Source organism: Lutibacter oceani, from assembly GCF_003384935.1.
In the GTDB taxonomy this organism is placed as follows: Bacteria; Bacteroidota; Bacteroidia; order Flavobacteriales; family Flavobacteriaceae; genus Lutibacter; species Lutibacter oceani.
In genome coordinates, this window is sequence record NZ_QTTQ01000012.1 from 1 (window position 1) to 115343 (window position 115343).

The 115343-nt window shown below is 29.1% G+C and carries 100 protein-coding genes, 1 tRNA gene, 1 other RNA gene and 1 pseudogene (1 of these 103 running past the window's edge); 68 read left to right on the plus strand and 35 right to left on the minus strand.

The window, feature by feature from the left end; genetic code table 11:
- Nucleotides 1-200: 200 nt before the first annotated feature.
- The 19 genes and pseudogenes from BX611_RS12890 to BX611_RS12980 all read left to right on the plus strand — a co-directional run bounded on the left by BX611_RS12890 (nucleotide 201) and on the right by BX611_RS12980 (nucleotide 25876).
- On the plus strand, nucleotides 201-1928 hold the full coding sequence (locus tag BX611_RS12890) for a tetratricopeptide repeat protein (RefSeq protein WP_115881983.1): 1728 nt from the start codon (nucleotides 201-203) through the stop codon (nucleotides 1926-1928).
- Nucleotides 1929-2158: 230 nt separating this feature from the next.
- The gene (locus tag BX611_RS12895; RefSeq protein WP_115881985.1) at nucleotides 2159-2650 is read left to right on the plus strand and encodes an RNA polymerase sigma factor; all 492 of its coding nucleotides are present in this window, start codon (nucleotides 2159-2161) and stop codon (nucleotides 2648-2650) included.
- A gap of 4 nt (nucleotides 2651-2654) precedes the next feature.
- The gene (locus BX611_RS12900; protein ID WP_115881987.1) at nucleotides 2655-2945 is read left to right on the plus strand and encodes a hypothetical protein; all 291 of its coding nucleotides are present in this window, start codon (nucleotides 2655-2657) and stop codon (nucleotides 2943-2945) included.
- Between the two features lie 257 nt (nucleotides 2946-3202).
- Nucleotides 3203-3628, plus strand: coding sequence for a hypothetical protein (locus BX611_RS12905; protein ID WP_147296427.1), 426 nt, complete (start codon nucleotides 3203-3205; stop codon nucleotides 3626-3628).
- Between the two features lie 187 nt (nucleotides 3629-3815).
- Nucleotides 3816-4988 carry a DUF1624 domain-containing protein gene (locus BX611_RS12910; RefSeq protein WP_240324993.1) on the plus strand — a complete coding sequence of 391 codons (1173 nt, stop codon included), beginning with the start codon at nucleotides 3816-3818 and terminating at the stop codon, nucleotides 4986-4988.
- Between the two features lie 299 nt (nucleotides 4989-5287).
- Nucleotides 5288-6262 (plus strand): annotated as a pseudogene (locus tag BX611_RS12915) (serine hydrolase domain-containing protein).
- Nucleotides 6263-6420: 158 nt separating this feature from the next.
- A complete protein-coding gene (locus BX611_RS12920; protein WP_115881993.1) occupies nucleotides 6421-7212 on the plus strand; it encodes a cation transporter in 792 nt (263 codons plus the stop codon).
- 166 nt (nucleotides 7213-7378) lie between these two features.
- The gene (locus BX611_RS12925; RefSeq protein ID WP_115881995.1) at nucleotides 7379-8440 is read left to right on the plus strand and encodes a ligand-binding sensor domain-containing protein; all 1062 of its coding nucleotides are present in this window, start codon (nucleotides 7379-7381) and stop codon (nucleotides 8438-8440) included.
- Between the two features lie 170 nt (nucleotides 8441-8610).
- Nucleotides 8611-9357: a DUF6090 family protein gene (locus tag BX611_RS12930; RefSeq protein WP_115881997.1), complete on the plus strand. Its 747-nt coding sequence runs from the start codon at nucleotides 8611-8613 to the stop codon at nucleotides 9355-9357.
- 181 nt (nucleotides 9358-9538) lie between these two features.
- The gene (locus BX611_RS12935; protein ID WP_115881999.1) at nucleotides 9539-10456 is read left to right on the plus strand and encodes a hypothetical protein; all 918 of its coding nucleotides are present in this window, start codon (nucleotides 9539-9541) and stop codon (nucleotides 10454-10456) included.
- Nucleotides 10457-10657: 201 nt separating this feature from the next.
- Nucleotides 10658-11854: an esterase gene (locus BX611_RS12940; protein ID WP_115882001.1), complete on the plus strand. Its 1197-nt coding sequence runs from the start codon at nucleotides 10658-10660 to the stop codon at nucleotides 11852-11854.
- 502 nt (nucleotides 11855-12356) lie between these two features.
- A complete protein-coding gene (locus tag BX611_RS12945) occupies nucleotides 12357-14873 on the plus strand; it encodes a cation-translocating P-type ATPase (RefSeq protein ID WP_115882003.1) in 2517 nt (838 codons plus the stop codon).
- Nucleotides 14874-15042: 169 nt separating this feature from the next.
- Complete coding sequence (locus BX611_RS12950; protein ID WP_162880046.1) at nucleotides 15043-15951, plus strand: RHS repeat domain-containing protein; 909 nt, start codon at nucleotides 15043-15045, stop codon at nucleotides 15949-15951.
- A gap of 179 nt (nucleotides 15952-16130) precedes the next feature.
- Nucleotides 16131-16943, plus strand: coding sequence for an NIPSNAP family protein (locus BX611_RS12955; protein ID WP_115882007.1), 813 nt, complete (start codon nucleotides 16131-16133; stop codon nucleotides 16941-16943).
- 29 nt (nucleotides 16944-16972) lie between these two features.
- A complete protein-coding gene (locus BX611_RS12960) occupies nucleotides 16973-19765 on the plus strand; it encodes a sugar-binding domain-containing protein (protein ID WP_115882009.1) in 2793 nt (930 codons plus the stop codon).
- A gap of 30 nt (nucleotides 19766-19795) precedes the next feature.
- Nucleotides 19796-21616, plus strand: a complete 1821-nt coding sequence (locus tag BX611_RS12965; RefSeq protein ID WP_115882011.1) for a glycoside hydrolase family 2 protein — start codon at nucleotides 19796-19798, stop codon at nucleotides 21614-21616.
- Nucleotides 21617-21726: 110 nt separating this feature from the next.
- Nucleotides 21727-23340: a CTP synthase gene (locus BX611_RS12970; RefSeq protein ID WP_115882013.1), complete on the plus strand. Its 1614-nt coding sequence runs from the start codon at nucleotides 21727-21729 to the stop codon at nucleotides 23338-23340.
- A gap of 107 nt (nucleotides 23341-23447) precedes the next feature.
- Entirely contained in the window at nucleotides 23448-25343 is a 1896-nt protein-coding gene (gene yidC / locus BX611_RS12975) for a membrane protein insertase YidC (RefSeq protein ID WP_115882015.1), read from the plus strand.
- A gap of 95 nt (nucleotides 25344-25438) precedes the next feature.
- Nucleotides 25439-25876, plus strand: a complete 438-nt coding sequence (locus tag BX611_RS12980) for a hypothetical protein (RefSeq protein WP_115882017.1) — start codon at nucleotides 25439-25441, stop codon at nucleotides 25874-25876.
- Nucleotides 25877-25976: 100 nt separating this feature from the next.
- Here the strand turns inward: BX611_RS12980 and BX611_RS12985 are convergent, their stop codons facing one another.
- Together BX611_RS12985 and BX611_RS12990 are read right to left on the minus strand one after the other, a co-directional pair.
- On the minus strand, nucleotides 25977-26936 hold the full coding sequence (locus tag BX611_RS12985) for a phosphoribosylaminoimidazolesuccinocarboxamide synthase (RefSeq protein ID WP_115882019.1): 960 nt from the start codon (nucleotides 26934-26936) through the stop codon (nucleotides 25977-25979).
- A gap of 88 nt (nucleotides 26937-27024) precedes the next feature.
- Nucleotides 27025-27978, minus strand: coding sequence for a PhoH family protein (locus BX611_RS12990; RefSeq protein ID WP_115882021.1), 954 nt, complete (start codon nucleotides 27976-27978; stop codon nucleotides 27025-27027).
- Nucleotides 27979-28159: 181 nt separating this feature from the next.
- Here BX611_RS12990 and BX611_RS12995 point away from each other — a divergent pair, with 181 nt between their 5' ends.
- The 8 genes from BX611_RS12995 (at nucleotide 28160) to BX611_RS13030 (ending at nucleotide 35330) form a co-directional block, all read left to right on the plus strand.
- Nucleotides 28160-28990, plus strand: coding sequence for an SAM hydrolase/SAM-dependent halogenase family protein (locus tag BX611_RS12995; protein WP_115882023.1), 831 nt, complete (start codon nucleotides 28160-28162; stop codon nucleotides 28988-28990).
- A 9-nt stretch (nucleotides 28991-28999) separates the two neighbouring features.
- Complete coding sequence (locus BX611_RS13000) at nucleotides 29000-29296, plus strand: putative quinol monooxygenase (RefSeq protein ID WP_115882025.1); 297 nt, start codon at nucleotides 29000-29002, stop codon at nucleotides 29294-29296.
- Nucleotides 29297-29301: 5 nt separating this feature from the next.
- On the plus strand, nucleotides 29302-30030 hold the full coding sequence (gldF, locus tag BX611_RS13005) for a gliding motility-associated ABC transporter permease subunit GldF (protein ID WP_115882027.1): 729 nt from the start codon (nucleotides 29302-29304) through the stop codon (nucleotides 30028-30030).
- Nucleotides 30020-31660 carry a gliding motility-associated ABC transporter substrate-binding protein GldG gene (gldG, locus tag BX611_RS13010; RefSeq protein WP_115882029.1) on the plus strand — a complete coding sequence of 547 codons (1641 nt, stop codon included), beginning with the start codon at nucleotides 30020-30022 and terminating at the stop codon, nucleotides 31658-31660. Before gldF ends, gldG begins: the two co-directional genes overlap by 11 nt.
- Before the next feature lie 120 nt (nucleotides 31661-31780).
- Nucleotides 31781-32605 (plus strand): DUF2911 domain-containing protein, encoded by an 825-nt coding sequence (locus tag BX611_RS13015; protein ID WP_244923640.1) that lies wholly within the window; start codon nucleotides 31781-31783, stop codon nucleotides 32603-32605.
- A 4-nt stretch (nucleotides 32606-32609) separates the two neighbouring features.
- Nucleotides 32610-33101: a DUF2911 domain-containing protein gene (locus BX611_RS13020; protein ID WP_115882033.1), complete on the plus strand. Its 492-nt coding sequence runs from the start codon at nucleotides 32610-32612 to the stop codon at nucleotides 33099-33101.
- 163 nt (nucleotides 33102-33264) lie between these two features.
- Nucleotides 33265-33747 (plus strand): DoxX family membrane protein, encoded by a 483-nt coding sequence (locus tag BX611_RS13025; protein WP_115882035.1) that lies wholly within the window; start codon nucleotides 33265-33267, stop codon nucleotides 33745-33747.
- On the plus strand, nucleotides 33744-35330 hold the full coding sequence (locus BX611_RS13030) for a Gfo/Idh/MocA family protein (protein WP_115882037.1): 1587 nt from the start codon (nucleotides 33744-33746) through the stop codon (nucleotides 35328-35330). The genes BX611_RS13025 and BX611_RS13030 overlap by 4 nt, the downstream gene beginning before the upstream one ends.
- A 51-nt stretch (nucleotides 35331-35381) precedes the next feature.
- Here the strand turns inward: BX611_RS13030 and BX611_RS13035 are convergent, their stop codons facing one another.
- Nucleotides 35382-37055, minus strand: coding sequence for a sodium:solute symporter (locus BX611_RS13035; RefSeq protein ID WP_115882039.1), 1674 nt, complete (start codon nucleotides 37053-37055; stop codon nucleotides 35382-35384).
- Nucleotides 37056-37165: 110 nt separating this feature from the next.
- Complete coding sequence (locus BX611_RS13040; protein ID WP_115882041.1) at nucleotides 37166-39682, minus strand: PIG-L family deacetylase; 2517 nt, start codon at nucleotides 39680-39682, stop codon at nucleotides 37166-37168.
- Nucleotides 39683-39910: 228 nt separating this feature from the next.
- Here BX611_RS13040 and dnaN point away from each other — a divergent pair, with 228 nt between their 5' ends.
- The 16 genes from dnaN (at nucleotide 39911) to BX611_RS13115 (ending at nucleotide 56283) form a co-directional block, all read left to right on the plus strand.
- Nucleotides 39911-41029, plus strand: coding sequence for a DNA polymerase III subunit beta (gene dnaN / locus BX611_RS13045; protein WP_115882043.1), 1119 nt, complete (start codon nucleotides 39911-39913; stop codon nucleotides 41027-41029).
- Nucleotides 41030-41179: 150 nt separating this feature from the next.
- Complete coding sequence (locus tag BX611_RS13050) at nucleotides 41180-41470, plus strand: hypothetical protein (protein WP_115882045.1); 291 nt, start codon at nucleotides 41180-41182, stop codon at nucleotides 41468-41470.
- Nucleotides 41471-41537: 67 nt separating this feature from the next.
- Entirely contained in the window at nucleotides 41538-42131 is a 594-nt protein-coding gene (locus BX611_RS13055; protein WP_115882047.1) for an acyl carrier protein phosphodiesterase, read from the plus strand.
- Complete coding sequence (gene ggt / locus BX611_RS13060; RefSeq protein WP_115882049.1) at nucleotides 42128-43831, plus strand: gamma-glutamyltransferase; 1704 nt, start codon at nucleotides 42128-42130, stop codon at nucleotides 43829-43831. Before BX611_RS13055 ends, ggt begins: the two co-directional genes overlap by 4 nt.
- Before the next feature lie 35 nt (nucleotides 43832-43866).
- Entirely contained in the window at nucleotides 43867-44949 is a 1083-nt protein-coding gene (locus BX611_RS13065; protein WP_115882051.1) for an AI-2E family transporter, read from the plus strand.
- Between the two features lie 3 nt (nucleotides 44950-44952).
- Nucleotides 44953-45498, plus strand: coding sequence for a DUF1697 domain-containing protein (locus BX611_RS13070; RefSeq protein WP_115882053.1), 546 nt, complete (start codon nucleotides 44953-44955; stop codon nucleotides 45496-45498).
- Nucleotides 45499-45502: 4 nt separating this feature from the next.
- Complete coding sequence (locus tag BX611_RS13075; RefSeq protein ID WP_115882055.1) at nucleotides 45503-46678, plus strand: class I SAM-dependent methyltransferase; 1176 nt, start codon at nucleotides 45503-45505, stop codon at nucleotides 46676-46678.
- Nucleotides 46679-46737: 59 nt separating this feature from the next.
- A complete protein-coding gene (locus BX611_RS13080) occupies nucleotides 46738-48363 on the plus strand; it encodes an NADH-ubiquinone oxidoreductase-F iron-sulfur binding region domain-containing protein (RefSeq protein ID WP_115882057.1) in 1626 nt (541 codons plus the stop codon).
- 7 nt (nucleotides 48364-48370) lie between these two features.
- The gene (fdhF, locus tag BX611_RS13085; RefSeq protein ID WP_115882059.1) at nucleotides 48371-51085 is read left to right on the plus strand and encodes a formate dehydrogenase subunit alpha; all 2715 of its coding nucleotides are present in this window, start codon (nucleotides 48371-48373) and stop codon (nucleotides 51083-51085) included.
- Between the two features lie 9 nt (nucleotides 51086-51094).
- Nucleotides 51095-51886: a formate dehydrogenase accessory sulfurtransferase FdhD gene (gene fdhD / locus BX611_RS13090; RefSeq protein ID WP_115882061.1), complete on the plus strand. Its 792-nt coding sequence runs from the start codon at nucleotides 51095-51097 to the stop codon at nucleotides 51884-51886.
- 401 nt (nucleotides 51887-52287) lie between these two features.
- Nucleotides 52288-52419, plus strand: a complete 132-nt coding sequence (locus BX611_RS15260; RefSeq protein WP_262510565.1) for a hypothetical protein — start codon at nucleotides 52288-52290, stop codon at nucleotides 52417-52419.
- 122 nt (nucleotides 52420-52541) lie between these two features.
- Nucleotides 52542-53024, plus strand: coding sequence for a hypothetical protein (locus tag BX611_RS13095; RefSeq protein ID WP_115882063.1), 483 nt, complete (start codon nucleotides 52542-52544; stop codon nucleotides 53022-53024).
- Nucleotides 53025-53369: 345 nt separating this feature from the next.
- On the plus strand, nucleotides 53370-54341 hold the full coding sequence (locus BX611_RS13100; RefSeq protein ID WP_115882065.1) for a type I phosphomannose isomerase catalytic subunit: 972 nt from the start codon (nucleotides 53370-53372) through the stop codon (nucleotides 54339-54341).
- 23 nt (nucleotides 54342-54364) lie between these two features.
- The gene (locus BX611_RS13105; RefSeq protein ID WP_115882067.1) at nucleotides 54365-55372 is read left to right on the plus strand and encodes an adenosine deaminase; all 1008 of its coding nucleotides are present in this window, start codon (nucleotides 54365-54367) and stop codon (nucleotides 55370-55372) included.
- Nucleotides 55373-55410: 38 nt separating this feature from the next.
- Nucleotides 55411-56001 (plus strand): coiled-coil domain-containing protein, encoded by a 591-nt coding sequence (locus BX611_RS13110; protein WP_115882069.1) that lies wholly within the window; start codon nucleotides 55411-55413, stop codon nucleotides 55999-56001.
- A gap of 72 nt (nucleotides 56002-56073) precedes the next feature.
- Complete coding sequence (locus BX611_RS13115; protein ID WP_115882071.1) at nucleotides 56074-56283, plus strand: YgaP family membrane protein; 210 nt, start codon at nucleotides 56074-56076, stop codon at nucleotides 56281-56283.
- 17 nt (nucleotides 56284-56300) lie between these two features.
- On the opposite strand, the gene BX611_RS13120 is transcribed toward BX611_RS13115, so the two are convergent.
- Together BX611_RS13120 and idi are read right to left on the minus strand one after the other, a co-directional pair.
- Entirely contained in the window at nucleotides 56301-56714 is a 414-nt protein-coding gene (locus BX611_RS13120; RefSeq protein WP_115882073.1) for a 6-pyruvoyl trahydropterin synthase family protein, read from the minus strand.
- 2 nt (nucleotides 56715-56716) lie between these two features.
- Nucleotides 56717-57235, minus strand: a complete 519-nt coding sequence (idi, locus tag BX611_RS13125; protein ID WP_115882075.1) for an isopentenyl-diphosphate Delta-isomerase — start codon at nucleotides 57233-57235, stop codon at nucleotides 56717-56719.
- Between the two features lie 319 nt (nucleotides 57236-57554).
- Between idi and BX611_RS13130 the strand changes: the two genes are divergently transcribed.
- Entirely contained in the window at nucleotides 57555-58001 is a 447-nt protein-coding gene (locus BX611_RS13130; RefSeq protein ID WP_115882077.1) for a MarR family winged helix-turn-helix transcriptional regulator, read from the plus strand.
- 74 nt (nucleotides 58002-58075) lie between these two features.
- Nucleotides 58076-59662, plus strand: coding sequence for a peptide chain release factor 3 (locus BX611_RS13135; RefSeq protein WP_115882079.1), 1587 nt, complete (start codon nucleotides 58076-58078; stop codon nucleotides 59660-59662).
- Between the two features lie 24 nt (nucleotides 59663-59686).
- Here BX611_RS13135 and BX611_RS13140 read toward each other — a convergent pair whose 3' ends face one another.
- On the minus strand, nucleotides 59687-60922 hold the full coding sequence (locus BX611_RS13140) for an ABC transporter permease (RefSeq protein ID WP_115882081.1): 1236 nt from the start codon (nucleotides 60920-60922) through the stop codon (nucleotides 59687-59689).
- An 8-nt stretch (nucleotides 60923-60930) separates the two neighbouring features.
- On the opposite strand from BX611_RS13140, the gene BX611_RS13145 reads away from it, so the two are divergent.
- Nucleotides 60931-62160, plus strand: coding sequence for an exo-beta-N-acetylmuramidase NamZ family protein (locus tag BX611_RS13145; protein WP_115882083.1), 1230 nt, complete (start codon nucleotides 60931-60933; stop codon nucleotides 62158-62160).
- Between the two features lie 6 nt (nucleotides 62161-62166).
- Here the strand turns inward: BX611_RS13145 and BX611_RS13150 are convergent, their stop codons facing one another.
- From BX611_RS13150 to BX611_RS13160, 3 genes are all read right to left on the minus strand, one after another.
- Nucleotides 62167-63687, minus strand: a complete 1521-nt coding sequence (locus BX611_RS13150) for a glycoside hydrolase family 32 protein (RefSeq protein WP_115882085.1) — start codon at nucleotides 63685-63687, stop codon at nucleotides 62167-62169.
- Nucleotides 63688-63694: 7 nt separating this feature from the next.
- Complete coding sequence (locus BX611_RS13155) at nucleotides 63695-65011, minus strand: sugar porter family MFS transporter (protein WP_115882087.1); 1317 nt, start codon at nucleotides 65009-65011, stop codon at nucleotides 63695-63697.
- Nucleotides 65012-65170: 159 nt separating this feature from the next.
- Nucleotides 65171-65671, minus strand: coding sequence for a YkgJ family cysteine cluster protein (locus BX611_RS13160; protein WP_115882089.1), 501 nt, complete (start codon nucleotides 65669-65671; stop codon nucleotides 65171-65173).
- A gap of 80 nt (nucleotides 65672-65751) precedes the next feature.
- Here BX611_RS13160 and argS point away from each other — a divergent pair, with 80 nt between their 5' ends.
- The 4 genes from argS (at nucleotide 65752) to BX611_RS13180 (ending at nucleotide 70051) form a co-directional block, all read left to right on the plus strand.
- Nucleotides 65752-67521 carry an arginine--tRNA ligase gene (gene argS / locus BX611_RS13165; RefSeq protein WP_115882091.1) on the plus strand — a complete coding sequence of 590 codons (1770 nt, stop codon included), beginning with the start codon at nucleotides 65752-65754 and terminating at the stop codon, nucleotides 67519-67521.
- Nucleotides 67522-67656: 135 nt separating this feature from the next.
- A complete protein-coding gene (gene lpdA, locus BX611_RS13170) occupies nucleotides 67657-69045 on the plus strand; it encodes a dihydrolipoyl dehydrogenase (RefSeq protein WP_115882093.1) in 1389 nt (462 codons plus the stop codon).
- Between the two features lie 149 nt (nucleotides 69046-69194).
- Complete coding sequence (locus tag BX611_RS13175; RefSeq protein ID WP_115882095.1) at nucleotides 69195-69608, plus strand: hypothetical protein; 414 nt, start codon at nucleotides 69195-69197, stop codon at nucleotides 69606-69608.
- A 20-nt stretch (nucleotides 69609-69628) separates the two neighbouring features.
- Nucleotides 69629-70051 (plus strand): hypothetical protein, encoded by a 423-nt coding sequence (locus BX611_RS13180; protein WP_115882097.1) that lies wholly within the window; start codon nucleotides 69629-69631, stop codon nucleotides 70049-70051.
- Nucleotides 70052-70053: 2 nt separating this feature from the next.
- On the opposite strand, the gene bshC is transcribed toward BX611_RS13180, so the two are convergent.
- Nucleotides 70054-71646, minus strand: coding sequence for a bacillithiol biosynthesis cysteine-adding enzyme BshC (gene bshC / locus BX611_RS13185; RefSeq protein WP_115882099.1), 1593 nt, complete (start codon nucleotides 71644-71646; stop codon nucleotides 70054-70056).
- A 6-nt stretch (nucleotides 71647-71652) separates the two neighbouring features.
- Nucleotides 71653-72315 (minus strand): methyltransferase domain-containing protein, encoded by a 663-nt coding sequence (locus BX611_RS13190; RefSeq protein WP_115882101.1) that lies wholly within the window; start codon nucleotides 72313-72315, stop codon nucleotides 71653-71655.
- A 191-nt stretch (nucleotides 72316-72506) separates the two neighbouring features.
- Between BX611_RS13190 and BX611_RS13195 the strand changes: the two genes are divergently transcribed.
- Nucleotides 72507-74972 carry a M14 family metallopeptidase gene (locus BX611_RS13195; protein WP_115882103.1) on the plus strand — a complete coding sequence of 822 codons (2466 nt, stop codon included), beginning with the start codon at nucleotides 72507-72509 and terminating at the stop codon, nucleotides 74970-74972.
- Between the two features lie 112 nt (nucleotides 74973-75084).
- On the opposite strand, the gene rimO is transcribed toward BX611_RS13195, so the two are convergent.
- The 7 genes from rimO to BX611_RS13230 all read right to left on the minus strand — a co-directional run bounded on the left by rimO (nucleotide 75085) and on the right by BX611_RS13230 (nucleotide 81254).
- Nucleotides 75085-76401, minus strand: coding sequence for a 30S ribosomal protein S12 methylthiotransferase RimO (gene rimO / locus BX611_RS13200; protein ID WP_115882105.1), 1317 nt, complete (start codon nucleotides 76399-76401; stop codon nucleotides 75085-75087).
- A 66-nt stretch (nucleotides 76402-76467) separates the two neighbouring features.
- Nucleotides 76468-78117: an amidase family protein gene (locus tag BX611_RS13205; protein ID WP_115882107.1), complete on the minus strand. Its 1650-nt coding sequence runs from the start codon at nucleotides 78115-78117 to the stop codon at nucleotides 76468-76470.
- A 176-nt stretch (nucleotides 78118-78293) separates the two neighbouring features.
- On the minus strand, nucleotides 78294-79247 hold the full coding sequence (gene ftsY / locus BX611_RS13210) for a signal recognition particle-docking protein FtsY (protein ID WP_115882109.1): 954 nt from the start codon (nucleotides 79245-79247) through the stop codon (nucleotides 78294-78296).
- Between the two features lie 88 nt (nucleotides 79248-79335).
- On the minus strand, nucleotides 79336-79488 hold the full coding sequence (locus BX611_RS13215) for a DUF4295 domain-containing protein (protein WP_115882111.1): 153 nt from the start codon (nucleotides 79486-79488) through the stop codon (nucleotides 79336-79338).
- A gap of 9 nt (nucleotides 79489-79497) precedes the next feature.
- A complete protein-coding gene (gene rpmG, locus BX611_RS13220; protein WP_089377388.1) occupies nucleotides 79498-79683 on the minus strand; it encodes a 50S ribosomal protein L33 in 186 nt (61 codons plus the stop codon).
- A gap of 7 nt (nucleotides 79684-79690) precedes the next feature.
- Nucleotides 79691-79930, minus strand: a complete 240-nt coding sequence (gene rpmB, locus BX611_RS13225; protein ID WP_115882113.1) for a 50S ribosomal protein L28 — start codon at nucleotides 79928-79930, stop codon at nucleotides 79691-79693.
- A gap of 79 nt (nucleotides 79931-80009) precedes the next feature.
- Entirely contained in the window at nucleotides 80010-81254 is a 1245-nt protein-coding gene (locus BX611_RS13230) for a competence/damage-inducible protein A (protein ID WP_115882115.1), read from the minus strand.
- Nucleotides 81255-81371: 117 nt separating this feature from the next.
- Between BX611_RS13230 and BX611_RS13235 the strand changes: the two genes are divergently transcribed.
- Entirely contained in the window at nucleotides 81372-81785 is a 414-nt protein-coding gene (locus BX611_RS13235) for a hypothetical protein (RefSeq protein WP_115882117.1), read from the plus strand.
- A 7-nt stretch (nucleotides 81786-81792) separates the two neighbouring features.
- Here BX611_RS13235 and BX611_RS13240 read toward each other — a convergent pair whose 3' ends face one another.
- Nucleotides 81793-82404: a fumarylacetoacetate hydrolase family protein gene (locus BX611_RS13240; protein ID WP_115882119.1), complete on the minus strand. Its 612-nt coding sequence runs from the start codon at nucleotides 82402-82404 to the stop codon at nucleotides 81793-81795.
- Between the two features lie 40 nt (nucleotides 82405-82444).
- The gene (locus BX611_RS13245) at nucleotides 82445-83284 is read right to left on the minus strand and encodes a 1,4-dihydroxy-2-naphthoyl-CoA synthase (RefSeq protein ID WP_115882121.1); all 840 of its coding nucleotides are present in this window, start codon (nucleotides 83282-83284) and stop codon (nucleotides 82445-82447) included.
- A gap of 224 nt (nucleotides 83285-83508) precedes the next feature.
- Here BX611_RS13245 and BX611_RS13250 point away from each other — a divergent pair, with 224 nt between their 5' ends.
- Complete coding sequence (locus tag BX611_RS13250; protein ID WP_115882123.1) at nucleotides 83509-84708, plus strand: alpha/beta hydrolase; 1200 nt, start codon at nucleotides 83509-83511, stop codon at nucleotides 84706-84708.
- A 55-nt stretch (nucleotides 84709-84763) separates the two neighbouring features.
- Nucleotides 84764-85963, plus strand: a complete 1200-nt coding sequence (locus tag BX611_RS13255; protein ID WP_240324991.1) for a C1 family peptidase — start codon at nucleotides 84764-84766, stop codon at nucleotides 85961-85963.
- Between the two features lie 65 nt (nucleotides 85964-86028).
- On the opposite strand, the gene BX611_RS13260 is transcribed toward BX611_RS13255, so the two are convergent.
- Nucleotides 86029-86442: a S1 RNA-binding domain-containing protein gene (locus tag BX611_RS13260; protein WP_162880045.1), complete on the minus strand. Its 414-nt coding sequence runs from the start codon at nucleotides 86440-86442 to the stop codon at nucleotides 86029-86031.
- 6 nt (nucleotides 86443-86448) lie between these two features.
- Nucleotides 86449-88113, minus strand: a complete 1665-nt coding sequence (gene menD, locus BX611_RS13265; RefSeq protein ID WP_115882127.1) for a 2-succinyl-5-enolpyruvyl-6-hydroxy-3-cyclohexene-1-carboxylic-acid synthase — start codon at nucleotides 88111-88113, stop codon at nucleotides 86449-86451.
- Nucleotides 88114-88259: 146 nt separating this feature from the next.
- Here menD and BX611_RS13270 point away from each other — a divergent pair, with 146 nt between their 5' ends.
- Nucleotides 88260-89387, plus strand: coding sequence for a helix-turn-helix transcriptional regulator (locus tag BX611_RS13270; protein WP_115882129.1), 1128 nt, complete (start codon nucleotides 88260-88262; stop codon nucleotides 89385-89387).
- 208 nt (nucleotides 89388-89595) lie between these two features.
- On the opposite strand, the gene BX611_RS13275 is transcribed toward BX611_RS13270, so the two are convergent.
- From BX611_RS13275 to BX611_RS13285, 3 genes are read right to left on the minus strand one after another with little or no spacing between them, the layout of a single operon-like run.
- Entirely contained in the window at nucleotides 89596-90666 is a 1071-nt protein-coding gene (locus BX611_RS13275) for an isochorismate synthase (RefSeq protein WP_115882131.1), read from the minus strand.
- On the minus strand, nucleotides 90666-91526 hold the full coding sequence (locus tag BX611_RS13280) for an alpha/beta hydrolase family protein (protein ID WP_115882133.1): 861 nt from the start codon (nucleotides 91524-91526) through the stop codon (nucleotides 90666-90668). The genes BX611_RS13275 and BX611_RS13280 overlap by 1 nt, the downstream gene beginning before the upstream one ends.
- A 3-nt stretch (nucleotides 91527-91529) precedes the next feature.
- Entirely contained in the window at nucleotides 91530-91949 is a 420-nt protein-coding gene (locus BX611_RS13285) for a PaaI family thioesterase (RefSeq protein ID WP_115882135.1), read from the minus strand.
- Between the two features lie 77 nt (nucleotides 91950-92026).
- Here BX611_RS13285 and BX611_RS13290 point away from each other — a divergent pair, with 77 nt between their 5' ends.
- On the plus strand, nucleotides 92027-92530 hold the full coding sequence (locus BX611_RS13290) for an IS1096 element passenger TnpR family protein (protein ID WP_115882137.1): 504 nt from the start codon (nucleotides 92027-92029) through the stop codon (nucleotides 92528-92530).
- Between the two features lie 4 nt (nucleotides 92531-92534).
- The gene (locus BX611_RS13295) at nucleotides 92535-92993 is read left to right on the plus strand and encodes a GNAT family N-acetyltransferase (protein WP_115882139.1); all 459 of its coding nucleotides are present in this window, start codon (nucleotides 92535-92537) and stop codon (nucleotides 92991-92993) included.
- A gap of 9 nt (nucleotides 92994-93002) precedes the next feature.
- On the opposite strand, the gene BX611_RS13300 is transcribed toward BX611_RS13295, so the two are convergent.
- Nucleotides 93003-94073, minus strand: coding sequence for a hypothetical protein (locus BX611_RS13300; RefSeq protein ID WP_115882141.1), 1071 nt, complete (start codon nucleotides 94071-94073; stop codon nucleotides 93003-93005).
- Between the two features lie 89 nt (nucleotides 94074-94162).
- On the opposite strand from BX611_RS13300, the gene BX611_RS13305 reads away from it, so the two are divergent.
- From BX611_RS13305 to BX611_RS13315, 3 genes are all read left to right on the plus strand, one after another.
- A complete protein-coding gene (locus BX611_RS13305; RefSeq protein ID WP_115882143.1) occupies nucleotides 94163-95062 on the plus strand; it encodes an ABC transporter ATP-binding protein in 900 nt (299 codons plus the stop codon).
- Between the two features lie 2 nt (nucleotides 95063-95064).
- Nucleotides 95065-95910, plus strand: coding sequence for an ABC transporter permease (locus tag BX611_RS13310; RefSeq protein WP_115882145.1), 846 nt, complete (start codon nucleotides 95065-95067; stop codon nucleotides 95908-95910).
- Between the two features lie 98 nt (nucleotides 95911-96008).
- The gene (locus tag BX611_RS13315; RefSeq protein ID WP_162880044.1) at nucleotides 96009-98849 is read left to right on the plus strand and encodes a T9SS type B sorting domain-containing protein; all 2841 of its coding nucleotides are present in this window, start codon (nucleotides 96009-96011) and stop codon (nucleotides 98847-98849) included.
- Here the strand turns inward: BX611_RS13315 and BX611_RS13320 are convergent, their stop codons facing one another.
- A complete protein-coding gene (locus BX611_RS13320; protein ID WP_115882149.1) occupies nucleotides 98850-99383 on the minus strand; it encodes a hypothetical protein in 534 nt (177 codons plus the stop codon).
- A gap of 138 nt (nucleotides 99384-99521) precedes the next feature.
- Between BX611_RS13320 and uvrB the strand changes: the two genes are divergently transcribed.
- Complete coding sequence (uvrB, locus tag BX611_RS13325) at nucleotides 99522-101510, plus strand: excinuclease ABC subunit UvrB (RefSeq protein WP_115882151.1); 1989 nt, start codon at nucleotides 99522-99524, stop codon at nucleotides 101508-101510.
- 142 nt (nucleotides 101511-101652) lie between these two features.
- Here the strand turns inward: uvrB and fsa are convergent, their stop codons facing one another.
- Nucleotides 101653-102306 (minus strand): fructose-6-phosphate aldolase, encoded by a 654-nt coding sequence (gene fsa / locus BX611_RS13330; protein WP_115882153.1) that lies wholly within the window; start codon nucleotides 102304-102306, stop codon nucleotides 101653-101655.
- 455 nt (nucleotides 102307-102761) lie between these two features.
- Between fsa and BX611_RS13335 the strand changes: the two genes are divergently transcribed.
- Nucleotides 102762-104312, plus strand: a complete 1551-nt coding sequence (locus BX611_RS13335) for a T9SS type A sorting domain-containing protein (protein WP_115882155.1) — start codon at nucleotides 102762-102764, stop codon at nucleotides 104310-104312.
- A gap of 9 nt (nucleotides 104313-104321) precedes the next feature.
- Here BX611_RS13335 and BX611_RS13340 read toward each other — a convergent pair whose 3' ends face one another.
- Nucleotides 104322-105125, minus strand: coding sequence for an SDR family oxidoreductase (locus tag BX611_RS13340; protein ID WP_115882653.1), 804 nt, complete (start codon nucleotides 105123-105125; stop codon nucleotides 104322-104324).
- Between the two features lie 136 nt (nucleotides 105126-105261).
- Nucleotides 105262-105360: signal recognition particle sRNA small type (gene ffs, locus BX611_RS13345), an RNA gene on the minus strand.
- Nucleotides 105361-105541: 181 nt separating this feature from the next.
- Between ffs and BX611_RS13350 the strand changes: the two genes are divergently transcribed.
- The 5 genes from BX611_RS13350 (at nucleotide 105542) to BX611_RS13370 (ending at nucleotide 111016) form a co-directional block, all read left to right on the plus strand.
- Nucleotides 105542-106069 carry a DUF4199 domain-containing protein gene (locus tag BX611_RS13350; RefSeq protein WP_115882157.1) on the plus strand — a complete coding sequence of 176 codons (528 nt, stop codon included), beginning with the start codon at nucleotides 105542-105544 and terminating at the stop codon, nucleotides 106067-106069.
- 15 nt (nucleotides 106070-106084) lie between these two features.
- Entirely contained in the window at nucleotides 106085-107032 is a 948-nt protein-coding gene (locus BX611_RS13355; RefSeq protein ID WP_115882159.1) for a glycosyltransferase family 2 protein, read from the plus strand.
- A 73-nt stretch (nucleotides 107033-107105) separates the two neighbouring features.
- Complete coding sequence (locus tag BX611_RS13360; protein WP_115882161.1) at nucleotides 107106-108821, plus strand: phospho-sugar mutase; 1716 nt, start codon at nucleotides 107106-107108, stop codon at nucleotides 108819-108821.
- Between the two features lie 28 nt (nucleotides 108822-108849).
- A complete protein-coding gene (locus tag BX611_RS13365) occupies nucleotides 108850-110673 on the plus strand; it encodes an ABC transporter ATP-binding protein (RefSeq protein ID WP_115882163.1) in 1824 nt (607 codons plus the stop codon).
- Nucleotides 110674-110943: 270 nt separating this feature from the next.
- Nucleotides 110944-111016: transfer RNA gene (locus BX611_RS13370), tRNA-Gly, on the plus strand.
- A 32-nt stretch (nucleotides 111017-111048) separates the two neighbouring features.
- Here BX611_RS13370 and BX611_RS13375 read toward each other — a convergent pair.
- Complete coding sequence (locus tag BX611_RS13375; RefSeq protein ID WP_181897251.1) at nucleotides 111049-111693, minus strand: rhomboid family intramembrane serine protease; 645 nt, start codon at nucleotides 111691-111693, stop codon at nucleotides 111049-111051.
- Between the two features lie 107 nt (nucleotides 111694-111800).
- Here BX611_RS13375 and BX611_RS13380 point away from each other — a divergent pair, with 107 nt between their 5' ends.
- On the plus strand, nucleotides 111801-112682 hold the full coding sequence (locus tag BX611_RS13380) for a lysophospholipid acyltransferase family protein (protein ID WP_115882165.1): 882 nt from the start codon (nucleotides 111801-111803) through the stop codon (nucleotides 112680-112682).
- A 105-nt stretch (nucleotides 112683-112787) separates the two neighbouring features.
- Here BX611_RS13380 and BX611_RS13385 read toward each other — a convergent pair whose 3' ends face one another.
- The 3 genes from BX611_RS13385 to rpsA all read right to left on the minus strand — a co-directional run.
- Nucleotides 112788-113618, minus strand: a complete 831-nt coding sequence (locus BX611_RS13385) for a hypothetical protein (protein WP_115882167.1) — start codon at nucleotides 113616-113618, stop codon at nucleotides 112788-112790.
- A gap of 9 nt (nucleotides 113619-113627) precedes the next feature.
- The gene (gene glmM, locus BX611_RS13390) at nucleotides 113628-115010 is read right to left on the minus strand and encodes a phosphoglucosamine mutase (protein WP_115882169.1); all 1383 of its coding nucleotides are present in this window, start codon (nucleotides 115008-115010) and stop codon (nucleotides 113628-113630) included.
- Between the two features lie 106 nt (nucleotides 115011-115116).
- On the minus strand, nucleotides 115117-115343 hold the 3' portion of the coding sequence (gene rpsA, locus BX611_RS13395) for a 30S ribosomal protein S1 (RefSeq protein WP_115882171.1). The gene runs 1693 nt beyond the window's last position; 227 of the gene's 1920 nt are visible here — the last part of the coding sequence; its start codon lies beyond the right edge, outside the window — the gene reads right to left on this strand; its stop codon occupies nucleotides 115117-115119.

The window sequence follows — 115343 nt, forward strand, 5'->3', positions numbered from 1 at the left end:
TTAACGCCAAAACACGTACATATAAATCAAAATGTAAATTATAAAAGCTATCGAAGAAATAAACAAAATTTACAGTATTTGACTATTTAATAAAAGGAATTTTAATAAAAAAATGGTCAACCTATATCAGTATAATACATTATGAAGTGTAACAATTCTTTCCATTATTAGTCCTTCTTATTAAGAAACTATAATTAAATATGAAAAATATAACCATTACGAGCATAATCCTTTTCCTTTTAATAAATATAAATTATACGTTTTCACAAACGAAAAATAACACTATTGAAAGTCCATTAGAATATATTCATCACAGAAACGAAGCCATAAGCTTAGTTAAGAATGAAAAATGGCAAGAATCCATTGAAATTTTAAAAAACCTAACCACACAATATCAAAACGACGCTGATTTATTTTATTTATTAGGGCTGTCCTATTATGAAACTGGACAGTTTACAAATGCAATTATGGTATTAAAAAAAACTCTTGAATCTGGAGGTACTATTTTAACGGATATTCCGACAGGCTCAGCACCCTCAAATGATATAATGATTAAAATTGCCAAAGCCTATGCTGAAGATGGAGATAAGGAGAATGCTTTATTATGGTTACAAAAAGGATTTGCATCTCGTTATGACGAAAAACCATTCTTAAAAGGGGATGCTGCTTTTAAAGACTTCATAGAAGATGAAAATTTTTTAGCACTATTTGGAAATGATAATCAAGCAAATATTACAAGAGAAGAAACTTGGGTTAAAGATATTTCATACTTAGAAAACAGAATTAACGAGTTACATTATAGCCCTTATCACGCTATTTCCAAAACAGAATTATCAAAAGCAATTCTAAATTTAAAAACAAAAATAGCGTCATTAAATGATGAACAAATAATTGTAGAATTAATGAAAATTGTTGGTAGTTTGGGCAATGGACATAATTTAATTATTCCAACATCCCCTAACAAAGATGCCTTAAAAAAGCTTCCCGTTCAGTTTTATCAGTTTAGTGATGGAATTTTTATTGTTGATGCTGAGATAGGTTTTGAAAAATGGATTGGTTATGAAGTGGAATCGATTGAAAATACAAATGCTGAAGAAGCGCTGCAAAAAACAAATGCCATAAATGCTAGAGATAACGATATGCAAACACTTTGGTTGGGTCCATATTATTTAGGACTCCCAGATGTATTAAAAGGTTTAGGAATTGTTGAGAACGCCAATCAAGTTGCAATTACTTTGAAAGACAGAAGTGGAAAGTCTCAAAAAATAATAATGAATCCAGTTTCTTGGAATTTTTCTGACTTCCCAAAAATGCCAAAACTAAAAGACAAAGAACAACCATTATTCTTGTCGAAAACAGAAGACCCTTATTGGCACAAATTAATCCCAGAAAACAATAGCATCTATGTTCAGTTTAATATAGTTACACAAAAGGAAACACAAACTTTAAAAGATTTTAATATCGAATTACGTAGTCAGATATCCAAAAACAAGGTTCACCATTTAATATTAGATTTGAGACATAATCACGGTGGAAATGGTTCTATATTGCCACCAATGTTAAAAACCATTATCAATTTCGAAATTATGAATCCAGATGGAAACGTTTTCGTATTAATGGGACGGGAAACTTTTTCTGCGGCTCAAAATTTGTTAACGGATATCACAAAATATACTGATGCAATTCTTGTAGGTGAACCCAGTGGTTCAAAACCAAATCATATAGGAGAAGCAGGATGGTTTAAGTTACCATATTCAGGATTAATGGGGCTTATTTCTACACAGTTTCATCAAACATCAAAAGCAGAAGACAATAGGAATTGGATTGCTCCCCATATTCCAGTAAACGCATTATCAACTGATTATTTTAATGGAAATGACAAGGCTTTAAATACCATAATGGAGGTAATAAAGTCTGATAAAAACTAGGTTAACAACGTGTTATAATTAATTGCTTGGTTATAGCCTACTTACGAAAATCCTCGCGGATTTTGCATTCAGTTTTTATTTGCTAAATTACGTACTTAATCGCGCTACTAAACATACACAAACAAGTTGGCAGTAATTAGGGATCTAAAAATAAATCGAAATATCTGTCATATTTTGATAACTCTTGTCACTAAACAAGTAGAGAGTAATAATGAAAGATACAAAAACCAATGACAGAAATATTTGAACAACTACTTGAGAATAATAAAGAGAAAATTTACAGAATTTGTAAAATTTACGCAGTTACCCCTTTAGAACCTCAAGACCTTTTCCAAGAAGTGATTTTTGCAATTTGGAAATCTATATCAAGCTTTAAAGGCAATTCGAGTATTGACACTTGGATTTACAGAATTACTCTAAATGTCTGTCTTCGCTCAAAACAAAAGTTAGAGAAAAAGAATTTTAAAACAGTTCGTTTAGAATCTGTTCAATTTGTTCCTGTTGATATGCCTCTTGATAGGACACAACAAGCAAAGCAAAAAGCACTTACTTCTTGTATCTCTTCATTGAACGAAACCGATAAATCAATTATCATTCTTTATTTAGAAGAATTGAGATATAAAGAAATTGCAGAAATAACAGGAATGACAGAGAATTATATAGCTGTGAAAATGAAAAGAATAAAAAAAACTCTATTAAATTGTATAACATATAAACTATAATATTATGTGGAATAATAAACAAAAAGACATTTGGAAAGACATAAAAGATACTTGGAATAAACAACCTCAATCCGAAAAAATTAATATTCAGGTATCACAGCTCTTAAATGAATTTAATGGTAAGATAAGTCAATTCGAGAAAGATTCAATTAATTCTGATATAGCTACTTTGAAAGTAAATTGGGCTAAAACCAAAAAAGATAAAGTCAGTCAATTTGAAAAAGATTCAATAAAAAAAGACATCAACATCATTTCGGAATCTATAAAGAAAATAATTGATAGATTTAAGCGATAAAAACTACTGGGGCAACAACGTGTATAATTAATTGCTAGTTCTAGCCTACTTACGAAAATCCTCACGGATTTTATAGGTTAGTATTTATTTACTAAATTAGTTGCTTAACCGCGCAACAAAACATACCAAAAGCCCTTGTGCGTCATATGATGAACAACAGTAATAAAGAAAAACGGGAAAGCTGAAAACCGATTAGAGTAAGCACTTAAAACTAAAACTGACCAAATATGAAATCAACTTTTAAATTTTTAATTGCTGTGATTTGCTTTACTGCATTTTCGACTATTTCTGTTTTCGGACAAACAACTGATGAACAAAAGCTTTTGTACAAAACTGGAAATCCAGCGGAATGGCCTAAAGACCAAGATGCAGTTGTGTCTGCACCAAATAACCATAAAATTTTACTGGAAAACGACAAAGTAAGAGTTTTGGAGGTAACTCTTGCGCCAAAAGAATTAGAACCTGTTCATCATCATCAGTGGCCAAGTGTACTTTACATAATGGAAGCGGGAGATTTCATTGACCGTGATGGAGAAGGAAATGTAATTATGGATACTCGTCAAATACCTGAGCCTCTTGTTTTCCCAATGACAATGTATAAAAATCCAGAGGCACCACATTCAGTAGAGAATTTAAGTGGCACTAAAATAATTAGATTGATTAGAGTGGAAATGAAACAATAATTTCCAAATTTAAAAATTAACGGATAAAATACGAACGCATAACAATGGGTATAAAAAATTGCTAGTTTTAGATTAAAAAATGTAAGTTACTTTGTTTGCTTGCATCTTATTTTCTTTCGAAAAATCTTCGTACACAAACATGCAACTTTCCATATACATAAACGTTAGCAACAATAATGACAAAATCTTGAAAGCATCGATAAAAAACAGAATACAATCTTTAGATTTCTTGAAAGGAATAGTTCTAATTCTTATGGCATTAGACCATACTCGTGATTTTTTTCACAACGATGCGTTTTCAATAAACCCTACTGACCCAAATACAGCAGATTGGTTTGTTTTTATAACAAGATGGATAACACATTTTTGTGCGCCTGTATTCTGTTTTCTTGCCGGAATTTCTGCTTTTTTAATTAGTAGAAAAAAAACTAAAAATCAACTTGCTAAATTTCTTTTAAAACGTGGAATATGGTTGATTTTTATAGAGTTAACGTTAGTGAATTTTGCTTGGAATTTTGATATTTATTTTACCTATAACGAATTAGCCGTTATTTGGTCATTAGGAATGAGTATGGTTTTACTTGCTGGTATAATATACTTGCCGAAAAATATTATTCTACTTATTAGTGTTATACTAATTTTTGGTCATAATCTTCTCGATAGTCTTAATTTTAATGAGAGTTTTTTATGGTCATTAGTCCATCAAGAAAATGGGGTTAACATATTTGGAGGAAGAAGACTTTATGTTTCTTATCCTATAATTCCCTGGGTTGGTGTTATGTCTCTTGGATTTTGGTTTGGTGCTTTGTACAATAAAACTGTTGATGTTAAATTTAGAAAAAAAGCACTTAACATTTTGGGAGTATCTCTAATAGCTTTGTTTATAATATTACGCTATTCAAATTACTATGGAGATTTAAATCAATGGCAAGGATATAACAATATATCCAAAACACTTATGTCATTTATGGCAACTACAAAATACCCACCTTCATTGTTATTTTTACTAATGACCTTGGGGCCTTCATTTTTATTTCTTGCAAACACGGAAAAATTAAAGGGGAAAGTTGTTTCTTTCTTTCAGACATTTGGGAGAGTACCATTCTTCTATTACATACTGCACTTATATCTAATACACTTTTTAGCTGGAATAATGGCTAAATTAACTGGATTTGGATGGACAATGATGGTACTACCAAAATGGGTAACTGATATGGAAGAATTAAAAGGTTATGGATTTAATTTGTGGATTGTATATGTTGTTTGGATATTTATAATCCTTTTATTATATCCACTTTGCAAAAAATTTGACAAATACAAAATGAATAATAAAGATAAAAAGTGGTTAAGTTATTTATAAATTAATGTTGCCAACACCGTGTATAATTAGTTGCTTAACCGCGCAACTAACCATTAATAGGACGAGACATTTGAAAAAACTACCCGAATTCAATAACCTCAATCAATAATTTCAATATGTTATTTTTTTGTAACCTAACTGTTTAATTAGACGTCCAAAGAGCAAATAACATTTAGAAAAATTAAAAAATGCAAAAAGCAAATTATTTAAAGTCCCTATTAATCGCAATTACTGTATTGTCTCTTAATTCACAATCTATAATCTACTCACAAAATTTCGAATTAAAAATTGATAGTTTATTGCAGGAAAAATATCAACCGAATGCTCCTGGAGCAACCTTCTTGATTTCTAAAAACGGAACTATCGTTTATAAAAAAGCCTTCGGTCTTTCAAATTTAGAATTAAATCTTCCTATGCATACGGAAAACGTCTTCGAAATATCTTCTATGACAAAACAGTTTACAGCAGTATCTATTTTAATGCTTATGGAAAAAGGCAAACTGAATTTGGATGAAGAAATAACTAAGTTCATTCCTGATTACCCAACAAATGGACATAAAATTACAGTTCATCACTTATTAACACACACATCAGGAATTTAAGATTTTACCAGGGTTAAGGGGTTAAATGCAATTTCGACACAAGATTTAACCCCTTTAGAGCTAATAGGCTTTTTTAAAAATGAACCTATGGATTTTCTTCCTGGAGAAAAATTTAAATATAATAATTCAGGATATGTAATATTAGGTTATATCATTGAAAAAGTAACTGGACATCCCTATGCTAATTTTGTTGAAGAACAAATTTTTAAAAAAATAGGAATGACATCTTCACAATATGGAAGTCATAGAGAGGCTATTAAAAACAGAGCTTCGGGTTACCATAATAAAAATGGTTATGTTAATCGTAGACAAGTTAGTTATTCTTTTGCTTATTCTACTGGTGCATTGATGTCTACTGTGAATGATATGTTTACTTGGCAAGAAGCCATAAAAAATAACCTTTTAATTAGTAAAAAAACAACTGATAAAGCATTCTCGAATTATACATTGAATAACGGAGAACATATTAACTATGGTTATGGATGGCATATTAAAGAAAGAAATGGAATTTCTACAAGGGAACATGGAGGACACTTTTTCGGATTCAAGTCTATGGGTGTATATCTTCCTGACTATGATATTTATGTTGTTGGACTGAACAACTGTGATTGTAACTCACCAACAAAAATTACCAGAGAAATAGCAGAATTGGCAATGAAGACTTTAAATTAAAAACACAATACCGTATAAAATTAATTGCTAGTTCTAGCCAGTTTACGAAAGTCCTCGCGGACTTTCTATCTGTGATTTATTTGCTAACTTTAGTGCTTAAAACACGCAACTAATCTTATACAACCAAGTTGTAACCAATGCAGATTGAATTAAACTAAATGGAAAAAACAATATTTGAAATATCAAAAATGGATTGCCCTTCTGAGGAAAATTTAATCAGAATGAAATTAGATGGTATTTCGAGTATTAATCATTTAGAATTTGATATTGCTAACCGAAAACTGATAGTTTTTCATAACGGAGAAATTGAGCAAATAGAAAAGTCCATTATCGAATTAAGTTTAGGTGGAAAGAAAATCTCGACTGAACAAACAGACCAACCTGAATTTAAAGAAAATACAAACCAAATAAAGTTACTTTGGTCGGTACTTGCAATCAATTTTGTCTTTTTCATAATCGAAATGTCAACTGGAATTATTTCAAAATCTTTGGGACTTGTTGCCGATAGTTTAGATATGCTTGCCGACAGTTTTGTTTATGGAATTAGCTTGTTTGCTGTTGGTGGAACATTAATTAAGAAAAAGCGGATTGCAAAACTTGCTGGATATTTTCAAATTACACTTGCCATTATCGGATTTGTAGAAGTTTTAAGAAGATTTTTCGGAGAGGAAAAACTTCCAGATTTTTCTACTATGATTATCATTTCGATTTTAGCACTTATTGCAAACGGAATTTGTCTTTACATCTTGCAAAAGTCAAAAAGCAAAGACGAGGCACATATGAAAGCGAGTGTGATATTCACATCAAATGATGTAATAATAAATTTAGGAGTAATTATTGCAGGATTTTTAGTTCATTTGCTAAATTCTAACAAGCCTGATTTGATTATAGGAACGGTTGTTTTTATACTTGTAATTCAAGGAGCCTATAGGATTTTAAAACTTGGATGATAAAAAAGCACAGGTTACAACATTAGGTATAAAAAATTGCTTAATTCAATAAAATAGAATGATTCTAATAAAAAAAAATTAAATTTAATCATTGGAAAATTGCGTTTTCAAAACCCGCAACTTTTCATGCTCAAACCCTTTGTGCATCATATAAAAAGAGATAAGAATGAACAAATTATTAAGAATGATATATCTGATTGTTTTATTATCTCTGAACCTTTCTTGCTTTGAATCTAAAACAACCGAAAAAGAAATTAGAAAATCTGAATTGCTAAGCTCTTCAAAAATTGACACTTTAAACTTTACTTCAGGTGTACGTGCTATCTTTCAAGACGCTAAAGGCAGTTATTGGCTTGGAAGTCAAAATGAAGGTGTAAGCTATTATGATGGAAAATCATTTGAATACTTTACCACTATTGACGGTTTATCCGACAATCAAATCCGATCAATTCAAGAAGACAAAAATGGAAATATTTGGTTTGGAACTGCAAAAGGAGTAAGTGTCTATAACAGCGGGAGGTTTACTAACTATTCAATTAATACTAACGTTCCAAAAATTGAATGGAATGAAACTATTGGGGACTTATGGTTTTATGCAGGTGAAGAAGACGGAATAAATCGTTTTGACGGAATAAATATGAACTATTTAATTTTTCCAAAACCAAAAAATGAAAATCCGAATAATTCATACGGTGTAACAGACATATCAAAAAATAAAGACGGAGAGGTTTGGATTGCAACATATGCGGCATTATTCAACTTTAATGGGAAAATGATAAACGTTCTTGACAAAAAAAAATTGGAACTTAAAGACAATGAAGAATTACATATAAGAAGTGTTATAGCAGATTCAAAAGGGCGAATTTGGATAGGAAATAATGGAATTGGAGTTTTACTAATGGAGAATGATAAAACAATAAATTTTTCGGATATCAACAGCCTTATTCACAAGAATAGCGGTAAAAATGGAAATATCTCACCACCCGGGACAATGGAACACGTTTTTGCAATTGAAGAAGATTCAGAAGGGAATATATGGTTTGGAGATAGAGATACAGGAGCTTGGAGATTTGATGGCAAAACTGTAACAAACTATACTATTGATAAATATCTTAAATCTCAAATGATTTGGTGCATATACAGAGACAATAATAACAATTTACTCTTTGGAATGGCAGATGGAGGAGTTTATAAATTTAACGGAAAATCATTTAGTAAATGGCTTTAAAGAATGAAATACGAACGCACAACAATGGCTATACCTAATGCGGGCGAAAGTGCTAATATGAAAGTAATTAATTTTAATAAACTTACAGCTAAACGGAAAATGAAGTGCTTCTAATCCCGCACTACGCTTATACTTGACTGTTGTGCTTCAATATGATAAACCATTAACCAATGATAAAATTCTTTAGAAAAATTCGCCAAAACTTACTTTTGGAAGGAAAAACAGGAAAATATCTGAAATATGCAATCGGAGAAATTATTTTGGTTGTTATTGGATTTTTAATTGCATTAAGTATTAACAATTGGAATGAAGAAAGAAAGGAACTTGCTAGTGAATCAAAGGTTTTAAAAACACTTAATGCTGAATTTTATCAAAACAGTATAACATTAGATTCTGTACTACTGGAACTAAACCGCATGGAACAGTCATTGAGTTTTGTGTTTCTAAACATACAACCAAACCCAAATCTTGACTTTTCTCCAAAACAACTAGACAGTATTTTAAGGAATTCATTTTCTGATCCATATTGGACAAGAAGTGAATATACCTTGAGAAATTTAGAAAGTTCTGGGAAATTAAGTACCCTTACTAGTGAAGAATTAAAGAGCAAACTTTATGAATGGTCTTTAGTTGCCACAGATATTACAGATAAAGATTCAGACGCTACAAAGGGTTTTAATAATTTATTAAATTTTTATAGAGAAAATGGTTCTTTAAGAAATCTAGATGAAGGTGGTTGGATAATTTCAGAAGGACGTTCGTCGTTAGAATATGATCATTTTAAATTTTTCACTGACATAGTCTTTGAAAATATTATAGACGATTGCCTGGTGTATACGAGACAAAGAATACTAAGATATAAAAAAGCTAAGATTATTATTGATCAAGTAATAGCACTCACACAGACCGAAAAATGAAAACATTCTTTATGAATTAACAAAAGCACAACAATGGCTATTAGTAATTGCTTGTTCTCGCCTACTTTGAAAATTCCTGCGGAATTTCCAGCTTGGTGTTTACTTGCAAAGTTAAGTGCTAAACCACGCAACTACTGATAGCCGAGACTGTTGGAAGTAATCACAAAACAAAGAAATTCAGATGACTATAAATCTTAAAAAAATTGGCCATATTACTGCCATAATCCTAATTATTTCTGGATTGTTGATTGTCTGGATTGGACAAAGCATGATTGCATCAGATTTTGTTAGCAGTAATGGAGTTCTAGGAGTTATGGTTGTTATTTTGGGTATCTTGTTTATGGTAGGCGGTGCACTTTTAACTATAATAACATTTATATCATGGGTATTTGGCACCTTAGTACAACATTTCGGATTTAAAGTTGTCTTTTTGGCAGCCGGAATAATAGGTTTAAGCTTTTATATTTACAAAATATTTGTTCCCACTAGCAGTTTTAAAGATCCAATTCCCGTTGGAATAATAGATGGGACAATCTATAGCGGACCAGCTTTTACAGAGAATAAAGTTACGGTGCTTACTTCTAATTCTTCTATAATGTTAATTAGGGTTACAGACAGCATAGTAGATGGCTATCCATGGTTTCAAATAGCTTATAACCAATCGTCAAAAGGTTATATGTGGGGTGGAAATCTATGCGCTCAAGATGCTTGGGTTAATGGTCTTAGTGGTCGCTGTCCATCTCATCAACAAGAAAAAACCATGACTAAATTTGATAGTTATAATATAGATTCTTCAACCAAACCGATTGATATTATTGATGCAATTCATAAAATGTTACCAGGTCATTGGCAATCATCTACGTATGAGCTTGAGTTTAATGAACAAAAAGAGATAGTATATGATGAAAATGTGATAGGAAGGTGGTTTGTGGAAATTGATGATGATTATTCATATAATTATGAAGTTTGGCTTAAACTTCAATATAATGGAAAATATTCTTATCAATCAAATAGATATAGAATTTCAAATCTCGATGCCAGTTTCTTAGGTCTTAAAAAAGGTTTGGATTATGACTTCTATAAAAGGATAAAGGATTAACAAGTTTTTAAAAGTAAAGGAAACTGAAAAATAGAATTAAAAAACTGTTGCTAACAATGTACATAAAAAAATAGCTTCATTTAGTTAAATAGAATGATTCTAATATAAAAATATATTAAATTTAATTGATGAAAATCCAGTACCTGTATTAATATATTATAATGACCAACAGATTAAACTGAATTTAGAAAAACCAAAAAAATGAAAAAACACATTTCCCTATTCATCTTATCGATTATTTTTATGAGTGCAAACTCAAACGCACAACAAGCCTTATTTAGTAACCAGCAAATTACATCACCTGAAATACAACAGGACAATTCTGTAATATTCCGTATGCTAGCACCAAACAGTAATTTGGTTCAAATTACAGGCGACTTTTTACCAACTGAAAAGAAACAAAGTCCAATGGGTGAAATAGACATGCCTGGCAAGGTAGATTTAATTAAGGATAATAATGGAGTATGGACCTATAAAACCAAAGAATTAAACCCTGAACTTTACAGTTATTCATTTATTGTAGATGGATTAACAACAAAGGATCCCAGTAATCCTTTCTTGGTTAGAGATGTAGCTTCAGTAACCAATATTTTTATTATTGGAGGTGGTCAAGCCGATTTATATAAGGTAAATAAAATTCCGCATGGTACAATAGCACGTCGTTGGTATGATGCCCCTGAACTAGGTATGAATCGTAGATTAACCGTTTACACTCCGCCGGGCTACGAAAAATCAAATCAAAAATATCCAGTTCTTTACCTATTACATGGAGCTGGTGGTGATGAAGAATCGTGGATATCATTGGGGCGTACCGCACAAATTATGGACAACCTGATTGCTGAAAATAAAGCTGAACCAATGATTGTTGTGATGCCAAATGGAAATGTATCTCAGGATGCTGCACCAGGAGAAGGAAGTGATGGATTTTATAAGCCTCAATTTATGGCTCCTAAAACAATGAATGGTTCATATGAAGGTAGTTTTTTGGATATTATAAAATTTATAGAAAGTAATTATAAAGTAAAGGCTGATAAACAACATCGTGCTATTGCAGGCCTTTCTATGGGCGGATTTCATTCTATGCATATCTCACGATATTACCCAAATTATTTCGATTATATCGGATTATTCTCTGCCGCAATTATGCCACGAGAAGATGCAACTGCAAAAGTTTACTCCAATATTGATGAAACACTTAATACACAAATGAAAAATGGCTACAAATTATATTGGATAGCAATTGGAAATGCAGATTTTTTATACAAAACCAACAAAGAGTTTAGAGAAAAACTTGATAAGATGGGTATGAAATACACCTATGTTGAAACAGAAGGTGGACATATTTGGAAGAATTGGAGAACTTACCTCTCTGAATTTGCACCTAAACTATTTAATTAATTTGTTTGTTATTTAATTTAAGCTGATAGCTATTTATAAAGATTTTATTGAACTAAAACTAAGTATAAAAACAGAAAACATTATTTCATAAGGAAATAATATTTTTACAGAGAATTAGAATTTATATAAAAAGAAATATTTAAAAAAATTATTTACTTTCCATATAATTTATACAATAAAATAAGATTATACCAATTTTAAAACACCTAATATGGCATATAAATTAACAGCTTAATCCATGTTAACCTGTGCCATTTTTAGGGCGAAACAATCCTAATATCGAGTATAAATCATATCGGAAAAATAAAGTAAATTTACTTGAACTTTTAATTTAAGATAAAACCTTAAAATAAAGCATTTTTGCTACTTCAAGGTTATGAAAATGTTTTAACTAGGGGAATAAAAAACAAATTAACCATAAAAAAAGGTCAAACTATTTCAGTATAATATAATAGCAACAAAAAAAATAACCAACCGTTACAATAACATTTAATTTACAGATTTGATAATTGGCTTAAATACAAACGAAGTAAACGAAAGACTCTCCTCTTTTGGCTACAATGAATTGCCGTCCGAAAAACCTAAAAACGTTATTGGTATTGCAATGGAAGTAGTAAAAGAGCCTATGTTTTTACTCCTTATTGCTTGTGGTTTGTTATATATTATTTTAGGAGATATATATGAAGGATTGATTCTATTATCAACTATTTTTATCATTATTTTCATTACGTTTTATCAATATCAAAAAACGGAAAAAGCATTAAATGTACTTAAAAATCTCTCTTCTCCAAGAGCTTTGGTTATTAGAAACGGACAAGAAATAAGGATTGCTGGAAGAGAAGTTGTACCCGATGATATTATTATTTTAAACGAAGGCGATAGAGTGCCTGCCGATGGAATTTTGATTGATAGCTTAAATCTCACCATAGACGAGTCTATATTAACAGGAGAATCCATTCCTGTCTTAAAATCTGCACAGAAAAATCCTACCAATATAATTGGGCATGTTTATAGTGGAACACTTGTAATTCAGGGTAAAGGATATGTTAAAATACTTGCTACAGGAATACATACGGAATTTGGAAAAATTGGACGTTCATTATTAAGTATTGAACAGCAAGAAACCCGTATGCAAATAGAAATGAAATCCTTAATTCGGAATTTATTTGTTTTGGGAGGTATTATTAGTGCAGTTGTGGTTATCGCGTTTTATTTTGTAAAAGGCAATTTCATTCATTCACTTTTAAATGGACTTGCAACCGCAATGGCTATACTTCCTGAAGAGTTTCCAGTAGTACTTACTGTTTTTCTTGCTTTAGGTGCCTGGCGACTGTCAAAGAAAAAGGTATTGACAAGAAAGCCGTCAGCTATTGAAACATTAGGTTCTGCAACAGTTTTATGCAGTGATAAAACTGGAACCATTACACAAAATAAAATGGAAGTTACAATTGTGTATAATGGAAATAAAACATTTTCAAAAAATACATTTTTAGAAAATCGAAACCACATATCTGAAATTTTGAATTTTGCTCACCTGGCTTCACAAGAAAAAGCTATTGATCCAATGGAAAAAGCTTTTAAAAATGCAAACCAATTAGTAAATAAGCATTTGATTCCTGTTACAGAATTACTTAAAGAATATCCCTTAACCAAATCACTTTTAGCTATAACAAGAGTGTTGAAGGATAATAAAAACAGTAAAACAATAGTGGCGTGTAAAGGTGCTCCTGAAACCATTTTTAAATTATGTAAATTAAATACCCTGGATACTGAAAAATATTTAAACATTGTTGAATCTTTTGCAGAAAAAGGACATCGCGTAATTGCAGTAGCAAATTCTTCATTTGAAGCTAAAATTTTACCTGATTCACAAACTGATTTCGAATTTAAATTTTTAGGGTTAATTGGCTTGGAAGATCCCATTCGTCCTGAAATTCCACAAGCTATTAACGAATGCAATGATGCTGGTGTAAAAGTAATTATGATAACAGGTGATTTTCCTACTACAGCCAAAAGTATTGCCCAACAAATAGGTATGAAGGTTGATAAAAAATTAATGACGGGCTATGAATTAAATACTATAAACGATGATGAACTAAGAAATAGAATTTCTACCATAAACATTTTTGCACGTGTAATTCCCGAACAAAAATTACGAATAATTAGAGCCCTACAAGCCAATAATGAAATTGTTGCAATGACAGGTGATGGTGTAAATGATGCTCCAGCATTAAAAGCCGCTAATATTGGAATAGCAATGGGTAATATGGGAACTGATGTTGCTAGAGAGGCATCTTCTCTCGTTTTATTAGATGACAACTTTGCTTCTATTGTATCAGCAATTCGTTTAGGAAGAAAAATATTTGACAATCTTCAAAAAGCAATGTCGTATATAATTGCTATTCATATACCGATAATTGGATTAACCTTATTACCTGCTTTTTTTTCCTCGTTACCAATACTATTAATGCCTTTACAAATTGTTCTTTTGGAACTGATAATTGACCCTATTTGCTCCGTAGCTTTTGAAAATGAACAAGAGGAGGAGAATATTATGAATAGAAAACCAAGAAATCCAGAAGAAAAGTTTTTTGGTGGAAATAAAATTTTTGCAAGTGTGTTACAAGGATTACTCGTTTTTGGAATGTCATTAACAATTTACTTTCTTTCTATTCAAGAAGGACATACAAACGAAGAGGTCAGAGCAATTGCATTTTCTTCATTAGTTATAGGAAATGTATTTTTAATTCTTACTAATCTTTCTAAAACAAGAAACTTTCTTAAAGTTATTACAGAAAGAAATTGGGCTGTATGGATTATTCTTTCCATAGCTATTATTATGTTATTTCTTATTATTTCAGTTCCATTTTTACAACATATTTTCAGTTTTCAATTCCCGGGCTACAGGCACTTTATTTCATCAATTATTGGGGCAATTTCAGTTTTACTAATTCTCGAAACTGTGAAATATTTTAATAATAGAAAAACGTTTAAAACCAATAAATACACCAACCGCTAACAAGGCGTAAAAAATTGTTTATTTAAATACTATAAAATGTTTTTAAAAAAAAATACTATTTTTAAACATCGGAAAATTAAGGTTTAAAATCCGCAAATATCTTTATACTAAAACTGCTGTAATAAAAAAAATATCTTTTGGTATGAGATATTTTGAACAATTTTCACAAATGAAAAAACTAAATACACTACTTGGAATAATACTTGGATTAACATTAATATGTTGCTCATCTGATAGTGATGAAAACAGCAATTCTCAAAAACATTTAACCAATATTAACTATAGCTATTTAGATGGTCAAATCCGATTAACTCAGAATTTAGTCTATGATGCAAATAATAATTTAATTGAAATTAACGATGAAAATGGATTAGTTATGAGTTCATATGATTACAATGGCTCTGATCGTCTTATCAAAGTGGTAGATTTTCAATATAATGATGATGGGACAAATTTTGAGTTTATAAAAAATATATCTTACAATAACGACAACAAAATATCCAACATTGAAATAATAGATAATATTTATAATGCTGAAGATGGTAAATTAATTGGCATGTATAATTATAATAAAGTTGTAAACTATGGAGATAATACAATTACAGTGGTTACTGACGGAATAGGTAGTGAAACGGTTATACTATCTTTGTCGAATAATTGGATTACAGGAGTTAAAATAATTAGAAAAAACACGCTGCAAGCGGATATGGTCTTTACTTATGATAATGAAGGTAATTGTATCTCAGGAAGCGGATTATACCAACCAGGGCTTTATGATACAACTGACATAGATTTGAATGTAATCTATGGAAATGAAGAAAAAAATCCGCATTTCAATGCTTTTTTTTATTTTAATGTTTTATGCTATAACAATAGCTTTTTTAATTTAAAAAGGGTTCTAATAGAACAGCAAGGGACTAAATATCCTAAAAAAATTCAATGGTATCAATTTGAAGGTTGGAATTACAGAGATTACCATGAATATTCTTTTGATATTGATGGTTCCATTATTTCAAAAAAGACTAATGTATTTAATACAAATACTTATGGCGAAATTGTTTCTTATACTTGGGAATAAAAACTTGATACAACAATGTATTATAAAAATTGGTTTATAAAATTAATTAGAATAATTCTAAACTAAAAAAACATTAAATTTAAACATTGTTAAAAGTGGCGTTTGTTACATTTTAATCTTTATGCAACTAATGTAAAATTACAATTAAGAATAAAAAGCTATAATAAAAAAACTAAAAAATGAGAATATTAAGATTTATTTTTTCCATAGTTATTATAATATCAACAACAGCTTGTAGTCAAAAAAAAACACCAAACACAGTAGCTAAAAATCATTTACAAAACGTAAGAGAATATTATCAACTTAGAGAATATACCTTTAATTCTGACGAACAAGAGAAAACTACAGATCAATTTCTTAAAAGAGCTTTTATTCCTGCTCTAAAAAAATTAGACATCCAACATATTGGTGTATTTAAAATAAGACCAGAAAAAACAGATAGTATCAAAAAAATTATTGTTTTAATTCCGTTTTCATCCATACAAAAATTCCTAAGTTTAGAAAAAGATCTTGCCAAAGACACTCTATATTTAAATGCTGGAAACGAATATTTAAACGCTAATTATTTAAAACCTCCTTATAAACGTATGGCATCTACTTTAATGAAAGCATTTAAAGACATGCCAATGATGAAACCTTCAATATTAAATGGTCCAAAAGAAGATCGTGTTTATGAATTACGGAGTTATGAATCACCAACAGAAAAGTATTTTATAAATAAATTAGAAATGTTTAATGCTGGTGGTGAAATAAAACTTTTTGAAAAACTTGAATTTAATGCTGTTTTTTATGGTGAAGTAATTTCAGGAGCAAAAATGCCCAATTTAATGTATATGACCACTTTTGAAAATCAAAAAAGCAGGGATGAACACTGGAAAGCATTTGTTGATTCTCCTGAATGGAAAAAATTATCTACCATGCCTAAATATCAAAACAATGTTTCTAATATTACTATTAACTTCCTTTACCCTACTGAATACTCAGACTATTAAAAAATAGTTATTAATCATTTTAAAATTAAATGAAAAACATTTACCTATTCATGTTTATCCTTTTTATAGGATGTAACACTTCAAAAGAAAATTACAGAAAACACATTAACCTTCAAGGACAATGGCAATTTGCTTTAGACACTTCAAACATTGGAATACATGAAAAATGGTTTTTGCTTGATTTAAAGGATTCAATAAATTTACCAGGAACTACAGATTTAAGTCAAAAAGGATTTAAAAATACAGATACCACAACTATGCACCTAAATAGGCTTTATAAATATGAAGGCATAGCTTGGTATAGAAAAAAAGTAATAATTCCTGAAACTTTTAAAGATAAAAATATACAGCTCATTATTGAACGCTCTAAATCTTCAAAAGTATGGATTGACAGCATTTTAGTTGGTGAGTCTCAATTACTTCAATCTTCTCAAAAATTTGATGTTTCAACTTATTTAGCTCCTGGAGATCACTATATTACTTTTCAAATAAATAATGATTTAAAATTAACTCCATATGGTAATGTTCATATTTATTCAGATGATACACAAACAAATTGGAATGGGATATTGGGTAAATTGTATTTAGAAGTATCACCTAAAACTTTTATATCAAACCTTCAGGTTTTTCCAAACATTGAGCAAAATAAAATTGATATTGAATTAGAAATTGAAAATCAACTTAATTTTAAAAACTTACATATTGATCTTATTATTGAGAAAACAATTAATGGCAAAAAAACAACTTTAAAAACTAAAAAAATAGTTAAACCATATGAACCAAAAATAAATCTGGAATATAAATTTAATGAAGCTGCAGCCTTGTGGGATGAAAACGAGCAACCAATTTACAGGCTATCAACTGTAATTTCAAATGGAACTATTAAAGATAGTAAATCTGTTAACTTTGGAATGCGTACGTTTTCTGTAAACGGAACACAATTTTCTATAAATGGACGTAAAACATTTTTAAGAGGAAAGCACGATGCTGCTGTTTTTCCATTAACAGGATACCCACCTATGAATGTTGAAGATTGGATAAGAATTTATAAAATCGCAAAAAATTATGGTATAAATCATTACAGGTTTCATACATATTGTCCTCCTGAAGCTGCTTTTGAAGCTGCAGATCAGGAAGGAATTTATTTACAAGTAGAATTACCTTTTTGGGGAGGAATGGAATCAGATACCATTGCACAAAAAATGAAAAACGAAGGAATTGCAATGCTAAAAGCCTATGCCAATCATCCTTCTTTTGTAATGTTCTCGCCTGGTAATGAAATTTGGAGCGGTCATGAAAAAGTAGAAAAATACATGCTCCAATTAAAAGCATATGACAATCGTCCGCTTTATACCATGGGTTCAAATAATAATATTGGTTATGTTGCTCCAAGAAAATATTCAGATTTTTTTGTTGGTGCACGAGTTCCAAACCAAGGTAATACTAGTATAGCGCATACACGTTTAACTCATGCATTTGCAGATGCTGAAAATGGAGGCATTTTAAATACACAAGTACCTTCAACAGAAATTAATTTTGAGCTTCCTGTTAGCACACTTAACATGCCAATAATTAGTCACGAAATTGGGCAATATCAAATTTTTCCTAATTATAATGAAATTACTAAATACACAGGTGTTTTACGTGCCTGGAACTTGGAAGTTTTTAAAAACAGACTCAAAAAAGCTGGAATGATTAAAATGGACAGTGCATTTCAACAAGCATCTGGAGTATGGTCTGCACTTTGTTATAAGGCTGAAATGGAAGCTGCATTAAGAACAAAAGGTTTTGGAGGGTTTCAATTACTAGATTTACAAGATTTTCCCGGTCAAGGCACAGCGCTTGTGGGTATTTTAGATGCTTTTATGGATAGCAAAAATGTTGTTACTCCAGAAATTTGGAAGCAGTCTTGTAATGATTTAGTAATATTACTTGAATTTCCAAAATATTGTTATACGAATACTGAAAACTTTCAAGCTAAAATTGTAGTTGCAAACTATTCAAATAAAGCAATAACCAACATATTAAATTGGGAAATTAAAAAGCAGGATGGCACCCTTGTAAAGCAAGGAACAATTTCAGATTTAAAAATTACAAATGGAGGTTTGTCTCAAATTGGAGAATTAAATGTTAACCTTTCTTCAATAAATAACCCCGAAAAACTAACTGTAAATGTTGCTATACCTAATTCAGAATATGCTAATACCTACCCTATTTGGGTGTATCCAACAACAGCAACTATTGAAACCACCAAAGATATATTTGTAGCTGAAAAATTAAACAATGAAGTTATAAACAGGTTACAAAATGGTGAAAAAGTACTTTTATTTCCACAAACTAAAGACGTTGATAAAATAAGTTTTTCTGGACATTTTCCTCCAGAATTTTGGAATTATGGAATGTTTAAAGGAATTAGTGAGTGGGTAGAAAAACCAATATCTCCGGGAACTTTAGGTCTTTTAACAAATCCTAAACACGCTTTATTTAAAAATTTCCCAACCGAATTTCATACAAATTGGCAATGGTTTTCTATTGTTAAAGCAAGTAATTCATTAATTTTGGACAACACCGCAAATGATTATTATCCAATTGTTCAAGTAATAGATAATCTTGAAAGAAATCATAAATTAGGTTTAATTTTTGAATTTAAGGTTAGCAATGGTAAATTATTAGTTTGCATGTCTCAACTTAAAAAAATATTAGATAAACCCGAAGCTGCTCAATTATATCAATCAATTATTAGTTATATGAATTCAAACGATTTTAATCCGAGTAACCATTTAACATCAGAAAAATTGACAGCATTATTTAACAATAATTAATTTAATAAATACCAAATTTAAAGTTAGATTATGAAAAAAATTATCCTTTTTGTTTTAATATTTAATTTAACACAAAATTATGCTCAAGAAAAGTTAATTATAAACACCTACAACAGAACCTCTACCCTTTTAGATGGAAATTGGAATTATATAGTTGATCCTTATGAAAATGGGTATTTTAATTATCGGTATGAAGCTTTCGATACCCAGGAAAATCCTTCAAAAAATGCTTATTTTTTAAATTCCAAACCTTCAAATCCATCGGATTTAGTTGAATACGATTTTGATGCTTCCGAAACAATTCAGGTTCCCGGAGATTGGAATACTCAAAAAGAAAATCTATTTTATTATGAAGGTACCGTTTGGTATAAAAAATCATTTAACTACTCAAAATCAAAAAGCACAAATAGAGTATTTGTTTATTTTGGAGCTTCAAATTATGAATCACATGTTTATTTAAATGGTAAAAAGTTAGGGACTCATATTGGTGGATTTACTCCTTTTAACTTTGAAATTACTGATCTTTTAAAAACCAACGATAATTTTTTGGTTGTAAAAGTAGATAACAAACGAAAAAAAGAAGGTGTGCCAACTTTAAATACAGATTGGTGGAATTATGGAGGAATTACCAGAAGTGTAAAACTTATAGAAACCAGTTCAAACTTTATTCAAGATTATTTTATTCAATTAGATCCTAATAACAAAAATAAAATTAAAGGATTTGTTTCATTAAATGGTACAGAAATTACTAATAAAAAAATACAACTATCCATTCCACAACTTCAAATTAATAAAGAATTTTTAACGGATGAAAACGGAGTTATTGAATTTGAATTAACAAATAAAAAAATAAAATATTGGTCACCAGAAAATCCATTCTTATATAATGTTATCTTAAATACTGAAGGGGAAGAAATTAAAGATCAAATTGGTTTTCGTTCAATTAAAACCGAAGGCAAATTCATTTTATTAAATGATAAAAAAATATTTTTAAAAGGAATTTCTATTCATGAAGAAAGTCCGTTTCGAAAAGGAAGAGCATATTCATTAGAAGATGCTAAACAACTATTAAATTGGGCTAAAGAAATGGGATGCAATTATGTACGTCTTGCGCATTACCCACATAACGAGCATATGGTTAGACTAGCTGATAAAATGGGCGTGTTAGTTTGGGAAGAAAATCCAGTTTACTGGACCATTCAATGGGATAATGAAGATACTTTTAAAAATGCTCAAAATCAATTAACTACAGTTATAAACAGAGATAAAAACAGGGCTTCAGTAATTATTTGGTCAATGGCAAATGAAACACCTTCAAGCAACGAAAGAAATATTTTTTTAAACAAATTGGCAACAAAAACCAGAACACTTGATCCAACGCGACTTATAAGTGCTGCCTTAGAACAAAGTAGCTTTAAAGGAAGCTCAACGGTAAAAACAATACACGATCCTTTTGCTGAAGTAGTGGATATTTTAAGTTTCAATCAATATATTGGGTGGTACGCAGGTTTACCTGAAGAATGTGAAAAAATTAAGTGGAAAATAGAAATAAATAAACCTGTAATTATTTCTGAATTTGGTGCTGGAGCAAAAAAAGGATTTTATGGAGAAAAAACTACACGATGGACCGAGGACTTTCAAGAATATTTATATGAAGAAACTTTAAAAATGATTGAACAAATTGATCAACTTCAAGGAATATCTCCTTGGATTTTGGTTGATTTTAGATCGCCAAGAAGACCTTTACCCAAAATACAAGATGGTTGGAACAGAAAAGGTTTAATTTCTGATGACGGTCAGAAAAAGAAAGCATTTTTTGTATTACAAAATTACTATAATAACAAAAATTAAATTCAGATATCAATTAATTAAAAATAACTCTTTAAAATTTATGTAAGTTTTAAAGGGTTCTTTTTTGTCAACTAAAATAGAGTTAGTATTTTTGCCCAAACCTAAGAATAATGAAAAACACGAAATATGTTTTCGTAACTGGAGGGGTAACTTCTTCACTCGGAAAAGGAATTATTGCAGCATCTTTAGCAAAATTATTACAAGAAAGAGGCTATTCTGTTACCATTCAAAAACTGGATCCTTATATTAACATAGATCCAGGAACCTTAAACCCTTATGAACACGGCGAATGTTATGTAACTGATGATGGTGCTGAAACTGATTTAGATTTAGGGCATTACGAGCGCTTTTTAAACATTCCAACATCACAAGCTAACAATGTTACAACTGGTAGAATATATCAATCTGTAATTGATAAAGAAAGAAAAGGAGAATTTTTAGGTAAAACCGTACAAGTAATCCCTCATATTACTGACGAAATAAAAGATCGAATTCAAATTTTAGGAAATACTGGTGAATTTGACATTGTTATAACAGAAATTGGAGGTACTGTAGGTGATATTGAATCTCTTCCTTATGTAGAATCTGTACGTCAGTTATTATGGGAATTAGGACATGAAAATGCAATAGTAATCCATTTAACATTAGTTCCATTTTTAGCTGCTGCAGGAGAATTAAAAACAAAACCTACGCAACACTCTGTTAAAATGTTAATGCAAAGTGGAGTAAGTCCAGATATTTTAGTTTGTAGAACTGAACATGAACTTTCAGAATCTATAAAAAGAAAATTGGCACTTTTTTGTAATGTTAAACAAGAAGATGTAATTGAATCAATAGATGCTGAAACCATTTACGATGTTCCAAACTTAATGCTAAAGGAAAATTTGGATATGGTGGTTTTAAAAAAATTACAACTTCCACAAGACAAACAACCCGAATTAAAAGTGTGGAACCAGTTTTTAGCAAAATTTAAAAATCCAAAACATACAGTTGAGATTGGTTTAATTGGTAAATATGTTGAATTAAAAGATGCCTATAAATCTATTTCTGAAGCTTTTATACACGCAGGTGCTCACAATGAAGTAAATGTGAATATAAATTGGATTCATTCTGAAGAATTAACAGTTAAAAATGTTCCAAAAAAATTAAAGAATCTAAATGGTATTTTAGTTGCACCTGGTTTTGGTGAAAGAGGAATTGAAGGTAAAATTGAAGCCGTAAAATATGCACGTGAAAATAACATTCCATTTTTAGGTATATGTTTAGGTATGCAAATGGCCGTTATTGAATTTTCAAGAAATGTTTTAGGTTTAAAAGACGCTAATTCTTCTGAAATGAGCAATGACACTAAAAATCCTGTTATTGATTTAATGGAAGAACAAAAAAGCATTACCAATTATGGTGGTACTATGCGTTTAGGTGCTTGGGATTGCAAATTGGATCAAGATAGTAAAGTTTATAATATTTATAAAAAAGAACTTATAAGCGAAAGACATAGACATAGATATGAATTTAATAATGATTATCTGGAGCAAATTGAAAAAGCAGGAATGATTGCAACGGGTAGAAATCCTGAAACCAATTTAGTTGAAGTAATTGAAATACCATCGCATCCTTGGTTTATTGGAGTTCAGTACCATCCAGAATATAAAAGTACGGTGTTAAATCCACACCCATTATTTATTGATTTTGTAAAAGCTTCTTTGGAACATTATTTGAACTAATACACAATCATTAATAAAAACTAATTTATAACGTTACTTTTAGTACTTTTGTCGGGCTTTTTAATTTCTTAAAAAGAAAAATGACAATTTGACATTTAATTATACTCATGGAAGAAAAGAAATTTGATTTTAATTCACTTATAGGATTTGTGCTACTTGGAGCAATTATGTTATGGTGGATGTACACCAATCAACCAACACCAGAAGAAATAGCTGCCGAAAAAAAGGCTGAAACAGAACAAATTAAGGAAGCAGATACAAATACTACAACTGCAAATTTCAATAATACAATTGAAACTGCAATACAAGTAACTGATTCTTTATCAATGGCAAAAGCGAAATCTCAATTAGGGGACTTTGCTTATTCTGCAACACTTTCAGATACTGAAACCATTTTAGAGAATGACGTACTTAAATTAATTATTTCAAACAAAGGAGGTCAAATTAAAGAAGCATTAATAAAAAACTATGTTACTTACGATTCGCTACCATTATATATGATAAAAGATCAAAATGCATCTTTTAACATTAATTTTGGAACATCAGAAAACCGAATTTTAAATACAAAAGATTTAATGTTTGAACCAACATCTATTAAAGATGGTTCAAAAGAAGTGCTTTCAATGAAATTAAAAGTTTCTGAAAACAAGTATTTAGAGTACCGTTACGAAATGATTCCTGGAGAATATATGGTTAATTTTAACGTGCGTTCTCAAGGCTTAAATCAAACAATAAACTCAGCACAACAAATTACGTTAGATTGGAATTTAAATGGATACAGACATGAAAAAAGTATTCGATATGAAAACCAACAAACAGAAATGTATTATGAGAAAGAAAATGAAGATATAGATTATCTTTCAGTGGGTGGTGAAGATGATGCGGATGAACAAGATGTTAATTGGGTTGCTTTTAAACAACATTTTTTCTCTTCAATATTAATTACAGATAAAGCTTTTGAAAGTGCCAAATTAACTTCGGTTACACTCACAAAAGATGAGGAAATTGATACTACTTATACAAAAGCATTTGCTTTGAAAGCTCCATTAGCTTTAGAAGGTGGTGAATTAAATTATAATATGAACTGGTATATTGGACCAAATGATTACCAGATTCTTAAAAAATATGACAGAAACATTAAAGAAATTGTAAATCTTGGTTGGGGAATATTTGGTTTTATAAATAGAGTCGTTTTTATTCCAGTTTTTAACTTTCTACAAGGATTTATTGGAAGCTATGGTTTAATAATAATTTTATTAACTATTGTAGTTAGAATTTTTATGTCGCCGTTGGTTTATAAATCTTACTTATCAAGTGCTAAAATGAAGGTTTTAAAACCTGAAATGGAAGAAATTAACAAACGTTTGCCAGGTAAAGAAAATGCAATGAAACGTCAGCAAGAAACAATGGCAGTACAAAGCAAAGCTGGCGTAAGTCCACTTTCAGGTTGTATTCCTGCATTGTTACAAATGCCTGTTTTCTTTGCTTTATTTAGGTTTTTTCCATCAAATATAGATTTACGTCAGAAAGGCTTTTTATGGGCTGATGATTTATCTGCCTATGATTCTGTTTTTGAACTTCCATTTCATATTCCAATGTATGGATCACATATTAGTTTATTCCCAATATTGGCATCAATCGCAATTTTCTTTTATATGAGAATGAGTCAAAGTCAACAAATGGGTATGCAGCAACCTACGCAAGAAGGAATGCCAGATATGCAAAAGATGATGAAAATGATGATGTATTTTTCACCTATTATGATGCTTATTTTCTTTAATATGTATGCAAGTAGTTTAAGTTTATATTACTTTGTTTCTAACTTATTAACCATTACAATAATGTTAATTATTAAAAATTACATTATTGATGAGGATAAAATTCATGCGCAAATTCAGGAAAATAAAAAGAAGCCTAAAAAAGAAGGAAAATTTAGAAAAAGATTGAATGACGCAATGAAACAAGCTCAAGAACAACAAGCAAAACAGCAAAAGAAACGATAAAACTTACCATTTGTTAAGTTCTAAGTCCTTTTGTATTTGCAAAAGGACTTTTTTTTTAACTTTAACCTTTACTAACCCCGTACACATCAATAAATATGTCATTAAAAAGTGCATATAGAATTATACCTCTGCATAATCTTATTATAGAATTTCATAAGGGAAACTTAGATGTTGACTCGTATATTCGATTCAAACAAAAAACCTTTAATGATAAAAACTTTAAAACTGGACTCAACTACTTTATTCATTTTAAAAATATAACTTTTCTAGCTCCCCAAGAGGACATAGAAAAATTTGTGAATTTTATAAAAAATAATGCACCTAAACTAGGGAAAAGAAAAGTAGCTTTTGTTACTAGCACTCCCAACCAAGTTGTTAAAACCACAATTTATAAAACAATGTTAGCTGACAATGATCAGCAAGTCGCAGTTTTTTCTACAAACGACAATGCTTTAAACTGGTTAACTTCAAACCCTTTAAATACTTTAGAACTAATTGAAGTTGTAAAATCTTTAGCCAAAGAAGTTGAATAATATAAGGCTAGGTTTAATAAATTATTAAAATAAAAAAGGTTGTCTTAAAAATTTAAACCTTTCCGACAACCTCATTTAAATAAATTACGACTTTATAAAATTACTTATAGTAACTATTTAAAAAAGCTAATACATTTTTTTCAATTCTTCCTAAAATATTACTAACATCTGATTTTACAAATGTTTCGCCTGTGATATTTTCATATAATTCAATATACCTATCTGAAATTTCGTTAATTTTTTCATCACTCATTACAGGAACTGTTTGTCCTTCCAAACCTTGAAAATTATTAGCTATTAACCACTGACGTACAAATTCTTTAGATAATTGCTTTTGAGCTTCTCCTCTACTTTGTCTTTCTTCATAACCTTCTGCATAAAAATAACGCGAAGAATCTGGCGTATGAATTTCATCAATTAATAGAATTTTTCCATCTTTTGTTTTTCCAAATTCATATTTTGTATCAACTAAAATTAAACCACGTTCAGCTGCAATTTCAGTACCTCTTTGAAACAATGCTTTCGTATATTTTTCTAATACTTCATAATCTTCTTTTGAAACAATTCCTCTTGCAATTAAATCTTCTTTTGAAATATCCTCGTCGTGATCACCATCCATTGCTTTGGTTGCTGGTGTAATTATTGGCTCAGGAAATTTATCATTTTCATTCATTCCTTCTGGCATTGGAACACCACAAAGTATTCTTTTTCCTGCTTTATATTCTCTTGCCGCATGCCCCGACATATATCCACGTATAACCATTTCAACTTTAAAAGGCTCACATAAATGTCCTACGGCAACATTTGGATCAGGTAGCGCAATAATCCAGTTTGGAACAATATCTTTTGTAGCATCCATCATTTTAAAAGCGATCTGATTTAAGATTTGTCCTTTAAATGGAATTTGTTTTGGCATTACCACATCAAAAGCTGAAAGTCTATCCGTAGCAATCATTACCAAAATTTCATCATTAATATTATAAACTTCTCTTACTTTTCCTTTATAAACAGATTTTTGTTTAGGAAAATTAAATGCCGTATCATTAATTGTATTGCTCATTTTTTTATTACTGTTTAACTGTTAATTTGTTTAATTGTCTAATTCCTTTTGACCGTAACTTTTGCCATTTAACCTTAAACTATTAAACCTACTCATTACCTACCTCTAAACTTTTATAGGCTGAAATTATTTCTTTAACCAATCTATGTCTTATAATATCTTTATCATCTAAATATACAAATGCAATTCCTTTTACTTCTTTAAGTGTTAGCATTGCTTCTTTTAAACCTGAAATCTGACGTCTTGGTAAATCTATTTGACCGGGATCTCCGTTAATAATAAATTTAGCACTTCTCCCCATACGGGTTAAAAACATCTTCATTTGATTGTGTGTTGTGTTTTGGGCTTCATCCAAAATTACAAAAGCATTATCTAACGTTCTACCACGCATAAATGCCAATGGTGCAATTTGAATAATACCTTTTTCAATATAAGAATCTAGTTTTTCAAATGGTATCATATCACGTAAAGCATCATATAAAGGTTGCATATACGGATCTAATTTTTCTTTTAAATCTCCAGGTAAAAAACCTAAATTCTCACCAGATTCAACTGCCGGACGCGTTAAAATAATACGTCTAACTTCTTTTTCTTTTAAGGCTTTAACAGCCAAAGCAACTGCAGTGTATGTTTTTCCTGTACCAGCGGGTCCAATTGCAAAAAGCATATCATTCTTATCCATCAACTCAACCATTTTACGCTGATTTTCCGTTTGAGCTTTTATTAGTTTTCCACTTACACCATGTACTAAAACTCCATCTGCATATTTAGAACTTTTATGTTCTTTACCATTTGAAGTTAAAATACGTTCAATGCTATTTTCATCTAACTTATTATAGCGGTTAAAATACTTAATAAGCATCTCTAACCTTTTTTCAAACTCATCTAAAATATTAGGTTCGCCATAAGCTTTTAAATTATTGCCACGTGCAATTATTTTTAGTTTTGGATAGTACTTTCGCAAAATATCTACATTTGCGTTTTGAGTACCAAATAAATCGCTAGGGTTTATTTCTGTGAGTTCAATTATACGTTCGTTCAAATGATAAAAGTGTTAAGTTTAATTCATAAAATTGTATTCCAAATAACCGAATAAATGATTAGATTTGCATAACAAATTTAAATATATCAAATTACAATAATTAAATGTTTTTAAATAAGTTTTAAACATTTTATCAAGGATATTTATTTGTTGTTTATCAAAAAAATCGCTCGCTTTTTATATGTCTATTATAACTTTAACTACTGATTTTGGGACAAAAGACCACTTTGTTGGTTCTGTAAAAGGTACAATTTATAGCGAATTGCCTGATGCTAGAATTGTTGATATATCGCATCATATATCTCCTTTTAACATTACGGAAACTGCTTATATTTTAAAAAATGCTTATAAAAGTTTTCCTGAAGGAAGTATTCATATAATTGGTGTAGATTCTGAATTAAATGAAGAAAATAAACACATTGCACTTAAACTGGATAATCACTATTTTATTTGTGCAAACAACGGTGTTATTTCTCTTTTAGCAAATGAAATTAAACCCGAAAAAATTGTTGAAATAAACATTCATGAGCATATAGCAACCAGTTTTCCTGTGTTGGATGTTTTTGTAAAAGTTGCCTGCCACATTGCAAGAGGAGGCACTTTAGAAGTAGTAGGAAAAATAATTCCTGATTTTAAAAGATTGGTGGAATTGCAACCTTCAATTTCTACTGATAACAAAACTATTTTTGGAAATATTATTTATATTGATAATTATGGGAATTCAATAAGTAACATTAGCAATAAAATATTTCAGGAAATTGGCAAAGGACGCGATTTTGAAATAACTGCCAATAAATATACTTTTAAGAAAATTTATTCAAAATACAGCGAATTTGTAGATTTTTCAGTACCAAAAGAGTTGCGCCAAAAAGATGGCAGTAAACTAGCCTTATTTAATTCAGCTAATTATTTGGAAATAGCTATGTACCGAAGTAATTTAAATACTGTAGGTGGTGCATCATCACTTCTAGGTTTAAATTATCGAGACACATTAACCATAAAGTTTATTTAATATTAAAATATGTTTGTACGAATTGTAAAAATGAGTTTTGATTCTTCAAAAATTGATATTTTCCTTGAAAATTTTAATAAAAACAAAGAAAAAATACGAAACTTTGATGGTTGCCGTTTATTAGAATTGTATAGAGATAAAAAAGAACCAACTATATTTTTTACATATAGTTATTGGGAATCTGAAGCACATTTAGATTCTTATAGAAAATCCGAACTTTTTAAATCGGTTTGGGCAAAAACAAAAATATTATTTAAAGACAAACCCTTAGCCTGGAGTGTTGATAAATTAGAAAGTTTACCATAAAATAAATGATACCCATTTTAAAAAAAGAACTTACTTCCTTTTTTGCTTCTCCAATTGGATACTTGGTTATAGCAGTATATTTGCTTATAAATGGTTTATTTTTATGGATTTTTGAAGGCGATTTTAATATTTTACATGCTGGATTTGCAGATTTAAATAGTTACTTTTTTCTTGCTCCTTGGATTTTTATTTTTTTAATTCCTGCAATCACTATGCGGTCATTTTCTGATGAATATAATAATGGAACTATAGAAATTTTAAAAACGAAACCAATTACAAATTGGCAATTAATTTTAGGTAAATATGTTGGATCTTTTGTTTTGGTAATTTTAGCAATTATACCCACATTAATTTATGTGTATAGCATTTATCAATTAGGAAATCCAGTTGGTAATATAAATTTTGGTACTACTTTCGGTTCATTTTTAGGCTTACTATTTTTGGCAAGTGCTTATACATCCATTGGAATATTTTCATCAACACTTTCTAAAAATCAAATTGTATCATTTATAATTGGAGTAATTATTTCATTCTTTTTGTTTTACGGATTTGAAGCTTTAGCTACTTATAATATGTTTGGAAGTTCCGATTATTTTATTCAAAAAATTGGAATGGCAGACCATTTTAATAGTATTAGTAAAGGAGTTATTGATACGCGAGATTTAATTTATTTTATTTCCATTACATTTTTATTTATTTATTTAACAAAAATTAGAATACAAAATGAACAATAAGTATTCTAAAATAGCAGCTATATTTTTAGGAATTATCCTACTGAATTTTGTAGTATCAAATAGTTATAAAAGATTCGATTTAACTGAAGACAGTCGTTATACTTTATCTGAAGCTTCTAAAAATATTGTAAAAAGTATTGATGAAATTATTGTTGTTAAAATTTATCTTCAAGGTGATTTTCCCGCGGAATTTAAACGACTGCAAATTGAAACAAAACTACATTTAGAAGAATTAAAAGCATTAAATAAAAACATTCAGTTTCGATTTATTAATCCAATTGATAGTGCACAAGAATTAATTGAAAAAGGTATAGAACCAAGCAGATTACAAGTTGAAGAAAATGGAAAATTATCTGAAATTGTAATTTTTCCTTGGGCTGAAATAACGTATAAAGACAAAACTGAGTATGTTTCGCTTTTAAAAGACATTATTACAAACTCTCAAGATGAGCAATTAGAAAGTTCTATTCAGAATTTAGAATATGCATTTGCTAATGCAATTCATAAAATAACTACCCAAAAGTCTAAAAAAATTGCCATAATTAAAGGAAATGGTGAACTTGAAGATATTTATATTGCAGATTTTTTAAAAAAATTAGGCGAATATTATTTACTTGCTCCATTTACTTTAGATTCAGTTGAGAAACAACCAAATAAAACCTTAACTGAGTTATCTAATTTTGATTTAGCTATTGTTGCAAAACCGACAGAAAAATTTAGTGAAAAAGAAAAATTTACATTGGATCAGTTTATAATGAACGGTGGAAAATCGTTATGGTTAATTGACAATGTTCAGGCAGAATTAGATAGTTTAATGCAAACTGGAGAATCCTTAGTATATCCAAGAGATTTAGGTTTAACAGATTTATTTTTTAATTACGGAATAAGAATTAATCCAAATTTAGTAACTGATTTATATTGTTCACAAATAACATTAGCTACTGGAAATGTTGGAAATCAAACTCAGTTTAACAATTTTCAATGGGTTTATTTTCCCCTGGTAAATTCGTTAAATAACCATTCTATAAACAATAATATTGAAGCTGTAAACTTTAAATTTCCAAGTGAAATTGATACTTTAAAAAATGGTATTTCAAAAACTATTTTACTGCAAAGTTCACCACTTTCTACCTTGGTTGGTACACCTCAAATTATTTCATTAAAAACTATAAATCAAAAACCAAAAACTGAAGATTATTCAAACGGAAATAAACCTTTAGCAGTTTTATTAGAAGGCACATTTAAATCTGCTTACAATAATCGTGTTAAGCCTTTTAAATTATTTAATTCAAAAGAGATTGGTAACAAAACCAAAATGATTGTAATAGCTGATGGAGATCTAATTGCCAATGAAATTTCAAAAGGAATACCTCTTGAATTAGGTGTTAATAAATGGACAAATCAACATTATGGTAATAAAGAGTTTTTATTAAATTCAGTTAATTATTTGTTAGATGATTCTGGTTTAATTAATATTCGTTCTAAAACTGTTAATATTGCTTTTTTAAATAAACAAAAAGCATATGAACAAGCTTTTAAATGGCAACTAATTAATATTCTTTTTCCTTTAATTATTTTAACTGTATTTGGTTTAATGTTTAACTATTTCAGAAGAAAAAAATACCAATAATTAACAATAATATTCTTCTTAAATAATTGTTAAAATTAAACCCGATTGATTTATAGGGGGTTATAAATGTTATATTTGATACAAACTAAAAATATAACTATTATGCTAAAAAAATTATCAATGCTATTATTATTTGTTGGAATTATAACAACAACAAATGCACAAATAAAAACGCCACAACCTAGTCCTGCCGCTAAATTAGAACAAGTTGTTGGGTTAACTGATGTTACTTTAGAGTATTCAAGACCTGCAATGCGAGGAAGAACTATTTTTGGTGATTTAGTGCCTTATGGAGAAGTTTGGAGAACAGGAGCTAATGCAAACACAAAAATCACTTTTGGAGACAATGTTACTGTTGACGGACAGGAACTAAAAAAAGGTACGTATGCAATTTATACTATTCCAAATGAAACATCTTGGGAAATTATATTTTACAGCGATTCCAACAATTGGGGAAATCCACAAAAATGGGACGATAGTAAAGTAGCTGCAAAAACTACTGCTCAAGTACAAGAAATGCCAATGCCAATTGAATCTTTCACATTATCTATTGATGATGTAAAAAGTGGTTCTGCCGTTTTAGGTATACTTTGGGAAAATGTATATGTTGGGGTTTCATTTGAAGTACCAACTGATAAAATTACATCTAAAAGTATTGAAACTGTAATGGCTGGTCCATCTGGAAATGATTATTTTCAAGCAGCTTCCTATTACCATACAGAAGGAAAAGATTTAAAACAAGCATTAGCTTGGATGAAAAAAGCTACAGAAGGTGACAATCCTCCTTTTTGGTATTTAAGAAGAATGAGCTTAATTCAAGCTGATATGGGAGATAAAGCTGGAGCAATTGCAACTGCAAAAAAATCATTAGAAGGAGCAATTAAAGCTGGAAATAAAGATTATGAGAAAATGAATAAAGAATCTATTGCTGAATGGCAAAAATAAAAATATGAATAAATTAAAACTTACACTTGTATTTCTTTTAATTGCAACAGTAACATTTGCTCAAAAAAGTCCAAGAAAACAAGCATCTGGTACAATTGAGGGTGCAACAGTTTCTATAGACTATGGAGCACCAAGCGTTAAAGGAAGAACTATTTGGGGCGGTTTGGAAAAATATGGCAAAGTATGGAGAGCCGGTGCAAATGAAAATACAACATTTTCTTTTGAGAAAGATGTAAAGATAGGTGATAAAATTGTTCCTGCAGGAAAATATGGCTTTTTTATAATTCCTAATAAAGACAAAGAATGGGTGATTATTTTAAACTCAAAAAATGACAGTTGGGGTGCTTATTCATATAATAAAAATGAAGACATTTTAAGACTGAACATTAAACCGGAAATTGTATCCGAAAATCAAGAAGTTTTAGAGTATAAAATTGGCGATAGAACCATTGAATTTTCATGGGAAAAAATTAGAATTATAATTCCTATTGAATAAAATTAACAATTTAAAAACAAAAAAAAGCACTTCAATTGAGGTGCTTTTTTTGTTTTTATAATTTCTTTCTAAAAAATTACATACTGATTTACAACTACATGATAAAAGTCATAAAGAATAAAAAAGGGTATTAATAACTTTATACCATATATACTTTAATATTATGATTTTAAATAAACTAAAATGGGAGTTAAGAGACAGCGTAACTCTCATGAGAATTTTTATTGGCTGGCACTTTCTATATGAAGGAATTGTTAAAATGTACAATCCCGATTGGACTTCTTTTGGGTATCTTGCTTCAGCACAAGGACCATTAAAACCATTGTTTTTAGCTTTAACTAACCCATCTATTATAGCTTGGGTAGATATACTAAATATGGCTGCACTAATTTTAGTGGGTCTAACATTAATTTTAGGTTTTTTTGAAAAACTAGGAGCTTTTGTTGGAATAGGTCTTTTAGCATTGTACTATTTAGCACATCCCTCATTCCCTTGGCTTACCCAGGTAAACGTAGAGGGTAGTTATTGGTTTATTAATAAAAACCTTATAGAGCTTGTTGCCTGTATGGTAATTTACCAATATCCAACAGCTAATTACTTTGGTTTAGGAAGAATTTTTAATAAAAATAAAACAGAAAAGTTATGAAATGGACTAGACGAGACGTGCTTAAAGGCTTAGGTGGATTGCCAATTGTTGGCGGAATTTGGTGGGCTGGAGCAGCAAATACTTTATTGTACAGTAAAGAAAAATCAGAAATTTTAGAACAATTAAATATTGAACCTTCATTACCTTCAGCATTACCAGCAATTGAAGGAGAACCTATAAGAGTTGGTATTGTAGGTTTTGGTATACGTGGCGAACAACTTTGTAGAGCTTTGGGTTTTGCAACCAAGGAATGGCTTCAAAATATGAAGACAGCTGCAGAAGAAAACCCAAATCATACTGCTTTAAAAAACTTTTTAGAACAAGATAAATTAAATGTTCAATTAGTGGCGGTTTGCGATGCTTTTGATATACGTGCAGAAAATGTAGTAAATTCTTTTTCAACTGAAGATTTTAAAGTAGACCGTTTTAAAACGCATCAGGAAATGATAAGAAGCGGTAAAGTAGATGCCATAATAATTGCAACACCAGACCATTGGCACGCACCTATGGCAATTGATGCTTTAGAAAATGGAGTACATGTGTATGTTGAAAAACCAATGACACATACAGTTGAAGAAACTTATAGACTTAAAGAAGCTGCTGAAAAATCTGGAGCACTATTAATGGTAGGACATCAGCACAGACAAACATTGAGTTTTAAAACAGCACAAGATGTTGTTAAAAAAGGTACACTTGGTCACGTTTCTGTAATTCAAACTAATACAAACAGAAATGATGATAATGGTGCTTGGAATTATCATATTCATGAAAAAGCCAACGAACAAACGATAGATTGGGATTTATTTTTAGGGTCAGCTCCAAAAGTACCATTCAATAAAAATCATTTTTTTAGATGGAGAAAATGGTGGTCTTATGGTTCCGGTTTATCTGGTGATTTATTATCTCATGATTATGATCGTTTAAATTGTGTTTTAAATATGGGAATTCCAAAATCTATAACTGCTTCTGGAGGAATTTATACGCATATAGATGGTAGAAATGTACCTGATGTTTTACAAGTTAATATGGAATTTCCAGATTTCAGTACTGGTGCAAGTCAGATAAAAGGAAAGGAAAAAGGGATGACTTTTATATATAGTGCAACGCTTGGTAACGGATTTAACAGACCTACTATTTTAATGGGACATGATGCTACTATGGAACTTGGAAATAAGTTAACTGTTTGGCCAGAAGGGCAATCTACTAAATATGCAGCGATGATTCAGGCACAAAAAATGAAACCATCGGTTCCTATTTTTCAATACAATCCAAGTGCAAATATACCAGATGCTATTTCTTCGGCAACTTCACAATACTTTGCAGATAAAGGATTAATGTGGACCTATATTAACGGTGCTAGGGTAGATTCAACTTTTTTACATTTAAGAGAATGGTTAAGTGGCATTAGAAATGGCACAAAATTAAGCTGTGGTATTAAAGAAGGTTTTGAAGAAGCCATTGCATCACATATGACAGGTATTTCTTATAAATTAGGCCGAAAAATTGAGTGGGATGAAGAAAATCAAATCCTTAAACCAATTGAAGGTATTGATTTTAATGAAGTATTACTCTCAAATCCTTAACTAAAAACAATCATTATTTTAATTAATAACCTAACAGAAATTTCTGTTAGGTTATTTTTTATTATTAAAATAAATAAATTGAATTAAAACCGCAATTCCCATTACCAAGGTACAACCAAATAAATTCAACCATAAATAAGGCATCCAATCTAACCACCATCCTAAAATTACAATTGCTTGCGTTATAATTGCAGCTATAAATACTGCATTACTTTTTACATATTTAATAAAAAATGCCAATAAGAAAATCCCTAAAACATTTCCATAAAAAATAGAGCCTATAATATTTACTAATTGAATTAAATTATCAAATAAATTAGCAATACAAGCAACTGATATGGCAATTAAACCCCAAGCCAGTGTAAACCACTTGGAAGCATTTACATAATGCTGATCTGTTTTAACAGAAGTAATATTTCTTTTATATAAATCTATTGCTGTTGTACTTGCAAGTGCATTTAATTCTGATGCTGTGCTGGACATTGCTGCGGATAATATTACAGCTAATAATAACCCTATTAATCCTCTTGGTAAATTATGTAAAATAAAATGAATAAACACATAATCTTTATCATTGGTTTCAGCAGAAATATCCGCTTTTTTTATTAATTCTTTTGCTTCATTTCTATTATCAATTTCTAAAAGATTTAGTTCTTGAATTTTATGTAATAATGCTTTATCATTCAAATTATTACCATAATTTAAATTTGCTTCAGACTTTAATATTTCAATTTCTTTATGCTTATTTTCTAAATTATTATATTCCTGTGCATATTCGGAGTTTTTTACAATTTTTGTTGCTGCCGGGTTAAAATTTAAAGGAGAGGTATTAAACTGGTAAAACACAAACACCATTACTCCTACTAACAAAATAAAAAACTGCATTGGTACTTTTAACAAACCATTAAAAATGAGTCCTAACTGCATTTCTTTTATAGATTTTCCAGACAAATAACGTTGTACCTGACTTTGGTCTGTACCAAAATAAGAAAGTGCTAAAAAACTTCCTCCAATAATTCCACTCCAAAAAGTATATCTATTATCCAAATTAAAGGAAAAATCTAACACATTCATTTTTCCACTAGCGCCAGCAATTTTTAGCGCTTTTGAAAAAGAAATATCCGCAGGTAAGTAACTAACAATTAAATAAAATGCAACAAACATTCCTCCAAAAATAACAGCCATTTGTTGTTTTTGAGTAACGCTTACAGCTTTTGTTCCACCGGAAACGGTGTATATAATTACCAAAGTACCAATTAATATATTTAGGGTTGTTAAATCCCAACCCAATACTGCTGACAAAATTATTGCAGGTGCAAAAATGGTGATTCCTGCAGCCAAACCACGTTGTACTAAAAACAAAATTGCCGCTAAGCTTCTGGTCTTTAAATCAAATCGAGTTTCTAAATATTCATAGGCAGTAAATACCTTAAGCCTATGATAAATTGGAATAAATACCAAACAAATAACTACCATTGCAATTGGCAACCCGAAATAGAATTGCACAAATCCCATTCCGCTATGAAATGCTTGTCCGGGTGTAGATAAAAAAGTAATTGCACTTGCTTGCGTTGCCATAACTGATAAACCAATAGTCCACCATTTAGCATTACTTCCTCCTTTAATATAATCAGTTACATTTTTACTTCCTTTTGTTTTGTATGCCCCATATGAAACAATAAAAAGTAAAGTACCAATAAGAATAATCCAGTCTAATTGCTCCATAATTTATGAAAAGGAAGTCATTATTAAATAAAACAAAATAATATAAACAGCATTCATAATTAATACAACTGTATATTCTTTTTTCCAAACATATTTCGGTTGCTCCATAATTAGTTTTTTAAGGGCTTATTTAATTTGTTTTTTCCAACTGATAGCATATTTGCAAACAATTTATATGCACCCGGAACTCCGGCCGGTAACTCTCTAAAAAAACTTAAGCCTGTGTAAATAAATTTTCCTTTTCCATAACCTGCTATTAACAAACTTCCATTTTTAGGAGATTCATTTTTATCATTCATACTTAAAACTGGTACAAATTCCTCACTCCATTCATTTGGAAAATACAAACCGCGTTCCTGTACCCAGCCATCAAAATCACTTTTAATAATTTTGTTTGGATAATTTAATAATTCGTGATTTGGATTAATAATATGAACTTCTGAATTTTCATCTGTTACTCTGTCCCTAGAAAGTTTTAATGGAAATGGTGCAACCTCCTCAACTTTTAACCTATGATTGGTGTTGTATTGAACTATTAGCGTTCCTCCTTTTTCAACATAATTATGTAAATGTTTTTGATAAAATTTTGCTCTTTCATTGGTATTATAAGCTCTGATTCCTAAAACCACAGCATCAAAGTTTTCTAATTTTTCGAGAATTATATCATCATCATTTAATTCAACAACTGTATAGCCAATTTGACGTAAACTTGTTGGAATAACATCACCCGCACCCTGAATATAGCCAATTATTTGTCCTTTTTTCTCAATATTTAATCGAACTACTTTTGCTTCAGAAGGCATTATTATAGATTGAAAAGGAATATGATTATAATCAATTTCAACTAATTCATCCGTATACGTTTTAGAACCTATTTCAACAATTGGAGAAATTAAACCTTCTGATTGATTGGCAGGTGGTGTTACAATAAATTCGAATACTTGTTCTTCTCCTTTTTGAGCTAAATTAATCTCAAAATTCTCTGGTAAAACTTTCCAGTTTTCAGGAGTGCATAAAATTAATTTTCCTGTTAAATTATCTCTTACAGTTTTTACTTTTATAGCAATTTTTTGAGAATTACCATCAGAAAAAATGTGTACTTTTTCATTAAATGACGCCGAAACTTCAGGTAAAATTTCAAAAGGTTTGTACACTTCACCTTTAACAGGATCGTTGTATTTAAAAACAACTTCTTTTGTAAACGGAATTAAATATCCATTAAAATCTATTAAGAAATCCGCTTTAATTTCTCTTGGAGTTTTAGGTAAACTAATTAAATCTTCATTTTCAACTTTATACATTCCCAAAGTTCCTTTTTTATGCAACCAATATGGAAATGTATAATTAATTTCAGAAGGAATAGTTATATCCATTGAAAATTGCTGAGTGTTATTAGCTGTTAATTCAACATTTTTATCTTCTTTAATTTTCAAAGGATTTATTGTTACTGATTTTAAAGAAATATTATAATCACTTCTATTTATAGCTTCAATTTTAATAGTATTTTCAGAATTTGGAGTAGTTGAAGAATTATTTGCAACTGCCTCTAAATATAATCCGGCACAAGCAGCAATTATATCTTTAATCTCATCTGATTTTAACTGTTTCCAATGTTCGTCTTTTAAATTTTGAATTAATTTATACGCTTCAACTAATTCAGCAATACTTGCAGATGGGTTTTTAAAATTATACTCTTCCTCTACTTTATCTAAAATTTTTGCAATTGCTTTTCCACCTTCAACTCTATTCCAAGTAGTATCAATTCCATCAAATACATTTTTATTTTTTGGAAAATCACCTTTTAAATACTCTAAATATTCAGTTTGATTTCCTCTAGAACCTGTACTTCCAAAACCTTGAGATTGATGGCTACTTCTACTTAATGAAGCTATTTCACTATTAGATAAACCTTTACTAGAGTAATACGTTCCAATTTCTAAATCTATTAAATTGGTTTTATCGGCTTTATCAAAATTTTCCTGACTTCCATAAAACCACCAAGAAGTATTAAAAAACAACCTTTTTGGCTGCCAAAGAGCATCGTTTTTTAAATGTGTTTTGTAATTAGTATTCATTGCTAAATCAAAGGCTTCAACACTTAACATAGCTGATGATGTATGATGCCCATGCGTAGTTCCGGGAGTTCTATGATTAAACCTGTTTACAATTACATCGGGTTTAAATTTTCTTATGACCGCAACTACGTCTTTTAAAACTTCGTCTTTATTCCAAATATCCAAGGTTTCATCAGGATGTTTTGAATACCCAAAATCATTGGCTCTTGTAAAAAACTGCTCCCCACCATCAATGCTACGTGCTGCTAATAACTCCTGCGTTCTAATTACACCTAATAATTCTCTTATTTCAGGTCCAATTAAATTTTGACCTCCATCACCTCTTGTTAAACTTAAGTAACCCGTTCTTGCCTTTACATCATTAGAAAAGTAAGAAATTAACCGCGTGTTTTCATCATCTGGATGCGCTGCAATATATAATACAGTTCCTAAAAAATTGAGTTTTTGAATGGATTCATAAATAGCTCCTGAAGTTGGTTTTTTTGGAGCTTGAGAAAAGGTTATTGATATACAAAAAAATGATAGGAATAGAATTAGAACTATTTTTTTCATGAAAGTTTAATTAATTAGTAGATAAACAAATATAAAATTTAATTAATACTATTGGCATTTTCCTAAACTATATTAACATAATTATAACTTTTTAAAATACGCTTTCATAACAGACTACTAATGTAGGTTTTAAGGTAGTATTCAACATTTTTAACTGTTGATAAATAACTTTTTTAAAACAATATATTTAGAATATATTTGTAACTTATACCATTAAAATAATCTTAAATGAAATTTATAGTATCAAGTAGCCAATTATTAAAACAACTTCAAGTTTTAGGCGGTGTTATTAACAGCAGTAATACATTACCTATTTTAGATAATTTTTTATTCGAATTAAAACAAAACGAACTTAAAATATCTGCATCCGATTTAGAAACAACAATGAGTACAACTATAGAAGTTGAATCAGATTCTGATGGTTCTGTAGCTGTTTCAGCGCGTTTGTTATTGGATACTTTAAAAACATTTCCAAATCAGCCTTTAACTTTTAAAACTGAAGAAAATAATACTATTGAAATCAGTTCTAGTCACGGTAAATATGATATGGCCTATTTTGATGGAAGTGAATTTCCAAAAGCTGTTTCTATACAATCTCCAAGTAGTACTGTAATTCCTGGAAATGTATTAGCAACTGCAATTTCTAAAACAATATTTGCTGCTGGTAATGATGATTTAAGACCTGTAATGAGTGGTGTATTTTTTCAATTTACTACAGACAGTTTAACTTTTGTTGCTACTGACGCACACAAATTGGTAAAATATTCAAGAACGGATGTTGTAGCAAATGATGCTGCCGAGTTTATTATGCCCAAAAAACCTTTAAATTTATTAAAAGGAATTTTAGGAAATGTTGATAGCGATGTAACTATTGAATACAATGATGCAAATGCAAAGTTTACGTTTGACAATGTAATTTTAGTATGTAGATTAATTGATGGAAAATATCCAAATTACGATGCTGTTATTCCAAAAGAAAACCCAAATAAATTAACCGTTGACCGAGGTACTTTTTTAAATTCTGTTAGACGTGTATCAATTTTCTCAAGTAAAACTACGCATCAAATTAGACTTAAAATGGCAGGAACCGAATTAAATATTTCTGCTGAAGATATTGATTACTCTAACAAAGCTGAAGAGCGTTTAGTTTGTGAATACCAAGGAGATGATATGCAAATTGGTTTTAACTCTCGTTTTTTAACTGAAATGTTAAGCAATTTAAATTCTAACGAAGTTTTAATTGAAATGAGTTTACCAAACAGAGCCGGAATTTTAACACCAATTGATGGTGTTGAAGAAGGTGAATTTATTACAATGCTAGTAATGCCAGTAATGTTGAATAGTTAATTTTTTTTGACATTTATAAAACATTTATAAACCGCAACTTTTTAGTTGTGGTTTTTTTATGCTTTGTGTTAATTATATACAAATTAAATTTTTGATTAAATTTGGGTTTGTACAACTGTAAAATTAACGTTCAATTAAAAAAACATAATTATGACTTTCCAAAATAAACGACTCGTAATAATCATCCTAATTGTTTTGGCTTTTTTACTTGTTCCTTTTATTGCTATGCAATTCTCAGGTGAGGTAAACTGGTCTCTTTCTGATTTTGTAATTGCAGGATTATTACTTTTTGGAACCGGCGTTTTAATTGATTTTGTATTGCGCAAAACAAAAAAAACAAATTATAAAATCCTTGCTATTATTGCTATAGCACTTATATTTTTATTAATTTGGGTGGAACTTGCGGTTGGAATATTTGGAACACCGTTTGCTGGAAGTTAAAAAATATAACTATTATTAAAATCTGTCAATGGTAGATTTTTTTGTATCATTGTTTTAAAATTATTTTATGAATTTTTTGGCTCATTTATACCTTTCAAAAAACAATAAAAACATATTGATTGGCAACTTTATTTCTGATGCTATAAAAGGTAAAGATTATAAAAATTATCCTCACGAAATTAAGGCAGGCATTTTATTACACCGTGAAATAGATACTTTTACAGATTCTAATCCTATTGTTAGAAAAAGTATGCACCGTTTACATAAACGATATGGACATTATGATGGTGTTATTATAGATTTATTATACGACCATTTTTTAGCTAAAAATTGGGCTCAATATTCAGAGATCCCCTTGTCATTGTATGCAAAAAATGTATATAGTTTTTTACAGGCAAATGTTGAATCTTTTCCGGAAGAACTTCAAAAATTATTACCACATATGATTCAACATAATTGGTTAATGACCTATGCTACAATAAACGGAATGGAACGTGTTTTAAGTGGTATGAATCAAAAAACCAAAGGAATTTCTAAAATGGATTTAGCCATTGATGATTTAAAAATTCATTATAACGAATTTGAAGCTGATTTTACCGCGTACTTTAAAGAATTAGAACAGTTTACAGACAAAAAAACAAACTATTTATTATTAAAATGAAAAAAATAATATTCCTATTTATAATTGCTACTTTATTTTTACAATGTAAAAAAAGCCAAACTGAAGCCCCTGCTAGTGAAAAAAATTTAGGACTAATAGTAGATAGTGCTATGGTAGTTTCAGCTAGAGAAGAAGCGTCTTTAATTGGGGTTTCAATATTAAAAAAAGGAGGTAATGCTTTTGATGCTATGATTGCCACAGAATTAGCTTTAGCAGTAGCATACCCTTTTGCAGGAAATATAGGTGGGGGTGGTTTTATGGTTTACCGCACAAATAATGGTAAAACCGGTGCTTTAGATTATAGAGAAAAAGCACCCTTAGGCGCATCTAAAAATATGTATTTAAATGAAAATGGTGATACTATTGAAGGTAAAAGTATTTTAGGAGCTATGGCAATTGGAATTCCTGGAACCGTTGATGGTTTATTTAAAGTCTACGAAAAATTTGGAACACTCCCTTTTTCAGAGTTAATTCAACCAGCTATAGATTTGGCTAATAAAGGTGTAATTGTAACTAAAAATCAGGCAAACAGATTAACGAAATATAGAAAATACTTTACAGAAGTAAATGATACTACAATTATTTTTGATGCAGACTGGAAAGAAAATGATACTATTAAATACCAAAAACTTGCCAAAACTTTAGAAAGGATTAGAGATAAAGGTCGTGATGGTTTTTATAAAGGTGAAACTGCTGAAATACTTGTTAATTATGTTAAAAAACTAGGGGGTATTATTACTAAAGAAGATTTAGAAAAATATGAAGCAAAATGGCGAAATCCAATTGAATTTACCTATAAAGATTTAAAAATTATTGCAATGTCACCTCCTTCCAGTGGAGGAATTTGCAATGCCCAAATTTTTAAAGCAATTGAACCTTTTAATATTGCTTCATTAGGACATAATTCTTTAGAATCCATTCAATTAATTACTGAAGCTGAAAGACGCGCTTATGCTGACAGATCTTATTATTTAGGAGATCCGGATTTTGTTAACATTCCTATTGATACTTTAATTTCATTAAATTATGTTAAAAAAAGAATGGCAGATTTTTCTTGGGAAAAAGCAACTGCATCATCAAATATAAAACACGGGAATATTATTGGATACGAAAGTGATGAAACTACCCACTATTCTATTATTGATCAATTTGGAAATGCAATTTCAGCAACAACTACGCTTAATGGAGCTTATGGCTCTAAAGTTTATGTTACTGAAGGAGGCTTTTTATTGAATAATGAAATGGATGATTTTAGCTCTAAACCTGGAATTCCAAATATGTTTGGTTTAATTGGTGCTGAAGCAAATTCAATTCAACCAGAAAAAAGAATGCTAAGTTCTATGACACCTACTATTGTTGAAAAAAACAACGAATTATACATGTCTTTAGGTTCTCCCGGAGGTTCAACAATTATCACTTGTGTTTTACAAACTATCTTAAATGTTTATGAATTTAATTTAGGTATGCAGGAAGCCGTAAATGCACCACGTTTTCACCATCAATGGCTACCTGATGTTATTACTTTTGAACCAAAAGGATTTTCTGTTGAATTGTTAAATAAACTACAAGAAAAAGAATATAAAATCAACCAGGAAAATTCAAGAATTATTGGAAAAGTTGATGCTATTTTACGTTTATCAAATGGTCAACTTGAAGGTGGTGCAGATTATAGAGGTGATGATAAAGCTGTAGGTTTTTAAATAAATTCATACATTTAATGTTAGAATAAAATTTTATGACATCAAACACAATAACAAACGGAATTTTAAAAGCAATTGCTATAATAATAGGTGTTTTTTTATTACTGTATTTTTTATATGAAATTCAATCAATTATAGTTTATATAGCTATTGCTGCAGTTATTGCTTTAATTGGAAGTCCTATTATTCGCTTTTTAAAAAGAAGACTTAAATTTCCAAATACATTGGCGGTAATCACAACAATGCTACTGTTTTTAGGAATTTTTACAGGATTAATAAGTATGTTTATTCCTTTAATTATAAAGCAAGGTGAAAATTTATCATTGCTAAACATTGACCAACTTCAAACAAATATTCAACATTTATTAAACGAAATTAACAGCTATTTTTTAGCACATAATATTGATGTTTTAAACGAACTAAAAAACGCTGATTTATTCAAAAATTTAACTGCAATTCCAAACTTATTAAATTCAGTAATAGGAACGGTTGGAAATTTAAGTATTGCGCTATTTTCGGTACTTTTTATTACTTTCTTTTTAATGAAAGATACCCAAATTATGGAAAACTCCATTTATGTTTTGGTAAGTGATAAAAGTGAAGGAAAACTTAAAAAATCATTATCCACTATAAACAATTTATTATCAAGGTATTTTATTGGGCTGGTTTTTCAAATTACCATTTTATTTGTTATTTATACCACCGTTTTATTAATATTTGGTATTGAAAACGCCATTGTAATTGCTTTTTTATGTGCCTTACTAAATTTAATTCCATATATAGGACCTCTAATTGGAGGTTTAATTATGCTGTTTTTATCTATGAGCAGTAACCTTGGTCAGGATTTTCAAACTGAAATATTACCAACAACAATTTATGTGATGATTGGTTATGTTTTTGCCCAATTAATTGATAATTTTTTAAGTCAGCCGTTGATATTTTCTAATAGTGTAAAATCACACCCGTTAGAAATATTTTTGGTTATAATGATCGCCGGAATTTTGTTTGGGGTTACAGGAATGATTGTTGCCATACCAACTTATACTGCTATAAAAGTAATTTTAAAAGCATTTTTGGCAGACAATAAAATTGTAAAATCGCTTACTAAAAATTTATAGATAATGACAACTTATATTGCACTTTTACGAGGAATAAATGTTTCCGGAAAGAACATTATTAAAATGGTTGAATTAAAACAGCTTTTTTTAGATTTAGGGTATCATGATGTAATTACCTATATACAAAGCGGAAATGTAATTTTTAAATCACATATTAAAGAGTCTATTCTAATTGAAGACACCATAGTTTCGGGAATCTTAAAGCGTTTTAATTATGCTGTAAATGTTTTAGTGTTGACTAAAAATGAATTGATGAAAATTTTTAATTCTAACCCGTTTCTTGCAAAAGATCCAACAATGGATATTTCAAAATTACATGTTACTTTTTTAAATACCGAACCTGATTTAAGTAATAAACATCAAATTGATGCACTTGTTATAAATAGTGATGATGAATTTATTATTAGCGAAAACTGCGTGTATTTACATTGCCCAAATGGTTCTGGAAACTCAAAATTAACAAATAATTTATTTCAAAAAAAGTTAAATTCCGCAGCTACAACCAGAAACTGGAAAACCGTAACAAAATTGATTGAATTAAGCAATTAACAATTTGAATACTAACATTTTACTTAAAGAAACCCAAGATTTTATAAATACCAATTTAAAATCTGATATCACAAAACTTGTTTTAAAAGGAAGTCCGTTTAACTCTATTTCAATTCAAGAAATTGCTGAACAAATTGAAGCAAAAAAACGCTGCGAAAAAAAATTACCAACTTGGTTTAAAACGGCAAACATTTACTATCCTAATAAATTAAATATTGAACAAACCTCTTCTGAAATTACCGCAAATTATAAAGCGAATTTAGTTTCTGGAAATTCTCTAGTTGATATTACCGGTGGTTTTGGAGTAGATACTTATTATTTTTCACAAAAAGTTAATACCGTAACACATTGTGAAATCAATAAAGAATTATCTAAAATTGTTACACACAATTTCCAAGAATTAAATGTAAAAAACATAAAAACTGTTGTTGGAGATGGCATCGAGTTTTTAAAAAACAGTTCTCAACAATTCGATTGGATTAATACTGATCCATCTAGAAGAAATGATGTAAAAGGAAAGGTTTTTTTATTGGAAGATTGTTTGCCAAACATTCCGGAAAATTTAGAACTTCTCTTTGAAAAGTCTAATCATATTCTTATCAAAGTATCACCTATTTTAGATATTACAAGTGCAATAAATGAATTGAATTTTGTAAAAGAAATCCATATTATTGCTATTGAAAACGAAGTAAAAGAACTCTTATTTATTTTAGAAAAAAATTACACGCAACAAATTGAAATCAAAACTATTAACCTCAATAAAAAAGAAAACCAATACTTTAATTTTAGTTTAAACAATGAAGTAACAGCAACTTATTCTGAACCAAAACTATACCTGTTTGAGCCTAATTCTGCAATTTTAAAAGCTGGAGCTTTCAATCAAATTTCTTCACAATTACAAATTGATAAATTACACCCAAATTCACATTTATATACTTCGGAAAAACTGATTGATTTTCCGGGAAGAAAATTTGAAATTACACATTGTATTTCATACGATAAAAAACAGTTAAAAAAATTAATTCCTACAAAAAAAGCGAATATTACAACGCGTAATTTTCCAGAAACTGTTGAGCAAATCAGAAAAAAAACTGGTTTAAAAGATGGTGGAAATCAATACCTATTTTTCACCACAGATTTAAATAACAATCATATTATATTAATTTGTAAAAAGGTCTAAATGCTGTTTTAGTAAACATCATAATTTTTTAGTAATTTTAGCAGATTAGATTTTTAAAAATGGCAAATAAAAATATCCGTTCGTTATCATTCCGTAAAGGTTTAGATGACAATTTATTCGAAAATATAGCAGATTTATCACATAAAAAAGCTCCGAAAGAAGAATTTCAAGAATTGGCTAAAAAATTTTTGATTGATGATTCTGTTATTGCAGGTACTGCTTCTTTTTATGATTTTACTCGAGAAGAAAACCGAAACAAAAAAATTCATGTGTGTAACGGAACTGCTTGCATAGTTGCCAATACCCAAAAAAATCTTCATAAAAATTTAATAAATAATTTTGAAAATAGTGAAATTGGCCATGCTGCTTGTGTTGGTCGTTGCCATTCTAATAATGCATTTATGTTTGATGATAAAACATATTCAGCTTTAAATGAAGAGGAAATTTCAAACATAATAAACAATAAGAAAACTCAAAAAAATAAGTATTTTATTGGTTGCAACACAACTCCAATTTTAACTTCTAAAATAGAAGATCTTCAAGAATTTTATGCGTTAGCTGAAAAATTTAAAGAGAATCCTCAACAAGTAATTAAAGACTTGAAAACCTCTAATTTAAGAGGTCGTGGAGGAGCTGGTTTTCCATTTTGGTTTAAATTAGATGCTGTAATTAAAGAATCCAACCCGCAAAAATACATTGTTTGCAATGCTGATGAAGGCGATCCAGGCGCATATTCTGATATGTATTTAATGGAACATCAACCACATAAAGTGCTTTTTGGAATGTACATAAGCGGTTTAACTGTTGGTGCAAATACGGGGGTTTTATACATTCGTGGTGAATATCCCGACTCTATTAGAATTATTAAAAATGCTATTGAAGATTTAAAAGAAAAAAAATTAATTGGCGATTTTAAATTTAAAATTATCCGCGGACAAGGTTCTTATGTTTGTGGTGAAGAAACTGCACTTTTAAACTCTATAGAAGGTTTACGCCCCGAAGTTCGTGTACGTCCACCATATCCGGCACAATATGGTTTGTATGTCAAACCAACCGTTTTAAGCAATGTTGAAACATTTGCTAATATTCACTGGATTTTAGAAAATGGCGGGGAAGCTTTTGCCAATTTAGGAACCAAACAATCATCAGGAACAAAATTGGTATCGTTAGATAGCTTTTTTAACACCCCTGGAATGTATGAAATTGAAATGGGAACCGATTTACAAACTGTTTTTTATGAATACGGCGGTGGATTTAAATCGGAAATAAAAGGATTTCAAATTGGTGGTCCTTTAGGTGGAATTGTACCCATACATAAAATTTCTGACTTAACATTAGATTTTGAAAGCTTAAACTCCAACGGATTTTTATTAGGGCACGCAAGTGTGGTTTCTATTCCTTCAAATTTTCCAATAATTCAATTTTTAGAACATTTGATGGAGTTTACTGCGGATGAATCTTGTGGAAAATGTTATCCCTGCAGAATTGGTTCTTTTAGAGGAATGGAAATGCTTCAAAAGGCTCAAACTGAAAACTATAAAATTGACAGACAGCTATTTGACGATTTATTGGAAACATTAGAAATAGGTTCTCTTTGCGCTTTAGGCGGTGGTGTTCCACTTCCCATAAAAAATGCGTTGCAGTATTTTGAGGACGAATTAAAACAATACTTCACTTCAAACTAGAATTAATATGAAGGCATATATCAACAACATAGCATACGATTATATTCAAAATGAAACCATCTTGGAGTTTGTTAAAAGAATAGAAAACAATAAAAATGCCATCCCAACAATGTGCCAGGATGATCGTTTAGAAAACTTCGGTTCTTGTAGAGTTTGTTCCGTTGAAGTAGCTCGTGAAAAAGATGGATTAACAAAAACAATGGCTTCTTGTCATACACCAATTTCTGAAGGTTTATATATTTATCCGAATACTGAAAAAATAAAACGTCTTCGAAAAAATATAGTTGAATTGGTTTTAACTGATTATCCTGCCGATAAAATTTTTCCTTCTGAAAATAAAAAAGCAACACCTTTTCAACAAACTATTGCTCAAATTGGGATTCCAAATATTCGTTATCCAAAAGGAAAAACGCATTTAGATATTCTGCCAGACAGAGCGCATCCTTATATAAAATCGGACTTGTCACAATGCATCAATTGTTTTAGATGTGTTAGATCTTGTGAAGAAATTCAAGGCGAACTAATTTTAGGAATGTCGGGAAGAGGTTTTGCTACTAATATTATCAAGGGTTTTGATACAACTTTTGATGAATCTGCCTGTGTTTCTTGTGGTGCTTGCGTTCAAACATGTCCAACAGAGGCTTTAACCGATAAATTTGAAACAAAAACCTTAATTGCTGATAAAACTGTAAGAACAACGTGTACGTATTGTGGTGTTGGCTGTCAGTTGGATGTTTCAGTAATCGATGGAAAAATTAGAGGAATTCAAGCTCCGGAAACTGCTGAAGTAAATCAAGGTCACACTTGTTTAAAAGGTCGTTTTGCGTTTCAATTTTACGATCATCCAGACCGTTTACGAGAACCAATGATTAAGAAAAATGGAAAATTTGAAAAAGTAACTTGGGATGAAGCCTATGATTTTATAGCAACAAAACTTATTGAAATTAAAAACAACTACGGAGCCGATAGTATTGGTGGAATTTCTTCATCAAGAGCTACTAATGAAGAAAATTATTTAATGCAAAAAATGATTCGTGTAGCAGTTGGAACCAATAATATTGATGGTTGTGCACGTGTTTGCCACGCTCCTACTGCTTATGGAATGCAAAAATCTTTTGGAACTGGAGCTGCAACTAATTCAATTGAAGATTTAAACCAAACAGATGCAATTTTCTTGTTTGGTGCAAATCCTGTAAAAGGTCATCCTGTAACTGGTGCTAAAATTAAGCAGGCTTTTATGAAAGGAGTTACTTCAATTGTAGTAGACCCTATTAAAACTTCTTTAGCTGAATTGGCAGATTATCATTTACAAATTAGACCAGGAACCAATGTGGCAATTTTAAATATGATTGCGCATTATATTATTAAAGAAAAACTGGTAAATCAACATTTTATAGATTCTTATACCGAAAAATATCAAGAGTTTAAAAAACATGTTGAAACTCTTGATATGAACGAATTAGAAACGCTAACAGGTGTTTCTAAGGAATTGGTTAAAAATGCCGCGATTGCTTATGCAAAAGCGAATAGAGCAATGGAATTTCACGGCTTGGGAGTTACAGAACATTTTCAGGGAAGCAAAACGGTAATGCTGCTTTCTAATTTAGCAATGATGACTGGAAATATTGGTAGAAATGGAGTTGGTTTAAATCCATTACGTGGTCAAAATAATGTGCAAGGAGCTGCGGATATGGGAGTTCAACCACATCAAGGTGCTGGTTATATGGATATTAACAAACCTGAAATTCAGGACTATTATGCAAAAAAATATGGGGTTCTAAAAATGCCAGAACATGAAGGTTTAAAAATCCCTCAAATGTTAGATGCCGCAATAGATGGAAAACTAAAAGCGCTATATATTATGGGTGAAGATACCATTATGACAGATCCAAACACCAACCATAGTATTAAAGCTTTCGAAAAATTAGAATTAATTGTAGTGCAGGAATTATTTATGACTGCAACTACTGAAATGGCAGATGTAGTTTTACCAGCTTCCTCCTATTTTGAAAAAAATGGAACATTTACAAACGGTGAACGAAGAGTTCAACGTGTAAATAAAGTTATTGAACCAATTGGAAACACGAAACCAGACGGACAAATAATTATTGATATTATGAGTCGTTTGGGCTACAATCAACCTACCGGATTAACGTATGACGCAGCAAAAGTGATTACAGAAATTGCAGATGTTATTCCATTCATGAAAGGTTTAACCTGGGAACGTTTAGGCGAAAACGGTTTACAATGGCCTATAAATGAAGATGGAACCGATACACCAATGCTTCATATTGATGGTCATTTTAAAAAAGGAATAGGAACTTTTCATCATTTCGATTTTGAAGAAACCCCTGAAATTGTTTCCCACGGAAAAAAATATCCTTTTATTTTAACTACTGGAAGAGAATTGGAACATTACAATTCAGGTACAATGACCCGCAGAACTGACAACCAAATAATTTTACCTAAAGATGTATTAGAAGTGCATCCGAGAGATGCTAAAGAAAAAGGAATTAAGGACAATGAGATTGTTCGAATTTTTTCAGAAAGAGGGAGTGTAAACATTCCAATAAAATATTCTAAAAATGTTAAAAAAGGTATTTTAAGAACTACTTTTCATCAACCCGAAGTATTTATCAATATAATTACGGGAAGTGTTGGAGATAAAGAAACACTAACTCCAGAATACAAAGTTGTTGCTGTTGATTTTGAACGCATTTAATAAAAATTTATGCAAACATTAAAATACGAAGGTTTACAAATAACAAACGGCAATCCAAAAAAAGTTAACGATGCTTTAGTTGTTGAAGCGGCTTTACAAATTAATATTAACAATGAACCTTATACGGTTGTAATGAGAACTCCGGGTGACGATTTTGAGTTAATACGTGGTTTGTTATTTGCGGAAGACATTTATAAATATAAAGAAAATTTAACTTTTGAAGTTATTGAAAAACGGGAAAACGGATTTTCAATTGTAAATGTTTCCATTCCAAAAAAGCTGATTGGAAAAGGCTATTTAAACAAAAGAACGCTTTTATCTGTTTCTTCCTGCGGTATTTGTGGGAAACAAAAATTAGAAGATATTTCAGTAACTGGATCAAAATTAGAGAACGGTTTTAATTTTAATAGCCATAAAATAGAAGCTATGTTTTCTGAAATGAAAGCAAACCAAGAAACATTTGATTTATCTGGTGGTTCACACGCCGCAGCACTTTTTAGTAATAATTATAAGTTATTAATTGTTAAAGAAGATATAGGCCGACATAATGCAGTGGATAAAGTAATTGGAGCACAATTAAATTTAAATTCTTTAAACAAATCAAATTGCTTATTAGTAAGTGGACGTGTTTCTTATGAAATTATTTCAAAGGCATTTATTGCTAAAATTCCTTATGTAATAGCAGTATCCGCCTGCTCAACTTTAGCAGTAGATTTTGCAAAAGAATTTGGGATTACTTTAATTGGATTTTCCCGAGGAAAAAAAGCAACAATTTATGCAAGCAAAATAGTACTCAAATAACATTTAAAAACTAACAAACTACACGATTCATTAAATAAACAGTATTTTTTGATAAATATTTTGCACATTAAAAATACTTTTTTATATTTGCAAATGTAAGAGCGTCCCTATGTTACAAATTTTTACGGAGAGAATTTGTAATTCGCTGATTTCAACAATAAAATAAGAGATTTTATTGAATTATAACTCAGTATTGCTTTTAAATATCTCCAAAATAGAAGTTTTATTTATTAAAATTTTAAGCTTATTTAAAATTATAATCTTTTGATTATCAGTATTTTAAAAGCTTACACCCTCTTTATTTTTAAAATTATTTAGAAATAAAGCAGGACTTTTTTTGTTTATACGTAAGTTTTATGTTAAATTTGAGGTTCTTACTAATCATTTAATTCTTACTAAAAATGAAAAAATTAAAATTAATTTTCGGATTGCTTATGGTAGCAGCTTTTGTTGCAGTTACTGTTTTAAGCGCAACTAATTCAGATAATCAAGCTATTAGAAAAGATCGTATAGTTATTCCAACTAACGGATAGTATTTTTCTTAATTAAATAAAATTATTAGATACCACAAAATAAATATTTTGTGGTTTTTGTGTTGGCTTTGCTTGATATTTTATCTTAATTTTATATATTTACTAAATCTAATAAACATAAAATGATAAAAAATACAAAAAAGTCCTCTCTGCTTCTTGGAAGCTTTATGATTATATTGATTGTATTTATTCCTTATTTATTGTATGTTCATAAATTTATTGACCAAGATTTAGAAAAATTTGAAACAATTTTTGGGACAATTAAAGGAGGATCAGTATTTACATATGCACAAGTATATATATATATGTTGCTTTCTAAATTAGTTCCTCTATTACTTTTAATTATTTGGTTTATTACTAATAAGCATTGGTGGGTACATGCCTTGGCAATACCAATTTCTGTGTACTTATTTCAATTAATTTCAGTTATTAATGACAGTGAAGAATATGTGGATGATGTTGAATTTATATACACCGTACCTATTGCTGTTTTAGTTATGGTAATACTATATTATCTAAGAAGTAAAATGTCCATATATATTCAGGCAGTAGATTTAAAAAAGGAAATGGATGAAAACATGAAAATCCCAACAAAAATTGATTAAAATTTAAAAATAAAAAATGTAAACCCCTTGCATTATTAAGTATTTAACTAAAAAAATAAGGGGTATGAAAAACAAATTTTCTAAAAATCAATTCTACCAATACGAAGAAAGTCTCAAGAAAATTGAAACTATTAACCATAAAATTGCTTTTCTAAAAAAATCATTAATAATTACAAGTTCTATTATGCTATTAATATATTTGCTTCGTTAAATACGTTTCTTTATTAAATTTTAAACGCTTCTCACTTATTTTTCTTTTATAACAAAATTATAATTTTAATTCAATTTAAATTATAATTTTGCACTTTTCAAAATCGCTACAAAAAACTTATTAAAATTTAAAAAATGAATTTATACCCTTTAAAATTTGAACCACTTTACAAATATCGTATATGGGGAGGAAACAAATTAAAATCCGTTTTAAACAAAAATTATACCGAAGAAAATATTGGTGAGTCCTGGGAAATTTCAGATGTAGAAGGTGAAGAAACAATAGTTTTAAATGGAGACTTAAAAGGGTTTACATTAAAAGAACTTATTCAAAAATTTAAAGGTGACTTTATTGGTAATAATGTGTATAAACATTTTGGAGAAGATTTTCCTTTACTTATTAAATTTATAGATGCAAAAACACCACTTTCAATCCAGGTCCATCCAAGTAACGAACTTGCAAAAGAGCGACATAATTCATTTGGAAAAAATGAAATGTGGTATATTATGCAAGCAGATGAAAATGCTGAATTAATTGCCGGTTTTAACAAAAAAGTTGATAAAAAAACATACTTAAATCATCTTAAAAATTCAACCGTAGTAGATGTCTTAAATGTTGAAAAAGTTAAAAAAGGAGATACATTTTATATTCCAACTGGACGGGTACATGCTATTGGTGCTGGTGTTCTTTTAGCTGAAATTCAACAAACTTCTGATATAACTTACCGTATTTACGATTATGATAGAATTGATGCTAAAACTGGAAAAAAGAGAGAATTACATAATGAACTTGCAATTGATGTAATAGACTATGATGTTTATGATAATTATAAAACATTATATTCTACAAAAAAAAACATTTCAAACACTTTAGTACATGCTCCATATTTTAAAACAAATATTATTTTTTTAGAAGGAGTTTTGGATAAAGATTATACAAAGACAGATTCATTTATAATATATATATGTGTTGATGGGGAACTTGAAATAACTTGTAAAAACGACATGTATTCACTTAAAAAAGGTGAAACTATTTTAATACCAGCCTCAATAAAAACAGTACAATTAAACTCTAAAGCTGCAACTATTTTAGAAGTATCTTTATAAATAAATGAAAAACAGTTTTATCAATGAAAGTATTTGTTGAAAACCTTCCAAAAGCAGAATTACATTTGCATATTGAAGGTACATTTGAACCCGAATTAATGTTTAAAATTGCTCAGAGAAACAATATTAATATTCCCTATTCATCAGTAAAAGAAATTGAAGCGGCCTATAAATTTAATTGTTTACAAGATTTTTTAAATATTTATTTTGAAGGAGCCGGAGTTTTAATTACTGAACAAGATTTTTATGATTTAACTTATAGTTATTTGCAAAAATGCGCATCCCAAAATGTGAGGCATACTGAAATTATGTTCGACCCTCAAACGCATACTGAACGTGGAATTAAATTTGAAACTGTAATTAATGGAATTTCAAAAGCTTGTGAAGATGCTGAAGATAAATTAGGGGTTTCATCACTTTTAATTATGAGTTATTTACGTCATTTAAGTGAGGAAGAAGCATTTAAAACATTGCAACAATCTCTTAAATATAAGAACAAAATTACTGCAATTGGATTAGATTCTTCGGAAAAAGGTAATCCACCTTCAAAATTTAAAAGCGTATTTGAAGCCTCTGTAAAAGAAGGTTACATTCCTTTGGCACATGCTGGTGAAGAAGGATCATCAGATTATGTATGGGAAGCTATTGATATTTTAGGTATTAAACGAATTGACCATGGTAACAATGCATTGCAAGATGAAAATTTGGTGAAAGAAATTATAGCGCGCGATATTGCTTTAACCGTTTGTCCACTTTCAAATACTGCTCTACAAGTTGTTGATAATTTAAAAAATCATCCGCTTAAAAAAATGATGAATGCCGGATTAAAAGTAACAGTAAACTCCGATGATCCAGCGTATTTTGGAGGACAAATTAATAAGAATTATTTTGAAATACAGCAAGCGCTTAATTTAACAAAATACGATCTTTATCAACTAGCCAAAAACTCTTTTAAATATTCTTTATTAAATGATTTACAAAAACAACAATATTTAAACGAATTAGAAGTTTATTACTTAAATAATAACTAGTTTTTAACCCCTAATTAAAATCAAAACTAATTAAACTAATGAAAAAATATTTAATATTAGTAATCTTATTACTATTCGTATCAACCAATTTATTAAGTCAAACTAACAAAAAATTTATTGATTCAGGTTCTGTTGAAAATCAATTTGAAAGCTTAATAAATAATTCTAATAAATATCAAGATTATAAAGTTGTAAAGCATAATTGGCTATTAAAATTAAAATCAAATGTGAATGATTCTTTACAAGTTTCAAAAAATGAGATTTTAAACTCAACTAAAATTATTAACTCTCAAAAGAGTATTATTGACAGTTTAAATATTGCTTTAGCTGAAACAAAAGCAGAAATTACCAATTTAAAAACTCAAATTGAAAGTATTTCATTTTTAGGAATTGAATTTGAAAAGGGACTTTTTAAAACTATTATGCTTTCAATTATAGGTGGTTTAATGCTTTTATTATTATTGTTTATTTCAAAATTTAAACAAAGTAATTCCATAACAAAACAGACCAAAGACAATTTAAAAGAGGTTGAAGAAGAATATGAAGATTACAGAAAAAAGGCATTAGAGCGAGAACAAAAAGTAATGCGAAGATTACAGGATGAGTTAAATAAACAGAAAAAAGAATAACTCATTTGATGAATTGTTAAAATTATATTATATTGTACTAACCAAAAAATCAATTAATTTAAAAATTTGACAATGAAAAAAAATATGGGAACTTCGGATAAAGCTGTTAGAATACTTATTGCAATTGCAATTGCAGTTTTATACTATACAAATGTTATTAACGGAACGTTAGCAATTATTTTAATGGCTGTTGGAATAATATTTTTACTGACTAGTTTGTTAAATTTTTGTCCACTATATACTATTTTTGGAATTAATACGTGTAAAACTCCTAAAAAATAGTGCTTATCTTATAAAATTTATTGTTCTCCTGAATAGGTAACAAAATTTCTTGGTGTTTCATAAAGAGTAATTGAAAGTTCTAAATTAGCATCAATTTTAGACCGCAATTTATTCCATATTATTACTGAAATATTTTCAGCAGTTGGATTTAAGATTTCAAATTCTGGAACTTCTTCGTTTAAATTCTTATGATCAAACTGTTCCTCAATTTCAGTTTCAATTAGTTGCTTTAAAACTTTCATGTCCATAACAAATCCTGTCTCAGGGTATATTTCACCCTTTACGGATACTATTAATTCGTAGTTATGCCCGTGATAATTGGGATTTGCACATTTTCCAAAAACTATTGCATTTCTAGCATCTGTCCAATCTGCATTATACAACCTGTGAGCTGCATTAAAATGAGCTTTTCTATTAACTGTAACTTTCATTTCTAATGCTTTATAAAATCATAAAATTTTTCAAAAATAATTTTAAACCAGGCCGTATATATTTCAGGTTTTAAAGCCATGTCAACTTTAACTTCTTCTATAGTCATCCATTTAAAACTTTCAACTTCCTCGGTATTTATATTTGGATTTTCGTTATAATAGCCAACCATAATATGATCTAATTCGTGTTCAGTTAAACCATTGTCAAAAGGAGCTTTATAAATAAACGAAGTTTTCTCTTCCAATTCACACACAAAACCCATTTCTTCCTGTAATCGTCTTTTACCAGCACTTATGTTGCTTTCTCCATTACGTTGGTGACTACAACAAGTATTTGTCCACAATAAAGGTGAATGATACTTATCTGCAGCTCTTTGCTGCAACATTAATTGATTTTTGTTGTTAAAAATAAAAACCGAAAATGCTCTATGAAGCATGGCTTTTTCATGAGCTTCCATTTTTGGCATTAAACCTATTTGTTCATCCTGTTCATTTACTAAAATAACTAATTCTTCTTTCATAAGTACAAATTTACAATTTTTAAGACCTAGATTAAAATAAATTTAAAATTTATATAACACACTGAATAATAGCGTTTTAAAAATTAACATTTAATTTGGAAAATATTAACATTTTACTTGTTATAACATCTATTGTTTAAACTTATATTTGCATTGAAAATAAAAGTTATTACAATTATTTTTTTTTCATAAATAAAGGTTGCTATATAGAAAAAGATAATTAATGTTCTTTTTTAATTAAATAGATTGTGTATAATAAACTTTAAAAGGTTGAAAATTACACAGTCTTTTTTTTATTTTTGTGTAAATTCAACTTTACATGAAAATTCCAAACGAGCTTAAAAATACTGATGATATAGAATTCTATAAAGCAAGGTTAAACATACATTTTACTCACAATTATTTAAAAAATAATTTATTAGAATCTATTAAACCAATTAATTTACCTCTTAATCAGTTTACTGTTTTAAGAATTTTAAAAGTTGAATATCCAAAAAATAGCTCTATAAATGCTATAAAAGAACAAATGTTCGAAAATAACTCTGATGTAAGCAGGCTTGTGGACAGACTTTTAACCAAGAAATTAGTAATAAGGAAAGAGTGTAAATTAGACCGTAGACAAAAGGAAATCCAAATTACACAACGAGGACTAGATTTATTAAACAAAATTGATAATCACGAAAAACAATTGAATAATAAAATTAGTCATTTATCCACAAGTGAAGTAATTAAACTTAACCAACTTCTTGAAAAAATTAGAATTTAAGGCTATCCAATATTGCATTACAAATTGGCAATTCATGTATTAAAGCATATATTTGCCACCTCAAAATTTGAAACATGAGTTTTTTAAAAGAAATACAACGCAGACGTACCTTTGGTATTATATCTCATCCTGATGCTGGTAAAACTACATTAACAGAAAAATTGCTGTTATTTGGAGGTGCAATTCAAGAAGCTGGAGCTGTAAAAAACAATAAAATTAAAAAAGGAGCAACTTCCGATTTTATGGAAATTGAACGCCAACGTGGTATTTCTGTTGCAACTTCTGTATTGGCTTTTATTTACAAAAACAAAAAAATTAACATTTTAGATACACCTGGGCATAAAGATTTTGCTGAGGATACATTTAGAACTTTAACCGCTGTAGATAGTGTTATTGTTGTAATTGATGTTGCAAAAGGTGTTGAGGAACAAACAGAAAAATTGGTTGAAGTTTGTAGAATGCGTAATATTCCAATGATTGTTTTTATAAACAAATTAGACCGTGAAGGTAAAGATGCATTTGATTTATTAGATGAAGTTGAGCAAAAATTAGGTTTAAGAGTTTCTCCATTAAGTTATCCTATTGGAATGGGTTACGATTTTAAAGGAATTTATAATATTTACGAAAAGAAAATCAATATTTTTTCCGCAGATAACAAACAAAAGGTTTCTAAAGGTATTGAATTTACAGATATTAATACTCCTGAATTAGATAAAATTATTGGTGAAAAATGGGCAAATAATTTACGTGAAGAGTTAGAAATTATTCATGAAGTATATCCTGATTTCAACAAAGAAGAATATTTAAAAGGTGATTTACAACCAGTATTTTTTGGCTCTGCTTTAAATAATTTTGGAGTAAAAGAATTATTAGATTGCTTTATAGAAATTGCGCCTTCACCTCAACCTAAAAAAGCTGAAGAGCGTATGGTTGATTCAAAAGAAGAAAAACTAACTGGTTTTGTGTTTAAAATTCATGCTAATATGGATCCAAATCATAGAAATAGATTAGCATTTATAAAAATTGTTTCAGGGGTTTTTAAAAGAAATGCTCCATATTTACATGTAAGACTTGATAAAAAAATGAAGTTTTCGAGTCCTAATGCATTTTTTGCAGAAAAGAAAGAAATAGTTGATGAATCATTCCCTGGTGACATTGTTGGAATTCAAGATTCAGGAAATTTTAAGATTGGTGACACTTTAACAGAAGGAGAAATTTTGAATTTTAAAGGAATTCCTAGTTTTTCACCAGAACATTTCCGTTATGTAAATAATGCTGACCCTTTAAAATCTAAACAGTTATTTAAAGGATTAGACCAACTTATGGATGAAGGTGTTGCGCAGTTATTTACATTGGATTTAAATGGCAGAAAAGTTATCGGAACAGTAGGTGCTTTACAATATGAGGTTATTCAATACCGTTTAGAACACGAATATGGTGCAAAGTGTAGTTATGAAAACCTACCTGTACATAAAGCTTGTTGGGTACATCCAGATAATCCTAAAAATGATGAGTTTAAAGAGTTTAAAAGAGTTAAACAACGCTTTTTAGCAACCGATAAACAAGGGCAACTGGTATTTTTAGCAGATTCCGCATTTACAATTCAAATGACGCAAAGTAAATACCCTTCAGTAAAATTACATTTTACCAGCGAAGTTTAGCATTAAAAAAATAACAGATTTTTTTTACTCGAATTTTATAGACTTAACAGGATCAATTTTTGATATTAAAACTGTTGGTATAATCAACATTAATAAACAAAGAATTAGTGTTCCTAAATTTAATAAAATTAAATACCAAAAATCTAAATAAACAGGAGCTTCACTTACATAATAAGTTTCAGGATTTAAAGTTATAATTCCAAAATACTTTTGAATTAATAATACTGATAACCCAATTAAATTTCCCCAAAACAGCCCTTTTAAAATCAGGTATCCCGCATTATATAAAAACACTTTTCTTATACTTACATTGGTACTTCCTAATGCTTTTAAAATACCAATCATTTGAGTTCTTTCTAAAATTAAAACCAATAGCGCAGTTATCATATTAATCCCTGCCACCAAAATCATTATAACAATAATCAAGTAAATATTATTATCAAATAGACTTATCCATTCAAAAATTCCAGGATATTTTTCTACAATACTTTGGGTATTAAGTGTAGATGCTGTTTCTGTATAAATTTCATCACTTTTTTTATTAATTTCATCAAAATCAGAGATTAGAACTTCAAACCCTCCTACTTCATCTTCGCTCCATCTGTTCATTTTTTGAATATGCCGAATATCTGCTATTACAAAATTTTCATCAAACTCCTGAAAACCTGAATTATAAATTCCAACAGCTTTAACAACTCTTAACCAAGGAGCTTTTGAAGGATTGTCTTTTACAAAAAGTATATTAAAAGAATCTCCTAAATTTATATGTAACCTGTTCGAAATTTCTTCAGAAATTAATACATCATTAGAAACTTCTTTTGAAAAATCAGGTAACGTACCTTCAACAAGATATTCTTTAAAAAATGTCCAGTCATAATCACTTGAAACACCTTTAAGAATAATGCCCTCAAAATCAAATTCAGTTCTAATAATACCTCCTTTTGTAGCAAATACCTGAACGTTTTTTATATTACTTACATTTTTAAATTCTGGATAAAAGTCCTGTTTTTTTGATACTGGATTTAAGGTAATTTCAGAATTATTATTATCAAAATTTGTAATTTGAATATGCCCATTAAAACCTGAAAGTTTTTCACGTATTTTCTGTTGTAAACCAAAACCTGTTGCAATGGCAATCATCATAACAATTATTCCAACAGCTATTGCTATAATGGCAATTTTTATTATTGGTGATGAAATACTACTTTTGTACTGCTTTGCAGCAATTATACGTTTTGCAATAAATAATTCGTAATTCAATTTAATTTATGATTTCAATGTCGTTCAAAAATACATATTTCTTATTGGTTTTTTTATTGTTTTTTAGTTTCATTTCTTGTGGACAAACAAATACCCCAAATAATAAATTAAATTCTGAAAAAACCGTAGCAGTTTCTTCAAAAGAAATTCTTTCAGGCTCACAGCAAACAAATTTGTACTTACAACTTTTAAAAGATAAAAGCATTGCTGTAGTTGCAAATCAAACTTCTGTTATTTTTAAAAAAGCATCACATACTCACATAATAGACAGTCTTTTAACTTTAAAAATTGACATTAAGAAAGTATTTTCTCCTGAACATGGATTTAGAGGAAAAGCAGATGCAAGTGAAGAAATAGCAGATGGAATTGATGTAAAAACAGGTTTACCAATAGTTTCTTTATACGGAAAAAACAAAAAACCAACCGATGAGCAATTAAATGGAATTGACCTTGTTATTTTTGATATTCAGGATGTTGGAGTGCGTTTTTACACTTATATTTCAACATTACATTATGTTATGGAAGCGTGTGCTGAAAATGGAATTCCTTTAATGTTATTAGACAGACCAAATCCAAATGGGCATTATGTTGACGGACCTACATTAGAAATTGAACATAAAAGTTTTGTGGGCATGCACCCTATTCCATTAGTTTATGGAATGACAATTGGTGAATATGCTAAAATGATTAATGGTGAAAAATGGTTGAAAAATGAAATAAAATGTGATTTAACAGTAATTCCTTTAAAAAATTATACACATAAAAGTTTATATAGTTTACCTATTAGGCCTTCTCCAAATTTACCAAATGATACAGCTATTAATTTGTACCCAAGTTTAGGTTTTTTTGAAGGAACTACCGTTAATGCTGGCCGTGGTACGGAAAATCAGTTTCAACAATATGGCGCACCATTTTTCCCTAAAAGTGAATTTAGCTATACACCACAACCAAATTTTGGGTCAAAATACCCTAAGCATCAAAATAAACTATGTTATGGTGTTGATTTAAAAAATGTTGAGAGATTAAGTTCCGTAAATATTAATTTCCTGCTTGATGCTTATAATAAAACACCTAAAAATGAAAAATTTTTCGGAGCAACATTTACCAGTCACGCAGGAAATACTGAACTTGAAAATCAAATAATAAAAGGTTTATCTGCTAAAGAAATACACCTTTCTTGGCAACCAAAAATTGAAGTATTTAAAAAAATAAGAGCAAAATATTTAATCTATAAATAAACTTTTTCAATTATCAAAAATTAAATCAATTGGATAAATTGTTACTAATTCAATATCTCCAAAATTGTTAACACTCTTATATGTTTCTGTTGGAAAAACTAAATCAGTTATTACAAGTTCTCCATCATTTACAAATATTTCAACAGAAGATTTATCAAAATAAATTTGTACTTTTTTAATAATAATTCCATTTAATGGTGCCTTATGTTTTGCTTCAAAAACATCATTAAAGGAACTGTTTCCTGCTAATCTTCTATCAACAACTAAATTATTATCCGTTATAGAAATCTCTAAAAATTCATTTAAAGTATTAGCTAATTTTACACTAAATGTATCGGATTTAATTTTATCAAACTCTAACAAGTAAGATTCATTTAAAACTTCAAACTTCTTTTCTGTTTTTACAATTCCATTCAATAAAATATTTTGAAGTTCTTTTACCGGCTTACTGGTTACAAAATATCCATTTTTAGTTTCATTTAATTTCAATTCTCTAGGAATAGTCATTGCACTTCTCCAAGTATAGGTTGGCACTTCTCTAGCATATTGCCAATTACTAAGCCACCCCATAAATAACCTTCTTCCATCATTTTCAGGAATATCACTAAATGTTACACCTGCATAATTATCTGCACCATAATCTAGCCATTTTGTTTCGTTTCCGGCGGTTGTAAACATATTACCATCAAAATCTCCAATAAAGTATTGAGTTGCAGAACCTCCTTGCGGACCTCCTGGATTAATACTAAGTAATAAAACCCATTTTGATACACCATTTTGGTCAGTTAAAGAAAATAAATCAGGACATTCCCAAACACCATCGTGATTCCCTTTTTCTGAACCAAATTTACTTTCATACTCCCATTTTTTTAAATCTTTTGAACTATAAAATTCTACATGGTCTTTAACTGCTAAAGTCATAATCCACTTTTTGCTTTTTTCAAACCACATTACTTTAGGGTCTCTAAAATCTTTAATTCCAGGGTTTTTGATAACCGGATTATCCTTATATTTTGTCCAAGTACGCCCTTTGTCTAAACTATATGCAATTCCTTGTGTTTGAAAATCAATTGCACCGCTTCTTTCCCCTTCCATATTATGGTAGGTAAAAATAGCAACCATCGGAGGATTTTCAAGAGTTCCAAAACCTGAGGTATTATTCCAATCAATTACAGCACTTCCACTAAAAATATAGCCTAAATTGTCTGGATATAATGCTATTGGTAAATGTTTCCAATGTAACATATCATTTGAAACTGCATGTCCCCAATGCATTGGCCCCCAAACATTATCATCTGGATAATATTGATAAAAAAGATGATATTCACCTTTATAAAAAACCATCCCGTTAGGATCGTTCATCCAGCCTTTTTTTGGCGTAAAATGAAAGTTCGGTCTGTATTGCTCTCCTGTAATTGAGTCTTTTAAAATAGCTGTTTTTAAATTTACTTTTTCTGATTTTTCATTACATCCTAGAAGAAAAATTATGAAAAATAATACTATAAATTTTAATGCAATTATTCTCATAAAAATTTTATTGTCTGGTTAGTTTTTTACTTAAATCTTCCAAACTTATACCTTTCGTTTCAGGCATTACAAAAATTACAAATAGTAATTGAAAAACCATCATTATTGCAAAAACTAAAAATACAACTCCAGCCCCAATTGTAGAAAATAACATTGGAACCATTGAAGGTATTATGGCAGCCAATACCCAATGTGTTGAAGTTCCAAATGATTGCCCACTAGCACGCAAATGATTTGGAAAAATTTCTGAAATAAACACCCAAATTATAGCTCCCTGACCTATAGCATGTGAAGCAATAAACATAAACAAAAATATAGGCACCGCCATTCCTTCCCAATTTAAGAAAAAGGCTGCAGATACTAATCCTAGTGATATTATGTACCCTATTGAACCAATATACATAAGTATTCTTCTTCCAAGTTTATCAATTAAAAAAACACCAAATAAAGTAAAAATTAAATTTGTAATACCAATTCCAATACTACTAAGCAACGCTGTGCTTTCTCCAAGTCCTGCTTCCTCAAATATTCTTGGAGCATAGTATAAAAATGCATTTATTCCGGAAAGTTGATTAAAAAAGGCTATAAAAAATGCAAGCATTAACGGAAATCGGTATTTTTTTATAAAAATGGTTTCACCAGGTAAGTCTCTATCATTTTCTTCCTTAATCTCAGAAAGAATTTCTTCAACATTTTCGTCAGGATTAATTATTTCTAGCACTTCCTTTGCTTCTAAAATTCTATTTTTTGAAATAAGCCATCTTGGACTTTTAGGAACATAAAAGATAAGAATCGTATAAATAATAGCTGGTAAGGCTTCAATTCCTATCATCCAACGCCAAGCATTTTCACCTATATTTCTTAATAAATAATTAGACATAAATGCTATTAAAATACCTAATACAATATTAAACTGGTAAAGTGCTACCAAACGCCCCCTATCTTTTGCCGGAGCTATTTCTGAAACATAAGCAGGTGCAGCAATAGTTGAAGCTCCAACACCTAAACCTCCTAAAAACCTAAAAAAAGCAAAACTCCAAGGGTCGTTTACTAAAGAAGATCCTATTGCTGAAACCACATAAAATACCCCAATAATTATTAATGTATTTTTTCTTCCTATTTTATTTGTAGGAATACCACCAAACATTGCACCAACAACTGTTCCCCATAATGCCATTGCCATAACTACAGAACCATGAAAAGCATCAGAAGAACCCCATAATAATTGTAGTTTTTTATCCGCTCCAGAAATTACAACAGTATCAAACCCAAAAAGAAAACCTGCTAAAGCAGCAACAATTGACCATCTTAAAATTTTATTCATAAAATATATTTTTAAATACTTAACCTAATAGTTTTAAAGTAATTTAAATGTAATAATTTAAAATAAGCATTTAGTTGTTAAAATAAAAAAACAACACATATAAGTGTGCAAAATCGTTTTCGAAAATTAAAATTATTTTTTTTAGGTAAAAAAAAGTAATTACTTAATAGGTAACTTATCCTTTAATGCTTCAACAATATTAAAGGCAGCTGGACAAATCTCCGTGTTTTTCATTGTTAAATCTGTTATTTGAATAAATTTTCGTCTATCAGTATGCGGATATTCACTGCATGCTTTAGGTCTAACATCATAAATAAAACAAGTATTATCGGTTAAATCTAAAAAAGTACATGGTGCAGTTTTTAACACGTAAAAATCATCCGAATCCCTATCTAAATATTGAGATATAAAATCAACAACCTTCATTTTTAAATGCTTGGAAATACGCTCGATATCTTTATTAGTAAAAATAGGACTTGTAGTTTTACAACAATTTCCACAAGTTAAACAGTCTGTTTTTTCAAACTCTTTGGTGTGCAAATGCTGCATAATAACATCTAGATTTTTAGGTGTTCTCTTTTTTAATTTTTGAAAATACTTTTTACTTTCTAAGTGCTTTTCTTTCGCTAATTCTGGCAACTCCTTTAAAAACTCATCCATACTCATAATTTATCAGCAAAAATACAATTTAAACTTTTAAAAATTATGTACTTTTGCACTTCGTAAGATTTTAAAAAAATATGCAACAAAAATTAGAAACAGCAGTAAAAAAAGGGTTTGAAGAAATATATCAAACTAAAATTGAATCAGTTGAATTTCAAGCCACTAGAAAAGATTTTGAAGGTGATATTACAATTGTAATTTTTGCATTTTTACGTTATGTTAAAGGAAATCCTATTGAAATTGGTACAAAGCTTGGAACATATCTAAAAGAAAATGTATTAGAAATTGCCGATTTTAACGTTGTAAAAGGTTTTCTAAACCTTATTATTTCTGATACTTTTTTTATAAATGATTTTAACTCAATCTATAAAATAAACAACTTCGGAATTGTAGCACCTAAAGAAAATGAAAAAGCGGTTATGGTTGAATATTCTTCACCTAACACAAACAAACCATTGCATTTAGGACATATTCGCAATAATTTATTAGGCTATTCAGTTGCTGAAATTATAAAAGCTTCAGGAAAAAAAGTATACAAAACGCAAATTATTAACGATCGCGGAATTCATATTTGTAAAAGTATGCTGGCTTGGCAACGTTTTGGAAATGGAGAAACTCCTGAAAGTACAGGCTTAAAAGGTGATAAATTAGTTGGTAATTATTATGTTGCCTTTGATAAAGCCTATAAAGAAGAAATTTCTCAACTTATTTCTGAAGGTAAAACTGCTGAAGAAGCAAAAAAACAAGCACCAATTTTACTTGAGGCTCAAGAAATGCTTTTAAAATGGGAAGCAGGTGATAAAGAAGTTGTTGATTTATGGAAAACAATGAACCAATGGGTTTATGATGGTTTTGATCAAACATATAAAGAATTAGGAGTAGATTTTGATAAAAATTATTATGAAAGTAACACCTATTTATTAGGAAAAGATGTTGTTACTGATGGATTGAAAAAAGGTGTTTTTTATAAAAAAGAAGATGGTTCAGTTTGGATAGATTTAACTAAAGAAGGCCTTGATGAAAAAATTGTATTACGTTCTGATGGTACTGCCGTTTATATGACACAAGATATTGGTACAGCAATTGAACGCTTTAAAGATTTTGATTTAAGTGAGCTTGTATATACCGTTGGAAATGAGCAAGATTACCATTTTAAGGTATTATTTTTAATACTTGATAAACTAGGTTTTGAATGGGCTAAAAACTTATATCATTTATCATACGGAATGGTAGATTTACCAAGTGGTAAAATGAAATCGAGAGAAGGTACTGTTGTTGATGCTGATGATTTAATGTTAGAAATGACCAATACAGCTAGAGCTATTTCTCAAGAATTAGGCAAATTAGAAGGTTATTCAAACGAAGAAAAAGAATTACTTTACAAAACCATTGGTTTAGGTGCTCTTAAATATTATATTTTAAAAGTTGATCCTAAAAAACGAATTTTATTCGATCCTGAAGAATCTGTAGATTTTGCAGGTAATACAGGTCCTTTTATTCAGTATACATATGCTCGAATTCAATCTATTTTAAGAAAAGCTACTTTTAATTATAATCAAAAAATAACTGATATTAAATTAGATGAAAAGGAAAAAGAATTGATTAAACAAATTCAATTATTCCCAGAAATAATTCAAAATGCAGCTCAAAATCACAGTCCTGCAATAATTGCAAATTACACCTACGATTTAGTGAAAGTTTACAATTCATTTTATCAAACTGTGCCAATTTTAGGATGTGAAAACCAACAAGAAAAAATATTTAGAACTCAGTTATCATTCAAAGTTGCTGAAATAATAAAAACTGCATTTAAATTATTAGGAATTAATGTTCCTGATAGAATGTAATTTTAATAAATTATTGAAGGATTAAAAATTTATAATTCAAATAATTGAGGAATTCATAAACCAATTCAAACAAAAAATAATTAAATTTGCTGTGTAAAAAACCAGCAACTATTTATAAAAATTAAAATTAAAAACATGAAATACGATATATTAATAATTGGAAGTGGTCCTGGAGGATATGTTACAGCTATTAGAGCATCACAACTTGGCTTTAAAGTTGGTGTTGTTGAAAAAGAAAATTTAGGTGGAATTTGCTTAAACTGGGGATGTATTCCAACCAAAGCCTTATTAAAAAGTGCTCAAGTATATGATTATTTAAAACATGTTGATGAATATGGCCTAAAAGCTGAAGCTATTGACAAAGATTTTGATGCTGTTATAAAACGAAGTAGAAATGTTGCTGAAGGAATGAGTAAAGGTGTTCAATTTTTAATGAAAAAAAATAAAATTGATGTTATTGACGGTTTTGGTAAAATTAAAACTGGTAAAAAAGTTGACGTTACTGATGCAGATGGTAAAGTAACTGAATATAGTGCAGACCATATTATTATTGCAACTGGAGCACGTTCACGTGAGTTACCAAACCTACCACAAGACGGTAAAAAAGTTATTGGATACAGACAAGCAATGACTTTACCTACACAACCTAAAAAAATGATTGTTGTTGGTTCTGGTGCAATTGGGGTTGAATTTGCTCATTTTTATAATTCAATGGGTACTGAAGTAACTATTGTTGAGTTTTTACCAAACCTAGTTCCTGTTGAAGATATTGATGTTTCAAAACAATTTGAACGTTCATTCAAAAAATCTGGAGTAAAAGTAATGACTAGCTCATCTGTTGAATCTGTTGATACTTCAGGAAAAGGTGTTAAAGCAGTTGTTAAAACTAAAAAAGGAGAAGAAATTTTAGAAGCGGATATTTTACTTTCTGCTGTTGGAATAAAATCAAACATTGAAAATATTGGTTTAGAAGATGTTGGTATTGTTGTTGACAGAGATAAAATATTGGTAAACGATTTTTACCAAACTAACATTCCTGGTTATTATGCTATTGGTGATGTGGTTCCTGGACAAGCATTAGCGCATGTTGCCTCTGCTGAAGGAATTACTTGTGTTGAAAAAATTGCTGGTTTACATACTGAAAAAGTGGATTATGGAAACGTTCCTGGTTGTACCTATGCAACTCCGGAAATTGCAAGTGTTGGTTTAACTGAAGCCCAAGCAAAAGAACAAGGATACGAATTAAAAGTAGGAAAATTTCCTTTCTCAGCTTCAGGAAAAGCAAAAGCTGCCAGTACTCCTGATGGTTTTGTTAAAGTAATTTTTGATGCAAAATATGGTGAGTGGTTAGGCTGCCATATGATTGGTGCTGGAGTAACTGATATGATTGCTGAAGCAGTTTTAGGAAGAAAATTAGAAACTACAGGTCATGAAGTTTTAAAAGCTATTCACCCACACCCAACAATGAGTGAAGCTGTTATGGAAGCTGTTGCCGATGCATATGATGAAGTGATTCATTTATAAAATATAAAAAATGACGATTTTTAAAATCCGAACATTTTGTTCGGATTTTTTGTTTAACACAAGAATTTATTTGAAAAAATAGAGAAATATAATTTTTAGTATATTTGGAATTCCATTTTTGAATTAGAGAAATTTAATTAAGCTTATTTATGAAAACATTAAAACTATTTTTATTATGTATCTGTGTTATTTCAATTTCATGTAAAGAAGAAAAACCAAAAAAAGAAATCAAAAGTAAAGTAGCAGTTAAACACTATATTTGTCAAAATAAATGTGAAAATAGTGGTTCAGATTCTGAAGATGTTTGTCCAACTTGTAATACTGCATATTTACACAATCAAGCTTTTCATAATGATGATTTCTTAAAAAATGGTCCTTTAAAAGTTCCCGACAATACACAAACAAATACTCAAAATACAACTACACCTGCACCTGCACAAAATGCTTCTGGAGTTTATCATTACACTTGTACCAATGGATGTGTTGGAGGCTCTGGTACTGCAGCAAACTGTAACTCTTGTGGCAATCCTTTAGCCCATAACCAAGCATATCATAATAACTAATAATTCACCAAAATTAACATATGTCATTTTCATTTTCTAAACTATTTAATAAGCCAAAAGATCTACCTTCAACTTTTGAGATAATAGATAAAATAGATTTTCAAGGGGGTACTAAATATGCTATAAATGAAACAAACGTGGTTTATGCGGATATTGAAGAGCTTGGTGGTTTTCCCTATTTAAAAACTGTAATTATTGGGGAAATTGCTGTAAAAATTAAAAGAACAGGATGTACTGTTGCGTTTAACTTCAATAATGAAATTATTAAATTAAATTCCGATAATACAGCCATTGAATCAAATAAAATTAAAAACACCAATGTGTTTTATACTGAAATTGATTTTGAATTAAATGAAGAGGATGCTAAAAAAATAAAATCTAATAAATTAAAAACTTTAGAATACGATTTTCAAAATAAAATTGTCCCATTTAATCCAATTTAATTTTAATATTCAATTATAGTAAATTCTAATTTTAGTGGATCTAAACTTTTTAATAGCATAGGTATTAATGCTTCCCCTATTTCTAAATAAATTTCTGAAAAATTACGAGTTCGTTCTTCTAAACTATTAGTTGGAAATAGCTCATTCTGCAACTTATTAATTCTATCAACCTCATCAGTCAGTTTTCGTTTTTGAGCTTTTAGCAATCTTTTTTCTAAATTATCCAATCCGTTTAGTTGCTTTTTTTCTTGTGCATTCACCGCACCAATAAAAGATGCATCTGTTTGTTTAGCCAATTCTTTTAAAGATTCAAACTGTTGGTGTAAGTAAAATTTTTGCTGAGAAAAATCAATATCAACTTTTGAAATTTCTTTTACTTTTTTATTGATTAAATCTCCCTGTTTTAAAAAGATTTCAGCTAAAGTAACGTTTAACTTTTCAAGTTTAACTAGTTGTTTATTTGAAATCAATAAAGCCGAATTTCTTAATAACAATATTGGAAATGGAGTATTTACAGTTTTAAAATAATTCTTCAACTGAAACCAATAAGCCAACTCTCCTCCTCCTCCAATATAACATAAATTTGGCAAAATTGTTTCTTGGTATAAGGGACGCATTATTACATTTGGGCTAAATCGATCTGGATAATTTTTAATTTCTTCTATGATTTCTTCTTCAGAAAAAGTAATAACTGTGTTGTTGACTTTATAAAAATCATTTTCAAAAATAATGCGTTCTCGTAAATTATCTTTTAAATAAAAAAGATTGATTTCTCTTGGATTAACCTGAATTTTATAGTTCTCCTCTAACTTTTTATTAGCTATAGAAACTTCTTTAAATGAAGTTTTATTTAATATTTCATCTTTTACAATTGGAACAAACTGTTTTTTTAACAACACATCATCTCCATCAATAATAACCAGACCATATTCGCCAAAAAGTTCATTAACCAAATAGCGAGTTGCATCCGTTAAATTATCATTTAATAAATATGCTTTTTTAAATAATTCTTTTATAAAATTAGCATTTGTTGAATTTCCTAATTGGTCTGAAAAAGTTTCAAAAACAGTATCAAAACCTTCAGTTTTAAGTCTTCCAACTGCACCACTACTCTCCCTGTTCCAAATTACTTTCTTACCTTTAAAATTAAAGTAATTAATCTCTTCAAAATCGTGATCTTCGGTTGCCATCCAATAAATTGGAATAAAATTATTTTCTGGAAACTCGGCATTCAACAGCTTTGTTAAATTAATGGTTGAAACAATTTTATATAAAAAATATAAAGGTCCTGTAAAAATATTTAACTGATGTCCTGTAGTTACAGTAAACGTATTTTTACCTGCTAATTTATTAACATTTTTAGAAGTTAACTCACTAATATTAAAATTATTATATTGATTTATAAGCGCTTCAACTAATACTTTTCTAGTCTCAACTTTGAATGATTTTTGTTTAAGTTCTAATTGTTTTTTAAAACCTTCTAAATCTGGAAAATTTCCGTAAAAATCGCTCAGTTTTTGGTTTTTACTTAAATAATCACCTATTAAACTTGAAAAATAGCCTGTTTCTTGAAAAGGAATTTGGTGTACTTTCATTAAATTTTATTGTATTCTTTGAAATAAAGTGTAAACATATTCTCTAGTATTTCCTGAAGGCTGAGTATATGTATAATTAAACCCTTTTAAAAGTTTAAAATCATCTCCTAAACGTTCTTGCAACATAAGTTCATTATAATTAAAAACGTCTAATCCACAACATTTTTTAGCGCCATCTAAATTAAATTCTGCTAAAATTACATAGCCATTTGGTTTTAATACTGTTTTTAATAAATTGAAATAAGCATCTTGCTGATGCTTTTCAGTAAAAAAATGCAACACGGCTCTATCATGCCATAAATCAATATTTTTTAATTTCAATAATTCTGTAGGTTTTGTTAAATCATCTACAATAAATTGAACAGTAGCGTTTTTATGATTTGTTAAACTTTTGTTTAATTCTGTAAGTGAAGCTGCGGCAATATCATTTACAATAATATTTGTATAACCTGTTGTTAGTAATTCTTCAATTAATGTTGTTGCACCAGCACCTGCATTAAAAATAACTGATTCCTTATCTAAATTACATGCATTAATTAATTCTATTGAAGGAGTTGGATTTTCTTCGTACCATCCTAAATTATTTACAGGCGTTTTTCTGTATGCATTATTCCAATGCGATTCAAAATTATAATCTGATAATTCATTTTCAGGGAAATTAGCACTCATTTATTTCAAATTTTAATTTTATAAAAGTAAGCAATTTAGATTGTTTGTCGAAACTACTTAATATATCTAACATTTTTTTAACTAAAAAATTTATTTGGTGTTGAAACTCTAGAATCAAATTAAATACACAAAAAATAATTCTATTAATTTTTAAGTTTAATTAATTACATTTGATGTTCAAATTTTAATAAATGAAAAATCAACTTTTTTCCTTCATAGCATTAATTGCTATTTTTTTTTCAGTACAAGCACAAAATATACAAACACCAAGTGAATTTTTAGGTTATGAACTAGGTTCAAACTTTACAAAACATCATAAAGTTGTTGATTATTTTAACTATCTAAGTACTAATTCTTTAAATGTTTCAATAGAAAAATATGGTAAAACAAACGAACAAAGACCTTTACTTGTTTCTTTTATTTCTTCTGAAGAAAATATTAAAAACTTAGAAACTATCAGAGAAGATAATTTAAAAAGAACAGGTATTTTAAAAGGTATACCAAATTCTAAAATTGGAATTGTTTGGTTAAGCTATAATGTTCACGGAAATGAAGCTTCCAGTACCGAAGCTGCCATGTTAACTATCTATAAATTGATTACTGAAAAGCAAGATTGGTTAAAAAATACAATAGTTATAATTGATCCTTGCATAAATCCTGATGGGCGCGACCGCTATGTAAATTGGTACAACCAGAAAAAAAGCAGTCCTTATAATACAAACCCTGATGCAACTGAACACAACGAGCCTTGGCCGGGAGGAAGACCAAACCATTATTTATTTGATTTAAATAGAGATTGGGCTTGGGCTTCACAAATAGAAACGCAACAACGGTTAAAAATTTATAATAAATGGATGCCTCAGATTCATGTTGATTTTCACGAACAATTTATAAATAACCCATATTATTTTGCTCCAGGAGCTGAACCATATCACGAAATTATTACCGATTGGCAACGAGATTTTCAAACCAAGATTGGTAAAAACCACGCTAAATATTTTGATAAAAATGGTTGGCGCTATTTTACAAAAGAATCTTTTGATTTATTGTATCCAAGTTATGGAGACACCTATCCAACTTATATGGGAGCAATTGGTATGACCTATGAACAAGCAGGGCATGGAATGGCCGGATTAGGAATTAATACCGAAAACAATACCGTTTTAACTTTAAAAGATCGTATTGCACACCATACAACTACCGGATTATCAACTGTTGAAATGGCTTCAAAAAACACGTTAAAAATGGTTTCTGAGTTTTCAAACTTTTTTGATAATTCTAAATTAAAATACAAAAACTATATTTTAAAAGGTGATAAAGAAAAAATAGAAAACGTTATAAAATTTCTTAAAAAGCATGAAATAGCAAGTTTTTATGCTGATACAAAAAAATTAAAAGCGTTTGATTATGCTTCCAATTCAATTAAAACAATAAAAACCAGTATAAATGATTTAATAATCCCAACCAATCAACCAAAAGGAAAAATGGTTAAAGTTTTATTTGAACAACAAGCCAAACTTTCAACACCTATAACTTATGATATTACTGCTTGGAGCTTACCTTATGCCTTTGGATTAGATGCTTTTGCTTCTGAAATAGCAATAACTTCAGACAAAAATTCGGCAATTAAAACCTTTAATGATGAAAATCAACTAAATAAAAATGCTTATGCATATATAAATAAATGGAATGAAGTATCTGATGCTGCTTTTTTAGGAGATTTATTAGAAGAGGGATTTAATGTTCGTTTTAGCCAAAAAGATTTTTCTGTTGAAGGCAATCAATTTAAAAAAGGCTCATTAATTATAATGAGAGGTGAAAATGAGCATGTTGCTAATTTTGATGAAATTGTTGTTGAAATTGCCAATAGGTTAGGTAAGAAAATTACTGCTACAACAACTGGTTTTGTTGATCTTGGATCAGATTTTGGTTCAGCAAATATTTCTTTAATAAAAAATAAAAATATTGCTGTTTTATCTGGAAAAGGAACTTCATATTTAAGCTTTGGTGAAATTTGGCACTTTTTTGAAACCCAATTAAATTACCCAATTAATGTAATTAATACTGATAATTTTAATAGAATCAACTTATCTAAATATCAAGTATTAATTTTACCAAATGGTTATAGAGCTGATGAGCAATCCTTAAAAAAAATTACTTCATTTGTATCGGAAGGTGGAAATATAATTACAATTGGAAGCTCTGTTAATAGTTTTGCTGATAAGGATGGATTTAATTTAAAAAAGAAAAAAACAAAAGAAGACGATACTTCTGAAAAATCAAATTTAATTCCATTTGACCAACGAGAAAAAGAGAATATTAAAAAGCAAATTACCGGAAGTATTTTTAAAAGTAATGTTGATGATTCTCACCCGCTAGCTTTTGGTTATAATGCAAATTATTATAGTTTAAAATTAAGTTCAACTGCTTTTGAATTACTTGAAAAAGGATATAATGTTGCTTATTTTCCTGAAAACACTATAAATATTTCAGGTTATGCTGGACCAGATGCGTTAAAGCAAGTTCCAAATTCCTTATTATTTGGTATTGAAAGAAAAGGCAGAGGAAATATTATTTATATGGTTGACAATCCATTATTTAGATCATTTTGGGAAAATGGAAAGCTATTTTTTGCGAATGCAGTATTTTTTAATTAAGGTAAAAATTATGTCACACTGAGCTTGGCGAAATGTTAAAACTATTTGATATTTAAATCAACTTCGACAAGCTTAGTTTGACAAAACTTATTTATTCAGACTTTTATAATTATTAGTTAGTAACTGGCTCACCAAACAAATCAAACTCAGTAGCTGAAGTAATTTTTATATTCGCAAATTTACCAACTTGAACATAGTATTTTGTTGCATCAATTAGCACTTCATTATCTACATCAGGTGAATCAAATTCGGTTCTTCCAACAAAAACATTTCCATCTTTTCTGTCTATTAAAACTTTAAAAGTTTTGTTAACTTTTTCTTGATTTAATTCAAAAGAAATCTGACTTTGAATTTCCATAATTTCATTAACACGTTGTTGCTTCACATCTTCAGCAACATCATCTTCTAAATTTGCAGCGTGTGTATTTTCTTCATGAGAATAGGCAAAAGCACCTAAACGTTCAAAACGCATTTCTTCAACCCAATCCTTTAATTCTTTAAAATTAGCTTCTGTTTCACCTGGATAACCAACTATTAACGTTGTTCTAATTGCCATATCTGGAACGGATTTTCTAAATTCTGCAATTAAATTGGTTGTTTTTTCATGTGAAGTTCCTCTTCGCATTGATTTTAAAATTTCATCATTTATATGCTGTAATGGAATATCTAAGTAATTACACACTTTTGGTTCATTATGAATAACTTCTAAAACATCTAACGGAAATCCTGTTGGAAATGCATAATGCAAACGTATCCATTCAATTCCTTCTATTTTAACTAATTCTTTTAACAAATCGGCTAAAGCTCTTTTTTTGTAGATATCTAATCCGTAATAGGTTAAATCCTGTGCAATTAGAATTAACTCTTTAATTCCTTTTTTAGCTAATTTTGTAGCTTCAATAACCAAATTTTCAATTGGAGTAGATACGTGTTTTCCACGCATTAAAGGAATTGCACAAAAAGAACAAGGCCTGTCACAACCTTCAGCAATTTTTAAATATGCATAATGAGTTGGTGTGGTTGTTAATCGTTCTCCAACCAATTCGTGCTTATAATCAGCATCTAAAACTTTCAATAAATTTGGTAAATCGTGAGTACCAAAATATTCATCCACATCAGGAATTTCTTTTTGCAAATCTGGTTTATAACGCTCACTTAAACAACCCGAAACATATACTCTATCAACTTCTCCTAATTCCTTTTTATTTACATAATGCAGAATAGTATTTATAGATTCTTCCTTTGCATCTCCAATAAAACCACAAGTATTTATAACAACAATGTTCCCTTCATCGTTTTCATCTTCATGAACTACATTTTTATTATTTGCTTTTAATTGCCCCATTAAAACTTCACTGTCGTAAACATTTTTAGAACAACCTAAAGTCACTACATTAATTTTATTATCTTTCTTTGATTTGGTTCTCATCTCTTGAATTTAAAGTGCGCAAAAATACTATTTTTTAGTTGTATACCAACCATTTAACAAAACTCTTTAATTATAGCTTTCTGGCTTCTTACGAATTTTAGTCATTTTTTCAAAAGCGTAGCCTAATTGCAGTAATTGATCTTCCTGATAAGGTTTTGCAATAAATGTTAAACTAATAGGTTCTCCCGTATTTTTATAACCCATTGGCACTGTTAAACATGGATATTTAGCCACTGCAGCAAAACCTGCATGATAATTATTAATGGATAAAATAGCATCCAGTTGATAGTCTTCAATAGGTGTATTTAAAAATTTAACACCATTGTTATGTAAGTTTTGTTTTATTTCTTGAAATGCTTCTGTTGAAGTGGAATCCATTATAATTCCTTCAAATAATTGCTGTCCGTAAGGTGCTCTGTTTATAGAATCTTGTAAATTTAGATTTACAATAGCTTCAACAGATGAGATTTCAATATTTTTATCTGCATAATTATTTAAATATGCAGGTAAATCGTGTTTCATATCAATATTCAATAATGTTAAAAAACCTTTCAGGTCAACCTGTGGTGGTTCAAATTCAATAATATCAGCACCTGCTCTTTTTAATTTCACAATTGTTGCTTTATAAATTGAATCAGTTAATAGCTGTTTTATTACACCCAATTTTTTACCCCTTAAACTGGCTGATTTTAAACCTTCAAAATAATTAATTTGTTGATTATTTCCTTTTGTTACATCATCTTCAGCGTCTTCTCCCAACATTGCTGATAATAAAATTGCGTTATCGGTAACATATTTTGTCATTGGACCTGGAGTGTCTAAAGTACTAGAAATTGGTACAATTCCTGTTCTACTTAACAAGCCAATAGTTGGTTTTAATCCTACAACTGAATTTTGACTAGATGGTGACAAAATAGATCCTGAAGTTTCTGTACCCACTGCAGCTACTGCAAAATTTGCTGCTACTGTTACCCCACTACCAGAACTTGAACCTCCTGTTTCAAAGACTTTTCTTCCATATGGATTTAACGTTTGTCCGCCAATTGCACTGTAACCAACCGGGCAACCACTACAAAAATAATAAGCCCATTCACTTAAATTAGCTTTCCCTAAAATCAGAGCTCCATTTTCTTTTAATCTTTTTACAACAAAGGCATCATCGGTATTTTTGTTATTTTCTAATGCAAATGCACCTGCAGTTGTAGGCATGTTTTTTGTATTAATATTGTCTTTGAGTAAAATTGGAAGACCATACAATGTATATTTTACATTTTCAGGTCTGTTTTTATCCTTTTCACGCGCTTGGTTTAATATATTCGGATTTAAGGATATGATACTGTGTAAGGCTAAATCATTATTACTTTCAAATTTTCGAATTCTATATAAGTAAAAAAGTACAATTTTTTCATATGATAAAATGCCACGCTCAACAGCATCCTGAATTGTAGGAATATCTTGTTCAATTATGTATGGTTCTAAATTATAGTAATCTTTATCTGAAAAATATGCCAACTCTTCTTCAAAAGGTTTAAATACTTCATTCATATCCAAATATTTGGATTGAATTAATTTGAATTTCATCCTGTTTATTTCGTGATTTTGTTGGTTTAAAATTTCTTCAGTTTCATCATAAGTAGTAAAAACAACAGTTAATTCTTTCTTTTTACAAGAAACTAACACGACTAAAATTCCTAAAATAAGAGCTAATTTTTTCATTGAATTATATTTTGAAATAAAGGTATAAAAAAGGCTGTTTAAAAAGTAAAAAAAATCGTCAACCTTAATTTATTTCAGGTTCTCATAATGATTAATTATCAGTATGATGAGATGCTGAAACGAGTTCAGCATGACGGCTTTCAATAATTTTAAACAGCCTTTTTATTTAATATTTTTTAATTAAAAAAAGAATCAACAAATTCAATTTTATTAAAAACTTGTAAATCATCTATTCCTTCACCAACGCCAATATATTTAACTGGAATTTGGAATTGGTCTGAAATTCCAATTACCACACCACCCTTTGCCGTACCGTCTAATTTAGTTACTGCTAATGAAGTAACTTCAGTTGCTTTTGTAAATTGCTTGGCTTGCTCAAAAGCATTCTGACCAGTTGAACCATCCAGTACCAATAAAACTTCGTGTGGAGCATCTTCAACAACCTTTTGCATTACCCTTTTTATTTTGGTAAGTTCATTCATTAAATTTACTTTATTATGCAATCGACCAGCTGTATCTATAATAATAACATCAGCATTTTGAGTTACACCAGATTTTAAAGTATCGAAAGCAACAGATGCAGGATCACTACCCATTTCTTGACGCACAATTGGAACACCAACCCTATCAGCCCATACTTGTAATTGATCTATTGCTGCTGCCCTAAACGTATCAGCTGCACCAAGTACCACCTTTTTACCGCTTTTTGTAAATTGAGATGCTAACTTACCAATAGTAGTTGTTTTACCAACTCCATTAACACCAACAACCATTATAACATATGGTTTTTTATCAGAAGGAACTGTAAATTCTGTTTCGTTACCAACATTTGTTTCTGCTAATAAACCTGCTATTTCTTCACGAAGAATAACATTTAGTTCATCGGTACCTAAATATTTATCTTTAGCAACTCTGGCTTCTATTCTATCAATAATTTTAAGTGTAGTTTCTACACCAACATCTGATGAAACTAAAATTTCTTCTAAGTTATCAAGTACATCATCATCAACCTTAGTTTTACCTGCAACTGCCTTAGATAATTTATTAAAAAAAGAAGACTTAGATTTTTCTAGACCTTTATCTAAAGTTTCTTTTTTTTCTTTCGAAAATATTCTTTTAAATAAACTCATTCTTTACAATTTTAAGCTATAAATATAAAAAAGAAAAGCTACCCTCAATAGTTTGAAAGTAGCTTTATATTATTTTATAAACAAAAATTTATTTTTTGCTCAAAAAGTCTTTTACATTATCTGGATCCATAATAGCTTCTACAAAAGTGTAAGCGCCTGATTTAGGAGACTTTACCATTTTTATAGCTTTAGTTAATCTTTTTGATCCTGTTTGTAACGATGCTACTGATTTCTTTGCCATGGTCCTATATTATTTTATTTCTTTATGAACAGTCATTTTCTTCAAGATAGGATTGAATTTTTTAATTTCCATTCTATCAGGAGTATTCTTTTTATTCTTAGTAGTAATGTATCTTGAAGTACCTGCTTGCCCAGAAGCTTTATGTTCAGTACATTCTAAAATTACCTGAATTCTATTTCCTTTAGTCTTTGCCATTACTTAATTATTTTTTTAAAAAACCTTTTTCCCTTGCTTCTTTAATAACAGCAGAGATTCCCTTTTTATTAATATTCTTTAAAGCAGATGTAGATACTTTTAAAGTAACCCATTTATCCTCTTCAGGAATATAAAAACGCTTTTTAATTAAATTAGCGTCAAATTTTCTTTTTGTTCTATTCAAAGCATGAGAAACATTGTTCCCAACCATTGCTTTTTTTCCAGTAAGTTCACAAACTCTTGACATATTTCTGTACCTTTTTAATGTATTCTCAAAACGAGATGCAAAATTAATTCTTTAAATCTAAATACACAAACTTATTTTACTAGTTTTTTAAAATTTCTTGCATTAACAATTCTAACGCTTTATTTGAAGCTCTTTCTATAACCTTTTCTCTTGGCTTTCCAAAGAAAAACTCTTGAGAAAAAACCTTATTTGGTGTAGCTATTGCAATAAAAACTGTTCCTACTGTTTTATCTGTTAAATCCGTTGTAGGACCAGCATTACCAGTAGTTGCTATTGCATAATCTGTTTTAAATTTTTGTTGAATTCCTAATGCCATAGCTTCTGCTACTTCAGAACTGACAACAGAAAATTGTTCAATTATACCCTTATTTACATTTAATTCTGAAATTTTTATTGCTGCCTGATATGCTACCACAGAACCCACAAAATATTTGGATGAACCTGAAATTGACGTTATCATTTTTGAAATATTGCCTCCTGTACAACTTTCAGCAATACCCAATGTTTGTTTTTTTTCTTGTAATAATCTCCCAATAACAACCTCAATTGTTTCTCCACTATCAAAACCAACAATAATATCTGGTATTATTTTTAATAATTTTTCAACCTCATTATTAATTGCTTTTTCTAATAACTCCTTATTCTGTCCTTTAGCAGACAATCTTAACCTAAGTCTTCCATAGGCTGGTAAATATGCCAATTTTATATCTTTAGGCAAATTATTTTCCCATACTTCAATTCTTTCCGCAACCATACTCTCACCCATTCCATAAGTTAAAATGGTTTTATGTAAAATAAAAGGCAAATGATAGGTATTTACAATTTTTGGCAAAACACTATCTTTCATTAACCCCTTCATTTCATTTGGAACTCCCGGTAAAGAAATTACAAGTTTATTATTATAATTAAACCACATACCTGGTGCTGTACCCCAATTGTTTTTTAAAGGAATACATTTTGAAGGCACCAATGCCTGATCTCTATTTATTTGTGTAAATGGATAATTAGTTTTTGCAAACATGTTTTTTATATGTTCAACAATTTCTTCATTTAATACCAACACATCATTAAAATATTCAGCTAATGTTAATTTAGTAATATCATCTTTTGTTGGTCCTAAGCCTCCTGTTAAAATAACAATATCAGCATTCCGTTTTGCCTCTTTTAATGCTTTTAAAATGTGCTCTTTATCATCTTGAATTGAAGTTATTTGATATACAGATACCCCTATTTTATTCAATTCTTCAGCAATCCATTTTGAATTTGAATCCAATATTTGACCTATTAAAATTTCATCTCCAATTGTAATTATTTCAGCCTGCATTTATATAAAAATATTATTTTGATAAAAGTACTAATTTCAACGCAACCTTTTTAAGAAATTATCATCTATTGTATTAAAAGAGAAAGTATTATTTAACTCCAACTAAAATTTTAAGCTATGATTGCACCCGATGAATTAAATGACAATGAACTTTTAGAACAAATTGAGAATTGCACTTTAAGTCCTACTTTTTTCACCCATGAAGTTCTTTTACGAATGACCTATATTTTAATTAAAAAATATGGATTGGAAGAAGCGATTAAAAAGAACTGCGAAATAAAAGAACAATATTTTCAAAAAGCCTTAAATAGCAATAAATTTAATTATACATTAACGAGAGCTTATACTGAAATTCTTCACCATTTTATTAACAATTCTAAAAATACTAATTTCGATAAATTGTTAAGAGATTTCCCTCGATTAAGATATAATTTTAAGGATTTAGTTAGAACACATTATGGTTATGATATTTTAAAAGAACACCGTAAAGAAGATTCTCAACCACCAAGACCTATTTTATTTACATTTTAATTAAACACTATTTAATCTTTACTGAAAATGCTTCGTTTTTGGCTATTGCGCCAATTAATATATCATTTTCAGTTACTTTACCAACACCTGCTGGTGTTCCTGTAAATATAATATCGCCCTTTTTTAGTGTAAAAAACTGAGAAACATAAGCTATTAATTCATCTATTTTCCAAAGCATTGCGTTGGTGTTCCCCTCTTGAACTAATTCATTGTTTTTATGTAATGTGAATTTTAAATTAGTTAGACTTCCTAAATTTTCTTTTGGAAAAAATTCACCAATTACGGCACTTCCATCAAATCCTTTGGCTTTTTCCCAAGGCAAACCTTTCTCTTTTAATTGGTTTTGTAAATCTCTTGCTGTAAAATCTATACCCAATCCAATTTCATCATAATATTTATGAGCAAATTTCTCTTCAATATACTTTCCAACTTTATTTATTTTAACCAAAACCTCAACTTCATAATGAATATCATTAGAAAAAGGTGGAATAAAAAAAGGCTGATTTTTAGCTAAAATTGCAGAATCTGGTTTTAAAAAAATTACCGGATTTTCAGGTTTCTCATTTTGTAATTCTTCTATATGTTTGGCGTAATTACGTCCTATGCAAATTATTTTCATAAATTAGTATTGAAAGTTTAATAGTTAATTTTAAAGACAATTAAGGAATCCATTTTTTTTCAAAATTTGGCTTACGTTTTTCTAAAAATGCATTTCTACCCTCTTTAGCTTCATCTGTCATATACGCTAAACGAGTTGCTTCTCCTGCAAAAACCTGTTGACCAACCATACCATCATCTGTTAAATTCATTGCAAATTTTAACATTTTTATTGAAGTAGGTGATTTTTCCAATATTTCTTGTGCCCATTGATAAGCTGTATCTTCCAACTCTTCATGAGGAATTACTGCATTTACCATTCCCATTTCAAATGCTTCTTGTGCAGAATAATTTCTTCCTAAAAAAAATATTTCACGCGCTTTTTTTTGCCCCACCATTTTAGCCAAATATGCTGAGCCATAACCACCATCAAAACTAGTAACATCGGCATCGGTTTGTTTAAAAATTGCGTGTTCTTTACTTGCTAAGGTTAAATCGCACACCACATGTAAACTATGTCCGCCACCAACAGCCCAACCTGGTACAACAGCAATAACAACTTTAGGCATAAAACGAATTAAACGTTGTACATCTAAAATATTGAGTCTGTGGTAATTATCATCGCCTACATAACCTTGATGTCCACGTACACGTTGATCACCTCCACTACAAAAACTAAAAACACCATCTTTAGTACTTGGGCCTTCTGAACTTAAGAGCACTACTCCAATAGATAAATCTTCTTGAGCATCATGAAAAGCCTCTAACAATTCACTTGTAGTTTTTGGTCTAAAGGCATTTCTAACATTTGGTCTGTTAAATGCTATACGTGCAACTCCATTGCATTTTTTATACGTAATATCTTCAAATTCCCTTACGGTCTTCCATTCAATTTCTTTCATTTCATATAAATTAAAAGGTAAAAATAATTTATTTTAATGGTATAAAAAATTAAAATTTAAAAGATATCCTTTCATTTATACTATTAAAATTATATAAATACTAAAATTGTAAATTTTGGGTTAATATTTATGTTAAATGCTTTGTTTATGAATAATTTCAAATTCAAAATGTTAATATATTGTTTTAACTTTTTCTATATCAGAATATAATTTAAATTTAGACCATGAAAATTTCAATTTTAAATAAAATAAACACCCTATTAATATTATTTGTTACAATTAATAGCTTTTCTCAAAATATCAAAACAAAAAAATTTAATTCTGAAATACTTCAAAATGATCGTTATTTAAAAATATATATTCCTCCAAGTTACGATTTAGATGAAACTAAGTTTTATCCGTTAACAATTGTACTTGATGCAGAGTTTTTATTTGATGTTTATGTTGGAAACTCTATATTATTTGCCAATAAAGATAAGGCCCCAGAGCAAATTGTTGTTGGTATAAATCAAAATCATTTTGATGAAAGGTATCAAGATTGTTCTTATCAAAAGGAAAATAGTTTACCAACCCAGGAAAGTGAAGCTTTTTACCAATTTATTAGAATAGAACTAATGGATTATTTAGAAGAAAACTATAGAATTTCTCCCTTTAAAACAATTATAGGAAATACTTTAACCGCAAATTTTACAAATTATTTTTTAGTTGAAGAATACCCAGGATTTAATGCTTTTATAAATATTAACCCTTATTATGCATTGGACATTCCTATTATGTTACAACAAAAAGCTTCTTCTCTTAAAGATGAAAACATATACTATTATTTAAGTAATGGTAATTATAATTTAGAGAAATACAGCACTTTTATTGACGAAACAAATGCATTATTAGAAACAGTAAATAATCCTAAATTTAAATACAAATACGAAAAATTTGAAAATAGTACTAAAACTGCCTCAATAGGGCAATCTGTTCCAAGTGCTTTAGCATTTATTTTTGAAATGTATTCAACAATTTCCGATGAAGAATTTGATAAAAACGTTAAGGATTTATCCCCTGCTGATGCAATTGCCTATTTAGAAAAAAAATATGTTGAAATTGAATATTTGTTTGGAAGTAATTTAAAAATAAGAGAAAAAGATATTTTTGCAATCGAAGCAATTGTTCTAGACAAAGAAAATGGTGATTATTTAAAAAATTTTGGTGAAATGATTAATAAACTTTATAAAGAATCACCAATTGGAGATTATTATATTGGACGTTATTATGAAACTGAAAAAAAATATAAACTGGCTTTAAGATATTATAAAAGCGGTTATATGAAACTACCTGAAGGAGATCCAAACTCTGATGGTTACTACGAAAACATTGAACGAGTACTGCAAAAAAGAGACGGCGCTTATATTGAAGAAAATCCCAAATAATTAAATAATAAAATGAGCAAGACCGGGCTTTAACCTCAAACACAATTCTTAAAATATGAATTTTATATTACCAATAAAAAACAATAAATATCAACACATGAAACATACTTTTTTAACCCTTATTTTACTAGTAACAACTTCTTTTTTTTATGCGCAAGAAGATAATGTTGTAACAGTACAATTACCTACTGAACAAAAATATGAGTTTACTTCAGTTATAGACATTGAAGCATCGGCTGTTAAAAACCAAGGAAATACAGGAACTTGCTGGAGTTTTTCAGCTTCATCGTTTTTAGAATCTGAGATTTATAGAAATACTGGAGAAATAATTGACATTTCTGAAATGTATAATGTTAGAAATACTTATCCTACAAAAGCCTGGAATTATGTTATGCGTCAAGGTAAAATTCAGTTTAGTGAAGGAGGTTTGGCACATGATGTATTAAATGCTGTTAAAACCTACGGTTTAGTTCCTGAAAGTGCTTACTCTGGTTTAAAAAATGATGCTACCAACCACAATCATTCTAAACTAGTTCCTGAGTTAACAAAAGTTTTAGATGATTATATTAAAAACGGTAAAAAATCTGCATATCCTAATTGGAGCGTTTCTGTTGATTCTATCTTAGACCTTCATTTGGGTAAAACACCAGAAACCTTCTTTTATGAAGGAATGACATACACTCCTAAATCATTTCTAGACAAAACCAACATAAAAACATCAGATTATATAACGTTAACTTCATTTACGCACCAACCTTACAATTCTAATTTTATATTAAATATTCCTGATAATTTTTCCAACGGACTATTTTATAATATTACTTTAGATAAGTTAGTTTCCGAAACAGATAATGCCTTAAAAAAAGGATACACTATTGCATTGGATTGTGATGTTTCTGAAAAAACTTTTTCTTCAAAATATGGAATAGCAGTACTGCCAAAAAAAATTGAAGATAATGAAAAAGCATTAACTTATATTGTAAATGAAAACGATATAACACCTGAATTTAGGCAACAAGAATTTGAAAATTACAACACCACAGATGACCATTTAATGCACATAATTGGTATGGTAAAAGATCAAAATGGAAACGAATATTATAAAGTTAAAAACTCTTGGGGAACAAATAGAGAACGCATTGGAAATAACGGTTACGTTTATATGAGTAAGGCATTCTTTAAGTTAAAAACAATTTCTATTTTAGTTCATAAAAATGCATTAAGTGAAGATTTAAAAGATAAAATTAAAATTTAATTTCACTGTCAAACTGAGTTTGTTCAAATTTATGAAAAACAGACAAGCTCAGTTTGAAAAAATATTTACACAAACTTAATACCTTCTTCAGAAATAGTAATTAATTTTTGACGAAATAAACCTCCAATTGCACTTTTAAAAGCCTTTTTACTCATTCCCAATTGGTATTTTATTTCATCAGGACTACTTTTATCATGCAATGCTAAAACGCCATCATTTTGTCTTAATGCATTTAATATTGTAATTTCATTTTTAACAATAGTGTGTTTAAAACCAATAGCTTGCAAGCTCACATCTAGCTTTTCATCTTCACGAATTTTCTTTATATAACCAACTAATTTTTGACCTTCTTCTATTTTTTGGTATAATTCATTTTTATAAAGCATTCCTTCAAATTCTTCATTTACCAAAACTGTAAATCCCAATGCTGTATTTCTTACAACAATTAAATCTACTTTATCACCTACTTTTAAATCCATAATATTTTATTTTAAATTGTTGAAATATGCTTTTAATATTTTATCATTTTCTTCTCTTGGAGTAAATATTTCTAATAATTTTGGTGTATTAGATTCTTTATAAAAACTGTCCAATTCTTTATTCAACTCATTTTCATTCACAACTGTTGAATACTCAAAATTATACATTTTACACAAATGTACAGCGGTTAAATTATGTGGAGCTTCAAAATAATCTAACGCATTTGAATTTTGAGGACCAGGTATAAACCTAAAAATACCGCCACCTCCATTATTCACTAAAATTATTCTAAAATTCTTAGGAATATAAGTATTCCAAAGTGCATTACTATCATAAAAAAAACTAATATCACCTGTTAAAAAAACAGTATTTTCTTTTAAAGCTGTGGCTGCTCCAATTGCTGTACTTGTACTGCCATCAATACCGCTTGTGCCTCTATTACAAAATACACGCAATGTTTTATTTATATTAAACAATTGTGTGTATCTAATTACTGAACTATTACCAACTTGTAATTGTGAATAATTAGGAACAGATTTTAACAGAGTATCAAAAACTTTTAAATCGGAAAATTCACAATTAGTTAAAAACTCCTGATGTTTTTTTAATCGTACATATTTTTTATTTAACCAAAATTCTTGATAATCGCTATTTAAAGGCTTTGTTAAAAAGAAAAACTGACTAAAAAATAATTGTGGCGTAATTTTAAAATGATGCTTTAAACAATGAAATGTATCAAATGCTCTTTTGGTATCAACATGCCAATGATATGTTGGTTTAAATTTTCTTAAATGTTGTTTTATTTTTTTTGAAACAATTAAACCTCCTAAACTTAATAATATATCTGGCTGAAAATGAGACAATTCATCATCTTCCAATGGAAAAATTAATTTATCTATACTGTTAATAAATTTTGAATGCGAAACATTTGCAGTATTTTCAATTAATATCAAAACAGACGGATCTTTAGTTAAATGCTCTAATTGAATTTGTAATAATTCACTTGGATAATTAGCACCAACCAACACCATTTTTCGTTTGGAAGTATTCCATATTTCTGCAAACTTTTCTAAATAATCAACTTCTAAAGGAACCTCCTCAAAATTGTTAACTATTGGTTCAAATTTAATAATTTCATTAGTGGTTTCATATAAAGGCTCATCAAAAGGCACATTTATATGAACAGGTCCTTTTTCTAAAATAGAAATTTCAAAAATTTCATCAATCATTTCTTTTATAGAATTTTCAACATTTAAATCTTCATTTAAACTTATAGATTCTAAAATATGATTTTCAAAAACATTTTCTTGCCTAATTGTTTGTCCATCACCAATGTCAATTAAATGTTCAGGTCTATCAGCTGAAATTACAACTAACGGAATATTACTATAAAAAGCTTCAGCAATAGCAGGGTAATAGTTTAATAATGCAGAACCCGATGTACAAACTACTGCTACTGGTTTTTGCAACTGTTGCGCTATACCTAATGCGAAAAATGCCGCACAACGCTCATCAACAATACTATATGTTTTTATATTTGAATGATTTGTAAAACCAATTGTTAAAGGTGCATTTCTTGAACCTGGGGAAATTACAACGTGCTCAATTTTATTAGCAACACAAGATGCAATTACAATTTGAGCCAATTCATTTTTAGGAAATTGAGGCATTTAATTTTAACGAGTTTTAAAGTTACAAAGTTACATAAAGTTATTGTAGCATTTAAATGAAATAAAATCCATTCTTGATTTTTATCATACAATTATTTAACTGCGAATTGTAACTTACATTATTATGCATTTTAAAACTTAATAAGTTGATTAAAATAGTAGCCCTCTTATCCACTTTATTTATTAATTTATATGGTGCACTATTTCTGTTTTTTACAAGTAATAAAAAATTTAAAAATCGTTTTTATTTAGGGATTTTCTTTTTTGATAGTTTTATTTTATTTGTAGGTCATTTCTTATCATTTAATGAGTTTTGGAACACATTCAGGTATTTAGATTTTATATTTTTAGCTGCTTTACTTGCATTTTACCCATTATATTACTTATATCTTAATAGTGCTTTTAATTTAATTATTGTGAAATCTAAATGGATTTATCACTTTATTCCTTCAATATTAATTGCAGTTGCAATGCTTATAACTACTTTATTTGCGAATTGGGAAGATTATCAAGTATATATGAACAATAATTTATATAGCACACCTTTAACTAGCAATTCATCTTTAGCTTTAGCGTATTTGTATAAAGGTTCCAGAGCATTTCATTTAATTCAAATTATAATTTATAATTTTTTGGCAATTCGCTATATTTTTAAAACTCATAAGGAAATGAATAATTCATTTTCAGATATAAATAAATATCAATTACGCTTATTTTACACTGCAAACATTTCATTTATTTTACTTATGTCAATTCCTGGATTTTATGTTACAGCCATAGGCAGAACTCCTTTAAACTCTAACGAAATGTTACTTTTTTATGTTTGCATTTTGTTTACATTACTTTATTTAATTTTGGCAATTATTGGTTTAAAACAACTACCAATAAATTTACAGTTATCTCAGGAAAACAATACTAAAAACCTTAACATTCACAAGCACGATTTATTAGAAATTGAAAAAAATCTGATTCACTTATTTAACGATAAAAAACCATGGTTAAATCCAAATTTAAACATTTGGGATGTTGCAAGTAGTATTGGTACTAATAGATCTTATGTTTCAAAAGTTATAAATGAAAGTATGGGGTATAATTTTAACCATTTTGTTAATAATTATCGAGTAAATGAAGCTAAAATACTCTTAAAAACCAAACCTCAACTTTCAATTTCAGAAATTAGTGAACTATCTGGCTTTGGATCTTTAAATACTTTTATAAGAACCTTTAAATATTTCGAAAACTGCACACCTACTGAATTTAAGCTTCATAATTAATAGCTTTTTACGATTTGAAACCTCGTTTATACGATTTGCAATCTCAATATGAGTAACAATTTCTAATTTTATATTATAAATAAAAGGAATACTATGTTTTTAGTTACTCATTTGGGAAGTAATTGCTGGAAACTGTTTTAATATGTACCCCACAACATACTAAAATTAAATTGTTATGTAAAGGACTTTAAATTTAGTATTTCTTTTTTTATAAAACACGCAACATAATTTCAGCCTTTGCCACAGTTTCATCCCATTCATTTTTAGCGTTACTTTCTCCTGTAATACCTCCACCAATATAAAGTATTGCCTTATTAGCAACTAGTTGCATACACCTCAAATTAACGACTAAATTGGTTGAATTATTTATATTTAATTCACCTAAATACCCCGAGTAAAAAGTTCTGTTATAATTTTCTTTTTTTATAATAAAATCAGTAGCTATACTTCTTGGAATACCACAAATTGCAGGTGTTGGATGTAATGAATGAATTATATTTTCTAATAAATCGGATGCTTTTAATTTGCCCAAAATATCAGTTCTTAAATGCACTAAACTTCCAGCTTTAACAGTATAAGGTCCCTCAACTTGCAAATGTTCAATTTTATCTATTATATTTTCTAAAATAAAATCGGTAACAAATTGTTGTTCGTGTAGCTCTTTTTCTTGCCATTTAACACTTAAAGTTCCATTATACTTTTGTGTACCTGCAAGTGCCATTGTTTTTAAATTATCTTTTTCAATACTAATTAAACGCTCTGGTGTTGCTCCCATCCATAAGCCAATTTTTGGATGAAACCAACAATAAACAAATGCATTTTTGTAATTATTCAGCATTTTTTTTAATACTTCAAATACATCTACATTTTTACAAGAAACAATTTCTTTTCTTGACAAAACAATTTTTTTAGCTCCATTATTTCTTATAAAATCTATTGCGTTTTGTACAATGTTTATATGTTGTTCTTTCTCATTTTCATCTTTCGCATTATTTATTTTTGAAATAGTTGATTTTAGCTTAAAATCGTTTTTTATAGCACTTTGAAAAGATTCACAAGAATCATAAGGAAAAATAATTTTAGATTCACTTTTGCTAAAAGGTGAAAAAATAAATCCTTTTTCTTTAAAAGACTTTAAAATAGATAGTTCTGCTGTTTTTTGACACAATGCAGAAATTTCAGTTTCGTTAGGTTTTCTGTAAACAACAAAAGGTAAATTAGTTTTATAAACTTTATGAACCTTCTCAAAAAAAGAATCGATATTATTTAATAATTCCATTAATTTAATTGTTGCATTAAACTATTTTTAATTTCGTTAAAATGAGTCCAAACCAAACCGTGACCAGCACCATTCAAAGTTAACAATTCAAACTGTGGTGAAGAAAATTTTTCATTTAAAATTAATGAATTTTCATAAGGAACTATCCAATCTTTATTACCGTGAATACTTAAAATTTTGGAAGGAGTTTCATTCCAATTATTTTCAAATTTTATCAAATCTGATTTATGAGATATTTTTTCTTTTGATGCTGCTTTCCAAACTTTAGGTAGCAACCAATTAGTTAACTTCCACTTATAAAAATTTAAAGCCCAAGGCATAAATTCAGCTTTTGAATAAACAGCCGGAGCCAGCAATATAATTTTTTTATATTCTTTTTTTGAAGCCAATACAATTGAACCACCATATGAATAGCCAACCAAAATTGTTTTTGAACCAGCTAAATTTTTAGTTAAATCTTCTAACATTTCAGTTTCAAAAGCAATGGATTCCTGAACATCTCCAGTTAGTTTTTCTCCATAACCAATTCTATCATAAGAAATTAAATTAGCTTTTGAGTGTAACTCGGCATCAAACATATATTTTTTAAAATCTAAACATGAACCTACAGAACCATGTACAAAAACAATAGTTGCTTTTGAAGTGTCAATTTCTTTTTGGGTTGTTAATACACGATATTTAAAATTTTTATATGCTAAATAGTTAATATAAATTGAAGTGTTATTTTCAGAAAAATCTTCCTTAATTTTTTCATCAGATTTTGGTGTAGAAAAACGGTAAAAAAGTACAATTAAAACACTAAGCAGTAAAAATAAACCAATGCCAATAACCTTTGCAATTATCTTAATTCTTTTCCGCATACATTATTTTTTAGCTAAAATATAATTGGTTATTTTACAAATAGAAATAACTCTACCTCTATCATCTTCAATTTTAATTTCAACTAAATGTATTGTTTTCCCTTTATGAATTATTTTTGCTGTGGCTGTAACTTTACCCTTTCTTACGCTTCGTAAATGATTTGCTGAAAATTCAATTCCACGCACAGAATATTTATCCATATCAATTGCCAGCATAGAACAAGGACTTCCAACACTTTCTGCCAAAGCCATAGTTGCACCACCATTTAAAATTCCATCTGGTTGGTGTACTCTATAATCTACAGGCATTGTAGCTACTAAAAAATCTTCACCAAAATCGGTGTATTTTATGTTTAAAGTTTCATTTAATGTGTTTTCACACATTTTATTTAACATATTTAAAGTTGCTTCTCTAGAATTCATAATTAAAAAGTTGGTTGGTAAAAATAAGAATTAAAACTTTAAATACTACCTTTGCATTTTAATTGTATACAATAAAAATGGCCTATAAAATTAGAGTTATATTAGATGTTGAAAAAGATGTTTTTCGAGACATTATTGTAAATGAGTCTATTAATTTAGAAGAATTACATTTTACAATAGCAAAATCGTTTGGTTTTAAAGGTCAGGAAATGGCTTCTTTTTATTTAACCGATGATTCTTGGGAACAAGGTGAAGAAATTCCATTGTTTGATATGTCTGAAGATGAAAACTCATTTTCAATGACCAATTGCCTAACTTCAATGGTTTTAAAAAAGGTAGGTGACAAACTAATTTACATCTACGATTTCTTTTCCATGTGGACCTTTTTTGTTGAATTATCTGAAATTATTGATGATTATGAAGAAGATTTACCAGTAATTGCACTTTCATTTGGAAATACACCTGATGAAGCTCCTGAAAAACAATTTATTGGGTCTCAATCTAATGAAGATAATTATGACGCCTTTGATGATGAAAGTAATTTCGAAAACTTAGACGATATTGATTTTGATAATTATTAATTAAATGATTTTTAGAAAAGCCACTAAAAATGACGTACCACAAATTGTAAAATTATTGGTAACAGATAAATTAGGTAAATTAAGAGAAAATTATAACAATCCCTTACCTACTTATTATTACAATGCTTTTGACTTTATTAATAAAGATGTAAATCAGGAATTAATGGTTGTTGAAAACCAAGAAGATCCAAAAATTTTAGCATCATTTCAACTTACTTTTATTCCTTACTTAAGTTATAGAGGAAGTCTTAGGGCACAAATAGAAAATGTAATGGTTAGAGAGGATTTAAGGGGACAAGGTATTGGCAAACAAATTTTTGAATGGGCAATTATTAGAGCCAAAGAGCGAAAAGCACACGTTTTACAACTAACAAGTGACAAACTTAGACCTAGAGCCATTAAATTTTATAAAAACTTAGGTTTTGTAGCCACACATGAAGGTATGAAACTGCATTTTAAATAAACACTTTTATTACTCTGGTCTTATAATATAAGTATTTACATTTTCGTAATTTCTGGTAACAAAATCAAAAGCTACTTTTAAAATTTCTCCCATAGTATTGCACTTTTTAAAGTCTTTGTCTTTAGTATATTCAACCAAATCCATTTTTAACTGCTTAATTTTTTCTGGAGTAGAAATTCCATCATTTATCATACAGGCTAATAAATCGTTAACTCTTTCTTGAGAACCCTTAAGTCTACGAGCAATTGCAGAACGTTCTTCTTTTTTATATTGCTCTACAGATTCATTTTGTAAATTATCAGAAACCATTTTTACAAAAGGGTAATTTTCTTTAAAAAACTGTGGAAAATAAACTTTTAAATTACCTTCAAAACTTTGCTGATCAAAATCCATAGCTCTTATTCTGTATTCCACTTGATCAAAATCGTAAGAAGCAACAATTACATAGTTATACGAACGCATATCTCCTAATAAACGAATCATACAACGTTCATTAAATTTTACAAATTCTTTTGAAAGTCTTTTCAGTCCCCTCGTGGAAACTGTTTTTAAATTTTCAGCTAAAAACTGATCACCAGGAATTCCCAATACGTGCTCTTCAATAAGCGTATCTTTATAAACTAAAAAGTTAATATTATTTGGCGACAAAATGTGTTCAAGCTCTAAACCATAAACTCTTGAAGCATCCGCTTTTTTAATATATAAATAGGTATGGTTATCATTTAAAATATTTCTTATTTTAATTCTAAATGGCTTCGAATTTCCAAAGGTGCAATAGTCTATAGCATCTACAGTTAAAAAGGGTAAAGAATCTTCACTACCATCCCCATGCAAAATTAAATACATCCGTTTTAAACTTAAATCAATTTCTTCCCGTTCGTGTTCAGCATAATAAACGCGCACCCATAAAGTATCTTCACCATTTTTATCATACACCACAATTGCACCTGCAAAACGCAACAAATCATCATAAAAAACAGGAATTTTAATATTTCTATTGTACTCCGTTAAATAATCATACAGCTGTTGATTGATTGGAAATGCGGGTTTTTTTTGTGAAATTAATTTTTGTTCTTCCATTTTTAAACTCTTGTAAAATTCAAATTTAGTATATTGCTGTAACAAAATTCAAAAATCATCGTCTTAATTTTATACTAAACTAATTAATATTGGAAACAATTCTCTCGATAAAAAATCTCGATAAAAAATTCGGAAATATTCACGCAGTAAATAATTTATCTTTTGATATTAAAAAAGGTAATGTTTATGGCATTTTAGGTCCTAATGGAAGTGGAAAATCGACCACATTAGGTATTATATTAAATGTTGTAAATAAAACTTCAGGCGAATTTAGTTGGTTTGATGGCAATTTATCCACACACCAAGCATTAAAAAAAGTAGGAGCTATTATAGAACGACCTAATTTTTATCCTTATATGACAGCTATTCAAAATTTGAAATTAGTTTGTAAAATAAAGGAAATTCCGTTTACTAAAATTGAAGAAAAACTAAAAACTGTTAATTTATTTGAACGTAGAAATAGCAAATTTAAAACCTATTCTTTAGGTATGAAACAGCGTTTGGCAATAGCTTCTGCCCTGTTAAATGATCCTGAAATTTTAATTTTAGATGAACCAACCAATGGTTTAGATCCACAAGGAATTCACGAAATTCGACAAATTATTAAAGATATTGCTGCAAACGGAACCACTATTTTATTAGCTTCACATTTATTAGACGAAGTAGAGAAAGTGTGTACACATGTGGTTGTAATAAGAGAAGGTATTAAATTATATTCAGGTAGCGTTGATGAAATGACAGCTTCACACGGTTTATTCGAATTAAAAGTAGCATCTGGTGAAGAGAAACTTCTTGAATTGTTATCTGACTTTGAAGGAATAGCAAGTACAAAATTAGAAGAAGATAAAATTATTGCTACCTTAAATAAACCAATTTCAGCAGCAGAAATTAATAATTATTTGTTTGATAATGGTGTTGTTTTATCGCATTTGGTAAAACGTAAACCAAGTTTAGAACAACAATTTTTAACACTAACCAACAATAAATAATAATGTTAAGACTACTAAATATAGAAATCCATAAACTAAAATATAATAGAGCAAGTAGAGTTTTAATTCTTATCTATTTTATTTTATTAACTTCAATTGCACTTATTGCAGCAATTAAATTTGATATTGGTCCCATTCAGTTTCATTTAGCTGAACAAGGAATTTTCAATTTCCCTTATATTTGGCATTTCAATACCTATATGGCTGCCATTTTCAAATTCTTTTTGTTATTGGTTATTGTTTCTATGATGGCTAACGAATACAGTAACAAAACATTAAAACAAAATTTAATAGATGGTTTAAGCAAAAAAGAATTTATTCTTTCAAAATTTTACACGGTAATTGCGCTTGCTTTTATTTCAACCTTTTTTGTTTTTATTGTTTCAATAATTTTAGGATATAGTTATTCAGATTTTAACGAATTTTCAATTGTAACAACAGATTTAGAATACTTATTAGCGTTTTTTATAAAATTAGTAGGCTTCTTTTCTTTCGGTCTTTTTATGGGTATTTTAGTTAAACGCTCAGCATTTGCAGTTGGCGGAATTCTTGTTTGGTTTTTTGGCGAAAGTATTTTGAAAGGTTATTTGTTTTGGCAATTTAAAGATGCAAGTGATACAACTGAAAGAGTAAATAGTATTATGCAATTTCTTCCGTTAGAATCTATTTCAAACTTAATAAAAGAACCTTTTACACGTTTAAGCGCCGTAAAAACTGTTGCTAAACAAGTTGGTGAAGATTTATCTAAAGATTTTTCAGTACAAACATCAGATTTAATAATTGTTTTGGTATGGATTGCCATATTCATTTACTTATCATACGCTTTATTAAAAAAGAGAGATTTATAAAATTATAAATCTCTAAAGTTTTAAACCTCAATAGCGTCAATAGTTATTGAGGTTTACTAAGTTATTTATATATTTGAATGGTTATATTTAAACTTAGTATGAAAAAATTAATAGGCTTCATTTTTTTTTGTTCCTTTTCTCTTTTATATGCTCAAGGTGAAGCAAATACCTGGTATTTTGGTGAAAAAGCAGGGCTTGATTTTAATACAGGAGACCCTGTTGCAATTTCAGATGGAAAATTAAATACACGTGAGGGTTGCTCATCTTTTTCTGATGCTCAAGGTAATTTACTTTTTTATTCAGACGGATCTACGGTTTGGAATAAAAATCATAACCCTATGCCAAATGGCACTTTTTTAAAAGGAGATGCTTCAAGTTCTCAATCAGCTATGATAATTCCAAAACCAAACAGTACTACAGAATATTATTTGTTTACTGTAGGAGCAAGAGTCAGTGGAGGTGAATACGGTTTTTATTATTATACAATAGATATGAACGCCAATGGTGGCTTAGGAGATGTCACTATTGGTCCCGTTGATTTAAATGAAGGAAGAGCAGGTGAATGGTCTGAAAAAGTTGCTGCAATTAATGGTGAAGAGTGCGAAACTTTTTGGGTTATCTCTTATGTTAGCAATCAATTTAAAGCATATAAAGTAACTGAAAATGGAGTCGCAGTTACTCCTGTAACATCAACTGTAAACTATTTTGCTGAAGACAGAAGAGGCTATTTAAAAATTTCCCCAGATGGTAAAAAAATTGCAATTGCACACATGTCAGATAGAAGGTTTATTTTATATGATTTTAACAATGCAACTGGTGTAGTTTCAAACCAACAAATTTTAGATCTTATAGCTCCTGGAAATGCACCTTATGGAGCTGAATTTTCTGGAAATGGAGAAAAATTATATGTTACAGCTTCAAACGATTTTTATAGTGAAGATCCTGCAGAATTTAATAATCCTAATAATCAGTTTTCTACCTTATATCAATTTGATATTACAAAACAAAGTACTACAGCAATAAACAATTCAAGAGTTGTTTTAGATTCTCAAAACCTTTATAGAGGAGCATTACAATTAGGTCCAGATCAAAAAATTTATAGGGCAATGTCTTCTTCCTATAGTACAGGTTTACCCTTTTTAAGTGTAATTGAAAACCCTGAAAACGATGGCTTAAATTGTAATTATAAAAATAATGTAATAAACTTAGGTTCAAATAAATCTACACAAGGACTTCCTCCTTTTATTGCTTCTATTTTTTATCTTATAGAAATTACAAATGAAGTTAGCGATGAAGTAATCACTAATCAAACCATAAAATTATGTACTGGTAACAATTATACCTTTAAATCTGAGATTTTGCCCGGAAGCCCTGTTTACAATTGGAAATTTAAAGATTCTATAATAAGTAATTCAACAACAATTACATTAACAAATATTGAAAAACAAAATGCTGGATTGTATCAATTGGAAGTTGATTTAGTGGATGAATGCGGTAAATCAATCTTATATCAAGGTAAATTTGAAGTTGAAGTTTACGACCCTCCTGTTGCCCCGGAAAACATTATTTATGACCAATGTGATATTGATGCAAATAGCTTAGACGGTATTACACTTTTTAATTTAGAAACAAAAATTCCAGAAATTACAAATAACAACTCAAATTTAGAGGTCACATTTTATGATTCTGAAATTAGTTTTAACAATAATAATCCAATATTAAGTGCTTCTGAATATATTTCAGCAACAAACCCAAATCTTATATTTAAAATTACTGACAAAAGAACTGATTGTTTTAATATCGGTACTATGGAGTTAAATGCCTATCCTACAAGTTTAGACACTTATAACACTTTATATATTTGCGAAAATGATTTAGGAATTGGAACCGAATCAAGTATTGGAAGCGGTGAAGGCACTTTTGATTTTGAAGCTAAAAGAGATGAAATAAACACTCTATTTTCCAATTATAATATTGTTGTTGAATTTTATGAAAACTCTCAAGATGCCCAATTACAAGTTAATAAAATAACTGGCACAAATAATTATTCAAATACTGAAATTTATGTGCGAATTTCTAATAAGGACAATAACAATTGTATTTCAGCAGGAAAATTCAACTTGGTGGTTAACCAAATTCCTGAACCAAATAGTGTTGATGAAATTGTGATTTTATGCATTGGAAATATTGAAGATACTCCTCGTCCTTATTCTGTAGCTTTAGATGGAAATACTTATGTTCAGGGTGATAAATATCAATGGTATTTAAATAAGCAACCACTTACAGTAGATGCTACAAATCCTATTTATTTTGCAAAAGAAGCAGGTTTTTATGAAGTAGAAGTTCTTAGGGATTTTGAAAATGACTCCAATAATATGGAAGATAATAGTACCTGTATCGGTTTCAGTAATTTTGTTGTAATAACATCTAATATTCCTGTAATTTATCCTGAAAATATAATTATTACAGATGATTCAAACAATAATACTATTACTATAAACAACAATGAATTAGGTATTGGAGATTATGAATATACACTAAATGACTTTTATGGTGAATACCAAGATGAGCCCTATTTTGAAAATGTCCCTGCAGGAATACATACTATTTATGTTAGAGATAAAAACGGTTGTGGTTTTAGTCAGCTTGAAGTATCTGTTTTAGGGTTTCCAAAATTCTTTACACCTAATAATGATGGAATAAATGATACTTGGAGAATTCCTGGTGCAAATAGTAATTTTTACCCTTCTTCTAACATTTATATTTTTGATAGGTTTGGTAAATTTATAACTTCATTAAACCCTAATAATATTGGATGGGATGGTACTTTAAACGGAAAGTATTTACCATCAACAGATTATTGGTATTCTGTTGAACTTAAAGATCAACAAGGAAATACTCGAATTAAAAAAGGGCATTTTAGTTTAATTAGAAGGTAATTAATATTTTTTTAATATTGCTTTTTGCCTTCCGTTTACCAAGTAAGAATTCACTTCGGGAATAGTTTCTCCTTCATAACTGGTATTACCAGTTGAAGTACTATTTTTTCCATCGGCTGAAATAATTTCAAAAATTATTAAGTTCTCTTTTTTGGTATATGTTGAAACTATAAAAGAATCCATTACTTTAAAAAAGCTTGTAAAAATCCCAGTTTTAAAATAAGAATCTATAGCAATTGAGTTTTTTTCATCAATAATATAATGTCCATTTTTTACATCAACTACTTTTAATTCATAGTTTCTTATATCTTCTTTTCCTTTTAAATTGTATGTAATTTTCCATTGATAAAGAGAATCCGTCTTTTTAGCAATATCAAGTTGCATAGTTACTCGCATTGCAATTGAATCTACTCCATAAATTTGAAGTTCTCCTTTATAATTGCCTTCCCAGGAAGCGGGAAATAACTCTTGAGAAAACCCATTAAAACTTATTATTATTAAATATAAACAAGAAAATAAAACTTTTAATTTCATAAAAAAAATTATAACTGTGAATTTACAAAATTCAACTAAAATTTCATTTAATTAATAATAATAATAATAATAATAATAAAGATTTGTTAAATAATTATCCGACTTAGATATGATTATAAATTAGTTTATTTTTGCAAAATGCAATTCAAATTAGAATCAAAATTTAAACCTACAGGAGATCAGCCCGAAGCTATAAAACAGCTTTATGAAGGCATTATCTCTAATGAAAAATTTCAAACTTTATTAGGTGTTACGGGGTCTGGTAAAACATTTACTGTTGCTAATTTGATTGAAAAAGTTCAGAAACCAACGTTAGTTTTAGCACATAATAAAACTTTGGCGGCTCAGTTATATTCAGAGTTTAAACAGTTTTTTCCAAATAATGCAGTTGAGTATTTTGTATCGTATTACGATTATTATCAACCTGAAGCTTTTTTACCTACAACAGGAACCTATATAGAAAAAGATTTATCTATAAATGAAGATATAGAAAAACTTAGAATAAGTGCTTCTTCTGCCCTACTTTCAGGAAGAAGAGATGTAATAATAGTTGCATCCGTTTCATGTATTTACGGTATTGGAAACCCTGTTGAATTTAAAAAAAATATAATTACAATTGAGGTTGACCAAATTATTCCACGTACAAAATTTTTACAATTATTAGTTACCAGCTTATATTCAAGAACTGAAATAGAAGTAAGTAGCGGTACTTTTAAAGTTAAAGGTGATACCATTACAGTTTATCCTTCATATGGTGAACACGCTTATAGAATTCACTTTTTTGGAGATGAAATTGAAGAAATTGAAAGTTTTGATGTTACTAACAATCTGGTAGTAGAAAAATTTGAACAACTTAATATTTACCCAGCAAATTTATTTGTTACTTCTCCTGATGTATTGCAAAATGCTATTCATGCAATTCAAGAGGATTTAGTAAAACAAGTAGATTATTTTAAAGAAATTGGCAAACATTTAGAAGCAAAACGTTTAAAAGAGCGTACTGAATTTGATTTGGAAATGATTCGTGAATTGGGTTATTGTAGTGGAATTGAAAATTATTCACGTTATTTAGACGGACGAGATCCAGGAACAAGACCTTTCTGCTTATTGGATTATTTCCCAGATGATTATTTAATGCTTATTGATGAAAGTCACGTAACGGTTCCGCAGGTTCATGCCATGTATGGTGGAGACAGGTCTCGAAAAGAAAATTTGGTTGAATATGGTTTTAGATTACCTGCTGCAATGGACAACAGACCTCTAAAATTTGATGAGTTTGAAGCCATTCAAAATCAAGTTGTTTTTGTAAGTGCTACTCCTGCGGATTATGAATTACAAAAAACTGAAGGCGTTTTTGTTGAACAAGTAATTAGACCTACTGGATTGTTAGATCCCGAAATTGAAGTACGTCCAAGTATTAATCAAATAGACGATTTAATTGAAGAAATTCAAGTTAGAGTAGAAAAAGATGAACGAACTTTAGTGACAACTTTAACAAAAAGAATGGCTGAAGAATTATCAAAATACTTAACCAGAATTCAAATTAGATGTCGTTATATTCATTCTGATGTAGATACATTAGAGCGCGTGGAAATTATGCAAGATTTACGAAAAGGATTATTTGATGTGCTAATTGGGGTGAATTTATTAAGAGAAGGGTTAGATTTACCTGAAGTTTCTTTAGTTGCTATTTTAGATGCCGATAAGGAAGGTTTTTTAAGATCTCATAGGTCTTTAACACAAACTATTGGTAGGGCAGCAAGAAATGTTAATGGGATTGCAATTATGTATGCTGATAAAATTACAAATAGTATGCAATTAACAATAGATGAGACAGCTAGAAGAAGAGAAAAACAAATAGCATATAATACCGCAAATAATATTACACCAACTCAAATTAAAAAGAGTATAGAAAATACCTTAGCTAAAAATACCGTTTCTTCGTATCATTACGAGAATTCAATTGATATGGCTGCCGAAGATGACTTAAATTACTTATCTAAAACTGAAATTGAAAAACGAATTAAAGAAAAACGAAAACTAATGGAAGAAGCTGCAAAAGCTTTAGATTTTATAGTAGCTGCCAAATTACGTGATGAAATTAAAGTTTTAAAAGAAAAAGTGTAATAAAATAACTACCCTAAATACACAAGCTGTAATTTATTAGGTTGAGCTTCTAAAAACCAATAAAAAAAGCATTGATTATAAATTCAATGCTTTTTTTATGCTAAAATTACAAATCGTAATTCGTAATTGATAATTCCAAGTACTAATTTCCTTTTTGATAATCCTTTAAAAACTGGGCCAATCCACTATCAGTTAAAGGGTGCTTTAATAAACCTTTAATAGCACTTAAAGGACCTGTCATAACATCAGCACCAATTTTAGCACAATCTATAATATGCATTGTATGACGCACTGACGCTGCTAATATTTCAGTTTCAAAACCATAATTATCATAAATATGTCTTATTTCAGAAATTAAATGTAAACCATCTGTTGAAATATCATCTAATCTTCCAATAAAAGGTGACATATAGGTTGCTCCTGCTTTTGCAGCTAACAATGCTTGTCCAACTGAAAAAATCAACGTAACATTTGTTCTAATTCCTTTATCTGAAAAGTATTTACATGCTTTTACTCCATCAGCAATCATAGGTAATTTTACAACAATTTGAGGATGTAAAGCTGCTAAAGCTTCACCTTCTTTTACCATTCCTGCAAAATCTGTTGCAATTACTTCAGCACTAACATCACCATCAACAATATTACAAATATCAACATAGTGTTGTAAAATATTTTCAGTTCCAGTAATCCCTTCTTTTGCCATTAATGATGGATTAGTAGTTACTCCATCTAAAACACCCAAAGCTTGTGCTTCTTTAATTTGATCTAAGTTTGCTGTATCAATAAAAAATTTCATTGTCTTAATTTTAATTAATTTATCCACAAATATAAAATAATACTATGGAATAAGAATATATTAAACTAGAAATGTTTTAAATAAGTGTATTTTTAACACTTTTAAATAAACCTTATAAATATTTAACTTATATTAAAGTAACTTATTTAATATTATAATGGTTCACTAATAATCTTTCATACATTTTATCGGAAAGTACCTTTTTTAAAATAATTGAAAATTTCTACATAAAATCCCATACTTCGCGTATTATTTATTAATTCTCACTTATTTTCTTCTATAAAAAGTAGACAAATCTTTGGTTTTTGAACCGCTAGGGAAGAAAAAAATATCATTCATTTAAAACAGAATTTTAATTTATATATATTACTACCTGTTTTAAAGCCTAAGAAAGTTGTTTTTTTTGTTAAAGATTTTTTATATTAAAGTGCTATTTTGAATTATATTGAGGAACTATGAAAAAAAATATTTTTATTACAGCTATTTTATGTTTCTTTTTAAACATAACATTTATTAATGCTCAAAAATCTTTAACTGCATCATCTGCTCAAGGTACTGCTACATCTAATACTGCTGTGAATGTCTGGAATACTGTAGCTTCAACAACACTTAATTTAACAGCAGGTGTAAAGGTATTAGTAGAAGCAACAATTGAAGTTCAAGTAACTAGTGGGAATAGTGATATAAATACTCAATTTAGGTTGACAGATGGTACTAATTTTGGTCAAAATATTTCGCGTTATGTTACAACAAAAACATATACAGACAAGGGGATTGTCGCAATTTCATTTATTTTCGATTATGGTGCGGGTTTTACAGGATCAAAAACTTTTAGCTTAGAACAAGCCAAAACTACAACTGGTGTAAGTAAAATATTTACATCAAAAACTGAAATTACTGCTATTGAGATAGCTAGTAGCAATGTTAGCTTACCTAATGGGCAAGCAACAACTGTTTCAATAAGCACTACATCTTCAACTTATGTAGCAGCTGCAAACACAAATAGCATTGTACTTGAAAAACCTGCAGATATTTACATTGTTTCAACATTTTCTACCAGGGCTGCAAATGCTCCGGCAGTAGGGGCATGGTGTTTACAAGAATCTATAGATAATAGTACTTTTACAGATATTCCTAATTCTCAAATTACAAGATCTATTATAGCCGCAAATGAAAATGGTAATGGTGCCGCTACTTTAGTCACTTTAATTAAAAATAAACCTGCCGGGAATTATTATTTTAGGCTAGCGCATAAGGTAAATTCTGGAATAGATATTATAACAACTGGAGCTACAATATCTGCTGTTGTTTTAAGAAGTACAATAGCCACAGGAGACGATGTATTTCCTGCTTATAGTGATTTCCCTCCAAGTGCAACAAGTACTTTAAATAGTTATAGCGACATAGCAACGGCTTCTATAACAGCTCCTACAAATGGCATTACAGATAATAAGTTTTTTATGCATGCCACCTATAATATGTCGGCTTCGGGTGCTAATATAGAATATGCTACCTACAAATTTGGGAGTTCTGCAGGAACATTACCTCTTTTTGAAATACAGCGCTATGTTCTTAATGGAACAACAGGTAGTGGAGGATTGATTGGTATTGTAAGTGGAATAAATGAAGGAACCTCTTTTAATGCTTCTTTTCAGCATAAAAATTCGGGTGCTACGGGTACGTTAACTACTTCTAATTTGAATACTATTGGTTTTTTTCTAAATAGTGACCCTTTTAGCACACTCTCAATTGAAGAGGATATCTTAAATACTAACATTTCTATATATCCAAATCCTGCCCAGGAACAATGTTATATTAGTAATAACGTAACCGATGGAGAAACTTCTTTTAAGTTTTATACATTAACCGGACAGTTAGTGCATTCCATAAATGTACTGCCTAAAACCAATACTAAAGTAAATGTTACAGGTTGGGCTTCTGGAATTTATATTATGAAAGCTACTAATAATGGTGTTAATATTGCAAAAAAATTAATTATAGATTAAGCTAAGTGCTTATAATTTATAATGATTCATTAATAATCTTTCATACATTTTATCAGAAAGTATCTTTTTTAAAATAATTGAAAATTTCTGCATAAAATCTCCAACTTTGTAGTGTATTTTAGGTTTTGGAGTATTTATTATTTTAAGAATTGCTTTTGCCATTTCAATAGGATCACCTCCACTATCAACATGTGCATCCATTAAATCTAAATTTTCCTGGTATGTTTTTTTATAAGGCGAATTTTCAAAAACGGGCGTATGATATCTTCCTGATGCAATGTTTGTAGCGAAATCTCCTGGAGCAACATTAGTAACTTCTATACCAAATCCTTTAACTTCCATTCTAATTCCTTCTGTAACAATCTCTAAAGCACCTTTTGTTGCGGAATAAATTCCCCTAAAAGGCAAGCCCATATAACCTGCAATTGAAGTAACATTAATTATTAATCCGCTTTTTTGTGCTCTCATTTGTGGCAAAACAGCTTTCATAACATCAATTGCTCCAAAAAGGTTTGTATCAAAAACTTTACGCATTTCTTCAGTTGGAGTTTCTTCAATTGGACCTGTAATTCCCATTCCGGCATTGTTAATAAGCACATCTAACCTTCCTTCTTTGGAAATAACTTCGGTTACCGCAGCATCAATAGTTTTAATATCTGTAACATCTAAAGCTACTAGTTTAAATGGATGATTTTTAATGCTTTGGGGATTTCTACTTGTTCCATAAACAATAAAACCTTTTTGGGTTAAAAATTCACCCACAGACTTCCCTATTCCAGAAGAACCTCCTGTTATTAATACTACTTTACTCATTTTAATTTTGAAATTTGAAAGCTGTAAATTTAAAAAGTTAAATTTAGAGTACATCCTAATTATTAAATATTATTAAAAAATTTAAAGCTTTTTGGAAGTCAGTTCCTTTTGAAAGGATTTAAGATAGGAGCATAAAAAAAGGCAAGCTACCTACATCACACCGCTACAACCTAATACCCTTGCTGCGTTCCCGCCCTGGGGGATTCAAAGGGAGCTGGTTGTGTAGGACTTGCCCGGTGCAAATTTACAATCATTTTTTAGTATAAACAATCATTTTTTTTATATTTTTATGTAACTTTTTTAATGAACTGTTTACTAATAATTTATTAAAAAAAATAAATATTAATGTTAATCTTAAACTTTAGATACTAAAAGTGTATTTAGTATATTTGTTAATCTTAAACAAACAATCAATTATGGAAAACCAACAATCAACATCATCAAAACAAGTAATGTTAAATTACGGCCTAATTTTAGGAGTAGTTTCAATTATTCTTTCAGTTGCTATTTATGCAATGGGTAAAATTTATGACCAAGGATTTGGGGTTATGGCTGCCAGCTTTGTAATTATGGCTGTTATAACTTTTATGGCTCTTAAAAAATTTAAAGAAGGTAACAATAATCTATTAAGTTTAGGTCAGGCTTTAAAAATTGGTTTAGGAATTGCTTTAATTGGAGCAATAATTTCCGTTATATACAATCAAATTTTCATCAACTTTATAGAACCTGATTTTATGGAAAATATGATGAAGGTAAGTGAACAAAAAATGCTTGAACAATACCCTAACATGACAGATGAACAATTGGAAGGTGCAAAGGCAATGCAGGAAAAATTTTCGAGTCCATTAATTGGTGCTGCAATGGGAATTATTGGTAGCTTATTATTTGGTTTCATTATCTCATTAATTGAAGGTTTAATTTTAAAAAGAACTGAAGAAGATTAAAAACAAAATAAATAAATGGATATATCAGTAGTTATTCCACTACTTAATGAAGAAGAATCTTTAAATGAATTACACGATTGGATTGCAAAGGTTATGCAATCCAATCGTTATTCTTATGAAATACTTTTTATTGATGATGGTAGTACAGACAGTTCTTGGAAGGTTATAGAAACCCTCTCAAAAAAAAATACAGCAGTTAAAGGAATTAAGTTTCAAAAAAACTACGGAAAATCACAAGCATTAAATGCTGGTTTTAAAGAAGTTGAAGGAGATGTTGTTATTACCATGGATGCAGATTTACAAGACAGTCCTGAAGAAATTCCTGAATTATACAATTTAATTACAAAAGATGGTTTCGATTTAATTTCTGGCTGGAAAAAGAAACGTTACGATTCTAAAATAAGAAAAAATATTCCTTCCAAACTTTTTAATGCTGCTGCTAGAAAAACTTCTGGCTTAAAATTACATGACTTTAACTGCGGCCTAAAAGCATATAAAAAGGAAGTAGTTAAAAATATTGATGTAAATGGTGAAATGCACCGTTACATTCCTGTACTTGCCAAAAATGCCGGATTTAATAAAATTGATGAAAAAGTTGTTGCACATCAAGCCAGAAAATATGGTGTCACAAAATTTGGGATGGATCGGTTTATTAACGGTTTTTTAGATTTAATTACCATTTGGTTTTTATCTACTTTTGGTAAAAGCCCCATGCATTTATTCGGTTTATTGGGTACAATAATGTTTATTGTAGGTTGTACATTTGCCTTTTATTTAGGTATTGACAAGCTATTTTTCAACCCAACAGGAAGGCTAATTACAGATAGGCCACAATTTTATATTTCATTAGTAACAATGATTATTGGTACTCAATTCTTTTTAGCTGGTTTTTTAGGCGAAATAATGCTTCGTACAAAATCAGGTACAAAAAGATATACCATTTCAAACAAAATCAATTTATAACGTTTTAGTAATTAGTACTATTTATTTACATTCAATTACAGTATTTTTGCATTAAACTTGATTAAAAAACATTATGAGCACATTATTAGAAAAAGCTAAACTTTGGCTAACCGATACTTTTGACACTGAAACCAAAAAAGAAATTCAACATTTAATTGATACTGATCAAGATCAATTAGCAGATCGATTTTATAAAGATATGGAGTTTGGAACTGGTGGAATGAGAGGAATTATGGGAGTTGGAACTAACCGAATTAACAAATACACATTAGGTAAAGCTACACAAGGTTTATCTAATTATTTAAACCAAACTTTTTCTAATAAACAAATAAAAGTTGCTATCGCTTTTGATTGCAGACATAACAGTAAATCTTTTGCTAAAATTGTTGCCGATGTATTTTCTGCAAATGGGATACAAGTTTGTCTATTTGAAGATTTAAGACCAACTCCTGAACTTTCTTTTGCCGTAAAATATTTAGGTTGTGATGCCGGAATTGTTTTAACTGCATCTCACAATCCGCCAGAATATAATGGCTATAAAGTATATTGGGCAGATGGTGGACAAATTGTACCACCACAAGATGGAGAAATTATAAATGAAGTAAATAGCTTAGAATTTTCAGACATTAAATTTAATGCAAATGAAAATTTAATTGAAGTTGTAGGAGAAAAAGTTGATGACGCATTTATTGAAGCATCCGTTAAAAACGGTACATTTAATATTGAAGGAAGAGCTAATTTAAAAATAGTATTTACTTCTTTACACGGTACATCTATTACAGCTATACCGAATGCTTTCGAAAAAGCTGGTTATACAGATGTTCATATAGTTGAAGAACAAAGAGTTCCAAATGGTGATTTTCCAACGGTAGCTTCTCCTAATCCAGAAGAACCAGCAGCCCTTAAAATGGCAACTGATTTAGCCGACAAAATTAGTGCAGACATTGTTATTGGAACAGACCCTGATTGTGATAGATTAGGAATTGCCGTGAGAGATTTAGAAGGAAATATGAAGTTGTTAAACGGAAATCAAACCATGTGTTTAATGACTAACTTTTTAATTAAAAAATGGCAGGAAGCAGAGAAATTAAACGGAAAACAATTTGTGGGTTCAACTATTGTATCAACTAATTTAGTAAATGAAATAGCTGCAAGTTATGGTGTTGAAACTAAAGTTGGTTTAACGGGTTTTAAATGGATTGCTAAAATGGTTCGTGAAGCAGAAGGAAAACAAGAATTTATTGGTGGTGGTGAAGAAAGTTTTGGTTATATGGTTGGTGATTTTGTGCGCGATAAAGATGCTGTAACTGCAACTTTATTAGCTTGTGAAATTGCAGCTGAAGCTAAATCTAAAGGAAGTTCAATATATCAGGAATTATTACAAATTTATGTGAATAATAATTTTTACAAAGAACATTTAATTTCATTAGTAAGAAAAGGAATGGATGGTGCACAGCAAATTGCACAAATGATGGTTGATTTACGCGAAAATCCAGTTACTGAAATCGATGGTTCTAAAGTTAATTTTGTATATGATTACGAAGCTTCAACAAAAACCAATTTACTTACAAATACTGTTGAAACAATTGACATTCCAAAATCAAATGTTTTAATTTATGAAACGTTAGAAGGTACTAAAATTGCTGCAAGACCAAGTGGGACAGAACCTAAAATAAAATTCTATTTTAGTGTAAATGCACCCTTAGATGCTATTGAAAATGCAAAGAATGTTGAAGCTGAATTAGATGCTAAAATACAACGTATAATTGTTGAAATGAAATTGACTTAATCCAGTTAATTATACTATTTAAAATTTAATGAAATATTTCAGACAAATACTAATTTATGCAAAACCGTATAAGATATACGGTTTTTTTAACATTATTAGTAATATATTTTATGCATTATTTGGAACTTTAGCATTTGTATCCTTAATGCCTATGTTAAAAGTACTTTTTAAAAGTGCCGAACCAATTAATACTCCACCTGCTTACAACGGAATTACAAAATTAGGTGATTATATAGAAAATTCAATCAATTATTTTATTACACAAAAAGTAAATAATGAAGGTGAATTAAAAGCCTTATTATTTATGATTGTGATAATAATAAGCACCTTTTTATTAAAAAATATTTTTGGTTATTTAGCTATGTATTTTATAACCTTTTTAAGAAATGGAGTTTTAAAAGATGTTAGAAATGATTTGTATGAAAAAACTGTTGATTTACCTTTAGCTTACTTTTCAGAAAAAAGAAAAGGTGATATTATTGCCAGAATTTCAACAGATGTATTAGAAATTCAACATTCCTTTTTATCTATTTTAGAACTAATTGTTAGGGAGCCTTTAATGATTATTTTTACAATAATAGCAATGTTGGCATTAAGTCCAAAATTAACACTTTTTGTATTTATTTTTATACCAATAGCTGGGTTTATAATTTCATTAGTTGGTAAAAAATTAAAAAAACAATCGGATAGTGTACAAAAAGAACAAGGTCAATTTTTATCCATTTTAGAAGAAACTTTAGGAGGATTAAGAGTTATTAAAGGTTTTAATGCTGAACATTATTTTAATTCAAAATTCAGAAATTCAACAGCTCGTTTTTACAAGTTTTCAAATTCTTTATTAAACCGACAAAATTTAGCTTCACCATTAAGTGAATTTTTAGGAATTGGTGTTATTGCCATTTTATTATGGTATGGAGGTTCACTAGTTTTGGTTGAAAAAACGCTTGCACCTGATGCTTTTATTGTTTATATGGGGTTAGCTTACAATATTTTAACACCTGCAAAGGCAATTTCAAAAGCTATTTACGGAGTTAAAAAAGGAGATGCTGCTGCTGAACGCGTTTTGGATATTTTAAATACAGAATCTCCCTTGGCCGACGCTCCAAATGCACAGGAAAAAGAAAATTTCAATACCGGTATTTCCATTCAAAATGTTTCATTCAAATATCAGGATGAATACGTTTTAAAAGATTTTTCTTTAGAAATCCCTAAAGGAAAAACAGTTGCTTTTGTAGGCCAGTCCGGAAGTGGAAAATCAACTATTGCAAATTTACTTACACGGTTTTACGATGTAAATGAGGGAAGTATTAAAATTGATGGAATTGACATTAAAAATATTACAAAAAAATCACTAAGAAATTTACAAGGCCTAGTTTCACAAGATTCAATTTTATTTAACGATTCTATTAAAAATAATATTTTATTAGGTGTAGAAAATAAAACTGATGCAGAAATAATTGCTGCTTCTAAAATTGCAAATGCACACGAATTTGTTAAGGATTTACCCAATGGTTACGATTCAAATATTGGAGATAGTGGTAATAAATTATCTGGTGGGCAAAAACAACGTTTGAGTATTGCCCGTGCAGTTCTTAAAAATCCACCTATTATGATTTTAGACGAAGCTACATCTGCCTTAGATACAGAATCTGAACGATTGGTTCAAGATGCTTTGGAAAAAATGATGCAAAACAGAACTTCTGTAGTAATTGCTCACAGGCTTTCAACCATTCAAAATGCTGATATTATTGTAGTACTCCAAAAAGGTAAAATTATTGAAAAGGGAACACATACTGAATTGATTTCAAACAATAGTGTATACAAAAAACTAGTTGAAATGCAGACTTTATAATTTATTAACGCAGTTAATAAATACACTTAATTTCAAAATTAATTAATAATGTTAACGGTTCTTATTTCTTAAAATAAAATAATTCCTTTTTCATTCAAACCATTGGTTATAAAGCTTCTAATTAAACACTTATAATAACAGTGTAAAAATGCAACTTTTTATAAAAGAGGAGAATGTTTGAATTAAGGTAAAAATGTCTAAAAAAAATTAAAATATCTTAAAAAAACGTTTGTAAAAGTTAAAAAGGATTGTATATTTGCCCCACCAATTGCGAGAGTAGCTCAGTTGGTAGAGCTTCAGCCTTCCAAGCTGACTGTCGCCGGTTCGAGCCCGGTCTCTCGCTCAAAAAAAAGCCAAACAATTGTTTGGCTTTTTTTATTTTAACTTATTTCCAAATAGCAGCAATAAAACAATTGGAACACCCAATATTATAACTGTTGATGTGCTTAATGAAAAAACTTCTGGAAATACCAGTAACATTAAAGCATAACCGCCTATAGCACCTCCTAAATGAGCCGAATGCCCTATATTCCCCAACTTTTTTTTCATTCCATAAATTGAATAAAGCAAATAACCTATACCAAAAATATAACCAGGAATAGGAATTGGTAATGGAAACATCATTAAACTCATATTAGGATTTAATAAAATAGAACCATAAATAATACCAGCAACTGCTCCTGAAGCACCAACAGCACTGTAATACAATTCATTTTTATGATAAGCAAGAGTTAAAACACTACCGGCAATTAAACTTCCGAAATAAATAATTAAAAATTTTATAACTCCCAGCTTTACAATAATAATTGGAGCAAAAATGTACAAAACATACATATTTAAAATTAAGTGTAAATAATCTACGTGTAAAAATGCTGATGTTAACATTCTAATTTTTTCACCTCTGTTAACAGCTCCAATTTGAAACTTGTATTTATCAAAAAACAAACGATCACTAAATCCTTTTATAGATGCAATTACGTTAGCTATTATAAGAATTAAAAGTATTTTATCAATATTCATCTTAATTATTTTTATCTGAATGCACGAATGTATAAAAAATTGATGATATTGAATTAAATGTTTATGAAGTAATAAAAAATTAAATACGATATTTGCATTCAATAATTATGAATCTATTAATTTACATACTTGTTTACCCGATAATTTGGTTGTTATCTATACTTCCTTTTCGTGTTTTATATTTTATATCTGATGGAGTTTATTTATTAGTCTATTATATAATTGGTTACAGAAAAAAAGTGGTTTTTAGTAATTTAAAACTAGCTTTTCCAGAGAAAACTGATAAAGAACTTGTAAAAATCAGTAAACTATTTTACCATCATTTTGTTGATATTTTTATTGAAATGATTAAATCGTTTACCATTTCTGAAAAAGAAATAAATGAGCACTATAAATATACAAATGTTGATTTACTTAAGGATTTATATAAAGATGGTAAAAGTGCTATTCTTACAGGTGGACATTATGGTAATTGGGAATGGGTTATAAATTTACCTTCTAAAATAAATTATAAAGGTTATGCTGCATACACAAAGGTTAATAACCCATATTTTGAGAACAAAATATTAAAAACCCGAGAACGGTTTGGGGTGTTTTTTAAACCTACTTCCTTTATAATTAGTGAAATTGATAAAAATAGTAAAGAGAATATTCAATCGTTGTACGGGCTTTTAAGTGATCAATCTCCACAATTGAAAAAAACTTTTTATTGGAATAATTTTTTAGGTGTTAAAGTTCCTATACATACTGGAGCAGAAATGCTTGCAAAAAAATATGATTTAAACATTGTATTTATGCAAGTAAAAAAAGTAAAGCGTGGATATTACGAAACCACATTTAGTTTAATTACAAATGATGCAAATAAATATAACGATTACGAATTAACTGACATTTTTTTAGAGAAAGTTGAAAAGCAAATTAAAGAGCAACCAGAATTTTATTTTTGGACACATAAACGCTTTAAACATAAAGATAAAGCTCCCAATTAATTAGTATTTGATTGTTAAACTGTTTAATTGTGTAAACGTCTCTTCAAAACAAATATAGAATAGTTTAATAAATAGCAATGTTAGTCTTAGTCTTTCAACTCACTACTATTTCCCAATTCCAAATCTGGCACCAAAAACATACATATTTTCTAAAAAGGTAAAATGTTGTGAAGCAGCATCTATTTTATTTGCTGTAGTTCTAATATCCCCCATATTTATATAACCAACCTTTAAATTAGATTGTATAAAAAAGTGTTTAAAAAATGTAATATTTAAACCTGCATGCGCTGAAAATCCAAAACCTGAAACATGAAATTCATCATAACGTTCTTTTCCGAGCAAAGTAGTGTTCGTTTTTGGGTACAAAACACCTATTCCAATACCTTCAGTTAAATTAATATCAATATTCTTAATTTTAAATTTTAGCCAATTATCTAAATTATCAAATCTACTTAATTCAACATTTACATAATTTAATCCATCAGTATGCTCAAATAATAAAAAATCTTCCGTTAAAACAATATCATCATCATTATAAATTCCATCAAAATCACCACCTAAATTTATTTTTCCGTTAATTTTTACAGTTTGGTCATTTTTCATTACATATTTCATATGGTCAACACCTAATGAAACTGTATAATTTTCTTTAAAAAAATATCCAATTCTAAAATTAGTTTGAGGAATTGTAATCTCATCAATTTTGAAATAATAAATTCCAAAAGGTTTTGGTTTATCCTTTGATTCTACATCAGAAAGGGTAAAATTATAATTCTCACCTTTAAAAGTGATGTCTGAGTTTGAATAACGTCCGCTATTCCACCCCCAATACGCAAAAAATTTCCCTTTGTTACTGCCTGAATCATTATAATTTACACTTTGAGAATAGGCAATAGTTTTCCCTAGCAATAAAATTGCTACTATTTTTAATTTCATTATTTTTTTTTAGATAATATTTTTAATTTCAGTAATAAATCGTTGCGCTAAATCATCAGCATTTTTTTGTGAAGTACTTTCAGTATATATTCTTATTATTGGTTCTGTATTAGATTTTCTCAAATGAACCCATTCTGTTTCAAAATTAATTTTCACACCATCAATGGTAATTACATCTTCATTTTTATATTTAGAAGCCATTTTTTCTAAAATAACATCAACATTTATTTTTGGAGTTAGTTCTATTTTATTTTTGCTCATAAAATAACTTGGGTAACTATCTCTTAACGCTTTACAAGACATTTTTAAATTCGCTAAATGCGATAAAAATAATGTAACTCCAACTAGGGAATCCCTTCCATAATGAGATTCTGGATAAATAATTCCTCCATTTCCTTCACCACCAATTACTGCATTTGTTGATTTCATTAAAGTAACTACATTTACTTCTCCAACTGCACTTGCTACATAATTTCCTCCGTGTTTTAGTGTAATGTCTCTTAAAGCTCTTGAGGATGATAAATTAGATACTGTATTCCCTTTTGTTTTACCCAACACATAATCTGCACAAGCAACTAATGTATATTCCTCTCCAAACATAGAACCGTCTTCGTTTACAATTGCAAGCCTATCTACATCTGGATCAACAACAATACCTAAATCAGCCTTTTCTTTAATTACTAACTCAGAAATAGCTGTTAAATGCTCTTTTAAAGGCTCTGGATTGTGAGGGAATTCTCCATTTGGTTCACAGTATAATTCAACACATTCAACGCCTAATTTTTCTAACAAAGCTGGGATTGCAATACCCCCTGTAGAATTTACAGCATCAACAACTACTTTAAATTTTGCCTTTTTTATAGCTTCAACATCAACTAATTTTAAGTTTAAAACTTCATTAATGTGTTTATTTATGTAATTTTTCTTTTTTCTATAATGTCCTAAATTATTAACTTCAGCAAATAAATAAGCATCATTTTCAGCAATTTCTAGTACTTTTTCTCCGTCCATTGCATTTAAAAATTCACCTTTATTGTTTAATAATTTTAAAGCATTCCATTGTTTTGGGTTATGACTTGCTGTAATAATTATTCCTCCATCAGCTTCATCCATAGTAACAGCAACTTCAACTGTTGGTGTAGTTGATAACCCTATATCTGTAACATTTATTCCCAAACCTACCAATGTATTACTCACCAAGCTGCTTACCATTTTACCCGAAATACGTGCATCGCGACCTATAACAACGGTTAGATTATCTTTTTGGGTATTATTTTTTAACCACATTCCATATGCTGCAGCAAATTTTACTGTATCTATTGGAGTTAAATTATCTGTAACTTTTCCTCCTATAGTTCCTCTAATTCCTGAAATTGATTTTATTAATGACATAACTAAAATTAAGTTTAGCAAAGATAAATTTTATTGATGTAATAATGAAAAAAAAAGCTGTATCAAATGATACAGCTTTTTTTTAAAATTATACTATGAGAAATTTTTATTTCCCTTCCATTTTTTTCTTTAGAGCAGCTAAATCTCCACCTAAATCTCCAAGAGTAGTTTTATCGGCTGTATCAGCTTTTTTCTGAGCAGCTTTAATATTTTTCTCTTCTTGAGCTTTAAATATTGATGTATGAGAAGCTACAACACGTCTAAACTCTTTGTTAAATTCAATAACTTTAAATTTATCAGTATCGCCTTTAGCTAATTTAGTTCCATCCTCTT

Bases quoted from the DNA above. Each gene is read 5' to 3' on its own strand.
- BX611_RS12890 (WP_115881983.1), top strand. From the start codon at position 201: ATGAAAAATATAACCATTACGAGCATAATCCTTTTCCTTTTAATAAAT.
- BX611_RS12895 (WP_115881985.1), top strand. From the start codon at position 2,159: ATGACAGAAATATTTGAACAACTACTTGAGAATAATAAAGAGAAAATT.
- BX611_RS12900 (WP_115881987.1), top strand. From the start codon at position 2,655: ATGTGGAATAATAAACAAAAAGACATTTGGAAAGACATAAAAGATACT.
- BX611_RS12920 (WP_115881993.1), top strand. From the start codon at position 6,421: ATGGAAAAAACAATATTTGAAATATCAAAAATGGATTGCCCTTCTGAG.
- BX611_RS12925 (WP_115881995.1), top strand. From the start codon at position 7,379: ATGAACAAATTATTAAGAATGATATATCTGATTGTTTTATTATCTCTG.
- BX611_RS12930 (WP_115881997.1), top strand. From the start codon at position 8,611: ATGATAAAATTCTTTAGAAAAATTCGCCAAAACTTACTTTTGGAAGGA.
- BX611_RS12935 (WP_115881999.1), top strand. From the start codon at position 9,539: ATGACTATAAATCTTAAAAAAATTGGCCATATTACTGCCATAATCCTA.
- BX611_RS12940 (WP_115882001.1), top strand. From the start codon at position 10,658: ATGAAAAAACACATTTCCCTATTCATCTTATCGATTATTTTTATGAGT.
- BX611_RS12950 (WP_162880046.1), top strand. From the start codon at position 15,043: ATGAAAAAACTAAATACACTACTTGGAATAATACTTGGATTAACATTA.
- BX611_RS12955 (WP_115882007.1), top strand. From the start codon at position 16,131: ATGAGAATATTAAGATTTATTTTTTCCATAGTTATTATAATATCAACA.
- BX611_RS12960 (WP_115882009.1), top strand. From the start codon at position 16,973: ATGAAAAACATTTACCTATTCATGTTTATCCTTTTTATAGGATGTAAC.
- BX611_RS12965 (WP_115882011.1), top strand. From the start codon at position 19,796: ATGAAAAAAATTATCCTTTTTGTTTTAATATTTAATTTAACACAAAAT.
- BX611_RS12970 (WP_115882013.1), top strand. From the start codon at position 21,727: ATGAAAAACACGAAATATGTTTTCGTAACTGGAGGGGTAACTTCTTCA.
- yidC (WP_115882015.1), top strand. From the start codon at position 23,448: ATGGAAGAAAAGAAATTTGATTTTAATTCACTTATAGGATTTGTGCTA.
- BX611_RS12980 (WP_115882017.1), top strand. From the start codon at position 25,439: ATGTCATTAAAAAGTGCATATAGAATTATACCTCTGCATAATCTTATT.
- BX611_RS12985 (WP_115882019.1), bottom strand. From the start codon at position 26,936: ATGAGCAATACAATTAATGATACGGCATTTAATTTTCCTAAACAAAAA.
- BX611_RS12995 (WP_115882023.1), top strand. From the start codon at position 28,160: ATGTCTATTATAACTTTAACTACTGATTTTGGGACAAAAGACCACTTT.
- BX611_RS13000 (WP_115882025.1), top strand. From the start codon at position 29,000: ATGTTTGTACGAATTGTAAAAATGAGTTTTGATTCTTCAAAAATTGAT.
- gldF (WP_115882027.1), top strand. From the start codon at position 29,302: ATGATACCCATTTTAAAAAAAGAACTTACTTCCTTTTTTGCTTCTCCA.
- gldG (WP_115882029.1), top strand. From the start codon at position 30,020: ATGAACAATAAGTATTCTAAAATAGCAGCTATATTTTTAGGAATTATC.
- BX611_RS13015 (WP_244923640.1), top strand. From the start codon at position 31,781: ATGCTATTATTATTTGTTGGAATTATAACAACAACAAATGCACAAATA.
- BX611_RS13020 (WP_115882033.1), top strand. From the start codon at position 32,610: ATGAATAAATTAAAACTTACACTTGTATTTCTTTTAATTGCAACAGTA.
- BX611_RS13025 (WP_115882035.1), top strand. From the start codon at position 33,265: ATGATTTTAAATAAACTAAAATGGGAGTTAAGAGACAGCGTAACTCTC.
- BX611_RS13030 (WP_115882037.1), top strand. From the start codon at position 33,744: ATGAAATGGACTAGACGAGACGTGCTTAAAGGCTTAGGTGGATTGCCA.
- BX611_RS13035 (WP_115882039.1), bottom strand. From the start codon at position 37,055: ATGGAGCAATTAGACTGGATTATTCTTATTGGTACTTTACTTTTTATT.
- BX611_RS13040 (WP_115882041.1), bottom strand. From the start codon at position 39,682: ATGAAAAAAATAGTTCTAATTCTATTCCTATCATTTTTTTGTATATCA.
- dnaN (WP_115882043.1), top strand. From the start codon at position 39,911: ATGAAATTTATAGTATCAAGTAGCCAATTATTAAAACAACTTCAAGTT.
- BX611_RS13050 (WP_115882045.1), top strand. From the start codon at position 41,180: ATGACTTTCCAAAATAAACGACTCGTAATAATCATCCTAATTGTTTTG.
- BX611_RS13055 (WP_115882047.1), top strand. From the start codon at position 41,538: ATGAATTTTTTGGCTCATTTATACCTTTCAAAAAACAATAAAAACATA.
- ggt (WP_115882049.1), top strand. From the start codon at position 42,128: ATGAAAAAAATAATATTCCTATTTATAATTGCTACTTTATTTTTACAA.
- BX611_RS13065 (WP_115882051.1), top strand. From the start codon at position 43,867: ATGACATCAAACACAATAACAAACGGAATTTTAAAAGCAATTGCTATA.
- BX611_RS13070 (WP_115882053.1), top strand. From the start codon at position 44,953: ATGACAACTTATATTGCACTTTTACGAGGAATAAATGTTTCCGGAAAG.
- BX611_RS13080 (WP_115882057.1), top strand. From the start codon at position 46,738: ATGGCAAATAAAAATATCCGTTCGTTATCATTCCGTAAAGGTTTAGAT.
- fdhF (WP_115882059.1), top strand. From the start codon at position 48,371: ATGAAGGCATATATCAACAACATAGCATACGATTATATTCAAAATGAA.
- fdhD (WP_115882061.1), top strand. From the start codon at position 51,095: ATGCAAACATTAAAATACGAAGGTTTACAAATAACAAACGGCAATCCA.
- BX611_RS15260 (WP_262510565.1), top strand. From the start codon at position 52,288: ATGAAAAAATTAAAATTAATTTTCGGATTGCTTATGGTAGCAGCTTTT.
- BX611_RS13095 (WP_115882063.1), top strand. From the start codon at position 52,542: ATGATAAAAAATACAAAAAAGTCCTCTCTGCTTCTTGGAAGCTTTATG.
- BX611_RS13100 (WP_115882065.1), top strand. From the start codon at position 53,370: ATGAATTTATACCCTTTAAAATTTGAACCACTTTACAAATATCGTATA.
- BX611_RS13105 (WP_115882067.1), top strand. From the start codon at position 54,365: ATGAAAGTATTTGTTGAAAACCTTCCAAAAGCAGAATTACATTTGCAT.
- BX611_RS13110 (WP_115882069.1), top strand. From the start codon at position 55,411: ATGAAAAAATATTTAATATTAGTAATCTTATTACTATTCGTATCAACC.
- BX611_RS13115 (WP_115882071.1), top strand. From the start codon at position 56,074: ATGAAAAAAAATATGGGAACTTCGGATAAAGCTGTTAGAATACTTATT.
- BX611_RS13120 (WP_115882073.1), bottom strand. From the start codon at position 56,714: ATGAAAGTTACAGTTAATAGAAAAGCTCATTTTAATGCAGCTCACAGG.
- idi (WP_115882075.1), bottom strand. From the start codon at position 57,235: ATGAAAGAAGAATTAGTTATTTTAGTAAATGAACAGGATGAACAAATA.
- BX611_RS13130 (WP_115882077.1), top strand. From the start codon at position 57,555: ATGAAAATTCCAAACGAGCTTAAAAATACTGATGATATAGAATTCTAT.
- BX611_RS13135 (WP_115882079.1), top strand. From the start codon at position 58,076: ATGAGTTTTTTAAAAGAAATACAACGCAGACGTACCTTTGGTATTATA.
- BX611_RS13145 (WP_115882083.1), top strand. From the start codon at position 60,931: ATGATTTCAATGTCGTTCAAAAATACATATTTCTTATTGGTTTTTTTA.
- BX611_RS13150 (WP_115882085.1), bottom strand. From the start codon at position 63,687: ATGAGAATAATTGCATTAAAATTTATAGTATTATTTTTCATAATTTTT.
- BX611_RS13155 (WP_115882087.1), bottom strand. From the start codon at position 65,011: ATGAATAAAATTTTAAGATGGTCAATTGTTGCTGCTTTAGCAGGTTTT.
- BX611_RS13160 (WP_115882089.1), bottom strand. From the start codon at position 65,671: ATGGATGAGTTTTTAAAGGAGTTGCCAGAATTAGCGAAAGAAAAGCAC.
- argS (WP_115882091.1), top strand. From the start codon at position 65,752: ATGCAACAAAAATTAGAAACAGCAGTAAAAAAAGGGTTTGAAGAAATA.
- lpdA (WP_115882093.1), top strand. From the start codon at position 67,657: ATGAAATACGATATATTAATAATTGGAAGTGGTCCTGGAGGATATGTT.
- BX611_RS13175 (WP_115882095.1), top strand. From the start codon at position 69,195: ATGAAAACATTAAAACTATTTTTATTATGTATCTGTGTTATTTCAATT.
- BX611_RS13180 (WP_115882097.1), top strand. From the start codon at position 69,629: ATGTCATTTTCATTTTCTAAACTATTTAATAAGCCAAAAGATCTACCT.
- bshC (WP_115882099.1), bottom strand. From the start codon at position 71,646: ATGAAAGTACACCAAATTCCTTTTCAAGAAACAGGCTATTTTTCAAGT.
- BX611_RS13190 (WP_115882101.1), bottom strand. From the start codon at position 72,315: ATGAGTGCTAATTTCCCTGAAAATGAATTATCAGATTATAATTTTGAA.
- BX611_RS13195 (WP_115882103.1), top strand. From the start codon at position 72,507: ATGAAAAATCAACTTTTTTCCTTCATAGCATTAATTGCTATTTTTTTT.
- rimO (WP_115882105.1), bottom strand. From the start codon at position 76,401: ATGAGAACCAAATCAAAGAAAGATAATAAAATTAATGTAGTGACTTTA.
- BX611_RS13205 (WP_115882107.1), bottom strand. From the start codon at position 78,117: ATGAAAAAATTAGCTCTTATTTTAGGAATTTTAGTCGTGTTAGTTTCT.
- ftsY (WP_115882109.1), bottom strand. From the start codon at position 79,247: ATGAGTTTATTTAAAAGAATATTTTCGAAAGAAAAAAAAGAAACTTTA.
- BX611_RS13215 (WP_115882111.1), bottom strand. From the start codon at position 79,488: ATGGCAAAGAAATCAGTAGCATCGTTACAAACAGGATCAAAAAGATTA.
- rpmG (WP_089377388.1), bottom strand. From the start codon at position 79,683: ATGGCAAAGACTAAAGGAAATAGAATTCAGGTAATTTTAGAATGTACT.
- rpmB (WP_115882113.1), bottom strand. From the start codon at position 79,930: ATGTCAAGAGTTTGTGAACTTACTGGAAAAAAAGCAATGGTTGGGAAC.
- BX611_RS13230 (WP_115882115.1), bottom strand. From the start codon at position 81,254: ATGCAGGCTGAAATAATTACAATTGGAGATGAAATTTTAATAGGTCAA.
- BX611_RS13235 (WP_115882117.1), top strand. From the start codon at position 81,372: ATGATTGCACCCGATGAATTAAATGACAATGAACTTTTAGAACAAATT.
- BX611_RS13240 (WP_115882119.1), bottom strand. From the start codon at position 82,404: ATGAAAATAATTTGCATAGGACGTAATTACGCCAAACATATAGAAGAA.
- BX611_RS13245 (WP_115882121.1), bottom strand. From the start codon at position 83,284: ATGAAAGAAATTGAATGGAAGACCGTAAGGGAATTTGAAGATATTACG.
- BX611_RS13250 (WP_115882123.1), top strand. From the start codon at position 83,509: ATGAAAATTTCAATTTTAAATAAAATAAACACCCTATTAATATTATTT.
- BX611_RS13255 (WP_240324991.1), top strand. From the start codon at position 84,764: ATGAATTTTATATTACCAATAAAAAACAATAAATATCAACACATGAAA.
- BX611_RS13260 (WP_162880045.1), bottom strand. From the start codon at position 86,442: ATGGATTTAAAAGTAGGTGATAAAGTAGATTTAATTGTTGTAAGAAAT.
- menD (WP_115882127.1), bottom strand. From the start codon at position 88,113: ATGCCTCAATTTCCTAAAAATGAATTGGCTCAAATTGTAATTGCATCT.
- BX611_RS13275 (WP_115882131.1), bottom strand. From the start codon at position 90,666: ATGGAATTATTAAATAATATCGATTCTTTTTTTGAGAAGGTTCATAAA.
- BX611_RS13280 (WP_115882133.1), bottom strand. From the start codon at position 91,526: ATGCGGAAAAGAATTAAGATAATTGCAAAGGTTATTGGCATTGGTTTA.
- BX611_RS13285 (WP_115882135.1), bottom strand. From the start codon at position 91,949: ATGAATTCTAGAGAAGCAACTTTAAATATGTTAAATAAAATGTGTGAA.
- BX611_RS13290 (WP_115882137.1), top strand. From the start codon at position 92,027: ATGGCCTATAAAATTAGAGTTATATTAGATGTTGAAAAAGATGTTTTT.
- BX611_RS13295 (WP_115882139.1), top strand. From the start codon at position 92,535: ATGATTTTTAGAAAAGCCACTAAAAATGACGTACCACAAATTGTAAAA.
- BX611_RS13300 (WP_115882141.1), bottom strand. From the start codon at position 94,073: ATGGAAGAACAAAAATTAATTTCACAAAAAAAACCCGCATTTCCAATC.
- BX611_RS13310 (WP_115882145.1), top strand. From the start codon at position 95,065: ATGTTAAGACTACTAAATATAGAAATCCATAAACTAAAATATAATAGA.
- BX611_RS13315 (WP_162880044.1), top strand. From the start codon at position 96,009: ATGAAAAAATTAATAGGCTTCATTTTTTTTTGTTCCTTTTCTCTTTTA.
- BX611_RS13320 (WP_115882149.1), bottom strand. From the start codon at position 99,383: ATGAAATTAAAAGTTTTATTTTCTTGTTTATATTTAATAATAATAAGT.
- uvrB (WP_115882151.1), top strand. From the start codon at position 99,522: ATGCAATTCAAATTAGAATCAAAATTTAAACCTACAGGAGATCAGCCC.
- fsa (WP_115882153.1), bottom strand. From the start codon at position 102,306: ATGAAATTTTTTATTGATACAGCAAACTTAGATCAAATTAAAGAAGCA.
- BX611_RS13335 (WP_115882155.1), top strand. From the start codon at position 102,762: ATGAAAAAAAATATTTTTATTACAGCTATTTTATGTTTCTTTTTAAAC.
- BX611_RS13340 (WP_115882653.1), bottom strand. From the start codon at position 105,125: ATGAGTAAAGTAGTATTAATAACAGGAGGTTCTTCTGGAATAGGGAAG.
- BX611_RS13350 (WP_115882157.1), top strand. From the start codon at position 105,542: ATGGAAAACCAACAATCAACATCATCAAAACAAGTAATGTTAAATTAC.
- BX611_RS13355 (WP_115882159.1), top strand. From the start codon at position 106,085: ATGGATATATCAGTAGTTATTCCACTACTTAATGAAGAAGAATCTTTA.
- BX611_RS13360 (WP_115882161.1), top strand. From the start codon at position 107,106: ATGAGCACATTATTAGAAAAAGCTAAACTTTGGCTAACCGATACTTTT.
- BX611_RS13365 (WP_115882163.1), top strand. From the start codon at position 108,850: ATGAAATATTTCAGACAAATACTAATTTATGCAAAACCGTATAAGATA.
- BX611_RS13375 (WP_181897251.1), bottom strand. From the start codon at position 111,693: ATGAATATTGATAAAATACTTTTAATTCTTATAATAGCTAACGTAATT.
- BX611_RS13380 (WP_115882165.1), top strand. From the start codon at position 111,801: ATGAATCTATTAATTTACATACTTGTTTACCCGATAATTTGGTTGTTA.
- BX611_RS13385 (WP_115882167.1), bottom strand. From the start codon at position 113,618: ATGAAATTAAAAATAGTAGCAATTTTATTGCTAGGGAAAACTATTGCC.
- glmM (WP_115882169.1), bottom strand. From the start codon at position 115,010: ATGTCATTAATAAAATCAATTTCAGGAATTAGAGGAACTATAGGAGGA.